Origin of the sequence: Microbacterium sp. NPDC077391 (assembly GCF_040686955.1) — a bacterium.
Taxonomy (GTDB): Bacteria; Actinomycetota; Actinomycetes; order Actinomycetales; family Microbacteriaceae; genus Microbacterium; species Microbacterium commune.
Genome location: NZ_JBFBMI010000004.1, coordinates 220,061 through 306,823 on the forward strand (window position 1 = coordinate 220,061; position 86,763 = coordinate 306,823).

The window sequence follows — 86,763 nt, forward strand, 5'->3', positions numbered from 1 at the left end:
CCGCAAGGCCGTCGGCGACGACTTCACGGTCATGATCGACACCGGGATCATGAACGGCGCGGACATCGTGGCCTCCGTCGCGCTCGGCGCGGATTTCACCCTCATCGGTCGCGCATACCTGTACGGACTGATGGCGGGCGGGCGAGCAGGCGTCGACCGCACCATCGAGATCCTGCGCGGCGAGATCGAGCGCACCATGCGGCTGCTGGGCGTCTCGACCCTGGCCGAACTCGAGGCCAAGCACGTCACCCAGCTGGCGCGGCTCGCGCCGATCCCGCGCTGACGCCTGCGCTCAGCGCGCGGCGGGGGAGGGAAGGGCGGCGATCAGGGCATCCAGCTTGTCGGCGGTGTCCTGCCAGCCGTCGACGGCGATCGAGCGCACGCCGATGGCCTGCACCGGATAGTCGTTGCCGCCCTCGTCGAGCCGGTCGCCGTAGAAGAGCATCTCGTCGAGACGGATGCCGGTGTGCTCGACGAGCTTCTGCATGCCGTACGCCTTGTCGATGCCGGCGCGAGTGATGTCGATCGACGTCGACCCTCCCGACCGCACCTCGAGGCCCGCAAGCCGTGGAGCGACGGCGTCGCGCAACGCGGCTCGACGCTCTCCGGTGGGGTCCCAGGCGTGCTTGGCGTCTCGCGGGGCGCGCTGACCGAGTGCGGAGAAGGTGATCTGCGAGCCGCGGTCCTCGAGGATGTCGCCCCACGGCTCCGCCTCCCACAGGCCCAGCCGCTCGGCCTCTTCCCGCAGCGCCGTGAGCGCGGCCGTCTTCTCGTCCTCGCTCAGGTCGTGCGCGTACACGGCGGCGAACGCGGTGCCGTCGTGGCGGAGGTAGCGGGTGCCGCAGGTGGGCAGCAGGTGCAGCCGAGAGCTCTCGTCGGCAGTCAGGCCGTCGAGGCGGCCGATGACCTGCGTGCGGAACTGCTGCTCGTTGCCGCCGGAGATGATCGCGACCTCCACCCGCCGCAGCAGCTCGCGGAGCAGATCCGCGATGCGGTCGTCGATCTCACCCTTCGACGGGGCGAGCGTGTCATCGAGGTCGAATGCGACCAGGCGGGGGTGCGTCATGATGATCCAGCCTATTGGGGTTGACGGCGGGCGATGCGCGGATTCTGCTGTCCCGCGCATCCACGGACATCGTGGGCAATGCAGAAAGGGACCCGCCTCCGGCGGATCCCTTTCTGCATGCTGTCGGGGTGACAGGATTTGAACCTGCGGCCTCTTCGTCCCGAACGAAGCGCGCTACCAAGCTGCGCCACACCCCGTGATTGCAACCGTTCAAGTCTACATGGCGCGCGGCGCGAGCACGAATCGCGCGCCGCGTCCGGGCGCGTCAGGATCGCGCGGTCAGTGTCAGCAGCGTCGCCTCCGGGCGACAGGCGAACCGGATCGGCGCGTGGATCGAATGACCGCAGCCGGCCGAGACGTTCAGCGGCACCGAGCGGCCACGGTGCGACCAGCTGCTCAGACCCTTCGCCTGCTTCAGTGGGATGTCGCAGTTGGCGACCAGCGCGCCGAAGCCGGGGAGGCACACCTGTCCGCCGTGGGTGTGTCCGGCGAAGAGCGCGTCCGCATCCAGAGCGACGAACGAGTCCAGCACACGCCGGTACGGCGCGTGGGCCACGGCGATGCGAGAACCGCCGGCGGGGGGCGCATCGAGCGATGCGATCGCGGAGGTGAGCGCGTCGAAGTCGTCCCAGCCGCGGTGCGGATCGTCGACGCCGACGAAATCGATGCTGTTGCCGCCGACGTCCATCCGCGCGGCCGTGTTGTTCAGATCGACCCACCCGAGCTCGTCGGTGAAGAACGCGTCCATCGCGGCGGTATCGAGCAGCTCAGGTTCGCCGTGCTCGAGGGAGGGGCCGCGGAAGTAGTTGAGCGGATTGCGTGGCGCGGGCGCGTGCACGTCGTTCGACCCGTGCACGAAGACGCCGGGGATGCCCGCGAACGGGGCGAGTGCCCGACGGATTCCGGCGAGGCCCTCCCGATGCCCGAGGTTGTCGCCCGTGTTCACGATCAGGTCGGGTTCGAGCTCGACGAGCGATGCGAGCCACTGCTGCTTGCGCCGCTGCCACGGCGCCATGTGCGCGTCGGAGATGTGCAGCACGCGCACCGGCGCGCTGCCCGGAACCAGAGCGGCGGCGGTGGTCTCGCGCACCGTGAACAGGTAGCGTTCGATGCCGACTCCCCAGACCGCAGCGCCGACGCCGACGGCCCCCACCGCGCCGAGCGCGATGAGGGCCGGGTGCGCGGCGACCCGACGGGTCACCCGTCGCTCGCACAGGTGAGCGTCACCGCGCTGCCTTCAGCGGCGGTGGCGTCGGCAGCGGGGTCCTGGCCGGTCACGGTCGACCCGTTCTTGCATCCCTCGCCCGAGACGCGGAAACCGGCGTCCTCCAGCGCAGCCTTGGCCTGGTTGTACTTCATCTTGGTGACCTTCGGCACTGTCTCACCCGCGTCGGGTGACGTCCCCGAACTCGGACGGAGCGTGATGGTCGCCCCGCCGGCCACTCGCCCGGCGCCGGGATTCTGCTCCGCCACCGTGCCCTTGGGCAGGGTGCTGTCGACAGCATCGCCGACCTGCACGGAGAACCCGGCCGAATCGAGGATCCGGGTGGCCTCGTCGATCGTCTTGCCGACCACGTCGGGGAGATCCTTCATCACGCGACGCGTGAGGTTGGAATCCGGTTCGGGGAACCGGTCCCCACCGTAGACGGCGTTCGCGGCCCGCTGGATGTCCCTCGCCAGCGGATAGCGAATGTCGTTGAGACGTGTCCCGTTCGCCCAGAAATCTCTCAAGTCCTTGCGACCGTCGACGTTCCCGACCCAGACCGCCGTCGTCACCTTGGTGCTCGACTCCACGAGCATCGTGTGCGACGTCTCAGCCGTGCCTGTCTTGCCGATGACCGGAATGCCGTCGTACGGATTCGCGCCCGTGCCCGTGCCGCCCTCCATGACCCCGCGCAGTGCGTAGGCGGCGGTGGCGGCGACCTCGGGTGTGATCACCTGCGTGCAGCTCGTCTTCGGAACCGGGATCTCATCGCCGTCCTGTCCGATGATCTTGTCGATGACGCGAGGTTCGCAGAAGATGCCCTTGTTGGCGACCGTGGTATAAGCGCCCGCCATCTGGATCGGGGCCACAGACTTCGAGCCGAGCACAGTGCCGAATGGGTCGTTGGGAGCCTCACCGTCCGTGGTGACGTCCCCCATGTTGCCGTAGTGGACACCGAGACGCTTGGCCATCTTGTTGATGTCACACAGATCCAGCTGCTTCGCCATCGCGAGGAAGCCGCTGTTCAGCGAAGCGGCGGTGAACCGACGCACGCTGCTGACCGAACCGCTTCCGTTTCCGAAGTTCTTGGACGAATTGTCACGGGTCAGGGTGTACGTGCCGCCGCACTGCGAGAACTGGCCTACGACGGGGTAGCGGCCGTCGAGCACCTCGTTGACCGAATGTCCCTCTTCCAACCACTGCAGGAGCGTGAACAGCTTCCATGTCGAACCGGTCTCGAACCCGTTCGTCGAGCCGTTGTGCTTCTTGTCCGCGGCGAAAACCTGCGACGACTGCCCGTTCGCCAGGCTCGCGTTCGCCGACTCGCTGAAGTCGGTGTTCTGCGCGATCGAAAGGATCCGGCCCGTGGACGCCTCGATCGAGACACCGGCACCGCCGACGAGGATGCCGGGCATCGAGGGCGGCACACGATCGCGCAGCGACTGCACGGCAGGACCCTGCACCCGCATGTCGAGCGAGGTGTAGATCTTCATGCCGCCGCGGCGCATGTTCTCCAGCCGCTTCTCCGGCGTCGCGCCGAACGCTTCGTCCGTCTCGACCACCGACTTCACGTACTGGCAGAAGTAGGCGTTGGTGCCTGCCGCCCCACAGCCCTGCGTGGTCTGCGTCAGATTCGGCTCGATCGGCGCCTCCACGGCGGCGTCGTGCTGCTCCTTGGTGATCTGCCCGTTCTTCAGCATCTGACCGAGAACGTAGTCACGGCGATCCTTCGTGGTGGCATATCCGTCGGCGGCGGTGTTGTGCGCGACGCCGTCCTTGTCGGTCCACGTGCCTTCCTCCGGCCGGTCGATGCGCAGCAGATTGGGTTCCTGAACCATGCCCGCCAGCGTCGCGGCCTGCACGAGCGTCACCTTGGCGGCGCTGGTGCCGAAGTAGCGGTTGGCTGCGGCCTCGATGCCGTAGGTGGTGCCGCCGAAGTTCGACACGTTGAGGTAGCCGAGCAGGATCTCGTTCTTGGAGTAGTCCTTCTCGATCTGCACCGCGTAGCGCATCTCCTGCAGTTTGCGCTCGATGCCCTCCGCGCCCTTCGACTGCGCTGCACCCTCGAAGCACTGCTGGATCTTGACGTCGTAGTCCTCGTCGTTCGGAGAGACTCCCTGCTCGCACTCCTGGATCAGCGCGTTCTTGACATACTGCTGCGTGATCGTGGACGCGCCACGAGAGGACGAGCCCGTGAAGTTCTCGACCGCGGCCTTCATGGTCTGCAGGAGATTGACGCCGCCGTGCTCGTAGAAGTTCTTGTCCTCACTCGAGAGGATCGCGTCGTACAGCAGCGGCGAGACCTGCTCGAACGTCACCGGCACCCGGTTCTGGTCGAAGAACTTCGCCAGCAGGAACGGCTTGCCGTCTTCGCCGGTTCCGTAGAACTCCGTCGGCTCCATGGGCGGGTTGGGGGTGAGGCTGTTCGGCAGGTTGTCGAAGATCGTCAGCGCCTGCGAACCCGTCACTCCGGCGACGGCGATGGCGGGAGTGACGGCTGCGGTGACCAGAACCCCGGCGACCGCGCTCAGGCCCACCAGGCCGAGCAGACCGCCGAGCACACCAGACAGCGTGCGTTTCGTTTGAGGCATACGCTGATGTTAAGGGAATTCCCTGAATAAGAGCCTCGACGCTTCGGCATCCCGTGCCGTTCGTCGCCGACGCACAGGAGTGCCATGATCACGTGGGAGTATCTGACCACGCCGCTGCTGATCCACAACACGGCGGCGATCCTCAACAACTGGGGCAAGCAGGGCTGGGAGCTCGTGCAGGTCGTCCAGGGGCCGGAGGGTGGCCTCGTCGCCTACCTGAAGCGTCCCATCACGCAGGACTCGACGGCCAACGCCGGGCTCGCGGCCGCCGCTGAGGCGTCGCGTCAGTTCGACGGAGCTCAGCAGTGAGCGTCGCCGCCCGACTCGACGAGCTCGGCATCGAGCTGCCGGCCGTCGCCGCACCCGTCGCCGCGTACGTCCCCGCCGTCGTGCACGGCGGCCTCGTCTACACGTCCGGTCAGCTGCCGTTCGTCGACGGCGCGCTGCCCGCGACCGGCAAGGTGGGCGCCGAGATCGATGCGGCGGATGCCCAGGGCTACGCCCGCACCTGCGCGCTGAACGCCCTCGCCGCGGCCGCGCAGGCCGCCGGCGGCATCGATCAGATCGCCGGCGTGCTGCGGGTGGGCGGCTTCGTGGCATCCGACCCGTCCTTCACCGGGCAGCCGGCCGTCGTCAACGGTGCCAGTGAGGTGCTCGGCGAGATCTTCGGCGACGCGGGAAAGCACGCCCGTGCCGCGGTCGGCGTCGCCAGCCTGCCGCTGGACACGCCCGTCGAGGTCGAGGTGACCTTCATCCTCGCGTGAGCCCGCTGACGGTTCCGGCATGAGCGAAGCGGCCCTCCGATCTCGATCGGAGGGCCGCTTCGCTGGTGTGCCGGCTACTTGACCTGGCTGGTGATGGTGCTCATCACCATGGTGTCGGCGAGCGTCGTCGTGTCGCCGACCTCGCGGCCCTCGGCGACGTCGCGCAGCAGACGCCGCATGATCTTGCCCGATCGGGTCTTCGGCAGCTCGTTCACGACGTACACATCGCGCGGACGGGCGATCGGGCCGATCTGCTCGGCGACCCAGCCCCGCAGCAGAGTCGCCAGGCCCTCCGGCGAATGCGCCTCGAGATAGCTCTGCTTGATGATCACGAAGGCGACCACCGCCTGGCCGGTGGTCTCATCCGACGCCCCCACGACGGCGGCCTCGGCGGTGGCCTCATGAGCGACCAGCGACGACTCGATCTCGGTCGTCGACAGGCGATGACCCGACACGTTCATCACATCGTCGACGCGGCCGAGCAGCCACAGATCGCCGTCCTCGTCCAGACGTGCGCCGTCACCGGCGAAGTAGTACCCCTTGTCCTTGAACTTGTCCCAGTAGGTCTCTTTGAATCGCTCCGGGTCGCCCCAGATGCCGCGCAGCATCGACGGCCATGGCTCGGTGATGACGAGCAGTCCGCCGTTGCCGTTGCCCACCTCGTTGCCGTCGTCGTCGGTGACGTCGATGGAGATGCCGGGGATGGGCACCTGGGCGGAACCGGGCTTGGTCGCGGTGATGCCGGGAAGAGGGGAGACCATGATCGCACCCGTCTCGGTCTGCCACCACGTGTCGACGATGGGGGTCCTGTCCGCGCCGATGACCTCGCGGTACCACATCCATGCCTCGGGGTTGATCGGCTCGCCCACCGAGCCGAGCAGGCGCAGGCTCGACAGGTCGAACTTCTGCGGGATCTGACGACCGAGCTTCATGAACGAGCGGATCGCCGTCGGCGCGGTGTAGAAGATCGTCACGCCGTACTTCTCGATCAGCTCCCACCACCGGCCGGGGTGCGGCGAGTCCGGCGTGCCCTCGAAGAGAACCTGGGTGGCGCCGTTGGCCAGCGGGCCGTACGCCACGTAGCTGTGCCCGGTGACCCAGCCGATGTCAGCCGTGCACCAGAAGACGTCGCTCTCAGGGTGCAGGTCGAAGACGTACTTGTGCGTGTAGGCGGCCTGCACCAGATACCCACCGGACGTGTGCAGGATGCCCTTCGGCTTTCCGGTCGTGCCTGACGTGTACAGGATGAACAGCGGGTTCTCGGCGGGGAAGGCCTGAGCCTCGTGCTCACCGGATGCCTGCGGCACGACATCGTGCCACCAGACGTCGCGCTCGTCGTCCCAGTCGACCTCGTTGCCCCCGCGCCTGACGACGAGCACGTGCTCGACGGTCTGCTGCTCGCCTTCGCCATTGCGGTCGCTGAGCGCCTGGTCGACGGCGGGCTTGAGGGCCGACACCTTTCCCTTGCGGTAGCCGCCGTCGGCGGTGATCACGAGCTTGGCTCCGGCGTCGTCGATCCGCGATCGCAGGCTGTCGGCGCTGAAGCCGCCGAACACGACCGAGTGGATGGCGCCGAGGCGAGCCACGGCGAGCATCGAGATGACCGCTTCGGGGATCATCGGCAGGTAGATGGCGACGCGGTCGCCCTGACCGACGCCGAGGTCCTGCAGCACGTTGGCGGCACGTTTCACCTCATCGGTGAGCTCGGCGTACGTGATGCGGCGCTCGTCGCCGGGCTCGCCCTCCCAGAGGACGGCCACCCGGTCGCCGTGACCTGCTTCCACGTGCCGGTCGAGGCAGTTGTATGCCACGTTGAGCTCGCCGTCGTCGAACCACTTCGCAAACGGCGGGTTCGACCAGTCGAGCACGCGCGTGAACGGCTTGTGCCAGTGGACGCTCTCCCTGGCCTGCTCGCCCCAGAAACCCTCGCGATCAGCGGCGGCCCGCTCGTAGAGGGCGGGGTCGTCGATCGACTGAGCGACGAACTCCTCTGACGGCGGGAATCTGCGGGCCTCGTCGAGGAGGTGGTCGATCTGGCTGCTCATGCACTCGCTCCTTTGCGCGGTCGGGTGATCGTGCCGAGACACGACCGTGACACGGCGAATCTAGTCCCGGCGCAGGGCGCGGCCTACTGTCGAAAGTCGGTAGTGGCGGGGGTTTGCCGCACCTCGCGAGCGGTGCGTACACTGACCTCAGCCGATTCGTATACGGCTTCAGCGCGCCCGGGTGCCCCCCCTCATCTCCGGGCCGCGCGTGGGCGGCACCTCATTCCCCCCGTGAGGTGCCGCCCGTCCGTCTGCGGACGCTCTGCCGCGCAGTCGTCTGCAGGGCCGGTCCGTCTGCACAGGGCAGGCCACGACGCAGTTGTGCACATCACGTGGGAATCCGGCCGCGCCGGGCGCCGACGCCCGCCTAACGTCGTCGCATGCCCGAACCGTTCGTCCTCCGAGCCCGACAGCCCGACGCGCACGCCGAGCACGCCGTCGTCGACGTGGATTCTGCCCTGGGTGCGCTCGCCGAGCATGTGCGCGACGCCGCCGTGACGGACATCTTCGTCAACGGCGCGGACGGTCTCTACGTCGATCGGGGCCGCGGTGCCGAGCGAGTGCCGACGTGGCGCGCGTCGGAGCGCGAGGTGCGCGACCTCGCGGTCGCCCTCGTCGCCGCCGGTGGGCGCCACCTCGACGATCAGTCGCCCTGCGTCGACGTGCGGCTCGCCTCCGGCATCCGCGTGCATGCCGTCCTCGCTCCGGTCTCGGTCACCGGCACGGCGCTGTCGGTGCGCATCCCCCGCGTGCTCGGCGCCGACCTCGCCGCGCTCGCCGCCACCGGAACATTCGGCGACGCGCAGCGCGTCTGGCTGGCGCGGCTGGTGCGCGAGCGGGCCAATGTGCTGATCACCGGCGGAACCGGCACGGGCAAGACCACGCTGCTCGCAGCCCTGCTGTCCGAGGTGGGCGAGGGGGAGCGGATCGTCACCATCGAGGACGTCGCGGAGCTGCGCCCCCGGCATCCGCATCACATCTCGCTCGAAGCGCGCCAGGCGAACCTCGAAGGCGCCGGCCGCATTACGCTCGCGATGCTCGTTCGTGAGTCGCTGCGCATGCGGCCCGACCGGCTCGTCGTCGGGGAGTGTCGTGGCGAGGAGGTGCGCGAGCTGCTGACCGCGCTGAACACCGGCCACGACGGCGGCGCGGGAACGCTGCACGCCTCAGGGCTGGCCGACGTGCCGGCACGCATGGAGGCACTCGGCGCGCTCGCGGGGATGGATGCCACGGCACTGGCTCGACAGGTGGTCAGCGCATTCACGGTCGTGCTGCATCTGGAGCGCGGCACGGACGGGCGGCGGCGCATCGCGCACGCGGGCAGATTCGTGCTGCGCGGCGATCGCCTGGCGATGGAGGAGGTGCAGCCGTGGTGAGGTGGCGGCGTCAGCGCCCGCATCAGAACGACCCGCAGCGGGCCGCTGCCGCGGTGCGCACGCTGGCCGTGCTGCTGCAGGCGGGAACCCGCCCGCACACCGCGTGGCGCCATCTCGCAGACACCGGCGACGCCGTCGCGGGTCGGATCGTCGCGCGGGTGGACGCCGGGGCCGAGCTCGTCGGCGCGATCGACGCGGAGAACGGGGTGTGGTCGGACGTCGCCGCAGCCTGGGAGATCGCGACCACCGTCGGTGCTCCGCTGGCCGACGTGCTGCGGGCGCTGTCGGAGTCGCTGCAGGATGCCGCCTCCGCCGCCGACGACGTGCGGGTCGCGCTTGCCGAGCCGACCGGGACCGCGCGACTGCTGCTCTGGCTGCCGTTCGCCGGACTGCTGCTGGGGTTCGCGCTCGGCTTCGACACGGTCGGCGTGCTGGTGAGCAACCCGTTCGGCATTGCCTGCGTCGTGCTCGGCACCGCTCTGGTTCTCGTTGCGCGCTGGTGGACCGGACGCATGGTCCGGGCCGCGCAGCCCGAGAGCGGCACCCCGGGCATGCACGCCGAACTGGTCGCGGTGGCGCTCGCCGGCGGCGTCGGCATCCCGCGGGCGCTGCGGCTCGTCGAGCACAGCCCGGCCGCGCTGTCGGACGATCGCAGCACCACGGACGCGGTGCTCGAGCTGTCGCGCTCCGCCGGAGTTCCGGCCGGCGAGCTGCTGCGCGCGACCGCCGCGCAGCAGCGCCACGAGTCGCGTGTACGAGGGCGCGTGCGCGCGGCCAGGCTCTCGTCGCAGCTGCTGCTGCCCCTGGGTGCATGCACGCTGCCCGCATTCCTCCTGCTCGGGGTCGCGCCGCTCATGCTCAGCGTGCTCGCCTCCACGCCCCTGCACATCTGACACGTCGAGGGCGAGAGTCGCCCCGCACAAGAGAGAAGGAACACCATGACCGCACCCTGCACCGACCCGCTGCCCCCGCTCACCAGAAGCCGAGCGGCCGAGCTGTTCACCGACGAGACAGGAGCCGCCACCGCCGAATACGCGATCACGACGATGGCCGCCGTGGCCTTCGCCGGTCTGCTCGTGGTGATCATGCGCTCCGACGAGGTGAGGGGCATCCTCACCGACCTCGTCCGACGGGCGCTCACGGTCGCCTGATGCCACGCTCTTCTCGCGAGCTCGGCGGAGACCGAGGGTCGGTCGCCGCCGAGCTCGCGGTCGCGCTGCCGGCGGTGCTCATCGCCATCGCGTTCGGTGTCGGGGCGCTCGCCGCCGCCGCCACGCAGGTCTCGCTGCAGGATGCCGCAGCCGACGCGGCCCGTCTGCTGGGGCGGGGCGAGACGTCTGCTCGAGCAGCCGCGGTGATCCGGGATGCCGTGGACGGCGCGTCATCGGCATCCCGGTCGGCGGGTGACCTCGTCTGCGTGACGGCATCCCTCGACATGCGCATCGGTCGGCTGATCTCGGTGCCGCTGAGCGCATCGAGCTGTGCCCTGGCCGGTGGGCTGTGACCTCCGCGCAGCCCTCCGCCCCGGGGCGGGAACGGTGTGCGGCATGAGCGGGACCGCGCTCGCCGCCGGCGTGGTCACGGTCGCGGCTGCCCTATCGCTCGGACTGGCTGCGGTGGGCGGCGCCGCCGTCACCGCGCAGCGCACGGCCGGAGCGGCCGACGCCGCAGCCCTCGCCGCAGCCGACGTCGTCTCCGGGGCCGTCGTCACCGGGGAGGACGCCTGTGCTCTCGCGGCGCGGGTTGCGGAAGCATCCGGATCGCGACTCGTCTCGTGCGCGGTCGACGCCCTCACGGCGACGGTGGAGGTCAGTTCCGCGTACTCTGGACTGGTCGCCGTCGCCCGCGCCCGAGCGGGGCCGCCGAAAAGCTGAACGTGCGACGCCCCTCGCACCGCCCGCGCGTCAGCCCACTCGTCTGACGAGCTCTCGGCTCACGCCGGGATCGCGGTGTGTATGGTGTGCTTCGAAGAAAGGACGCCCCTTGGCACAAGGCAAGAAGCTCGTCATCGTCGAGTCCCCGACGAAGATGAGGTCGATCCAGGGATATCTCGGTGACGACTACGAAGTGCTCAGCTCTGTGGGCCACATCCGCGACCTCGCCGACAAGAAGGACATCCCCGCCGAGGACAAGAAGGCGTACGGCAAGTACTCGATCGACGTCGAGAACGGCTTCGACCCCTATTACGTGGTGTCCGATCGGAAGACGAAGACGGTCGCCGAGCTGCGTCGCGCGCTGAAGAGCGCCGACGAGGTGCTGCTTGCCACGGATGAGGACCGCGAAGGCGAGGCCATCGCCTGGCATCTGCTCGAGACGCTCAAGCCGAAGGTGCCGGTCAAGCGCATGGTCTTCCACGAGATCACCAAGGACGCCATCCAGGCCGCCGTGGGCAACACGCGCGAGCTCGACCTGGCGCTCGTCGACGCACAGGAGACCCGTCGCATCCTGGACCGCCTGTACGGGTGGGACGTCTCACCGGTGCTCTGGTACAAGGTCAAGTCGGGTCTCTCTGCCGGGCGGGTGCAGTCGGCCGCCACGCGCATGGTCGTCGAGCGCGAGCGCGAGCGGATGGCTTTCGTCTCGGCCGAGTACTGGGACGTCGAGGCGCAGGCGTCGTCGACCGGCGCCGCGTTCGGCGTGCGTCTCGTGCGCGTCGACGGCGGGCAGCTGGCCCGCGGAACCGACTTCGACGACACCGGAAAGCTCAAGAAGGCCGTCGTCGTGCTCTCCGAGGCCGATGCCGAGGCGCTCGCCGCCGCCGTCGACGCCGCGGGCACCGCGACCGTCGCCAAGGTCGAGGCGAAACCCGGCACCCGCAGCCCCTACGCGCCCTTCACCACGTCCACGCTTCAGCAGGAGGCCGGACGAAAGCTCTCGATGAGTGCCAAGCAGGCGATGAGCGTCGCCCAGCGACTCTACGAGAAGGGGTACATCACCTATATGCGCACCGACTCGGTCGCGCTGAGCACGCAGGCGATCCAGGCCGCGCGCAGCCAGGCGGTCGCGCTGTACGGCGACTCGGCGGTGCCGCTGAAGCCTCGCGTGTACAAGTCGAAGAGCAAGAACGCCCAGGAGGCGCACGAGGCGATCCGTCCGTCGGGTGAGAGGTTCCGCACCCCGGCGTCGGTGTCCTCGGGGCTCGACCGCGAAGAGCAGCGCCTGTACGACCTGATCTGGAAGCGCACCGTCGCCAGCCAGATGTCGGATGCCAAGTACGAGACGACCACGATCACCCTCGAGACCGAGGCTGCCGGCAAGCAGGTCGAGTTCACCGCATCCGGAACGGTCTACACGTTCAAGGGCTTCCTCGAGGCGTACGAAGAGGGCCGCGACGAGAAGCGCAACGCGCAGGACTCGTCAGCCGACCAGTCGCTGCCGGCGGTCGCCGTCGGCGACGAACTGGCCATCGGCGAATCCGTCGCGAAGGGCCACCGCACCACGCCGAAGCCGCGCTACACCGAGGCGTCGCTCGTGAAGGCCCTCGAAGAGCACGGCATCGGCCGGCCCTCGACCTTCGCCAGCATCATCGGCACCGTCATCGATCGCGGATATGCGACCAAGCGCGGCCAGGCGCTCGTGCCCACGTGGCTGGCGTTCAGCGTGGTCCGGCTGCTGGAGCAGCACTTCGCCGACCTCATCGACTACGACTTCACCGCGGCCCTCGAAGACGACCTCGACGCCATCGCCCGCGGCGAGCAGAACCGCGTCGAATGGCTGAAGTCCTTCTACTACGGCTCCGAGAATCAGGTGGGCCTGCGACAGGTCGTCGACAACCTCGGCGAGATCGACGCGCGAGCGCTGAACTCGACGCGGATCACCGACGATGCGACCCTGCGGTTCGGCAAGTACGGTCCCTACCTGGAGGTCGTGGACCCGGCGAGCCCCGAGGCCAAGCCGCGCATCGTCAACGTGCCCGAGGACCTGGCGCCTGACGAGCTCACCGCCGACAAGGCGCGCGAGCTGATCGACGCACCCGTAGCCGGCGACCGCGTGCTCGGCGAGAACCCCGAGAACGGCAAGATCATCGTCGTCAAGGACGGCCGCTTCGGTCCGTACGTGCAGGAGAACGATCCGGTCTCCGACGACGATTCCGTCGACGAGGCGACCGGCGAGGTCGTCGACAAGCCGAAGAAGAAGACCAAGAAGGACGCAGCTCCGAAGCCGCGCACCGCGTCGCTGTTCCGGTCGATGTCGGTCGACACGATCGACCTCGACACCGCGCTGCAGCTGCTCAGCCTGCCCCGTGTGGTCGGTGCCGACCCTGCCACCGGTGAGGAGATCACCGCGCAGAACGGTCGATTCGGGCCCTACCTGAAGAAGGGGACGGACTCGCGCTCGCTGGAGAGCGAGTCGCAGATCTTCGACGTCACGCTCGAGCAGGCGCTCGAGCTGTACGCGCAGCCGAAGTACGGCGGGCGCAAGGCATCCAGCGCGCTGAAGGAGTTCGAGGCCGATCCGGTCAGCGGCAAGCCGATCCGCATCCGTGACGGCCGCTTCGGCGCCTACGTCACCGACGGCGAGACCAACGTCACGATCCCGCGGGGTCAGACGCCCGATGACGTGACGTTCGAGATCGCGGTGCAGATGCTCGCCGACAAGCGCGCGAAGGGACCTGCGGCCAAGCGGGGCGCCAAGAAGGCACCTGCCAAGAAGGCACCTGCCAAGAAGCCGGCCGCGAAGAAGCCGGCCGCGAAGAAGCCGGCGGCCGACAAGGCATCCGCGACGTCGGATGCCGAGAAGGCGGCTGCGCGTTCCGAGGCCGCGAAGAAGGCCGCGGCCACGCGCAAGGCGAACGCGATCGCGAAGGCGGATGCGGCGCGCGCAGCGGCCCGGGCAGGCTCGTGACCTCGGAACGGCCGGGACTGTGGATCACGCTGGAGGGCGGCGACGGCTCGGGCAAGACCACCCAGGCGGGCCTGCTCGCTGAGTGGATGCAGCAGCGCGGCCGCACCGTGCTGCGCACGCGCGAGCCCGGTGGCTCCGAGGTCGGCGTCCTGATCCGCGACATCGTGCTGCACCACCGCGGCGACATCGCGCCCCGGGCAGAGGCTCTGCTATACGCCGCCGACCGCGCGCACCATGTCGCGACGGTCGTGCGACCTGCGCTGGCGCGCGGAGAGATCGTCATCCAGGATCGCTATCTCGACTCGTCCGTCGCCTATCAGGGTGCCGGACGTGTGCTCGACGCGACCGAGGTGCGCGACCTCTCGCTGTGGGCGACCGAAGGCGCGCTGCCGGATCTGACGGTGCTTCTCGACCTCGATCCGTCGACGGCGCGGCGCCGGCTGGACGCCGAGGACAAGCCGTTCGACCGCCTCGAGGCGGAGAGGGAGGACTTCCACGCCCGCGTGCGATCGGCCTATCTCGCGCTCGCCGCAGCCGAGCCGCAGCGGTTCCTGGTCGTCGACGCCTCGCTCGACCCCGACGACATCGCCGTGCTGATCCGGGCGCGCATGTCGGTGATCGTCTGAGCACGCAGGGCATCGGCCGATGTCGGCCCCGCGGATAGGCTGGAGAGCATGACCGCCCTCGCCACCGCGCCGTTCCCCTGGACGGACGTATGGGGGCAGGATGCCGCCGTGCAGACCCTCCGCCAGGCCGCAGCCGATCCGGCGTCGCTCTCGCACGCCTGGCTGATCACCGGCCCCCCGGGCTCAGGGCGCTCCACGCTGGCGTACGCGTTCGCCGCCGCGCTGATCGCTGAGGATCCGAGCGATGAGGCCACGATGCGTCAGGTGCTCGCGCGAACCCATCCCGATGTCACGGCTCTGCGCACCGACAAGGTGATCATCACCATCGCCGAGGCCCGCGCACTGGTCGAGCGGTCGTACTTCGCGCCGTCCGCCGGACGCTATCGGGTGATCATCGTCGAAGACGCCGACCGCATGGTCGAGCGCACGTCCAACGTGCTGCTGAAAGCCCTCGAAGAACCGCCGGAGAAGACGGTGTGGGTGCTGTGCGCGCCCAGCGAGGCAGACCTGCTGCCCACCATCCGCTCGCGCGTGCGGGCCCTGCGGCTGCGCGAGCCCGACGTCGACGATGTCGCCCGGCTCGTCGCCGCACGCACCGGGGTCGACCCCGCAGTCGCCGAGCAGGCCGCCAGACACGCGCAGCGCCACATCGGAATGGCGCAGCGGCTGGCGACCGACGATGACGCACGCCGACGACGTGACGAGACGCTGCGCGCCGTGCTCGGCGTTCGCGGAGTCAGCACGGCCGTCGAGGTGGCCGGGCGGATCATCCAGGCCGCGACCGACGACGCGAAGGCGCTCACCGCCGAGCGCGACGCCGCCGAGCGGGCCGCACTGCTGCGCACCGTGGGCATCGCCGAAGGGCAGGCCGTTCCGACCGCGCTGCGCGCGCAGATCAGCGCCCTCGAAGACGATCAGCGCAAGCGCGCGACGCGCAGCCTGCGCGACGGGATCGACCGGGTGCTCACCGACCTCCAGTCGCTGTACCGTGACGTCGTCATGCTGCAGTTCGGGCGCGGTGACGAGCTGATCAACCGCGAACTGCGCGATGAGCTCGACCGCATCGCAGACGCGTGGTCGGTCGAGCGCACCATCATCGTGCTGGATGCGGTGGCCGCCACCCGCGAATCCCTCGAGCGCAACGTCGCACCCCTCCTCGCCGTCGAGAGTCTTCTCGTGACGGTCTCCAGCGGAAGGACCCCGTGAACCGAATCGTCAGGTCTCGATCCCTGCGCCCGCTGCGGCGCGCGGCCGCTGTGCTGGCGGGTCTCGCCGCTGCGTCGCTCGTGCTCTCCGGATGCCTCTACGCGCAGATCCCGGACGCACCGACCTCCATCTCCCGAGACCCCGACGCATCCGGCGTACCGGCCGAGCTGGAGCCGTACTACTCGCAGGCACTCGAGTGGGAGGCATGCGGAGCTCGGTTCGACTGCACCGAGGTCACGGCCCCGCGCGACTGGGAGGATCCGACGGCGGGCGACCTCACGCTCGCGCTGATCCGCCACCAGGCGACCGGAGAGTTCCAGGGGTCGCTTCTGATCAACCCGGGCGGCCCGGGCTCGAGCGCCTACGACTTCGTGGCACAGAGTCTGGAGTACGCCGTCGGACCCGACCTGATCGAGCGCTTCGACGTGATCGGCTTCGACCCGCGCGGCGTCGGCCGCTCGAGCGCGGTCGCCTGTCTCGACGCCGAGCAGATGGACGAGTACAACTACGGGGTGCTCGACGCTCCACGAGACACCCCCGAGTGGGAGGCGGAGATCACCGCGCGCAACCAGCATTACGCCGACGCGTGCGAGGCGAACAGCGACGGGCTGCTGCCCCACATCACGACGGTGAACTCGGCGCGCGACATGGATCTGATCCGAGCGGTGCTCGGCGACAAGACGCTGAACTACCTCGGCTACTCGTACGGCACCTTCCTCGGCGCCACGTACGCGAAGCTGTTCCCCGAACGCGCGCAGCGGCTGGTGCTCGACGGGGCGATCGACCCGTCCGTGCCGGGGCTGGACGTCGGCACGACGCAGGCTGTCGGCTTCGAGTCGGCGCTGCGCGCCTACCTCTCCGACTGCGTCTCGACCGCCGAGTGCCCGTTCAACGGCTCGGTCGATGAGGCCATCGCCGACTTCCAGGCGCTGCTGGCGACGGTGGCTCGGACGCCGATCGAGAACGGCGACGGGCGGATGCTGACCGTCGACACGATGATCACCGGCGTGATCACGGCGATGTACAGCGAGCAGAGCTGGCCGTATCTCACCCAGGGTCTCACCGCCGTGCTGCAGGGTGACCCGTCGGTGCTCTTCGCGCTCGCCGACAGCTACAACGGGCGCGAGCCCGACGGCACCTACGCCGACAACTCCTCCGAGGCGTTCCGGGCCTACAACTGCATGGACTACCCCGTCGAGGACGACCCGGCCGCGGAGGCTGCGGCGATCGCGAAGATCGAGAAGCTCGCGCCGACGTTCGCCCCGTACTGGCAGGGCCCCGATCCGTGCGAGGTGTGGCCGTACCCGCCGGTCGGCGTGCGTGAGCCGATCGCCGCGACAGGCTCGGGGCCGATCGTCGTGGTCGGGACGACCAACGACCCGGCGACGCCCTACGAGTGGTCGGAGTCTCTCGCGCAGCAGCTCGAGAACGGGGTGCTCGTCACCCGAGTGGGGGAGGGGCACACCGGCTACAACAAGGGCAGCAGCTGTGTCGACGACGCGGTGGAGAGCTTCCTCATCGACGGGACGGTTCCCGACGACGGCCTGCGCTGCGAGTGAGCATCGTGCGGCGCCTGCCCGGTTTCGCGCGCGCCCGATCGTCGTAGTAGGATCGTTTCCTGTGCCGCAGTCCGCTGCGCACGCCACCTTAGCTCAGTGGTAGAGCATCCCACTCGTAATGGGAAGGCCGTCAGTTCGATCCTGACAGGTGGCTCAGATCGGGCCCGGGATGCACAGCATCCCGGGCCCGCAGTCGTCTCCGTGGGAGCCAGCGATCAGATGATCGAACGGCCCTCGGATTTGGCCTGCTTCGCCTCCTTGACGAAGGCGCGCACGATCACGGTGAGCGTTCCCGTCACGATCACGGGCCACACCAGGAGGTAGGCGGTCAATGCGATGGGGGACATCTCCATCAGTTCCTCTCGTTCTCGGCCGACAGCCGCTTCTCGGTCTCGGTGAGCTGCAGCAGCTCCGTGTTGAGCTCGTCGGTGTCGACGGAGTCGAAATCGCCGGTGCGCTGCTTGATCAGGTCGAAGTCGAAGTCCGCCTTCCTGCTGGGCAGGGTCAGCCCGACGCACACGATCGTCGACACCGCGTAGGCGATCAGCGAGCCCGACAGCACCGGGTAGGTGTGCAGGAAGCCGATGGTGAACGGAGCGGATGCCAGCGTCGCCACCGTCGCGACGATCAGCGCCACGCGCTTGCCGAAGAAGCCGAAGGCCATCAGGCCCAGCACGACGCCGATGCCGATCGTCGAGAGCACGTCGGAGACGACTGCGACGGGCCCGGCCAGCTCGACCCACTCGAAGCGCACGGGCAGGAAGGCGGCGAGGGCCACCACCACCGAGACGGAGAACGCGAGGTTCGTGACGCGGTTCCAGTAGAAGCTGGCGATCACGGGGAACACCAGGGCACCCCAGAGCGCGCCGACGAACACGAGCAGGTCGAGGATGTTGAGCTGGCTTCCGGCGAAGAACAGGCCGGCTACCATCGCGACGATCATCGTGATGCGGCCGATCAGCACCATGGTCCGCGGGTTCGCCCGCTTCTTGCCTGCGACGTTCTGGCCGTAGATGTCGGCCATCACGATCGACGACAGGGCGGTGAGGTCGGCGTCGGCCGTCGAGGAGAGCGAGCCGATGATCATCACGAAGAAGACGCACAGCAGCAGGGGCGACAGGTAGGTGGCGGCCATCTGCGGGATCAGGTTGTTCACGTCGCCGCCCACCGGCGTGATCCCGGCGTAGAGGGCGATGACGCCCAGCATGCCGATGCCGATGATCGTGGCTCCGTAGCCGAAGGTCGCGGTGACGAACGTCTTCTTGATCAGGTCCTCGCGCACGGCGAACAGACGCTGCGCGATGGTCTGGTTGCCGATCGCGTATGCCAGCACGGCGGCGATGTAGGGCGCACCCTGGTTGAAGAACGCGTCGGACGAGAAGAAGTCCGCCTGCTGAGGGGTGAGGTTCGACGCGCCCGTCTCGAACAGACTCGGTCCGCCGGCCGCGAAGAAGATGACCGGGATGATCACGATCACGGCGCCCAGCATCGCGCACACCTGCGCGAAGTCGGTGAGCACCGACGCGCGGAATCCCGACCACAGCGTGTAGAGCAGCACCCCCGCACCGATGGCCAGGATGCCCTGCCCGAACGTGAACGGCGAGAGCATCGAGATCAGCGCGCCGCCGGCGATGAGGTTCGAGGTGAGGCTGATGATGCTGCCGAGCACGTTGGAGCCGGCGAGCATGAGCTGACTGGAGCGGCCGTGGCGGGCGAACATCACCTCGGCGATGGTGTGCGCCTTGGGCGCCACCCGCCGGATGCGCCTGCCGAACGGGTAGATGAGCAAGATCATCAGAGCGCCCCAGAGCCCGTAGTGGATGGGGCCGGAGATGCCGTAGGTGTAGCCGGAGGTGGCTGAGGCGTACATCGACGCCGCCCAGATCCAGGTGGCGGTCATCGATGCGGCTGAGATGCCGAATCCGATCCTCCCGCCGCCGGTCATGTAGCCGTCGGCGTTCTCGGTGCGCTTGCGGATGCGCAGTGACATGTACAGGCTGCCGCCGAAGAACAGCAGCATGAGCAGGACCACGACGGGTCCGGCGAGGGTTTGCAGGTTTTCCACGTTTCTCTCTCTTGTCGAAGGGCCGGCGGCACTGCCGGGGGGCGGGAGAAGAGAGCGCTAACGGGACGGGAGGGTGGCCTTCAGAGGGCCGGTGAGCAGACGGACGGACGGAACGGGGGCGAAACGGATACTGGCCGGCATACGGTTCCTTCTCTCGGGGAGCACGCGCGCGGATGTCGCCCCCGCCGAGGAGCGACGCGCGCGTGCGCGGAAGGCCGAAGCCTCCCGCGAGCCGGAGAGAACGGGCGCTGCTCACGACGCAGGCGGTTCGTCGTGGCGCGCCCGCGAGCGGACCTCGGGTCCTCGGCGGGCGGGCGCTCGTCACCGGGCGGCAGCGCTGCGAGCGTGTCCGGCCCGCTTCTCCACGGTAGCAATCGCCCGGGGCAAGTCAAATGCGGGTCCCAGCGCATCACGGTACGGACGCCGCAGCGCCTGTCCGACGCGTACGCTCGGTGCATGACCAGGGCTCTTCTCATCGTGGATGTGCAGAACGACTTCACCGAGGGCGGTGCGCTCGCCGTCGCAGGTGGCGACGCGGTGGCCTCGGCGGTGTCGGCGCTGCTGGCCGAGCACGCCGCCGACTACGACGTCATCGTCGCGTCACGCGACTGGCACGATCCCGACAGCGACAACGGCGGGCACATCTCGGCGCAGCCCGACTACGTCGGCACCTGGCCGACGCACTGCATCGCCGGAACGCAGGGTGCCCAATACGACCCCCTGCTCGACACTGCGGCCATCACCCACCATGTGCGCAAGGGCCAGGGCCTCCCGGCCTACTCGGTGTTCGAGGGCGTGACCGACGGCGGGGAGCGCACGGCCGAGATCCTCACCGCGCACGGCGTGACCGACGCCGACGTGGTCGGCATCGCCACAGACCACTGCGTCCGAGCCTCCGCGCTGGACGCGATCGCGCACGGCATCCGGGTGCGGGTGCTCACCGATCTCGTCGCGGGCGTCGCGGAGGAGTCGAGCGCGGCCGCCCTGGCCGAGCTCGCGCACGCCGGCGCCGAACTCGCCCCCACCGGACGATGACCGAGCGCTGCGCACTGCTGCTGCGGGCGGTGAACGTCTCGGGGGCGAACCGGGTGCCGATGGCCGAGCTGAGAGCGCTGCTGTCGGGGCGCGGCGGCCTGCGGAACGTGGCGACCTACATCGCGAGCGGCAACATCATCTGCGATGCGCCCGACGACCTGGCCGTCGCATGCGCGAGTGTGCGGGCGCTCGTCGCCGATGAATTCGGCGTCGACACCCCGGTGATCGCCCGCACGCACGATCAGCTCGTACGGGCCGAGCGCGACGATCCGTTCCCCGACGCCGCGCTCGACAGGATGGTCCACGCGATGTTCCTCGAGGGCGATGCCGCTCCCGGAGCCGTCGCGCAGCTCACCGACCGGCTGCAGCAGGGTGAGCGCGTCGCGCTCGTCGGGCATGAGCTGTGGATCGACTACGGTCAGGGCGGCGTCGCCTCGAGCAAGCTCACGCGGGCCGTGCTCGATCGTGCCCTGGGAACCGCGGGCACGGCCCGCAACCGCAACACGGTGCGCACGCTGGTGCAGCTGACCGCGCCCACCGTCAGCGCATGACAGAGCCGGGGACGGATGCACCGCCCCCGGCTCTGCGAGCTGCCTGATTCAGCTGTCGACGTCGACCCGCACCACGCCGAGTTCGGCGTCGAGCTCGACCTCGACGTCGGTGCGGTCGCCACCGAGCAGCTCGACCTCGTAGACGGCGCCGGAGGAGCTGGTCGACAGCGCGTGGAAGGTCGTCTCGGTCGCGCCCTCATCGCGGGCGGCCGACTGGGCAGCGGCGAGGATGTCGCCGAGCTGAGCGAGGTCGATCAGCGGATCGTCACCGTCGTCGTCCCTCCCGCGCTCGCGCACGGCGCCCTCGGCGGTGACGAACAGGTCGACGCCGGTGCCGTCGGCCAGGCGGGCGTCGATGTCGTACCCGCCGCGCTCGACCTCGATCGAGGTGATGCCCTCGGCGGACGCGTGCTCGACCGCGGTCTCCGCGGCCGTGCGCAGCGCCGCAGCATCCACGGGGACGGACACCGCGCCGGCGTCACCGGGCTGAACGTCATCGTCTCGGCGGTCATCGTCAGAGCCATTCCCGGGCCGGCCCCCGCGCTCGTCCGCGTCGCGGGAGCCGGGTGCATGGATGCCGGGCCGGTCGTCGTCGTCATCGGCCACGGCGGCGCCGATGGCGAAGGCGCCGCCGCCGAAGGCGAGCAGTGCGAGGGCGGCACCGGCACCGATCAGGATCCGGCGATTGCGGCTGCGTGCGGGGCTCTTCACCTCGGACGGGGCGTCGGCGGCCGGCGCGCCTGCGGGCGCGGGCGCGACGGCGTCGTCGAGGCGCTCGGTGGGAGCCTCGGCAGCCGCGCCGGCCGGGTGGCCCGCGTCGCGGCCTGCTGGGTCGTCGGAGGGGGCAGGGGTCTTCTCGTCGTTGTCCATGTCTCCACTGTGCTCTGCGGGCGGTGAACCGCTCCTGAAGCCGCCTGAAGACGCGTTCAGGCTTCGGCGGACCGGGGGAGGGCCAGAGTCATCAGCGCCCCTCCGGAGGCGCCGTCGGATGCGGTGACCTCGCCGCCGTGCGCCAGAGCGATCTCTCGCACGATGGCGAGTCCGAGGCCGCTGCCGCCGGCATCCCTCGCTCGCGCCTCGTCGAGCCGCACGAAGCGGTCGAAGATGTGCTCGCGCTGCTCGACCGGGATCCCCGTCCCGTCATCCTCGACCTGCAGCAGCACTCTCTCGCCCTGCTCGACCACGCGGATGGACACCCGCTCGCGGGCATGCCGGGCCGCGTTGTCGGCGAGGTTGCGCGCCGCACGAGCCAGCAGCGCTGCGTTCCCGACGACGCGGCCGGGCCCGATCCCGCTGGCGTCGACGGCGATTCCCATGCCACGCAGCCGCTGCACCTCGGCCAGGGCGATGTCGTCGACATCGGTCGGCGCCACGGGGGCGTCGCGGCCCTCGTCGAGCCGGGCCAGCAGCAGCAGTCCTTCGACGAGCTCCTGCATCCGCTCACCTTCGTCGAGCACGACGCGACTCAGGGCAGGCAGAGAACTCGCCTCCGGATGCGCTGCCGCCACCTCCGCGTGCTGGCGGATCGTCGCCAGGGGCGAGCGCAGCTCGTGCGACGCGTCGCTGACGAACCGGCGCTGCGTGATTTGCGAGTGCTCCAGACGGTCCAGCATCCGATTCATCGTCCGGGCCAGCGCACCCAGCTCGTCGTCTCGCGCGGCGTCCACCCGTCGGTCGAGGCCTGCCGCGTCGATGGCATCCACCTGCCGGCGCAGCCGCTCGACGGGAGCGAGCGCGCGGGTCGCCACCACCCACATCACCAGCCCGACGAGGCCCAGCACGAGCGGCACGGCGACCGCCAGCAGCACGGCAGACGCCGACACCGCCTCCTCGACGCCGTCGAGCGGTCGCGCCACGGTGAGCGTGCCGCGATCGGTCTGCTCGCTGACGGCGAGGTAGGGTTCCCCGTCGACCTCGATGCGCTGGGCGCGGTCATCTCGCACGACGGGCAGGGCGCGGGCGTCGTCGTCGTTCGTCTGATCCGGGGCCGGCCCTGCGGTGTCGTCCTCGTCGCGCTCGCCGCCGTGGTCATCGCCGACGTCCTGCAGCCGCACGAGGACATCGTCGTCGATGGCATCCACGCGCCCGGGGCCGCGCTCGAGCTGCGCGGAGATCGTGTCGACGTCCTGGCGGACGGACGCTGCGACGCTGTCCGTCAACGTGGCCCGCAGCACCTGCACGGCCGCGAACGAGCCGGCGATCAGCGCGACGGCGACGACCAGCAGCGCGCCGATGGTGAGGCGAGAGCGGATGGAGCGCAGCGGGGAGGTCATGCCCTGGCATCCCGCCCCGTCAGGCGATAGCCCGCGCCACGGACGGTCTGGATGCTCTCCCGACCGAACGGGCGGTCGACCTTCGCGCGCAGATGCCCGATGTAGACCTCGACGATGTTCGCATCCCCGTCGAAATCGGCACCCCACACGTTCGTGATGATCTCGGCCTTCGTCACCACCTCGTCACGGCGGCGCATCAGGAAGTCGAGCACCGCGAGTTCCCGGGCGGTGAGGGTGACCTCGGTCTCGCCGCGGAAGACCCGGCGAGCGGCAGGGTCGAGACGCAGGTCGCTCGCCTCGAGCACGGCGGGACGCTCGCGCACTCCGCGGCGGACCAGCGCCCGCAGCCGGGCGACGAGCACGGGGTACGAGAAGGGCTTGGTGAGCCAGTCGTCGCCGCCGGTGTCGAGCCCCTCGACCTCATCCCACTCGCCGTCCTTCGCCGTGAGGAAGAGCACCGGCGTCCAATCGCCCTCGGCGCGCAGGGCCTGGCACACCCGGTATCCGCTCATCCCCGGCATCATCACATCGAGCACGATCGCGTCGTAGTCGTCGTCACGTGCCCTGGCGAGGCCGTCGACGCCGTTGTGCGCGACGTCGACGACCATGCCCTCGGCCTCCAGCCCACGACGGACGCCGTCGGCGAGGCGCACTTCGTCATCGACGATCAGGATCCGCATGCTCACAGTCTGGCGGCTGGATCCTGAAGCGCGGCTGAAGCGCGCAGCCGGGAATCAGGCGTGCTGCTCGCGGTGCGTGCCCTCGCCGATCTCCTCGACGACCTTCGCGCAGAACGCGGGCAGGTCATCGGGGGTGCGACTGGAGACCAGACCCGCGTCGACCACGACCTCCTCGTCGACCCACGTCGCCCCGGCGTTGCGCAGGTCGGTCGCGAGACTGGGGTAGCTGGTGAGGGTGCGGCCGTCGACGACGTCAGCCTCGATGAGGATCCACGCGCCGTGGCAGATCACGCCGACCGGCTTGTGCTGCTCGAAGAATGCGCGGGCGAGATCGATGGAGGCGCGATCCATGCGCAGGTGGTCGGCGTTCACGACGCCGCCGGGCAGCACCAGGGCGTCGAAGTCGTCGGCCGATGCGGCGCCCGCGGCGAGGTCGACCGGCTGGGCATGACCGTTCTTGCCGGTGATCTCGCCGGACTCGGGCGACACCATGGTCGCCGTGCCGCCGGCGTCGGTCACCGCCCGCCACGGCTCGGTCAGTTCGCTGTCTTCGAAGCCGTCGGTTGCGAGGAAGGCGACCTTCGCGTCGGAGATGCTCGTCATCATGCGTCCTTTCGATCGGGGATGGTGGTGCCACTCTGCGACGGGGCGGCGCATCCTCGGCAGGGGATGGCGAGGCGCGGCGACGCGTGATACGCCCGCAGGTGCCTACGCTGGACGGATGTCCGTGTCGTCGCATCCGCTGCCCGCGACGATCGCCCATGCCGTCGAGCATGAGCTCATGATCCGCAAGTCGCGGTTCCTGACCCTGGTGGCTCCGGTGGACGCGCCCGAGGCGGCTGACGCGGTGATCGCCGATGTGAGAAGGCGGTACTGGGATGCCAGGCACAACTGCAGTGCGCAGGTGACCGGGCTGCACGGCGATCGCGCACGGTCGTCCGATGACGGAGAGCCGTCGGGGACGGCGGGGATCCCGATGCTGGAGGTGCTGCGGCGTCGGGAGCTGACCGATGTCGTCGCCGTGGTGACGCGCTATTTCGGCGGCATCAAGCTGGGGGCAGGCGGTCTCGTGCGCGCCTACTCGTCTGCGGTCTCCGAGACGCTCGATCTCGCGGCCCTGGTCGACCGGCGGGTGCTGGATCAGGTGCGCCTGGCTGCTGCGCACGCGGATGCCGGACGTTTCGACAACCTGCTCCGCGACTGGGCGGCACGCAGTGGTGCCGTGCTCGGGGAGACCACCTATGCGGCGTCGGCGGAGTTCGAGGTGTGGGCGCCGGCATCGGCGGTGCCGGCTCTGCAGGCGGAGGTCGCCGCGCTGTCCGCGGGAGCGGTGGCGGCGGTCGGGACCGGCGTGCAGCGGGTGATCGACGTGCCGCGCTGAGCGACGCGGGCCGAATCAGCCGCGGAGGGCGGTGAGCACGGCATCCGACAGCGGCGGCCAGGCCTCGGACGCCCATGGCCCGAAGTCCCGATCGGCGAGCGCGACGCAGGCCGCCTGCGCCCGCGGGTCCACCCACAGGAACGTGCCGCTCTGCCCGAAGTGGCCGAACGTCTCAGCGGAGTTGGCCGTCGACGTCCAATGCGGCGATTTGCCGTCGCGCAGCTCGAACCCGAGCCCCCAGTCGTTCGGCCGCTGCACCCCGTAGCCGGGCAGCACCCCGTCGAGTCCGGGGAACGCGACGGTCGTCGCGAGTGCCAGCGTCTGCGGGGCGAGCAAGGCGGGACGCTGCAGTTCGGCGGCGAAGCGCGCGAGGTCGGCCGCGGTGGATTCGGCACCCGCGCCGGCTGACCCGGTCAGCCTTGTCGACGTCATGCCGAGCGGCGCGAACACCGCTTCGTGGATGTAGGTGGCGAACGGGATCTCGGCGCGCTCCTCGAGCGTCTGAGCGAGCACGTCGAAGCCGCGGTTGGAGTAGATCCGGCGGGTTCCCGGCTCGGCTCGCACCCGGTCTTCGGAGAAATCGAGGCCGGAGGTGTGGGCGAGCAGGTGGCGCACGGTCGATCCGGGAGGGCCCGCCGGGTCATCGAGGTCGAAGACGCCCTCCTCGACGGCGACCAGCGCGGCGTATGCGGTGAGCGGCTTGGTGACGGATGCCAGACGGTAGACCCGATCGAGGTCGCCGCGCGACCCGACGATGTCGCCGTGGGCGCCGATCACGGCAACCGCCGCGTTGTCGACCGGCCAGCTGTCGACCTGGATCAGCGCGTCGTCGATGGCTGTCATTCGTCGTCCTCTCCGTCCATGCGCGTCCTTCGGGGCAGAGCGCGTTGGCATCCTCCCACACGGTCTCGGGGCGTCGCTGGCGAGTGGGCGCGATCATCGACGCGTGAACCCGCGCACCTCGACCGATCCGCACTCGTCGGACGGGTCATCCGGGCGGTTCGCGTTCGTCGGGCGACGGAGATTCGCTGACCGCATCCGTGCGCCATGTACGAGGCATGCGCTCGTAGGTAGCGATCGCGTGGCAGTTGCGGCAGCGGACGTCGCACTTCGCGATCTCCTCCGCGATGATCGCGATGCTGAATCCGTTGCGCACCATCTGCATGACGCCGTCGCGCTTGGCCGCACCCGGTCGGTGATCGAAATCCAGGACCCGAAGATCCGCCACACCGCAGTCGACGCACGGATGCTCACGCAGGTAGTCGCCGATGAACCTCCGCGAAGCGAAGCGGCGAGCATCCGAGCGCTGTCGGATCACGCGGATGTGATGGTCCCGGTTGTCTCGGTAGTACTTTCTGGACGACGCGCGGTTGCACTCTCGGCAGACTTCCTGCAGGCCATCCGCTCGTGCCGACTTTCGGTTGAAATCGGTGAGTGGTTTAGACTCCTGGCAGGTGCCGCAGCGTTTCTCGGTCGGCATCCGCCCCCGTAGCTCAGAGGCAGAGCAACCGGCTTTTAACCGGTGGGTCGGGATGTCGGAATTCCCCGGGGGCACCTCTCGAGTCGTCATGCAGCAGCCTTCCGTTGCGAGCGACGGTACCCCTGGCCTCCGACATCAGCACGCGTGCGGGAGGGATGCTGCGAACGCCTCGCGCAGGAAGAGGCGCCCGTCGACTCTTGGTCGACGGGCGCCTCTGATCAGCCTGCGGATCCCCACCGGGCTGATCTCACCGCGTCACTCCTGCACGGTGTCCGGTCGGTCACTGAGCCGGCGGCATCAGGACCGAGTCGATCAGGTACACGGTGGCGTTGGCGGTCTGCACGCCGCCGCAGATGACGTTCGCGTCGTTCACCATCCACTCGTCGCCCGAGCCGGTGACCTCGAGGTCGGCGCCCTGAACGGTCGTGTGCATGCCCTCGATGTCGGACGGCGCGATCTGGCCGGGGACGACGTGGTAGGTCAGGATCGACGTGAGCGTGTCGGCGTCGGTCTTCAGGCTCTCGATCGTCGCTGCGTCGATCTTTGCGAAGGCGTCGTCGACCGGCGCGAAGACGGTGAACTCGTCGCCGTTGAGCGTGTCGACGAGGTTGACGTCGGGGTTCAGCTGTCCGCTCACAGCCGAGACGAGGGTCGTGAGCAGCGGGTTGTTCGACGCCGCGACGGCGACCGGGTCCTGCGACATGCCCTCGATCGAGCCGCCGCCGTCCGGAACCTGCTCGGCGTAGGCCTCACAGCCGGGGCCGACGAGGTTCGCCGCGGGGTCCATGGTCTCAGGAGCGTCGGACGTCTCGGACGTCTCGGCCGGCATCGGCTCCGACGATTCCATGTCCGACTCGCCTCCCATCGTGCAGCCCGACAGGACGAGGGCGCCGACGAAACCGAGCGAGAGAGCGGCGGTGATCTTCTTCTTGGTGCTGAGCATTTCAACCTCCGGAGTTCGGTGCCGCGGACCTCCCGCGGCGTCGACGGTTGTTCGGAACCCCTCGGAGATCGGATGGGAATCAATCCGATTCGATTCTCAGACCCGAAGAATCCGTGACGGATGGCGGGTCACACTCACGCGCGAGAGGAGGGATGGGGCATGCTTGTCGAGATGGTTATCGATGGCGTCGAGGTGCTCAAGGACGGATCGTCCGGCGATCTCGCCGCCGACCTCATCATTCGCGTCGCCGACGGTGACCAGCGCGCCTTCGCCGAGCTCTACGATCTGCTCTCCCCGCGGGTGTTCGCTCTCATCCTCAAGGTCGTCGTGAACCGATCGCAGAGCGAGGAAGTGCTGCAGGAGGTCTTCCTCGAGATCTGGCAATCCGCTTCGAAGTTCGCTCCGAACAGAGGTCAGGGCCGTTCCTGGATCTTCACGATCGCACACCGCCGGGCCGTCGACCGGGTGCGATCGTCGCAGTCCAGCACCGATCGCGACATGCGCGTCGGCGTTCGCGACCTCGGCGGTGAACGGGACGTGGTGCAGGAGGCGGTCGAATCGAAGCTGGAGGGCGAGCGCGTGGTCGCAGCTCTCTCGGCGCTGCCCGAGGCCCAGCAGGAGGCGCTGATCCTGGCCTACTACGGCGGCTACAGCCAGAGCGAGATCGCGGCACTCACCGGAGTGGCGCTGGGAACGATCAAGACGAGAATGCGGGACGGACTGACGCGGTTGCGCGGGGAGATGGGGGTGTCAGCAGCATGAATGAGCAGGAATTCGCGGAGCTCGCGGCCGCCCACGCCCTCGGGGCCCTGGCGGAAGCCGACGCGCGGCGGTTCGCCGCGGCGCTCGCCGAGCATCCCGAATGGCAGGCCATCGCCGACGACGACCGCGACACGGTGGCCTTCCTCGCTGACGGACTCTCCCCGGTCGCGCCTCCGCCGGCGCTGCGCTCGAGCCTGCTGCAGCAGATCGCGAGCCTGCCGCAGGATGGCGCAGCAGCACTCGAGGAACTGACCCCCTCGACAGTCGCAGACGACGTCGGGACCGATGCACCGGCGCGCGCGGGAGCACCGTGGCGCCGCAGGTTCTTCGCGCTCGCCGCCGGCCTCGCGCTGATCGTCGGCGCCGGCGTGGCGACGACGACGGTGGTCTCGCAGCTGCAGCGGCCGGCATCCGTCGTCGCGCTCGACGAGATCCGCTCCGCCCCGGATGCCGAGCAGGCGGAGGTGCGGCTCGACTCCGGCGCCACGGCGACGGCGCACTGGTCGGGGGAGGTCGGCAAGGCCGTGCTTGTGGCATCCGGACTCGACGATCTCGGAGCTGACAAGAGCTACGAGCTGTGGTTCGTCCGTGGTGACGAGCCGATCGCCGCAGGTGTCTTCGACGCCGCCGACGGCACGACGACGGCGCTGCTCGACCAGCCCATGCGCGCGGGCGACGTGATCGCAGTGACGATCGAGCAGGCCGGCGGATCGCCGTCCGGCCTGCCGACGACCGATCCGATCATCGTCATCCCGACCGCCTGATCTGACCTGGCGTCCGGGTATCGATGGCCCGGCTGCCGCATGGCGGGCGTAGCCTTGACGGATGCCCGAGCAGTTCCACCGCCCCGTCCGCAGGCCGCCCGCGGCCTTCGACAACATCGTCGGCGAAGCCGACCCGGCCGAGCAGTCGCGCGTCGCCCACGCCACCGCATCCGCTCTGCTCGAACGCGCGCGCAGCGACGAATCGGGTGCCGTCACCTCACGGCTGCTCGCGTTCGCGGCCGAGAACGGCATCGACGAGATCGCCGAGCTCTGGTCGCACGCTCCCGCGCGCTCGCTGCCCGGAGCCCTGTGGCGGCTGTACCTGCTGCAGATCGCTGTCCGCTCCGACGCACCGCTGACCGCGCTGCTCTACGAGCGCGGGCGCGTCGAACTGCACACCGCCGATGCGGCCATCGCCGGTGCTCCGGCTCCCGCCGATCCGGGTGAGCTGGTCGATCTCGTCGACGCGATCCTGCGGGGCGTGTTCCGAGGCGATTTCTCGGTGGCACTCGAGCGCGCAGCCGCGTACTGCCGGGTGCAGGCATCCGGTGCGACCCACGCGGCAGACGACTACGAGCCGACCGAGCCGCAGCGGTCGAGCGATCTCACGCGGCGGGCGCTGCGGTTGACCGCCTACGCCGAGGACCTGGCGGCCTCCGCCGCCGCATGGCGTCGCGGCATGCTGACCTGACGCAGAAGAAAAGCCGGACCGCAAGAACGCCTCTCGGCGGAAGGCCGCTCGCAGCGGCGAATATTGGAGCCCGGGGTTATGCGGCCCGGCCGATCAAGTGTAACGCGTCAGCGGCACGGGTATTCCCGTCGCCGTAGGCTGTGCACATGGCCCAGCGCTTCGCCCTCATGATCGCCCCCGCCGACGCAGCTGACGACCGTGCGGACTTCCGCGACACGTTCACGCCGATGGATGTCACCGCGCCCGCGCTCAGCGTGGGCGAGCTCAGCACGCAGCGCGGCGACGGCGTGTTCGAGTCGATCGGGGTCGTCGACGGGCATGCGAACGAGGTCGAGGCGCACGTGCAGCGCCTCGCGCACTCCGCCCGCCTGTGCGATCTGCCCGCACCGAACCTGGCGCAGTGGCGTCAGGCGATCGAGGTCGTCGCGGCCCAGGCTCCGGCGGGCGAGGCCGTGGTCAAGCTCATCCTCAGCCGGGGCGTCGAGCACGGGCCGGCACCGACGGCGTGGGCGACCGTGGCGGCGGCCCCCGATTTCGATGCTGTGCGGCGCAACGGAATCACGGTCGTCACCCTCGATCGGGGTTATGACCTCGGCGCGGGGGAGCGCGCGCCATGGCTGCTGCTCGGCGCGAAGACGCTGTCGTACGCGGTGAACATGGCTGCGCTGCGCGAAGCCAGGCGGCGCGGCACCGACGACGCGATCTTCGTCACCCGCGACGGGTACGTGCTCGAGGCGCCGACCGCGTCGCTGATCATCCGCGCGGGCGGGGAGTTCCTCACGCCGGCGCCGGCGGGCGGCATCCTGCACGGGACCACCCAGCTCAGCGTGTTCGAGTACCTCGAGTCCCACGGGCGCACCACCCGCTACGAGACCCTGACCGCCTCCGACCTGACGAAGGCCGATGCGGCATGGCTCGTGTCGAGCATCCGCCTCGCTGCGCCGATCACGGCTGTCGACGGCGCGCCCCTGGCATCCGACCCCGACCTGACCGCCGAGCTGAACGCGTTCCTGCTCTCGCCGCGCTGACGCCCGTCGTGAGCGACGGATCCGAAGACGCGACAGCGGCCTCGGTCACCCGAATCGACCTGAGACGTAGTCCTCGGTGGCCTGCGCGGCGGGCGTGGTGAAGATCGTAGCGGTGTCGTCGAACTCGATCAGCTTGCCGGGCTGGCCGGTGCCGGCGATGTTGAAGAACGCCGTCTTGTCCGACACCCGGCTGGCCTGCTGCATGTTGTGGGTCACGATCACGATCGTGTACTCGTTCTTGAGGTCCTGGATGAGCTCTTCGATCGCGAAGGTCGAGATCGGGTCGAGGGCCGAGCACGGCTCGTCCATCAGCAGCACCTCGGGCGAGACGGCGATCGCACGCGCGATGCACAGTCGCTGCTGCTGACCGCCCGACAGGCCCGAACCGGGCTTGTCGAGGCGGTCCTTGACCTCGTTCCAGAGGTTCGCGCCCATCAGCGACTTCTCGACGAGCGCATCCTGGTCGCTCTTCGACATCTTGCCGTTGTTGAGCTTCACGCCCGCGAGCACGTTCTCCTTGATCGACATCGTCGGGAACGGGTTCGGACGCTGGAACACCATGCCCACCTGACGGCGCACGAGCACCGGGTCGACGCCCGCGCCGTAGAGGTCCTTGCCGTCGAGCAGCACCTCGCCCTCGACGCGCGCGCCGGGGATGACTTCGTGCATGCGGTTCAGCGTGCGCAGGAACGTGGACTTGCCGCAGCCGGACGGGCCGATGAACGCCGTCACGCTGCGCGGCTGGATCTCGAGGGAGACGCCCTCCACGGCGAGGAAGTCGCCGTAGTAGACGTTGAGGTCGTTGACTTCGATGCTCTTGGACATATCGGGTTCCTTGGGATTCGGGTGCGACTCAGCGGCCGGCGGTCTTCGGGGCGAACCACTTGGCGATCAGGCGCGCGAGCAGGTTCAGCAGCATGACGATGAGGATGAGGGTGAGCGCGCCCGCCCAGGCGCGGGCCACCGAGGCGTCGGCCGCGGTGCCCTGGTTCATGTACGAGTTGTAGACGAACACCGGCAGCGTCATCATCTGAGAGTTCACGAGGTTCGTGTTGAGGCTGGCGGTGAAGCCTGCGGTCAGCAGCAGCGGGGCGGTCTCGCCGATGACGCGCGAGATGGCGAGCATGACCGAGGTCGTGATGCCGGCGATCGAGGTGGGCAGCACGATCTTCAGGATCGTGAGCCACTTCGGCACGCCGAGCGCGTACGACGCCTCGCGCAGCTCGTTCGGGACGATGCGCAGCAGCTCCTCGCTGCCGCGGACGACCACCGGAACCATGAGCACGGCGAGGGCCAGGGCGCCCATGAGACCCATCGAGATCCCGGGCCGCACGAGCAGGGCGAACACGGAGTAGATGAACAGACCGGCCACGATCGACGGGATGCCCGTCATCACGTCGACGAGGAAGGTGATGCCCTTGGCGATGCGGCCGCGGCCGTACTCCACGAGGTAGATCGAGGTCATCAGACCCACCGGCACGGCGATCACGGTCGCGGTGAGCGTGACGAGCACCGTGCCCCAGATGGCGTGCACGATTCCGCCGCCCTCCCCGACGATGTTGCGCATCGAGTAGCTGAAGAACTCGGCGTCGAAGCGGCTGACGCCGTTGGTGACGACCGTCCACAGCAGGGAGATCAGCGGCAGCAGGGCGACGACGAACGCGGCGCTCACCAGCGCCGTCATCAGCCGGTCGACGGCTTTGCGACGGCTCTCCGCGATCGAGGAGACGACGGTGATGAGCACCATGTAGATCAGCACGCCGACGATGGCCGCGCCGGCGATGTTGAAGTCCGCAGGGTCGCCGCCGATCGCGCCGAGGGCGAACACGGTGAACGAGGTGGCGAGGGATGCCCCGAGCAGAGCCCACGGGGCCCACGGGGCGAGCCGGCCGGCGGTGAGCGAGGAGGAGGGGCGCGCGGTGCCGGGCGTGGTCGTGTCGGTGCGCTGCAGAGACGTGGTCATGTCAGTTCGCTCCAGAGAACTCGGCGCGGCGCGCCACGATCCAACGGGCGAGCGCGTTGACCGCGAAGGTCACGACGAACAGCACGAGGCCGGTGGCGATGAGGGTGTTGACACCCGTGTCGTGCGCTTCGGGGAAGGCGAGGGCGATGTTCGCGGGGATCGGCGTCGGGTTGGTGGCGGTCAGCACGAGGAAGCTGTAGACCGCGGCGGGGGAGAGCACCATGGTCACAGCCATCGTCTCGCCGAGGGCGCGACCCAGCGCGAGCATGACCGCCGAGACCATGCCGCCGCGCGCGAACGGCAGCACGGCCATGCGCACCATCTCCCAGCGCGTGGCGCCGAGTGCGAGGGCCGCCTCTTCGTGCAGCTTCGGCGTCTGCAGGAATACCTCGCGGCAGATGGCGGTCATGATCGGGATGACCATGACCGCGAGCACGACGGCGGCCGTCATGATCGTCTTGCCGGTCGAGGAGACCTGGCCGCCGAAGATCGGGATCCAGCCGGCGTTCGCGTTGAGCCAGGCGTACACGGGCTGCAGCAGGGGGGCGAGCACCAGTCCGCCCCAGAGGCCGAAGACGACCGAGGGCACGGCGGCGAGAAGGTCGATGATGTAGCCCAGCACCCCGGCGAGACGGCGGGGCGCGTAGTGCGAGATGAACAGCGCGATGCCGATCGCGATCGGCGTCGCCATGAGCAAGGCGAGGAACGACGCCCAGACGGTGCCGAAGGCGAGCGGCCCGACGTACTCCCAGAACGAGCGCCCCTCGAGGATGTGGTTGTCGCTCGTATCGGGTGCGAAGGCGGGCAGGCTCTGGATGACGAGGAACGCGGCCACCGCGGCGAGCACGACGAGGATGATGATCCCGGCGCCGAGGGCGCTGCCGGAGAACACCCGGTCGCCGAGGCGCTGCCTGGCTCTGATCGGGGCAGGCGGCGCCTGCCTGGTCGTCGTGCTCATGGTCTCCGTTTCGGGTCGAAGTGCGTATGAGGGCTGACCCTCCGATGCCCCCGCGTCGGATCGGACGCGGGGGCACCGGAATCAGCTGGTGAAGATGGGTCAGCCGACCTTGATCGTGTCGATCGCGGCGAGGACCTTCTCGCGCAGGCCCTCAGAGATGGGGGCGCTGCCGGCGTTGTCCGCAGCGGCCTGCTGTCCGTCCTCGCTGGCGACGTACTCGAAGTACGCCTTCACGAGCTCAGCGGTGTTCTGGTCCTCGTACTGCTCGCAGGCGATCAGGTAGCTGACCAGGGCGATCGGGTACGAGCCGGCAGGCGCGGCGGCGGGGTCGACGTCGAAGACGAGGTCGGCGTCTCCGCGACCCTCCTCGAGCGGCGACGCCTCGACCAGTGCAGCGGCCGCCTCGGCGGAGTACGCGACGTACTCGCCGCCGACGCCCACCTTGACCTGGCCGAGCTCCTTCGTCTGCGAGGCGTCGGCGTAGCCGATCGCTCCGTTGCCCGCCTTGATCGCCTGGACGACGCCCGAGGTGCCCTGAGCGGCTTCGCCGCCCTGGAGCGGCCACACGCCGTCGGCCTCGTTGGTCCACACGTCGGGAGCGGTCGCGTTGAGGTACGCCGTGAAGGTCTCGGTCGTGCCGGAGTCGTCGGAGCGGTGCACGGGTGAGATCGCCAGGTCGGGAAGCGTCACGCCCTCGTTCTGCGAGGCGATCGCCGCGTCGTTCCAGTTGGTGATCGTGCCGGCGAAGATGCCCGCGATCGTCTTCGCGTCGAGGTTGAGCTCGTCGACGCCCTCGAGGTTGAAGGCGACGGCGACGGGCGAGATGTACAGCGGCACCTCGACGATGTTCTCGGACGAGCAGGTCTTGAACCCGTCGCCGAACTCCTCCAGCTTGAAGGCACGGTCGGAGCCGATGAAGTCGCTCGCGCCGGCGATGAAGTTCTCGCGGCCGGTGCCCGATCCGGTGGGCTCGTAGTTGATGGTGACGCCGCTGTTGGCGGTCTGGAATGCCGCGACCCAGGCCTCCTGCGCCGAGCCCTGCGACGAGGCGCCGGTGGCCTTGAGGGTGCCCTCGAGGTTCGACGCGGCAGGCGCGTCGCCGTTGTCGGAGGCGGGAGCTTCGTTCGCGGCGCAGCCGGCGAGTGCGAGGGCGGCGACAGCGCCGACGGCGCTGAGACGAGCGATGCGGGTGATCTTCACTGTGGATCCGTTCGATCGGGGAATGTGTACGGCCCGGTGCAGGGCACACAGTGACGTTAGGAGGGCCGGTTAACGAGACTCTCCCCGTGAGGTGAACGGGAGGTGAACGAGGGGCGGACAGTGCGCGCCGCACCCTCGGGCGTCAGTGTCAGACCTTCGGCTCGTGGGTCTCGATCGAGATGATCCCGGAGCCGGGGTTGGTGGCGGACAGGTGCACGACCGAGAACGCCGCGACGTTCAGGGCGCTGGCGCTGTCGATGTAGGACCCGGGGACGGTTCCGGTGGCGAGGGCGAGCTCCGACAGGATGCCCGGAAGCACCGGGCCGTGGCTGCACAGCACCGTCGCCTTGCGCGAGCGCACGCGTCGTCCGATCACCGAGCGCACATCCGCGGTGTCGGCATCCCACGCATCCTGACTGAGCTTCGGGGTCAGGCGGGCCATCCGCCCCAGCTTGCGCTCGAGGGGCGCGACCGTCTGCGTGCACCGCACGGCGTCGCTCGTGACGATGCGACGCACCCCGAACGCGCGCAGCGGGCCGACGATCGCCTTCGCCTGCCGCAGTCCCCTGTCGGTGAGCGGCCGAGCGGCGTCCGCCTCGTGCCAGTCCGCGCGGGCGACCGCCTTGGCGTGCCGCAGGGCGATGATGGGGAAGGTGCGCAGCACGCCGTCGTCGACGAGCCGGATGAAGTTGTCGAGGATCTCGACATCGACCGGATAGCTCAGGTGCTTGCGCGCCTTCTTCAGGCTCACCCACTCGACGCCGGAGATCTCCCCGTTCGGCACGAACGACGAGGCGCGGATCGCGGCGTCGGTCGCCTCCGCAGCCCAGTAGTGCACGACCTTCTGCCGCTTCGGGCGCATCCAGTACCTGCTGACGCCGACGGGCACCCCCAGCGACACCTGGATCCCGGTCTCCTCGCGCACCTCGCGCACGGCGGTCTCGGCGAGCATCTCGCCCGGGTCGACCTTGCCCTTCGGCAGCGTCACATCGCGGTACTTCGTGCGATGGATCAGCAGCACCTTGAGCTTGTCGTCGACCATCCGCCAGACGATCGCGCCCGCCGCGTAGACCGCCGAGTCGCTCATCGGATCGCGCGCTTGCTGCGTCGCCGGCGGCCCTGCACGCTCGCCATCGTCAGATCCTGCAGGTCGAGCAGGGGCTGTCCGTCGGCCTCGGCGACCCGCTTCCATTCACCGCCCTCGCCCAGATGCCAGGAGTTGGTGCGCGGGTCCATCGCGAGGTCGAACAGGTCGTGCAGCTCCTGCAGGTGCGCGGGGTCGCGCAGGCGCACCAGCGCCTCGACGCGACGGTCGAGGTTGCGGTGCATCATGTCGGCGCTGCCGATGTAGACGATCGGGGCTCCGTCGTTCTCGAACATGAACAGCCGGGAGTGCTCCAGGTAGCGGCCCAGGATGCTGCGCACGGTGATGTTGTCGCTCACGCCAGGCAGGTCGACGCGCAGGCTGCAGATGCCGCGCACCCAGACATCGATCTTCACCCCGGCCATGCTGGCCCGGTACAGGCCGTCGATGATCTCCTCGTCGACCATCGAGTTGACCTTGATGCGGATGCGGGCGGGCTTGCCGGCCTCGGCGTTCGCGCGCTCCGCGTCGATGTGCCGCATCAGGCCCTTCCGCAGATGGCGGGGGGCGACGAGCAGGTGCTTGAACTTCTTCTCGATCGCGTAGCCGCTGAGCTCGTTGAACAGCCTGGTCAGGTCCTTGCCCACCTGCGGGTCGGCGGTGAACAGGCCGAAGTCCTCGTAGATGCGGCTGGTCTTCGGGTTGTAGTTGCCCGTGCCGATGTGCGAGTAGTGGCGCAGCGCGCCCTCTTCCTGGCGGATGATCAGCGCGAGCTTGCAGTGCGTCTTCAGCCCCACCAGGCCGTACACCACGTGCACGCCGGCCTTCTCGAGCTTGCGCGCCCAGACGATGTTGTTCGCCTCGTCGAAGCGCGCCTTGACCTCGACGAGGGCGAGCACCTGCTTGCCGGATTCGGCCGCGTCGATCAGGGCCTGCACGATCGGGCTGTCTCCCGAGGTGCGGTACAGGGTCTGCTTGATGGCGAGCACATGCGGGTCGCGGGCCGCCTGCTCGAGGAACGCCTGCACGCTCGTCGCGAATGACTCGTACGGGTGGTGCACGAGCACGTCGGCCTTGCGGATCGCGCGGAAGATGTCGGAGCGCTCGTTGCTGTCACCCGGCTGGAACGCCACGGCCGTGGTGGGCAGATGCGGCGGGTACCGCAGATCGGGGCGGTCGAGGCGCCCCAGATCGAACAGCCCGCGAAGGTCGAGCGGACCGGGCAGGCGGTAGACCTCCTGGTCGGTGATGTCGAGCTCCCTGATCAGCAGCTCGAGGGTGATGTCATCCATGTCCTCGGTGATCTCGAGGCGGATCGGCGGGCCGAAGCGGCGTCGCAGCAACTCCGCCTCGAGCGCCTGGATGAGGTTCTCGCTCTCGTCCTCCTCGATCTCGACGTCCTCGTTGCGGGTGAGGCGGAAGGCGTGGTGGTCGAGCACCTCCATGCCGGGGAAGAGGTCGCCGAGGTGGTTGGCGATGAGCTCCTCGAGGCGGATGAACCGGGTGATCGGACTCCTCCCCGGCACCTCGACGAAGCGCGGCAGCATGGTGGGCACCTTGAGGCGAGCGAAGTCCTGCCGCCCGGTGCGGGCGTTGCGGATGCGGATCGCAAGGTTCAGCGACAGCCCCGAGATGTACGGGAACGGGTGCGCGGGGTCGACGGCGAGCGGCATGAGCACGGGGAAGACCTGCGCCTGGAAGTATTCGCCGAGGGCGCCGCGTTCGGCGTCGGTGAGGTCGTCCCAGTCGGTGATCTCGATGCCGGCGTCAGCGAGCGCCGGGCGCACGAGGTCGTTCCACACAGCGGCGTGGCGCAGCTGCAGAGCGTACGCGTCCCGCGAGATGTCGCTGAGCACGTCGCTGGGCGACCGGCCGACGTTCGTCGGCACGGCGAGCCCGGTGAGGATGCGGCGCTTGAGCCCGGCCACCCGCACCATGAAGAACTCGTCGAGGTTGCTGGCGAAGATCGCGAGGAAGTTCGCCCGTTCCAGCTCGGGCAGCGACGGATCCTCGGCCAGCTCGAGCACGCGCTGGTTGAAGGCCAGCCAGCTCAGTTCCCGGTCGTGGTAGCGGTGGTCGGGCAGCACCGCGTCCGGAGCCTCGTGCGCATCGAAATCGTCGTCTTCGGCATCCCCGAGGCCGGTGTCGACAAGGGCGGGTTCCATCATGGGGTACATCTTTGCATCCGCCGGTGCCCGAAGAGCGAACTCAGACGGGCGCGGTCGGGGCGTCGTCGTGCAGATTGAAGCGGTACCCCACGTTCCGGACGGTGCCGATGACCTGCTCGGCGTCGCCGAGCTTCGCCCGCAGACGCCGCACGTGCACATCGACTGTGCGCGTGCCGCCGAAGTAGTCGTATCCCCACACGTCGCTCAGCAGCTGCTCGCGGGTGAAGACCCGCGACGGGTGCGTCGCCAGGAAGTGCAGCAGCTGGAACTCCTTGTAGGTGAGATCCAACGGCTTGCCGTGCAGCTTGGCGGAATACGACTGCTCGTCGATCGTGATGCCCGAGGCCTGCACGTGGGCGGGTTCCGATGCGTCGGCGCGCGCGAGCGCCAGCCGCAGTCTGGCGTCGATCTCGGCGGGGCCCGCCGTGCACAGCAGGACGTCGTCGAACCCCCAGTCCGACGCGATCGCGCTCAGGCCGCCCTCGGTGACCACCAGCAGGACGGGGATGTCGGAGCCCGCGGTGCGCAGCAGCCGGCAGGTCGTGCGCGCCGCGACGAGATCGATGCGCGCGTCGACGATCACGACGTCGCTCTCGGGCAGGTCCAGCAGGCGGGTGGTGTCGAGCGGGTGGTGCCGGATGCTGTGCGACAGCAGTTCGAGCGCGGGCAGTGCCGGATCCCCTGGGGGAGCGGAGGTGAGTGCCAGCACGAGGACCACGCGTCAATGCTAGTGGCGGGTGCTTCTCAGATGACGGGCTGCCCGAGGCGGGCATGCCGGATACCCGCAGGTGCGGCCATTACGATGTCACCATGTCTGAACCGGCCCTCGCCCCGCGCAGCGCCTTCCGCGGCATGGTCGCGGTCTGGATCGCGTCCCTCGTGGTCGCGGTCGCCCTCGGCTTCGTGCTCCCCGAGGAGGACAGGGTCGGCTGGCTGCTGATCGCCTTCGGCGCGATCGTGCTCGTCTCGTTCGCCGTTCAGCTCGCTCACGGTCGCGCTCAGGGCTTCATCGTCCGGATGGCCGGCAGCGTGGTCGGCGCGCTGATGATCATGGGCGCGGTCTCCGGGGTGTTCGGTCTCGCCGCGCTCGCGTCCGCGCTCTGACCTGCCCCTCCCCGGCTCCGGAGGGAGGGGTAGAGTAAGGGCATGGACCTCGTCGCGCTCGAATTCTTCTTCCTCGGCCTGCTGGGGCTGGCGAGCCTCGCGATCGCCTTCGTCTCCGGCGTCGTGCTCGTCAACCTGTTCCGCGGCCAGCGCTGATCAGACGCCGTCGTGATCGAGCTGCCCACCGGCCTTCCGGCTGATCTCGCGCCGCTGTCGTGGCTGCTCGGGGTCTGGGAGGGCACCGGCGTCATCGAATACACCGCGGGTGAGCGGCGCTACCAGGGTAAGTTCTCGCATCGCGTGAGCTTCAGCCACGACGGCGGTCCCTTCCTGAACTACGCCGCATCCGCGACGTTCCTCGGCGCCGAGGGCACTGACGAGCCCGTCGCCCTCCTCGCCGAGACGGGGTTCTGGCGCCTCGAGCGTCCGCGCACGGATGCCGACCCCGGACCCGCACTTCTGCCGCCCACCGCCGCGCCGACGCCGCGGACCGTCGACGACGTCGAGGCGCTGCGCACCGACGACGGGTTCCCGCTCCAGGTCTCGGTGACGCACTCCGACGGAACGCTGGAGCTGTATCTCGGTCGCATCGCCGGTCCCCGCATCGACATCGCGACGGACGCCGTCGTGCGTCCGGCCGGCGCGAAGGCGTACTCGGCCGCCACGCGCATGTACGGGCTGGTGGATTCGCACCTCCTCTGGGCGTGGGACATCACGGCCCTCGGTGAGACGCTCAAGTCGCACGCGTCGGCTCGCCTGGCGAAGGTCTGACGTGGCGACGTTCGACGGCATCATCGGCGCCGTGCGCGAGGGCGATCTCATCGCGCACTTCGGCAACCCGCTCATCGAGCAGCGACGTCTGGCGTCCGGTGAGGCGCTCGCGCCGCTCACCGACCGGGTGCTCATCGAGGTCGCCGGCGAGGACCGGCTGACCTGGTTGGACTCGATCACCTCGCAGTCGGTGGCTCGGCTGCGAGCCGGCGACAGCACCGAGCTGCTCGTGCTCGACCCGCAGGGTCGGGTGGAGCACGCGGCGGGCGTGCTCGAGGACGGCTCGTCGGTCTGGCTGATCGTCGACGACGGGGACGCCGAGAAGCTGGCGACATGGCTGCAGCGGATGGTCTTCCGCTCCCGGGTCACGGTCACGCCGCGACCGGATGCCGCGCTCGTCGGCTTCTTCGCCGGCGGCGCCGCCGAGTCGCGCACCACGGCATCCGCCCCGAACGGCGTCCCGCTGATCTGGCGCGATCCGTGGGCTCACGTGCAGCCCGGCGGTCACCAGTACGCGGCCGAGGCCGGTCATCCCGCCGCGGACTACTCCTGGAGCATCGCCGTCGTCGACGACGCGGACTCCCTCGCCGGCCCGTTCGCGGGGGCGCTCGCCGCCGAGGCGCTGCGTATCGCGGCGTGGCGGCCGCGCTGGGCGCGTGAGGTCGACGACCGCAGCATCCCGCACGAGGCCGACTGGATCCGCAGCGCCGTGCATCTGAACAAGGGCTGCTACCGCGGGCAGGAGACGGTCGCGAAGGTGCACAACCTGGGGCACCCGCCGCGCCGTCTGGCGGCGCTGCTGCTCGACGGCAGCGACGTCGTGATGCCGTCGCCGGGCGACGCGGTGCTGGCGGGGGATGCCGAGGTCGGCCACATCACGTCGGTCGCGACGCATCACGAAGACGGCCCGATCGCCCTGGCGATGCTGTCGCGCCGCGCGCCGGTGGGCGAACTGGTCGTGCGCGCGGGGGAGGCGCTGATCGCCGCAGCGCAGCAGGTGATCGTTCCCGCCGACGCGGGCGCCACCGCCGACGTGCCGCGTCTGACGCGTCTGTCCCGCCGCCCCGTCGGCGAGGACCCCCGGCACCCGCGCTGAGTCCGACGTCCGGTCAGTCGCTCGGGGCGACGCTCGCCCACGGCACGGTGAGCTCTCCGAGACGCCAGCGCGACTTCGTGCCCTGGATCGCGATGCCCTGCGCCTTCAGCGCCGACACGGCCGCGAGCCAGCGCTGCACGGGGCCGAAGGTCGACAGGGGAGCCGCGCGCTCCCATTCGCGATCCAGCGCGGTGAGCAGGTCGTGGATGCGCTCGCCGGGCACGTTGCGATGGATGAGCGCCTTCGGCAGCCGCTCGGCGACGACTCCCGGATGCTCGAGCTGCGCCAGCCGGAGTGAGATCGTGAACCTGACCGGCCGGCCCCGGCCGGTCACATCGACCCAGCTGGCGATGCGACCGATCTCGTCGCAGGTGCCCTCGACGAGCATGCCGCCCGGAGCGAGCCGGGACGCGACGCGCTGCCACGCGTCGGCCACCTCGGCCTCGTCGTACTGCCGCAGCACGTTCATGGCCCTGATCACCGCGGGGCGCCGGCCGTCCGGCACCGGCACCTCGAAGCCGCCGCGCGCGAACGACACGGGAAGGTCGGCCGCGAACGGGGTGCGCCCTGCCCGCACCTCGTCGAGCTGTGCGCGGGCCGTGGCGACCCGCTCGGGGTCGATCTCGAGGCCCAGCACCTCGGCATCCGCTCGCGCCTGCCGCAGCCTGGTCGCGAGCTCGAACGCGGTGACCCCGCTGGCGCCGTAGCCCAGGTCGACGACGAGAGGATCGGATGCTCTGCGCAGCGCCTCCGACGCTGCGATCCACCGGTCATTGCGCCGCAGCCGATTCGTGCCCGTCGTCCCTCGTGTCGGCTGCCCGAGAGGTGCGCTCATCCTCCTATCCTCCCCCTACTTCCACCTCGCTCGCACTCCACACGTGCAGTCGAGGGCGGAGTGACGTTCCCGGCGCGAGCATCGGGGAGGGATCCGCGAAGCGGGAGGGGCACCCGTTCTGCGAGCGCGGGGAACGTCACGCAGCCCGCCCCCGCAAGCAGAAAAGATAGTCTGGACCCATGACCCGCACTCTGATTCTTCTGCGTCACGGCCAGAGCGAATGGAACCAGCTCAACCTCTTCACGGGATGGGTGGATGTCCGCCTGACCGAGCAGGGCAAAGCCGAGGCCAGACGCGGCGGCGAGCTGCTCGCCGAATCCGGGCTGCTGCCCGATGTGCTGCACACGTCGCTGCTGAGCCGCGCGATCCAGACCGCGAACATCGCGCTCGACGCGGCCGACCGTCTGTGGATCCCCGTGACGCGCTCGTGGCGCCTCAACGAGCGCCACTACGGTGCGCTGCAGGGCAAGGACAAGGCGCAGACGCTCGAGGAGTTCGGGCCCGAGCAGTTCCAGCTGTGGCGCCGCTCGTTCGACGTGCCGCCGCCCGCGCTGGCGGACGACAGCGAGTTCAGCCAGGTGCACGACGCCCGCTACGCGGGCATCGATGGCGAGGTGCCGCGCACCGAGTCGCTCAAGCTCGTCATCGATCGTCTGCTGCCGTACTGGAACGATGCGATCGTCCCCGACCTCGAGGCCGGCAAGACGGTCCTCGTCACTGCGCACGGCAATTCGCTGCGCGGCCTGGTCAAGCACCTCGAGGGCATCAGCGACGACGACATCGCCGAGCTCAACATCCCCACCGGCATCCCGCTGGTCTACGAGCTCGACGACGACAACGTGCCCACCGGTCCGAGCCGCTACCTCGATCCCGAGGCCGCCGCAGCCGGAGCGGCCGCGGTCGCCGCGCAGGGCAAGAAGTAGCCTGACGCGGGTCCGCACATCGTCGAGGCCCCCTCCGATCCACGTGGATCGGAGGGGGCCTCGACGGTCAGCGGGTGTCGATGACCGCGGCGGATGTCAGGACGCGGACGGTCCTGGAGCGATCTGCGTCGACTGCGCCTCGGCCGCCAGCGCGATGTCCTCCTCCTGAACAGCCCAGTCGCCGGTCGCGAGGTACACGACCTTCTTCGCGACCGCGACGGCGTGGTCGGCGAAGCGCTCGTGGTACCGGCTGGCGAGCGTCGCGTCGACCGTCGCGGTCGCCTCGCCCTTCCAGTTGTCGCTGAGCACCTTCTCGAACACGCTCGCGTGCAGCTCGTCGACGTCGTCATCGGCGTTGCGGATCTCATCGGCGAACCGGAGATCCTGGGTGCGCAGCAGGTCGGCCAGCGTGCCGGCGATCTGCACGTCGAGCTCTCCCATCCGGCGGAAGGTGCCTTTCAGTCCCTTCGGGATCGCGCGCTCGGGGAAGCGCAGGCGCGCGAGCTGGGCGATGTGCTCCGCCATGTCGCCCATCCGCTCGAGCGATGCGCTCACGCGCAGGGCGGTGATCACGATGCGCAGATCGCGGGCGACGGGCTGCTGGCGAGCGAGGATCTCGATCGCCCGCTCGTCGAGCGCGACGGCGAGCTCATCGATCTTCGCGTCGTCGGCGATGACCTCCTCGGCCAGCGCGACGTCGCTCTCGGCGAACGCGGTGGTCGCCTTCTGGATCGCGACCGTGACCATGTCGGCGATCTCGGTGAGCTGCGACTGCAGCTGTTCGAGGGACTGGTGGAACACTTCGCGCATGTCGGCGCAACCTTTCGTCGTGGGGTTCGGCACAGCATGCCGGGGCACGCGCTCGCGCGGCAGGAACGATTGTCCGGGTCGAAGGTTAACGAACGGTGCCGGGAACGTGAATACTAGCCTCTCCTCCGCATGGCCACGCGGTGTACGTCGGGTGGCCGACACCGCGACCTCTACTGTGGAGGCATGGATTCCGCTCAGCTTGCGCTGTTCGCCCTCGCTGTGGGAGCAGTGATCGGGGCGGGCACCGTGCTGCTGGTCGGCTGGGCGTACCGTGTGCGTGCCATCGCTCTGCAGGAGATCTCGTCGGCCGTGCCCGCAGGTATCGGCGACGTGCTCGCCGGCATGGATGACGCGGCCTGTGTGCTCGACGCCTCGGGCCTCGTGGTCGCCACCTCGAATGCGGCGACGCGCTTCGGGATCCGCGATGGAGCGGTGCTCGAGAACGGCGAGCTGCGGCGGCTCGTGCGCGGCGTGCGCGACAGTGGCGCCAGCGCCACCGAGACCCTGCGGCTCACCGGGGGCGCCTCGCTGGATCCGCGTCTGGTGTCAGCGCGAGCCAGCTCGGTCGGCCCGCAGCTCACCCTGCTCATCATCCGCGACGTCACCGAGCGCGAGCGCCTCGATCAGATGCGCACCGATTTCGTCTCGAACACCAGTCACGAGCTGAAGACCCCGGTGGCATCGGTCAGTCTGCTCGCCGAGGCCATCGAATCGGCGGCCGACGACGCCGAGCAGGTGCGCATCTTCGCCGCGCGCATCTCGGCCGAGGCATCGCGTCTCGGTCAGCTCACCGGCCGCATCCTGAGTCTGTCGCGTCTGCAGGCGGCGGAGAGCCTGTCGCAGGTCGAGCCGGTCTCGATCGACGAGGTGGTTGCGGCATCGATCGAGGCGCACTCCGTGCAGGCGGATTCCGCCGGCGTCGAGCTGAGCCGAGGCGGTGAGCGCGGGGTGTGGGTGCGCGGCGACGCGCAGGTGCTGATCGAGGCGGTCGGCAACCTCATCGCCAACGCCATCGTCTACTCGCCGCGCGGGTCGCGCGTCGGCGTCGGCGTGAAGGTCGACGCGGACGTCGTCGAGATCGCGGTGACGGATCAGGGGATCGGGATCTCGGATGCCGATCGCGAGCGCATCTTCGAGCGCTTCTACCGTGCCGACGAGGCGCGCTCGCGGCGCACCGGCGGAACCGGGCTCGGACTGTCGATCGTCAAGCACGCGACCCAGCGGCACGGCGGCGAGGTGCGCGTGTGGTCGCGACCCGGCCGAGGGTCCACCTTCACGATGCGGCTGCCGCTCGCGAGCGCCCCGGAGAGCGTCCTCGACAAGAAGTCGAAGAGGAAGACTAAGAAGAAGCACGCGAGCGGGGATGCCCGCACGCGCGACGCCCGAAACGGAGAGTTCGCATGACCCGCATCCTGCTCGTCGAGGATGAGCCCGATCTGGCCGATCCCCTCGCCTACCTGCTGCGTCGGGAGGGCTACGAGGTGGAGATCTGCGAGGACGGCCCCGGCGCGCTCGCCGCGTTCCGCGAGCGCGGCGCCGACATCATCCTGCTCGACCTCATGCTCCCCGGCATGGCGGGCACCGAGGTGTGCCGTCAGGTGCGGCAGAGCTCGCGCGTGCCGATCATCATGCTGACCGCGAAGGACTCCGAGGTCGACATCGTCGTGGGGCTCGAGCTCGGTGCGGACGACTACATCACCAAGCCGTACTCGTCACGCGAGCTGCTGGCGCGCATGCGCGCCGTGCTGCGTCGCGTCGTGCAGGTCGAGGCGGAGCTCGACGAGCGCGTGCTGGTGGGCGGCAGGGTCACGCTCGACATCGACAGGCACACGGTCGCCGTCGACGGGGCGGAGATCAACATGCCGCTGAAGGAGTTCGAGCTGCTCGAGGTGCTCATGCGCAACGCGGGCCGGGTGCTCACGCGCGGTCAGCTCATCGACCGCGTCTGGGGCAGCGACTACTTCGGCGACACGAAGACCCTGGATGTGCACATCAAGCGCATCCGCTCGCGCATCGAGCAGAACCCGGGCGACCCGGTCATGCTCGTCACCGTGCGCGGCCTCGGCTATCGCTTCGAAGGCTGATCCGCCGAGGAACGCAGAAGAGGTCGGCTCCGAACGGAACCGACCTCTTCTCTGTCGCGGCTGTCGCCGCGGGAGTCAGGATGCGGCGTCGAGGGGCTCCGCGGCCGGCACGAGGTCTGCGTACTGGGGCAGCGAGCCGTCGAGCACGGGCACCTGTGCCGGGGTGGCCTCGCCGTCGCCGGAGACGATGAGCACCTCCACGGTCGCGCCGGGCTTGACGTCGAGGTTCTCGATGCGCAGCGGCATCTTGTCGGCGCCGAGGCTGACGAGGTCCTCGCCGGGCACGCGCAGGGTGAGCTGCTCGCCCGCCACGTCGATGTCGACCGTGCTGGTCTTCGAGCCCTCGTTGATGAACGCCCCGACGAGGTTGCCCACTTCGCCGTCCTCGGTGGTGACCACGAAGACGTTGCGCGCGACGACGTCGCCGCCGGTTTCGTCGAAGGGCACGCCATCGGATGCGGGGTAGGGGTTCGTGGTCGCCTGGTGCGTGATGAAGGTGCATCCGGTCGTGCCGAGCGCGAGCGCCGAGCCCAGGGCGATGACGGCGACGAGACGCGGAGCGATGGACGCAGCAGAGCGCGAGTTCACGGATCCTCCTGAGGTGCGACGGGTGTCCTGCACAAGTGTAGTGGGTCGGGCGTGCGCGGCGACGACCGGACCCGCTCTCGATCCGGCCGGCGCGAACCTTACTGCATAACGGCTGTGGTATGCTGGAGATTGCCGAAAGGACACGTTTTTATGCTTTTTGAGGTTGGCGAAACCGTCGTCTATCCGCACCACGGAGCCGCGACGATCATCGAGGTCAAGGACCGCGTGATCAAGGGGGAGACCAAGAAGTACCTGAAGCTCAACGTCACGCAGGGTGATCTCATCATCGAGGTTCCTGCCGAGAATGTCGACCTGGTCGGCGTTCGCGACGTGATCGGCAAGGAGGGTCTCGAGAACGTCTTCGAGGTGCTGCGCGCCCCGTTCACGGAAGAGCCCACCAACTGGTCGCGCCGCTACAAGGCGAACCTGGAGAAGCTCGCCTCCGGTGACGTGATCAAGGTGAGCGAGGTCGTGCGCGACCTGTGGCGCCGCGATCAGGACCGCGGTCTCTCCGCGGGCGAGAAGCGCATGCTCGCCAAGGCCCGTCAGATCCTCGTGTCGGAGCTCGCTCTGGCCGAGAAGATCGACGAGGACAAGGCCGGCGCCCTGCTCGACGAGGTGCTCGCCTCCTGACCGGTGCGTCGACGACTGGAGTTCGAAGAGGGCGGATGCTGAGGCATCCGCCCTCTTCGCGTCTGCGGTGCGCGATAGCGTGAGAAGGTGACTGCGCTCCCGACCTCCACCACAGCGATCATCGTCGTCGCCGCCGGCTCCGGCACCAGGCTCGGCGCCGGAGCGCCCAAGGCGCTCGTCGACATCGACGGCCGCACCGTGCTGCGGCACGCGCTGGACGGCGTCTTCGCCGCGGCCCCGATGCAGGTCGTCGTCGTGGCCCCGGCCGGTTTCGAGCAGGCAGCTGCCGACGCGCTGCTCGACGCGGATCGGGATCGTGGCCGGCGGGCATCCGTCGTCGTCGGCGGCGAGACACGCCAGGAGTCGGTGGCAGCGGGCCTCGCGGCCCTCCACCCCGAGATCGAGGTGGTGCTCGTGCACGACGCCGCCCGTGCGCTCACCCCCGCCTCCCAGATCGACGCCGTCGCTGGGGCGGTGACTTCGGAGGTCGGGGTCATCCCGGCCCTCCCCGTGGTCGACACGCTCAAGCAGGTGTCGGGCGGCGAGGTCGTCGGCCCCGTCGACCGATCGCTGCTCGCAGCCGCACAGACCCCGCAGGGCTTCCCTCGTCAGCCGCTCCTGGCCGCCTACGAGCGCGCCGCCCGGGCGGGGGACGAGCACACCGACGACGCGGCGCTGTTCGCGGCGGCAGGCGGAACCGTACGCAGCATCCCGGGATCCGAGCGCGCGTTCAAGATCACCACCCCGGCGGATCTGGAGCGCGCGCGGATGCTCGTGGGAGGGCCGACGCCGGTCGCGCCCGTGCTGCCCCGCATCGGCGTCGGCACCGATGTGCACGCGTTCGGCGGCGACGGGAACCTGTGGCTGGCGGGGCTCGAATGGCCCGGCGAGCAGCCGCTGTCCGGTCACTCCGACGGGGATGCCGTGGCGCACGCCATGGTCGACGCGCTGCTCGGTGCGGCCGGACTCGGCGACATCGGCCAGCACTTCGGCACCGCCCGGCCGGAGTACGCCGGTGCGCACGCCGACTTCTTCCTCGCCCGCACCGCGGCGATGCTCGCCGAGGCCGGTTTCGCGATCGGCAACGTGTCGGTGCAGTTCCAGGGCAACAGGCCGCGGTTCAGCACCCGCCGTGCCGAGGCCGAGCGGGTGCTCTCATCAGCTCTGGGCGGTGCCACGGTCACCGTCTCGGCGACCACCACCGACGGGCTCGGGTTCCCCGGGCGCGGCGAGGGCATCTCCGTGACCGCGGTGGCGCTCGTGCACCGGATCTGACGGCGGGCCCACGCCCAGGTGCGCGACGCGTCGCCCCGGTAGTCTTGTGCAGTGACGATCCGCCTGTACGACACTCGCGCGCAGCAGCTGCGCGACTTCGCCCCGCTCGATGCCTCGAACGTGACGATGTACGTCTGCGGTCCCACCGTGCAGTCCGGCCCGCACATCGGGCACGTGCGCGCCGCTCTGAGTTTCGACCTGCTGCGTCGCTGGCTCGAGCACCGATACGGGCGGGTGACGTTCGTGCGCAACGTCACCGACATCGATGACAAGGTGCTCGCCAACGCGACCGAGACCGAGCCGTGGTGGGCGCTCGCGTACCGCATGGAGCAGGAGTTCTCGCAGGCGTATTCCGCTGTCGGCATCCTGCCGCCCACCTACGAGCCGCGCGCGACGGGGTTCATCCCGCAGATGCACGACCTGATCGCCGCCCTCATCGGGCGCGGACACGCCTACGCCGCAGCGGACGACTCGGGCGACGTCTACTTCGACGTGCGCTCGTGGTCCGAATACGGCTCACTCACCCGTCAGTCGGTGGATGCCATGGAGGCGGCGGCGGACGCCGACCCGCGCGGCAAGCGGAGCCCGCAGGACTTCGCGCTGTGGAAGGGCGCGAAGAGCGACGAGCAGGCGGATGCCGTGTGGGATTCACCGTGGGGACGCGGCCGCCCCGGCTGGCACATCGAGTGCTCGGCGATGTCGAAGCGCTACCTCGGCGCGGAGTTCGACATCCATGGCGGTGGGCTCGACCTGCGCTTCCCGCACCACGAGAACGAGCTCGCGCAGTCGACCGCGGCCGGTGACGGCTTCGCGCGGTACTGGGTGCACAACGGACTCGTCACGGTGGGCGGTCAGAAGATGTCGAAGTCGCTGGGCAACTTCACCCTCGCCGCCGATGTGCTCTCCGCTCAGCACCCGCTCGTCGTGCGCTACGCCCTCGCCGCCGCGCACTACCGCTCGAGCCTGGATCTGACCGAGTCGTCGTTCGCGGAAGCCGATTCCGCGCTCGGACGCATCCGGTCGTTCCTCGAGCGCGCCGCGCGACGGCCCGCCGGGCTCGCGACGGCGGAACCGCCGTCGACGGGAGCGGAGCCGAGCTCCGCCCTGCCGGCCGCCTTCGCGGCCGCGATGGACGACGACCTCGGCGTCCCGCAGGCGCTCGCCGTGCTGCACGAGACCGTGCGGGCGGGCAACAGCATGCTCGATGCCGGCCGCGGCGCCGACGCGCAGCTCGCGGCGCTGCAGGTGCGCGAGATGGCGGGCATCATCGGCGTCGACCCGCTCGCACGAGAGTGGGACACCGACACCACGGACCGGGCCGAGGCATCCGCCCTGGACACGCTCGTGAAGACGATGATCACCCAGCGCGCGCAGGCGCGCGCGGAGAAGGACTGGGCCTCGGCCGATCGCATCCGTGATGCGATCGCCGCGGCAGGAATCACTCTGGAGGACACTCCGGACGGAACGCATTGGAGTATCGATGGCTAAGCCTGGCCGCCCCGGAGCGGGCAACAGCAAGAAGAAGGGTGCCACCAAGGGCACCGGCGGTCTCGGCCGCAAGGCGCTCGAGGGTCGTGGTCCCACGCCCAAGGCCGAGGACCGCAGCTGGCACGTCGCCGGCAAGCGCAAGGCCGCCCAGGAGCGCTTCGCCGCCGCCGGCGGCAAGGGCAAGGCGGGCGGGCAGAAGCCGCAGAGCCGTGACATGAACCGTCAGTCGCGCAGCAAGGCGACCGATGACACCGAGACCGTCACCGGTCGCAACTCGGTGCTCGAGGCCCTGCGGACGAAGATCCCCGCGACGACGTTCTACATCGCCCAGCGCGTCGAGATGGACGATCGCGTCAAGGAGATGCTCTCGATCGCGCGGAACCGCGAGATCCCCGTGCTCGAGGTCACCCGCCAGGAGCTCGACCGCATGGCCGGGTTCGACGGAGTGCACCAGGGCGTCGCACTGAAGGTGCCGCCGTACGAGTACGCGCACCCGCAGGATCTGCTCGAGCAGGTCATCGATCGCGGTGAGATGCCGCTGTTCGTGGCCCTCGACGGCATCACCGATCCGCGCAATCTCGGCGCGATCATCCGCTCCACCGCAGCGTTCGGCGGTCACGGCATCATCCTGCCGCAGCGCCGCTCGGCGAGCGTGAACAGCGCGGCGTGGAAGACCAGCGCCGGGGCGGCTGCACGCCTGCCCGTCGCTCTGGCCGCGAACCTCACCACGCTGCTGAAGGAGTTCAAGAAGCAGGGCGTGTTCGTGCTCGGTCTCGACGGCGGGGGAGATGTCGCGCTTCCCGCGCTGGAGCTCGCCGATCGTCCCGTCGTGATCGTGGTCGGCTCGGAGGGCAAGGGACTCTCGCGCCTGGTCACCGAGACCTGCGATCAGATCGTGTCGATCCCGATCTCGTCGGCGACCGAGTCGCTGAACGCCGGCATCGCGGCGTCCGTCGCGCTGTACCAGGTGTCGACCGTCCGAGCCGCCGCGGAATAGGACGCGCACCCGCGCGACTTGTACTCGGTGAACCCGTTCGAGCATCGGAAGGAACACGGATGTCCCGCATCGTCGTCATCGGAGGAACCGGCTACGCCGGATCGCACATCGCCCGCGAGGCGGTGAGCCGAGGGCACGAGATGACGGTGATCTCCCGTCAGGCGCCGGACGCCCCGCTCGACGGCGCGCAGTACGTGCAGGGCTCGGTGCTCGACCTCGACGCCCTCGGGGATGTCTTCGACGGTGCTGACGCCGTCGTCTCTGCGCTCTCACCGCGCGGCGATATGGAGAACGAGGTCATCGGGGCGCTGCGGGGCCTGATCAAGAGGCTCGCCGGCACCCCGAGCCGCCTCGGCGTCGTCGGCGGAGCAGGCGGCAGCCTGGTCGCCCCGGGCGGACCGCGCCTGTTCGACCAGGGCTTCCCCGAGGAGTACAAGCACGAGGCGCAGGTGGGCATCGACTCGCTCGAGCTGCTGCAGCAGACCGATGACCTGGAGTGGTTCTTCATCCATCCCGCCGAGGTGTTCGGTCCCTGGGTAGAAGGCGAGCGCACCGGCCGCTACCGGGACGGCGGCGACGTGCTGGTTCGGGATGCCGACGGGAACTCCACCATCTCGGGCGCGGACTTCGCGATCGCCGTCGTCGACGAGATCGAGCAGCCCAAGCATCGCAACGACCGCTTCGCGGTCGGCTACTAGCGCTAGACGAGGTCGCGCCAGTCGATCGCGGCGGTGTCGTCTGACACCTCGACCGAACCGGTTTCGACCGGAACGCTCAACGATTCGGTGGGCGGTCCCATGATGGTCGCTTCGTCGCGACGGTGCCGCAGCACGTCGTTGATGTAGCTCGTGAGCACCTCGGCGAGCGGCACCGACCGCGACTGCGCCTGCGACAGGTACCAGCGGTGCTCGAGCACCTGGTGATACACCTCGGCGGGCTCGAGCTTGGCGCGCAGGTCGTAGGGGATGGCGCGCACGACCGGCTCGAACACGCGGGTCAGCCATTCGTGCGCGTACATCTCCTCTTCGGTCCATGCCTTGGTCGAGCGCACCCGGAACTCGTCGAGGTCGTTGAGCAGCCGACGGGCCTGGTTCTCCTCCACGTCGAGACCGGTGAGGCGGATCAGCCGTCGCTGATGGTGCCCGGCGTCGACGACCTTCGGCTGGATGCGCACGGTCGTGCCGTCGGCGGTGGTCTCCATCGACATCTCGTCGATGTCGAAGCCGAGTGCATTGAGCTTCTCGACGCGCTCGGTGATGCGCCAGGTCTCCCCGGTCGAGAACGTCTCCTCGTCGGTGAGCGCCGCCCACAGCGACCGATACGACGAGACAATGCCGTCGGCGATCTCGAGAGCATCCACACCGCGCTCCAGACGGCCGCCGGCGGCGAGGTCCATGATCTCTCCGGCGATGTTCGTGCGCGCGAGGTCGAGGTCGTATGCGCGCTGACCGTCGGTCAGTCCCTCCTCGTGCAGTTCACCTGTCTCGGCATCCACCAGATATGCGGCGAACGCGCCGGCGTCGCGCCGGAACAGGGTGTTCGACAGGGAGACGTCTCCCCAGTAGAACCCCACGTTGTGCAGCCGCACGAGCAGCAGGGCGAGCGCGTCGACCAGGCGGGTGGCGGTGTCCGGACGCAGCACCTGGGTGAACAGCGCGCGATAGGGCATCGAGAAGCGCAGATGCGAGGTGACGAGCGCGGCGGGCAGCGCCCTGCCGTCATCATCCGTGCGTCCGGCGATCACCGCGACCCGGCTGACACAGGGCACATCGAGGCGGCCGAGGTTGCCGAGCATGTCGTACTCGCGCTGCGCCATCTCCGCCGTGGTCTCCTTGACCGCGACGACGCGTCCCGACAGATCCGCGAAGCGCACGAGGTGGCGTGAGAGCCCCTTCGGCAGCGACACGATGTGCTCGGACGGCCACTTGCCGAGCGGGGTCGACCACGGCAGGCTCAGCAGCCCCGGATCGATCGAGCTGGCGGTGATGCGCAGCGACTCCTGCATGTTTCCTCCGGAAAACACCGCGGCGCGGGAGACCGACAGGTCTGCCCGCGCCGCGTGTGCTGATTCGTCAGGCCGAGACGACCGGCTTGTCGTTGAGGCGCTCGCCCGACTCGATGTCGAACGCGTGCACGTGGCCGGCGTTGGCCGCCAGCGTGACCGTCTCGCCGGCGTTGGGGTGGCTGCGGCCGTCCACGCGGGCGACGATGTCGGTGCGCTTGCCGTTGATCTCGGTGTGGCCGTACAGGTAGCCGTCGGCGCCGAGCTCCTCGACGAGGTCGACGACGACCGAGAGGCCCTTCCCGTCGGCGGGACCGACGGTGATGTCCTCCGGGCGCACACCCACGGTGACCTGGCTGCCGGTGGCGCGCCCGACGGTGTCGCGGTCGAGCGGCACGATCTCGGTGCCGAAGCGCACGCCGCCCTCGGCGAGGTCAGCCGAGAACAGATTCATCGCCGGCGAGCCGATGAAGCCGGCCACGAAGACGTTGTTCGGCCGCTCGTACAGGTCGCGCGGGGTGCCGACCTGCTGCAGGATGCCGTCCTTGAGCACCGCGATGCGGTCGCCCATCGTCAGGGCCTCGGTCTGGTCGTGCGTGACGTAGACCGTGGTGACGCCGAGCCGGCGCTGCAGCGACGCGATCTGGGTGCGCGTCTGCACGCGCAGCTTGGCGTCGAGGTTCGACAGCGGCTCGTCCATGAGGAACACCTGCGGTTGGCGCACGATCGCGCGGCCCATGGCGACGCGCTGACGCTGACCACCCGAGAGGGCCTTCGGCTTGCGGTTCAGGTACTCCTCGAGGTCGAGGAGCTTGGCGGCCTCGAGCACGCGGCTCGCGCGCTCCTCCTTGCCGATGCCGGCGATCTTCAGCGCGAAGCCCATGTTCTCGGCCACGGTCATGTGCGGGTACAGCGCGTAGTTCTGGAAGACCATCGCGATGTCGCGGTCCTTCGGCGGCACGTCGGTGACGTCGCGGTCGCCGATCAGGATGCGGCCGCCGTTGACCTCTTCGAGGCCGGCGAGCATGCGCAGCGATGTCGACTTTCCGCAGCCGGACGGGCCGACGAGGACGAGGAACTCGCCGTCGGCGATCTCGATGTTCAGCTTGTCGACCGCGGGGCGAGTGCCGCCGGGGTACAGGCGGGTGGCGTCGTCGAACGTAACGGTGGCCATGGTTTCTCCTTCACCGGCAGGTACGTGCCGGACGATCCGTTGTGATGGAAGCGGCGGACGCTGCCCGCCGTGACCCGCCATCGGGTCGGGATCAGTATGGCACGACCGAGCGCGTCTGGGTATTTCTCAGGCTGCCTGGTTAGCATCGAACCCGGCGCCGCAGTCTCCGCGGCCGCGGGATCACCCTTCCCACCCGATCTTCAAGAGGAACGATGTCGAGCGACGAAACGCCGAACGTCCCCGTCGCTCGCCATTCGCGCGAAGCGGTGCGGGAGAAGGCACAGTTGGTGCACGCCCAGCAGTCTCGGGCACGACTGATGCGGCGGCTCATCATCGGTCTCGTCGCGATCCTCGCGGTCGGCTCGATCGGCGCCGCCGTGGCCTACGCCGTCAGCTCGTCGATCTCGAAGCCGCAGCTCAGCCCCAGCGGGATGTCCGACGACGGCGTCACGGTGACCGAGGTCTCTGCGGCGCCGTCCGCACCGGGAGCGACACCGGCGCCGACGGAGAGCGCGGCGGAGACGGGTGAGAGCGCGACCCCGGCACCGGATCCGTCCGCCACCGCGGGAGCCAAGCCCACCGAGATCCACATCTACGTCGACTATCTCTCGGCGGGAGCTGCGGAGTTCGAGCGTGCGAACGCGCGTCAGCTCGCCGGCTGGATCTCGGAGGGGGCCGTCACCGTGACCTACCACCCGGTCGCCCTGCTCACCGCCAGCTCCAACGGGACGAAGTACTCGCTGCGTGCGGCCGCCGCGGCCGCGTGCGTCGCCAGCTACGCGCCGAACAGCTTCTACGACTACAACCACGAGCTGCTCACCGGTCAGCCGGAGCCTGACAGCGACGGTCGCAGCGACGCCGATCTGGCTGACCTGGCTGTCGCGGTCGGTGTGTCGGATGCCAAGAAGGTGCGCTCGTGCATCGAGAAGCAGGATTTCGTGTCGTGGGCGAAGGCCGCCACCGATCGGGCTCTCGAGGGCCCGCTGCCGGGCACCGACGACATGAAGCTGAACAACGAGGCGCTGATCCTCGTCGGCGGCAAGTCCTATGTCGGGGCTCTGAACGACCCCGCCGAGTTCTCGCAGTTCGTGCTCACCATCGCGAGCGACGAGTACTTCGGCGCCACGAAGCCGACCCCGACCCCCACCCCGACCACGACGCCCGCCTCCTGATCTGCTCGACAGCGCGGGCGACCCGCCTGCCGTCGCTATGCTGGATGGCGGCTCGCCGACTTGGCGCAATTGGTAGCGCACCGTACTTGTAATACGGGGGTTACGGGTTCGAGTCCCGTAGTCGGCTCCACACACGAGGCACGTGCACCCGCGAGGGGCGCGTGCCTCGTCCGCATCAGAAGAGGGTCTGCGCGCCCCTGTCGTCGCCGCGCGGCACGGCGGCGACCCGCTCGTCGAGACCGGCGGCCGCGAGCAGCGCCTCGTCGATGAGATCGCGGGTGGGGTCGCCATGCAGCCAGTCGTCGGCGAACGCCGTGGGGATCAGCACCGGCATCCGGTCGTGGATGTCCGCCAGGTGCGGGGGAGCGGGACGCATCACGATCGAGTAGCAGGTCACCCCGTCGCCGTCAGGGGTGCGGCCGCGCTGGGTGACCGCGGCCATCGAGAACAGCACTCCCCGGCCCAGACCGAACTCGTGCCAGATCCGCTCGGGCTTCTGCATCTCGTACCAGCCTGTCGCCGGGACGAGGCCGCGCGTACGCAGCGCACCTGGTCGGTCCTGCAGGCGCTCGGAGCGGGTGTTGATCGACGGGAACCTCGCCGGCTGTCCATCGACGAGGAATCCCCACCAGGCGGCTTCGAGGGCGGCCGCGCCGTCGGTCGCGGTGACCACGGGATTCAGGTTCCGCAGGTTCCTCCCCGTCGGTCGCAGAGTCTCGCCCGCGTTGTGCTGCGCCCACGAGCGCAGTCCGTCGAGCACGGCCTCGTCGGCGTCGGCCAGCCCCTCGGCGTCGGTGAAACGGGGATCCAGTCCGTAGCTCGCGCACATGCCCACAGAGTATCGGCGAGCGGCGACGCGGTGCAGACCCCCGCGCGAGCGACGAGCTGAGCCCGGCCCGGTAGTCTGAAGCGAGTGACGTCCCCTCGCCCGCTGCCCGCCTGGATCGCCCTCGGCGGCGCTGTCGCGATCGGCTCGATGACCGCCATCCAGGCCCGGATCAACGGCGTCCTCGGCGTGCGCATCGACGACGGCATCGTCGCCGGTCTCATCTCCTTCGCGGTGGGGCTCGGTCTCCTCGTCGTGGTGGTACTCGCGCTGCCATCCGGGCGAGCGGGCCTCGGGCGGCTGCTGACGGGCATCCGCTCCCGCACCATCCCGTTCTGGATGCTTCTCGGCGGCACGTGCGGTGCTCTGACCGTCACCACGCAGGGACTCGTCGCCGGTGTGCTGGGAGTGTCGCTGTTCACCGTCGGCGTGGTGGCGGGCCAGACGCTGCACGGCCTGCTGCTGGACCGCATCGGCGTCGGCCCCTCGGGGATCGTCGCCGTCACGCCGGGGCGCGTGATCGGCGGTGCGCTCGCGCTCGCCGCCGTCGGCATCTCGCTGGGCGGAGACGTGCTCGCGACCGCGCCGCTGTGGCTGCTGCTGCTCCCGTTCGCGGCGGGTGCGGGCATCGCGTGGCAGGCTGCGGCGAACGGTCGCCTCGCCCGCCGGGTCGCGTCGCCCCTCGCGGCCACGCTGATGAGCTTCGTCGCCGGCACCGTGGTGCTGCTGGCGGGTGCCGCGGTCAGCGTCTCGACCAGGGGGATGCCCGGCGCGCTCCCGGCCGAGCCGTGGCTGTACCTGGGCGGCCTGCTCGGCTTCGCCTACATCCTGCTCGGCGCCTGGCTGGTGCCGTACACCGGCGTGCTGCTGCTCGGGCTCGGCAGCGTGCTCGGACAGCTGGTGACGTCGGTGGTGATCGATGTCGTCTGGCCGGTCGACCGCGGCCCGGCGACGTGGCAGCTCGCCGCGATGATCGTGGTCGCGGCGGCATCGGTGGTCGCCGCCGTGCCACGGCGGCGCTGAGTCAGCGCGACCCGCGCTTCGACGCCCTGTCCTTCTTCTTCTTCTTCGGAGCGCTGGCCTTCTTCAGGGCATCGCCCTTCGCCGGGGCGTCGTCCTTCGTCGATGCCGCCGGCATGGCCCCGAGCAGGGCGTCGGCGTCCACCGGCTTACGACGACCGGGCTGCTTGCCGTCGGGCTTGCCGCCGACGTAGAGCCAGCCCAGCAGCTCTTCGTTCTTCTTCAGGCCGTGCGCCTCGGCGACGGCCTTCGTGCGGGTCAGACCGCCGGTGCGCCAGATGACGCCCCACCCCGCCTCGTCCAGCAGAAGGCTGAGGGTGTGCGCGACGCCCGAGGCCACCGCCTCCTGCTCCCAGCGCGGCACCTTGTCGCTTTTGCGGTACGAGGCGACGACGGCGAGCAGCAGCGGGGCGCGCATCGGCTTCGTGGAGGGCTTGTCGTCTCCGTCGGCCTTCGCCAGTGCGGCGCCCAGCGTCAGGCGGTCATCGCCGCGCAGCTCGATCAGCCGCCAGGGGCGCAGCGACGAGTGGTCCGCCACGCGCCCTGCCGCTTCGACCAGCGGCAGCAGCTGCTCGCGGGTCGGGGCATCATCGGTCACGCGCGACCACGACGCTCGGCGCCGGACGGCGTCGAGCGCGCTCACGAGGGGTCGGGGGTGAACGACAGCGCCACGGAGTTCATGCAGTAGCGGTCGCCGGTGGGGGTTCCGAACCCGTCGGGGAAGACGTGGCCGAGGTGCGACCCGCACGCCGCGCAGCGCACCTCGGTGCGCACCATGCCGAGCGAGGTGTCCTCGATGAGCTCCACGGCCTCGGGGCGCACCGACTCGTAGAAGCTCGGCCACCCGCAGCCCGAGTCGAACTTCGTGCCGCTGCGGAACAGCTCCGCATCGCACGCGCCGCAGGTGTAGAGCCCGGCGCGCTCCTCATCGAGCAGCTCTCCCGTCCAGGGGCGTTCCGTCGCCGCTGTGCGCAGCACCGCGTACTGATCGTCGCCGAGCTCGGCGCGCCACTCTGCATCCGTCTTGTTCACGCTGTAACCCATGCATCCATTCTCTCGCTTCTGCGACCCGCGCGGGCCGTGGGGTGCTCGACCGGCGCGGGCTGAACGCTGGGACAATGGCGGAATGACGGATGCTGTCGCCGAGCGCTACGACCGGTTCGCCCGCGCGGAGGCGCCAGGACGCAGCGACGTGTACGTCGAGTGGGCAACGGGGGTCGCGACGGATGCCGCCGTGCAGGGCGTGCTCGAGCGGCTGACGCCGCAGCAGCGGCAGCCTCCGCTGGTGTTCGCCGTGTCGCGACTGCTCGGTGCGCCCGTGGGCGGCTACCGGCCATGGCGCGACTTCGTGCTCGCGCACGCCGACGAACTGGTGACGGAATGCGCGCGTCGCGGCGTGCAGATCAACGAGCCGCTCCGGCTGGCCGCGCTGCTGCCGGCGCTGAGCCTGATCGAAGGGCCGATCGCGCTGCTCGAGCTGGGCGCCGCGGCGGGCCTGTGCCTGTATCCCGACCGGTACTCGTTCCGGATCGACGGCGCGGACGGCCGCGCCCGACGTCTCCTCGACCCGTCGGACGGGCCGTCGGCCGTGCGCCTGCGCAGCGCCGTGTCGGGCGGGCTGCCCGAGCTGCGTGTGCCGGAGGTGACCTGGCGTGCGGGCATCGACCTCGACCCGATCGACGTGCGCTCGCCCGCCGATCGCACCTGGCTCGAGTCGCTCATCTGGCCGGGGGAGCACGAGCGCAGCGAGCGGATCGCCGCGGCCATGGCGATCGTCGCGGCCGACCCGCCGATGCTGCGCGCCGGCGACGCGGTCGAGCAGCTCGAGGCGGTGGTCGCCCAAGCTCCTGCGGGAGCGAAGCTGGTCATCACCACACCCGGCGTGCTCGTCTACCTGCCCCGACCGCGCCGTCTGGAGCTGATCGAGCGCATCCGCGCGCTGGACGCGCACTGGGTCACGATCGATCCCCCCGCGCTGCACGACGCCTGGCGGCCGGCGATCGATCCCGCCGCGTTCCGTGGCTTCGCGGTCGCTCTCGACGCACGCGTGGTCGCTGACGCCGACCCGCTCGGGCGCTGGTGGGAGTGGCATCCGCGGATCGGACCGGATGCCGCGTAGCCTGAGCGCATGCTCGGTGGACTATCCGATCGCGATCGCGCGATTCTGACGCTGGAAGCGGCCTGGCCGCGCCACGGCGGCATGAAGCAGGAGATCATCCGCGCGCAGCTGGGCATGAGTCCGGCGCGCTACTACCAGCTCCTCGGTCGGCTGATCGAGACGGAGGCGGCGCTGGAGTTCGACCCGCTGCTCGTGCGCCGACTGCGCCGGCTGCGTGACTCGCGGGCGGTGCAGCGCACCGCGCGCATGCGAGGTTTCGTCGGCTGACGACGCCGTCCTGCAGGCCCCTGCGGCGCGCTCCGCTCCGTGTGGACTCTCGGCGACCGCCCGCTAGCATCGAGGGGTGCAGAAGCTCTCCCGCGATCGATTCGACGACGTTCCGCGCGCCACCGGACGCGTCGGCGCGCACCGCGCCGAGCAGCCGGGGATGAACGGTCTCGTCGTGCTGCTGTGGTCGGCCGCCGTCGCGCTCGTGCTCATCGTCTGCGGGATCTTCGTGTCGCTGGTGATGATGGATCGCATCTCGCTGTTCGGCGGAGACGAGGCGGCCCCGGTGGCGACCCAGCCCGGTGTCGTCGCCCAGGTCGACACGTCGTATCGCGTGCTGATCCTCAACGCCACGTCGGAGAAGGGTCGGGTCGCGGAGGTGCGCGAGAAGCTGCTCGCCGAGGGATGGTCGACCGACGACGTGTTCGGTAGCGACGGCGCGTCGCAGGAGTTCTCGAAGACGACCGTGTTCTACGTCGAGGATGCCGACGAGGGGGCCGCCCTCGGACTCGCCGACGTGCTGGGCGGAGTCGATGTGCAGCAGAGCGATTTCTACGCCGCGATGAACGACTCCGAGCGACCGCAGCTCACGGTCGTGATCGGCGTGGATGAGGCGACGTCCGACCCCGCCGCGGAGACGCCCGCGCCCTGACGCGCGGTCCGTCCGTCCGGACGCGCAGCTTGCACTCTCATGGGTCGAGTGCCAGACTGGTGTTAGCACTCGAACAGTTGGAGTGCTAATACCCCATCGCCTACGTCCGGGAGGGACGAAAGACTCATGGCAAAGATCATCGCTTTCGATGAGGAGGCCCGTCGTGGCCTCGAGCGCGGCCTGAACACCCTGGCCGACGCCGTCAAGGTGACCCTCGGCCCGCGTGGTCGCAACGTCGTGCTCGAGAAGAAGTGGGGCGCTCCCACGATCACGAACGACGGCGTGTCGATCGCCAAGGAGATCGAGCTCGACGACCCGTACGAGAAGATCGGTGCGGAGCTTGTCAAGGAGGTCGCCAAGAAGACCGACGACGTCGCCGGTGACGGAACCACCACCGCGACCGTCCTCGCTCAGGCCCTGGTCCGCGAGGGTCTGCGCAACGTCGCAGCCGGCGCCGACCCCATCTCGCTCAAGCGCGGCATCGAGAAGGCCGTCGCCGCCATCACCGAGGACCTGCTGAAGAGCGCCAAGGAGATCGAGTCCAAGGAGCAGATCGCCGCCACCGCGTCGATCTCGGCCGCTGACCCCGCCATCGGCGAGCTCATCGCCGAGGCCATCGACAAGGTCGGCAAGGAGGGCGTCGTCACCGTCGAGGAGTCGCAGACCTTCGGCACCGAGCTCGAGCTCACCGAGGGCATGCGCTTCGACAAGGGCTACCTGAACCCCTACTTCGTGACGGACCCGGAGCGCCAGGAGGCTGTCTTCGAGGACCCGTACATCCTCATCGCCAACCAGAAGATCGGCAACATCAAGGACCTGCTGCCGGTCGTCGACAAGGTGATCCAGGACGGCAAGGAGCTCGTCATCATCGCCGAGGACGTCGAGGGCGAGGCTCTCGCGACGCTCGTGCTCAACAAGATCCGCGGCATCTTCAAGTCGGTGGCCGTCAAGGCGCCCGGCTTCGGTGACCGTCGCAAGGCCCAGCTGCAGGACATCGCGATCCTGACCGGCGGCCAGGTCATCACCGAAGAGGTCGGCCTCAAGCTCGAGAACACCACGCTCGACCTGCTCGGCCGTGCACGCAAGGTCATCGTCACCAAGGACGAGACCACGATCGTCGAGGGTGCGGGCGAGCAGTCCGCCATCGAGGGCCGCGTCACCCAGATCCGTCGCGAGATCGAGAACACCGACAGCGACTACGACCGTGAGAAGCTGCAGGAGCGCCTCGCGAAGCTGGCCGGTGGCGTCGCCGTCATCAAGGCGGGCGCCGCGACCGAGGTCGAGCTCAAGGAGCGCAAGCACCGCATCGAGGACGCCGTCCGTAACGCGAAGGCAGCCGTCGAGGAGGGCATCGTCGCCGGTGGTGGCGTCGCGCTGCTGCAGTCGGCCAAGGTGCTCGACACCCTCGACCTCGAGGGCGACGAGGCGACCGGTGCGAACATCGTCCGCGTCGCGACCGGCGCTCCGCTGAAGCAGATCGCGATCAACGCCGGCCTCGAGCCGGGCGTCGTGTCGCACAAGGTCTCCGAGCTCCCCGCCGGCCACGGTCTGAACGCGGCCACCGGAGAGTACGGCGACATGTTCGCACAGGGCATCATCGACCCGGCCAAGGTCACCCGCTCGGCGCTGCAGAACGCGGCGTCGATCGCCGGCCTGTTCCTGACCACCGAGGTCGTCGTCGCCGACAAGCCCGAGAAGGCTCCGGCCATGCCGGCTGACCCGTCGGGCGGCATGGACTTCTGATCCCGAGGATCTGAAGCACTGCTTCGAATGCCCCCTGCCTCCGGCAGGGGGCATTCTGCGTGCGTGGACTAGGCCTGCATCAGCGGAACAGGCTCGCCGAGTACTGGTCGGCGTCGGCATACTGCGCCGCAGCCGAGCCGAGCGCTCCGCTGATCGATCCCAGCACCTGCTCGACGTGCATCTGCGCTCCGCGCCACTGCTCGCTGCACTGCTGGAACGCGGCGGCCGCGGTGCCGGTCCACGACGACTGCAGCTGGTTCAGCTGCGCCATGAGCGCGGCTGACTCGCTCTGCAGCCGTTCCATGGTCGCGTATGCGGCGCCGTTGGCGGCCTGGACGGCGTCGGTGTCGACGGTGAAGACGGACATGGGGTCTCCTCTCGATGGGGTTTCGAGACTAGGAGGATGCCCGATGCGCCACGGCGCCGCTGCTCGGCATCCGTGCACAAGTCACCGTGGGGCGCGGATGTGCAGGGCGGTTCATGCTCAGCGGTCCAGGCGCTCGATCGGCTGCGTCTCCTCCAGCAGATGCGCGGGAGTGGACCGGCTCGGGGCGAGCGGCAGCGCGACGATGAACGTCGCTCCGCCGCCCGGAGTCTCCTCGACCGAGACCGAGCCGTGCAGCGATTCGATGATCGACGCGACGATCGCGAGCCCCAGGCCCGACCCGCCGGTCTCCCTCGCACGTGAGGTGTCGGCCCGCCAGAACCGCTCGAAGATCTGCTCGCGGATCTGCGGCGGGATGCCCTCGCCGTGGTCGACGATCGAGATGGTGCCCACGCCCCGGCGTCGATCGGCCCCCACGACGAGCTCGATCGGGCTGTCGCTGGGCGAGAACCGGCGCGCGTTGCCGAGCAGGTTCGTGATCACCTGCCGCACCTTGTTGTCCTCCCCGAGGACGATGGGGGGCGTGCGCACCGGGGCATCGGTCGCCTCGGTGAAGTCGATCTCGGGAACGGGCGCCGCCGTCTTCGGACGTCGCCGCAGGCGGGCCAGCGGGTTCGCCGGACGCGGCGTCCCGACGCTCGTCGGCGGCGCGGTCGGCGCGCTGATCGGCGCCTTCGCATGCAGCCGAGGCGCCGGGAGTTCGTCGGCCGTGGTGTCGATGACGGTGATCGTGCGTCCGGGGGCGGTCACCCGCAGGTCCAGGGCCGCATCCCGGGCGATGGGCCGCAGGTCGAGCGGCTCGATCTGCAGTTCCCTGGAGCGCTCCTCGTCGAGGCGCGCGAGGGCCAGGAGATCCTCGACGAGCACGCCCATGCGGATCGCCTCCTTCTCGATGCGCTCCATCGCCCGCGCGGTGTCCTCCTCGCCGGTGATCGCCCCCATCCGGTACAGCTCGGCATAGCCGCGCACGCTCACCAGCGGGGTGCGCAGCTCGTGACTGGCGTCGCCGATGAATCGCCGCATGTTCTGCACGGTGCGGTCGCGCTGCGCGAGGGAGCGGTCGACGCGATCGAGCATGGTGTTGATGGCCGAGTTGAGCCGGCCCACCTCGGTGGTCGGCTCGAGGTCGGTGAGGCGCTGGCTGAAATCGCCGGCGGCGATCGCCATGGCCGTCGACTCGACGTGTCCCAGCCGGCGGAAGGTCAGGGTCACGAGTCCGCGGGTGAGCAGCGCGGCGAGCAGGATGGTGACCAGGGCGACCGTGGTGTACACCGCGACGTAGGTGGCCACGATGCGGTCGGCCTCGTCGAGCGGCAGGGCGACGATCTGCACGTAGGTGAGGCCCTGAGGCTCCTGCGCCGACTGCGCAGAGGCGACCGCGCTGTACGTCTCGCCGTCGTCGCCGTTCAGGGTGATCACCTGGTCGCCCTGCGCGACGGTGTCCTGCAGGGTGAAGACCTCGGGGAACTCGGGGCGAGGGCCGGATGCCTGACCGCCGGCCTCGGCCACGAACTCGCCGTTCGCCGTGTAGAACGCGACCATGAACTCGGTGGGGCGCGGTGCGACCTCGGTCGGTTCGAACAGCAGCCCGCCGCCGTCGGCCGACACGTCGAAGAAGCGCTCCGCCTGACCCGTGGTGGCGAGCGCCGGCAGCTGCGAGTCGATGTTGTTGACCATCGCGCCGCGCAGGATGGGCACCGTGCCGATGCCGGCGATCATCAGACCGAGGGCGAGCACGGCCACGGTGACGCCGGTGACCTTCGCGCGCAGGCTGATCCGCCGCCACCACCTGGTGACGGAGTCGGGCTCGCCTGCCATGACGGTCTCGGACCGGGGTCCGCTACGCGGACTTGCCGACCTTGAGCATGTAGCCGAAGCCGCGCTTGGTCTGGATCACCGATTCCTCGGTGTGCGGGTCGATCTTGCGGCGCAGGTACGAGATGTAGCTCTCCACGATGCCCGCGTCGCCATTGAAGTCGTACTCCCACACGTGGTCGAGGATCTGCGCCTTCGACAGCACGCGGTTCGGGTTGAGCATGAGGTACTTCAGCAGCTTGAACTCGGTGGGGCTGAGCTCGATCGGCACCTTGCCGACGAAGACGTCGTGGGTGTCCTGGTCCATCGACAGCTCACCGGCGCGGATCAACGACTCCTCGTCGGTCTGCATCGTGCGACGCAGGATCGCCTGCGCACGGGCGACGATCTCGTCGAGCGCGAAGGGCTTGGTGACGTAGTCGTCGCCGCCCGAGTTCAGGCCCTCGATCTTGTCCTGCGTGTCATCCTTGGCGGTGAGGAAGAGGATGGGCGCGGTGAAGCCCGCGCCGCGCAGGCGCTTGGTGACGCTGAAGCCGTTCATGTCGGGCAGCATCACGTCGAGGATGATGAGGTCGGGCTCCTCCTCGAGGACGGCCGAGATGGTGGCCGCCCCGTTGGCCACCGTCCGCACCGTGAACCCGGCGAAGCTGAGACCTCGGGAGAGCAGGTCGCGGATGTTCGGCTCGTCGTCGACGACCAGGATTCGCGCATCAGTCATGCCCCCATTATGGTGACTTCGCCCCTGCATGCGCTGATTGTGTTCGGCGCGGGGGTCAGGAGGCCAGGGCCGCGTCCACCGCGACGGCGCCACGTCGTCGACCGGCGCGGTCGGGCCGACCGTGATGCTCGCGGTGTTCGGTCGTCAGGACGGACCGTTCGCCGAGCAGACGGTCCGCCGCATCTGTCGTGGCTCCGATCGGTACGCCGACCGCTTCGACCTGGCTTTCGTCGACGGCGCCGCGCACTTCATCGTCGACGATGCGCCGGACGCCGTTGCCGACCTCTGCCTCGACTGGTTCGCCCGCAACGCCGGCGCCGCCGCCCAGCGGGGGTAGCCTCGCCTGATGGACGACGTCGACGATGAACAGCGCGGCGACAGCGCCTGCTGGCTGTCGAAGGTGTGCCCCGAATGCGGGGCCCTGCTCGACGACCTTGCCGCGCCGTGCTGGCGCTGCGGCGTGAAGCCCGGCGCGGAGAGCCGCTGAGGTCGGTGCGGTGGCTCAGGCCGCCAGGTCCACGGCATCCATGATCGTGTAGCTGTACCCCTGCTCGGCGAGGAAGCGCTGCCGATTCTGCGCGTAGTCCTGGTCGACCGTGTCGCGAGCGATGAGGGTGTAGAAGCTGGCGGTGTGGTTCGACTGCTTGGGTCGCAGCAGCCGGCCCAGACGCTGCGCCTCCTCCTGCCGCGAGCCGAACGAGCCCGACACCTGGATCGCGACGGATGCCTCGGGAAGGTCGATCGAGAAGTTCGCGACCTTCGACACCACCAGCAGGGAGATCTCGCCCTCACGGAACTGCCGGTAGAGCTCCTCGCGCTCATCGATCGGAGTCGCGCCGGTGATCTGGGGCGCGTTCAGCGCCTGCGACAGGCTCTCGAGCTGATCCAGATACTGCCCGATGACCAGGATGCGCTCGCCGGGGTGCTTCGCTATCAGCTCGCGCACCGCGGTGATCTTCGCCGGGGCCGACGCCGCCAGTCGGTAGCGCTCGTCGTCGGTGGCGGCGGCGTACTCGAGCCGGTCGCTCGGCGGCAGGTCGACGCGGACCTCGTAGCAGGCCGCGGGGGAGATGAACCCCTGCGCCTCGATCTGCTTCCACGGCGCGTCGAACCGCTTCGGGCCGATCAGGCTGAACACATCACCCTCCCGGCCGTCCTCGCGCACGAGCGTCGCCGTCAGGCCGATGCGGCGGCGCGCCTGCAGGTCTGCGGTCAGCTTGAACACCGGGGCAGGCAGCAGATGAACCTCGTCGTACACGATGAGGCCCCAGTCCATCTCGTCGAGCAGCGAGAGGTGCGCGTACTGTCCCTTCCGCTTCGCCGTGAGGATCTGGTACGTCGCGATCGTGACCGGCTTGACCTCCTTGGCCTGACCGGAGTACTCGCCGATCTCCTCGGGAGTGAGCGAGGTGCGCTTGAGCAGCTCGTCGCGCCACTGCCGCGCGGAGACGGTGTTGGTCACCAGGATCAGCGTCGTCGTCCTGGTCGCGGCCATCGCCCCGGCGCCGACGATCGTCTTGCCCGCGCCGCACGGCAGCACGACCACGCCTGAGCCGTCCTTCGAGAACGCGTCGACCGCCTGACGCTGGTACGGCCGCATCGCCCAGCCGTCCTCGTCGAGATCGATCTCGTGCGGGGTGCCGGGGGTGTACCCGGCGAGGTCCTCGGCGGGCCAGCCGATCTTCAGCAGCTCCTGCTTGATCTGGCCCCGCGCCCAGGCGTCGATGACGTAGCTGTCGGGGGAGGGGTGCCCGATGAGCAGCGGCTGGATGCGCTTGTTGTTCGCCACCTGTGCGAGCACAGCGGGATCCGTGGAGCGCAGCACCAGCAGGCCCTCGTCGTCGCGCTCGATCACGAGCCGACCGTAGCGGTTCACCGTCTCGCGCAGGTCGACCGCCACCGACGGCGGCACGGGGAAGCGCGACCAGCGGTCGAGGGTCTCGAGCATGTCTTCGGCGGTGTGCCCGGCTGCGCGGGCGTTCCACAGCCCCAGTCGCGTGATGCGGTAGGTGTGGATGTGCTCGGGCGCTCGCTCCAGCTCGGCGAAGATCGCCAGCTCGTGGCGCGCGGATTCCGCGTCGGCGTGCGCGACCTCGAGCAGCACGGTGCGGTCGCTCTGGACGATCAGGGGGCCATCAGACATAGCAGACCAGTCTACCTGGCACCGACGCCGGGGGTCTGAACCCGGTCAGCTCTACGCCACCCGCACCGATACGATGCTGCGCACAGGGAGAGTGCGCTCGACATCCGCAGCCCGGTCCCTGCCGCGCAGGCGCCCGCCGCCGAGGCCCGACGCCTCGAGAGTGAGCTCGCGTCGCGAGCCGTCCGGCATCGCGACCTCGACGATCACGACCGTCTTCGCCCGCACGGCGGCCTCCAGCTCGCGGTCGAGCCACGCCGCATCCGCATCCGGACCCTGGTGTGAGCGCAGCCGAGCGATCAGGACGTCGTATCCGCTGTCGTCCTGCACGTCGGCGTCGGCGGTTCGAGCGCGCCTCGCGGCGACGCTGCGGCCCTCGCGGTCGACGAGGGTCGCCGGGTAGCGGGCGTCCGTCAGCGCCCAGGCGACCGCCTCGGCGCCGACCCGCGAGATCAGCGCGTCGTCCTCGCGGATCAGACCGAGCGGACGCAGGTTCCGATCGATCTCCATCGCCGCGAGCAGGTGCGCGTCTGCGCTCGTCACGACGGTGCCGCCCTCGGCATCCGGACGCACCCGGACGAGGCCGTGCCGCGCCGCCGTCTGCCGGACGAGGTACTCCAACGGCTGCGGAACGCCGGTCAGCGAGATCTCCTGCAGGAAGGCGAGGATGCCCTCCTCGGTGCCTCCCTCGACGAACGCGCGCGAGACCGACTCCGCGGTGAAGCGGTACGACGAGGCCTGCGCGGGATCGTGCTCTGTCATCGTGCGCAGGCGATTGTCCAGGGAGGGCTGCAGCGGTCCCGGGGCGATCGCGCTGAGATCGTTCTGCAGGAAGATCCGGTCGACCTCGGAGGGAAGCAGCGCCTGCAGCGCCGAACTGTCGAAGGGCTCACCGGTGTGCAGTGCGGCGCCCCACTCCGGCACCGTCCACCCCCCATCGGGCCCCCCGGCCAGCAGTCCGATCCGCCACGCCAGCTCGCGCAGGTGTGCGGCACGTGCCGGCCAGTGCGGATCCCAGGGGTGCAGCAGCGGCCAGTCGGATGCCGCAGCGCCGCGGATGCCCGAAGCCAGCGAGTGCGCGAAGTGAGAGGCCACGTGCGCCCAGCGCTCGGGGAAGGAGGCATCCAGCCAGCGCTGCGCGTCGGCGGTGAGGCGCAGCTCCCGCTCGACGGGCCGCGCGAGATCCGCGAGCTCGGCGAGGTCGCGCAGCTCGTCGAGGTCTCCGTCATCGACCAGTCGGCGCTTCTCCGTGGCGCTCAGCGCCCCCGTCGCCACCAGCGCCAGCGGCGTCGTGCGGGCGGCGAGCAGCAGCTCTGCCAGCCCGCCGATCGTCGCGAACGCGCGCTCCGCGGCGCGCGCCGAGTCGACGTCGGATGCCGGCGCGGAGGGCGCATCCTCGGCATCCGGGATCTCGGGCAGGTCCTGGACGAGCGTGCGCACCGGGGGCAGCATCCGTCCGTCGACATCGAGCAGCCCGAGCGCGGCATCACCGAGGCGGACGCGGTCATCCGGCGCTGCGGCGCGCAGCGCGCGCGCCTCGGCCCTGCTCAGACGCGCCAGGGCGCGCTCGATCAACGCGGGTTCGAGAAGCGCCTCGGCGGCGTCGAAGAAGTCGGTCCACCCGACGTCGGGGCGCACGGCCCGCTCACGCAGCACCCGCTCCAGCTGCGCGTCGCTCGCCGAGGCGAGCTGGTCAGCCAGCGGACGGGCGTGTGTGCTCATGGTCAGGATCCGGAACCCGCGCGTCCCCTGCGAGCCCAGCTGAGCACGAGCAGCGTGATGATCATCAGGAAGGCGATCGGCAGGCCGAACAGGGGCAGCCCGGCGACGAAGGGCCAGATGCCTCGCCCGAACGCGGACTGATCCATGCCGACGGCAGTGCCGATGATGATCGAGAAGAAGCAGATCACGGACACCGCAGCCAGGACGAGCGCGGTGAAGGCGAGGAGTCGCTCGAGCCGCCCGGTCTGCGGCGCGCTGGTGTCGTCATGCTTGGTCATCGCTCTCAGCGTATCCCCTGGCGGCACGAGGGGGCGGGTAGGCTGGAGGGGTCGCGCCGCCGCGCGACGTCTCCGCTCCGTGTTTCAGTGAGGTTCGCCCATGCCCACCGGCAAGGTCAGGTTCTACGACGACGAGAAGGGGTTCGGCTTCATCGCATCCGATGACGGCCAGGACGTCTTCCTGCACGCCTCTGCCCTTCCTGCGGGCGTCTCCGTGAAGAAGAACGCCCGCGTCGAATTCGGCCTTGCCGATGGTCGCCGAGGTCCGCAGGCGCTCTCGGTTCGGGTGCTGGACGCCCCGCCCAGCCTGGCGAAGGCCGCTCGCAAGCCCGCCGACGACATGGCCGTGATCGTCGAGGATCTCGTGCGGATGCTCGACGAGATGGGCGGCGATCTCCGCCGCGGCCGCTACCCCTCCGCCACCCGGAGCCGCACAGTCGCCGCTGTCCTGCGCAAGGTCGCTGATGACCTCGACGCCTGACGCCCTCGCCGAGACCGCGCGCGAGCTCGCGCTCGCGGCGCTGCACGAGATCACCCCGCCGACGACCGTGGGCCCCGCTGCCGGGTACTCGGTGGAGGAGAGCGGGGCGGTCTCGCTGCGCTTCCAGAACCGTCTGCCCGGATATCCGGGCTGGTTCTGGACGGTCACGGTCGCCCAGGTCGACGACTCCGAGCCGACGGTGCTGGAGGTCGAGCTGATGCCGGGCGACGGCGCGCTGCTCGCGCCCGACTGGGTGCCGTGGGCCGAGCGCCTCGCCGAGTACCGCGCGCACCAGGCCGAGCTCGCCGCGCAGACCGCCGACGCCCCCGTCGACGACTCGCACGAGGACGACGACTCCGAGGACGACGACTCCGATGACGAGCATCCCGAGGACGACTCGGACGAGGACGACTCGGACGAGGATGTCTCGCCGCGCCTGCACGCCGGCGATGTCGACGGTGTCGACATCGACGAGCTCGACGACTCCCTCGACGCAGACGCCTCCGAGCAGAGCGACGACGAGTCCGAGGACGACGCGTCCGAAGACGACGACGAGTCCGAAGAAGACGAGTCCGACGACGATGACGAGGACCCCGACGAGTCCGAGTGACCGACGCGGTCGCCGTGCCGAACGGGATCCCCTCGACCACGACGCCCCCTCTGATCCGATCGGATCAGAGGGGGCGTCGTGCACGGGTGTGGTGTGGCGAGCGAGCCGCTTTCAGCCTCGGTGTGCGAGCACGTGCTCGATCGAGCGGATCAGCTGGCGCACGTCATCCGGTTCGATCGACACGAAGGTCGCCACGCGCAGCTGATTGCGACCGAGCTTGCGGTACGGCTCCGTGTCGACGATGCCGTTCGCGCGCAGCGTCTTCGCGAGAGCCGCCGCATCGACGCTGTCGTCGAAGTCGATCGTGGCGACCACCGGCGACCGGTGCGCCGGGTCGTCGACGAACGGGGTCGCCACGTCCGAGGCGGCCGCCCAGTCGTAGAGGAGCCCGGACGACTCCGCGGTGCGTGCAGCCGCCCAGCTGAGCCCGCCGGCCGCGAGGATCCACTCGAGCTGGCTGTCGAGCAGGTGCAGCGTGGTGAGCGCCGGCGTGTTCAGGGTCTGATTCAGCCGCGAGTTGTCGACCGCGTTCTTCAGGCTGAGGAACTCGGGGATGTACCGGCCCGACGCGGCGATGCGCTCGATCCGGTCGATGGCGGCCGGCGACACCGCAGCGAACCACAGTCCGCCGTCCGAGCCGAGGTTCTTCTGCGGTGCGAAGTAGTAGACGTCGGCCTGGGCGACGTCGAAATCGATGCCTCCGGCGGCGCTGGTGGCGTCGATGACGGTGAGCGCCCCGTCGGCGACGACCCGTCGCACGGGTGCTGCGACGCCCGTCGACGTCTCGTTGTGCGGCCAGGCGTACACATCGACGCCGTCCACGACCTCCGCAGCGGTCAGCGAGCCCGCGTCGGCGGTGCGCACGTCCGGCGCGGTGAGCCACGGTGCGGCGGCAGCCTTGGCGAACTTGCCGCCGAACTCCCCGAACACGAGATTCTGGCTGCGGTGCTCGATGAGGCCGAAGGCCGCGGCATCCCAGAACGCCGTCGACCCGCCGTTGCCGAGGATGATCTCGTAACCCTCCGGCAGGCGGAACAGCGCGGCGAGGCGCTCGCGCACGCTGCCGACGAGGTTCTTCACCGGCGCCTGGCGGTGCGACGTGCCGAGCAGGTCGGCACCCGCCGCGGCGAGGGCCTGCACCTGCGCGGCGCGGACTTTCGAGGGGCCGCAGCCGAAGCGTCCGTCGGCGGGCAGGAGTTCGCGGGGGATCTCGATCGACATGGGTCGATTGTAGAGGTGGCGCGCTCGGGAACCGCGCCCTGTGACGGCTCCGGCACCGGCCGGAAGGTAGGCTTGCCTAAGAACTTCGGAGGGCACGAATGACCGACCTGATCGACACGACCGAGATGTACCTGCGGACCATTCTCGAACTCGAGGAGGAGAACATCGTGCCGCTTCGCGCCCGGATCTCCGAGCGTCTCGGGCACTCCGGCCCCACGGTGTCGCAGACCGTCGGGCGGATGGAGCGCGACGGTCTCGTCGTCGTGTCCGAGGACCGTCGTCTCGAGCTCACCGACGACGGCCGTCGCAAGGCGGTCGACGTGATGCGCAAGCACCGGCTCGCCGAGCGGCTGCTCTCCGACGTGATCGGTCTCGACTGGGCGTACGTGCATGAAGAGGCCTGTCGCTGGGAGCACGTCATGAGCGAGCAGGTCGAGCGCCGTCTCGTCGAGCTGCTCGGGCACCCCACCGAGTCGCCGTACGGCAATCCCATTCCCGGACTCGACCAGCTCGGCGACATCGAGACGCCGGCTTTCGAATCCGGAGTGGTGGGCCTGGTCAAGAAGCTGGATGCCGCCGGCGGCCCCATCACGGGCACGGTGCGCCGCCTCGCCGAGCCCGCCCAGGTCAGCCCCGAGCTGCTCGAGCAGCTGCGGGACGCGGGTGTGATGCCCGGCGCGCGCGGCGACTACCGGTACAGCGAGGGCTACGTGCTCATCCAGATGGAGGGCAGCGAGACCGGCCTCGAGCTTCCCGTCGAGCTTGCCTCGCACATCTTCCTCGTCGGGGAGAATGGCTGATCAGGGCCACTTCCTTGACGGATGGAGCCGATTGCCAGGTTCGCGGGGTGACAGAATCGTTATCTTCCGGTAACCTCGGTCGAGTCGTCGGAGAAGAAGCCCGCCGATGACGAATCGCGAAGATCGCCTCCCTGGCTCGTCGTCTTCGCGAAGAGATCGCACAACGTGCCGTGTGACATACGTGCCCGATAAACGACATTGCTGACGAGCCTGCGCTACCCGAAGCGCGGAGGCGCAGGAGGAATCCCTTTTGGCCCAAGAAATCGTCCCGACCGAGCCTGCGGGCACCCCGAAGCCTCAGCGTCGGCGAGCTCCTCGCGGAGCCCGCTCGAGCGTCAAGCCCATGCGCACCGTCGCCATCCTCGGCGCCGTGGGTGCGCTGGTCGCCGGAGTCGCTCTGCCCGCGCTGGCCTCCACGAAGACCGTTCCGAGCGCCGCCGCCACCACGCTGCAGCAGATGGCATTCGATGACGCGCAGTCGCTCGTGGTCGCATCCGAGGCGACGAGTGCCCCGCTCGAGCGCGGCACCTACTCAGCGACGACTCCCGATGAGATCGCGAAGAAGAAGGCCGAAGAGGCCGCCAAGGCGCGCGCCGCCGCGGCAGCCCGCGTCGCCGCCAGCTCCGGCGCCCGCGGTGGCAGCATCAGCAATGCCGATCTTCAGCTCATCTCGGCGGGGTCCGGCGCCGTCCGCTACCCGCTGCCGCAGGGCTCGTACTCCGTCAGCCGCACCCTCAGCGGCGGCCACAACGGCGCCGACATGGTCGCGCCGGCCGGCACCCCGATCTTCGCCGCCACGGGCGGTGTGGTGCGCGTCTCGTCCGAGAGCCACTTCGGCTACGGCGTGGCGGTCGTCATCGACTCCGTCGTCGGAGGCAAGCGGGTCTCCACCCTCTACGCCCACATGATCAACGGCTCACGCGCCGTGCAGGCCGGACAGACCGTCGAGCCCGGGCAGTTCATCGGCAAGGTGGGCAACACGGGACGCTCCTTCGGCGCCCACCTGCACTTCGAGGTCGAGGTCAACGGGTCGCTCGTCGAGCCGATCGGCTGGCTCCGCGCCAACGCCGGCTGATCGGAGCCGTTCAGAACCGCTGCATCCTCTGTTCACGCGGATGGGTTACCCTGAACGCGTCGTCGAACGGACGGGAGGAAGCCGATGAGCTCGATACCGGGCATCCGCACCATGGATGCACTCGGTCGTCTGGTTCTTCGGCAATGCCCGCAGATCCATCTCGGTCCGACCGAGCGCAAGAGGCGCTGTCTGTAGACAGCGCCTCTTGCTGTATCCGCGTCCCCTCCTCATCCGTCGACGTCGTGTGAGTCGAGAGTGCCGGGAAGCCATCCCGGCGGATCGAGAGGATGACGACGATGCGCACACTGGTCCTGAACGCCGGATACGAACCGCTGACGGTGGTCTCGTTCAAGAGAGCCATGGTGCTCGTGATGAACGACAAGGCCAGCGTTATCGAGCGGGTCGAGAATGATCCCGTCATCGCGGGGCGGCGACGGTTCGACCGCCCCGTGGTCATCCTGCTCACCCGGTACGTGCGTGTCCCGGCCGCGCGCCGGCAGCCGGTCACCCGTCGCGGAGTGCTTCGGCGCGACGAGCATCGCTGTGGATACTGCGGGAAGGCGGCGTCGACGATCGACCATGTGATGCCGCGCTCGCGCGGGGGAGGGGACAGCTGGGAGAACCTCGTCGCGTGCTGCCTGCGGTGCAACAACGCCAAGAGCGACCGCACGCCGCAGGAGATGGGCTGGGAGCTGCATCGCACACCTCGAGCCCCGCACGGCGGAACGTGGGTGGTGCGCGGAGTGGAACGAGGCGACCCGGTGTGGGAGCGATACCTCGCGCTGGCGGCCTAGGCTCAGGCCGGCGACTAGACTTGTCTGGCGCCTTCGTAGCTCAGTCGGATAGAGCGGCCCTCTCCTAAAGGGCAGGTCGCAGGTTCGAATCCTGTCGAGGGCACGACGACGCAGGGAGCCACCCGGAGGGTGGCTCCCTGCGTCGTCTATCCGCCCGCCTATATCGTGGGCTCAGTGCGCGGCGTGATACGCCTCGAGCACGTCGGCGGCGATGCGCCCGCGCTCGGAGACCTTCATGCCCTGCTTCTTCGCCCATTCACGGATCTCGACCGTCTCGGATGTTGCCGCCGAGCGGCGTCGCGGTGCGGAAGAGCGCGTCGCGGTGGACCCGGCGGCGCGCCGGCCCGCCTCGATGTACGGGGCGAGTGCGTCGCGCAGCGCCTCCGCGTGGGAATTCGTCAGATCGATCTCATAGGCGACTCCATTCAGTGCGAAATGAACGGTCTCTCCTTCGCCCACCTCGAGAAGCGTTCCATCGATATCGTCGACCAGCTGGTGCACAATTCTTCGAGCCATGAGAATAAGGTATTTCAATTCCTGAGGCGTGCGCAATCGACGCGCGCATTCAAATTTCGAATGCATCGCGCGAAATGTCTTCGCGGGTCAGGGAAGAAGGCCCGCGCGCCTCGCGCGCGCCACCGCCGCATGGCGTGTGGACGCGTCGAGTTTCGACATCGCAGCGCTCAGATACGCTTTCACCGTGCCTTCGCGCAATCCCAGCTGCGCGGCGATCTCGGCATTCGTCGAGCCGAGCGCGGCACGCGCGAGCACATCCGTCTCGCGCGGCGACAGTCGCACGGTCGCGAGCGGCTGCGTCGTCGTGGGCGGCTCGGGCGATGATGCACCCACCAGGCGTCGTTCGATCGCGGCGATCCGCTCTCGGATCCTCTCGTCGCTGACCGATGCGGCGATGCTGCGCAGCTCGGCGAAGCTCTCTCTGAGATCCTCGAGGTGCGAGCCCTGCACGGCCGCATCCCGCCGCATCGATCGCATCCGCCGCTCCACCTCGTCTCGGATGCGCAGCTCGTTCGCGACATCTTGCGCCACGGCCATCGCCGGCGCGGTGGTGACGCCGCCGACGCGCGACTCTTCCCACGCGCCCGCGTAGAGCACGCCCCGCGGGCGTCCCTCGACGACGATCGGCAGTGCGAGCAGGGTGCGCAGACCCTCGCCGAGCACGAACACGTCGTAGTCGTGCGTGATGTGCTGCGATGTGCGGTAGTTGCTCGTCATCCGAGGTCGGAGCTCGATCATCGCGCGTCCGCCGAGCCCGCGCTCCGGCCGCACGGTCAGCCCTTCGAGGCTGTGCGTGCGATTGCCGACGATGCTCGTCACCCGCACGACACCGTCTTCGATGAGCCCGCCGAATGCGACCGGGAAGCGGGTGCGACGGGCGAGTTCTCGCACGCCGGCGGACACGGGGTCGTCGGCGACCCCTCGGTGATTGTCCGATTGCACTGATACCAACTTTCGGGGGTGACGACAGGGCCCGCCCGTTTCGTAGCGTCGACGATACCACCGCGTGAATTCCTTCACGCGGACGACGGACATGTGGCAAGGAGGCCCCATGACTCAACCGACGACGCACGATTCCGCTCCGGGAATCGACTACATCGCTGTCGAGGAATCGGACAGATTCCAGGGATTGAGAAGACTGCAGCGCTCGTTCATCTTCCCGATGGCCGGGTTCTTCCTCATCTGGTATTTCGCTTACGTGCTGTTGGCCGCGTTCGCGACGGATTTCATGAGCCAGCGGGTATGGGGTGACATCACGGTCGGCCTGCTCATGGGGCTCGGCCAATTCGTCACGACTTTCGTCATCACGATGGCCTATGTGTCCTTCGCGAACCGACGTCTCGATCCGGTCGCGACCGAGATCCGTGAAGAGCTCGAGAAGGCGGAGGCGAAGGCATGACGACGACCCATCTGGCCGCCGAGGCGGTGCAGAACGACCCCGTTCTGAACATCGCGATCTTCGGCGCATTCGTCGCGGTCACCCTGTTCATCGTGATCCGCGCCAGCCGCAACAACAAGACGGCAGCCGACTACTACGCCGCGGGCCGTTCGTTCAGCGGCACGCAGAACGGCTTCGCCATCGCGGGCGACTATCTGTCCGCCGCGTCGTTCCTCGGCATCTGCGGAGCGATCGCGCTGAACGGGTACGACGGATTCCTCTACTCGATCGGCTTCCTGGTGGCGTGGCTCGTCGCGCTCCTGCTGGTCGCGGAGATGATGCGCAACACGGGCAAGTTCACGATGGCGGATGTGCTCTCGTTCCGTCTCAAGCAGCGGCCCGTGCGCATGGCGGCGGCTCTCACCACCCTCGCCGTCTGCTTCTTCTACCTGCTCGCGCAGATGTCAGGGGCAGGCGGGCTGGTCTCGCTGCTGCTCGGCATCGACGACCGGATCGGCCAGTCGCTGGTGATCGCCATCGTCGGCGTGCTCATGATCGTGTACGTGCTGATCGGGGGGATGAAGGGCACGACCTGGGTGCAGATCGTGAAGGCGGTGCTGCTCATCGCCGGTGCCCTCGCGATGACGCTGTGGGTTCTCGCCCTGCACGGCTTCAGCCTGAACACGCTGCTGGAGAGCGCAGTCGCCAACTCACCCAGCGGAGAGAAGATCCTCGGCCCTGGTCTGCAGTACGGCGCGAACCCGCTCGACTTCCTCTCGCTCGGCATGGCGCTCGTCCTCGGCACGGCGGGCCTGCCGCACGTGCTGATGCGCTTCTACACCGTGCCCACGGCGAAGGAGGCGCGGCGGTCGGTCGTCTGGGCGATCTGGCTCATCGGCGGGTTCTACCTGCTGACCCTCGTGCTCGGGTACGGGGCCGGCGCGCTCGTCGGACCCGAGCGGATCGCTGCGGCGCCGGGCGGCGTGAACTCCGCGGCGCCGCTGCTCGCCCAGGCCCTGGGCGGTCCGCTGCTGATGGGCTTCATCTCGGCGGTGGCGTTCGCGACGATCCTCGCGGTCGTGGCAGGCCTGACGATCACCGCAGCCGCATCGTTCGCACACGACATCTACTCGAACGTGATCAAGCGCGGCAAGGACGGCACGGGGACGGCCGACCCGAACGGCGAGGTCAAGGTGGCCCGGCGCACGGTCATCGTCATCGGAGTGCTCGCGATCATCGGCGGCATCGGCGCTCAGGGGCAGAACATCGCCTTCCTCGTCGCGCTCGCGTTCGCGATCGCGGCGTCGGCGAACCTGCCCACCATCCTCTATTCGCTGTTCTGGAAGCGCTTCAACACCCGCGGCGCGGTGTGGAGCATGTACGGCGGCCTGCTCGCGGCCATCGGTCTCATCGTGATCTCCCCGGTGTTCTCGGGCAACGACAAGGCGATGATCCCCGGGATCGACATCGCGATCTTCCCGCTGAACAACCCGGGCATCGTCTCGATCCCGCTGGGCTTCCTGCTCGGCTGGATCGGCACGATCACGGCGAAGACGGCCGAATCACGCGCCCTCGCCGCCGAGATGGAGGTGCGCTCGCTGACCGGCTTCGGCGCCGAGAAGGCGGTGGATCACTAGGTCTCTCCCCAGAGATACCCGAACGCCGCGTCCCTCGCGCGGCAGGAGCGGAGCCCGGCGGCCTACACGCCGGGCTCCGCTTCGTTCGGCACCTCGTCCCCAGAAGGCGACCGCCGCCGCGCCCCAGCGCGGCCGGATCACGACCGCGCGGCCGACGCCTCGCGCTCGAGATCGAGCAGATACCGTTTGCGTTCCGGATGCGCGCCGTAGTGGCCGGGTGTGCCGTCGGAGCGGATCACGCGGTGCACGGGGACGATCACCGACAGCGGAGTGACCCGGCATGCGGTGCCGACGGCTCGGGCCGCACCGGGGCTGCCGGCGATCACCGCGACCTCTCCGTAGCTCATGGTCTGGCCCCACGGGATGCCGCAGACGGCCTGCAGCGCGGATCGGGTGAATCCGTCGACCAGACTCCAGTCGAAGGCGAAGCGCTCGTCGAATCGCACGGGCCCCCCGTCGAAGTACTCGTCGAGCGCCAGGGTGAGCTCGTCCGCGGCGCCGGGCGACGACACCGGCATCTCGCCGATGCGTCGGCTGACGCTCTCGAGAAGCCATGGCACCCGCGGATCCGCCGACTCCGACAGGTCGAAGCTGACGATCCCGGCATCCGAGAAGACCGCGAGCGCGTCGCCGAACGGCGTGGGTGCGAAGTCGTAGCGAAAGGTCATGCCCCCATCCTGCTCCCGGCCCCCGCCCCTGGAGTGCGGCGATCGCGGAGCCGGTGCACAACCGCGACCGGCGGATGCGCTGTGCAGGGAGATACGCGGGAGCAGGCGGAATCGTCGCGAAACGGCCGGGAATACCGCCGGTCGCGTCGGTCGCGCCTAGGCTTGCCGTGTGTGGCGACGAGAGGCGAAGGATGCTGAGCGCGCGACCCAGCCGGTCGCAGTGACGCTCGGCGATCTCAGCGACTCGTCGACAGGCGTCGGCATCGCACACGCGGCCGAGGAACGACGCACCACCCTGCGGGCGCAGGCGGCAGATCTGGGCGGGGCATCCCCGCTCATCAGCTTCGTCGACGCGCCCGAATCCGTCGTCGACATCTCCCGCGCCCATCCCGGCAGCCTGCCGCAGTTCATCACCGGCCGCTCCACTCTTCTCTCCAACCTGTTCCGCGACGAGGTGGGGCTGCGCACCGCGCGCATGGCGGCCGAGCGGATCACCGCGCGCAACACCGAGCTGCGCACGGTGCGCGGCATCGACGCCGTGCGCCTCGCGGTGGGGATCGCGCGATGGCGCATCGGCGGCGCGCAGTTCGCCGCGCCCGTGCTGCTGCGTCCCCTGGCCATCCGCCGTCATCACGCCGACTTCGAGCTGAAGCTGCACGGCCGCTTCGAGGTGAACCCCGAGCTGGTGCGCGTCGCGCGCGAGCACTTCGGGCTCGAGCTCGACCCGGTCGGCCTGGCATCCCTCGCGTACGACGGCGGCATCTTCAAACCGCAGCCGGTGATCGACCAGCTGCGGGCGCTGACCCGCTCGATCGACACCTTCGCGGTGAACCCGCGCCTGGTGGTGTCGACCTTCGCCGACGTCGCCGATGCCATGGTGCGCGACATGGTCGACCTCGACCATCCCGTGCTCAACGCGCTCGCCGGGCACGTCGGCGACCGCGAGCAGGTCACCGCTCCCCGCCCGCTGCCCGCCGCGGCCGGGCCGGATGACCGGGCCCCCGCCTCGGAGAGCCTTCTGCTCGACGCCGACTCCGAGCAGGAGGAGGTGCTCGCTCGCATCGCCGCCGGGCACTCCCTGGTCGTCTCGACGCTGCCGGGCACCGGGGGCACGCAGACCGTCATCAACGCGCTGGGCGCTCTCGTGCGCTCCGGTCGTCGCGCTCTGGTCGTCTCGGCTCGCAGGTCGACGCTCGACGGCGTCCGGCACCGTCTCGCCGGCGTCGGTCTCGATGCGCTCGCCGTCTCTCCGAACCGCGCCCGTCGCGACCTCATCACCGCGATCGCGCGCTGCGAGAAGGCCACGCAGCCGAAGGCCGCCGAACTCGACGAGGCGCTCGTTCGTCTGCGCACCGTGCTCCGTGACTACCGCGGGGCGCTGGGCGAGCCGGTGGGGCGCACCGGAGCATCCGTCCTCGACGCCACCAGAGAGCTCGCTCGACTCGCCGCGCTGCCCGTGCCGCCGTCGACCGGGGCGCGCCTGTCGATGGACACGCTCGAGAAGCTCGCCGGAGACCGCAGCGATGCGGCGCAGGCCCTCACCCGTGCCGCCAAGCTGGGGGAGTTCCGTTTCGGCCCCGACGACTCACCCTGGTACGGCGTCAGCTTCGACAGCGCTGAGGCCGCCCAGCACGCACACGAGCTGGCGGGGCGGCTGCACGGCTCGGCCGTGCCCTCGCTTCTCGAGCGCGGGTACGAGCTGATCGCCCAGACGAGCATGCGGCCGTTCGGCACGATCGACGAGCTCGGCGAGTACGTGCGGCTGCTGCAGGGTATCCGGGATTCGCTCGACCGCTTCAGCCCGACGGTCTTCGAACGCCCGCTCGGCGAGCTGATCCAGGCGCACGGCTCGCGCCGAGACGCCCCAGGCATGTCGTCCGCCAACCGGCGCAGGCTCAAGAAGCTCGCTCGCGAGTACGTCCGCCCCGGCGCTCACGTCTCGGAGATGCACGAGGCGCTGCTGCGCATCCAGCAGCAGCGCACGCAGTGGCAGCGCTACGTGGAGGCGGGGGTCGCACCGCAGGTTCCGCTCGGACTCTCCGATGTGCATGTCGCGTGGCAGCGGGTCTCGGCGGAACTGGCTGATCTCGATCGCGCACTGGGTCGCCGCGAGCCGCTCAGCTCCCTCCCCGTCGCGCGTCTCGTGCGCACCCTCTCCGGCCTCGCCGCGCGCTCCGCCGTGTTCGACAACCTCGTCGAGCGCACGCAGATCCGCGACGCGCTCGCCGGTCTCGGTCTGCGCCCACTGCTCTCCGATCTCTCGGTGCGTCACGTGCCGGAGGAGCGGGTCTCCGCCGAGCTCGAATTCGCCTGGTGGCAGTCGCTGCTCGAACGCGCTCTGCAGGACGACCGGTCGCTGCTCGGTGCCAACACGGCGGTCGTCGACCGCCTGGAGCGCGACTTCCGTCTCGTCGACGAGGCGCACACCGCGATGGCCGGCCCGCTGCTCGCCTGGAACCTGGCCAGCCAGTGGCGCATCGCGATCGTCGACGAGCCCGATCAGGCCGCGCACCTGCGTCATGCGCTCAAGTCGGGTGAGGCCACCACCGCCGAGATCGTCTCCGCGGCCCCGGATCTCACGCGCGTGCTCGCACCGGTGTGGATCGCCTCGCCGTACGAGGTGCCGCTGATCCCCGAGTCGGTCGAGTTCGACGCCGTGCTGCTGGTGGATGCCGCCGCCGTGAACCTCGCCGAGACGGCGCCGGCGATCCGCCGCGCACGCCAGATCGTCGCGTTCGGCGACCCGGTGACCCAGCGCCCCACGCCGTTCACCGTCGCCACGGTGCCCGACCCGGAGTGGGAGGCGGAGGTCGACTTCGATGACGTGTCGGTCTTCGAGCGTCTCGCCGAGCTCTTCCCCGTGATGACACTCACCCGCAGCTACCGAGCCGGTGGCGAAGACCTCGCCGAGCTCATCAACGACGCGTTCTACGGCGGCGAGATCGTGTCGCTGCCGTGGGCGGGGTCGTATCTCGGGCGCGGCAGCCTCACCGTCGACTACGTCGAGGGGGGAGTGGGCGCGCCCGACCCGGATTCGGGCGCTGTCGAGAGCCCGGATGCCGAGGTCGCCAGGGTGGTGACCCTCGCCGTCGAGCACGCGATCCATCGTCCGGCCGAATCCCTCATGGTGATCACCGCGAGCCGCAGGCACGCGGAGCGGGTGCGGGCGGCCGTGGCATCCGCCTTCGCCGGACGATCCGACGTCGCCGACTTCGTCAGCCGCGACACCGCCGAGCCGTTCGCCGTCCTCACGCTCGAGGAGTCCGTCGCCGAGAGCCGCGACCGCGTGATCTTCTCGCTGGGCTTCGGCCTCACCAAGCACGGCCGGGTGCTCAGTGACTTCGGCGACCTCTCCCAGCAGGACGGCGAGCGACTGCTCACCGTCGGGATGACCAGGGCGCGCCGCTCGATGGTCATCGTGTCGTGCATCCGCCCGTCTGCGTTCGACGAGGGGCGGCTGGAGCACGGCGCGTCGACCCTGATGTCGATCCTCGGCGGACTCGCCGCCCGCGGCCGCGACGCGCGTCTCGAGGATCTCGCCGACCCGCTGACCCTCGCTCTGGCCCGCGAGCTGCGCCGTCTCGGCGCCTCGGTCGACGTCGACTACCGCGGCCTGCTGCCGCTGGTCGCGCAGCACGACGGACGCGCGGTCGTCATCGAGTCCGATGCCGAGATGCGCGGCGAGTCGCTGCGCGAGAGCGTGCGCCTGCGCCCGCAGGTGCTGCGCCGGCTGGGCTGGCACTATGTGCGCGTGCACGCCTTCGACCTGTACAGCGATCCCGCCACCGTCGCCCGGCGCATAGCGACCGTGCTGGGGATCGATGAGGACGCGGTGCGCGCCGAGAACGACACCCAGCCCTTCGATCTCGATGGATGACGAACGTCAGCGGATCGTGCGCGTCGCGGGCGCGCGCCGCGCGAAGCTGACCCGCGTGGAAGGCACGACCTCCGAGCCGCACGTGAAGAGCGCACCCTCGGCCCCGACCGATGGCGAGCGCGGACCGAACGACGAGCGGATGCTGCGCGAGGTCCCCCCTCACTACTGAGATCCGTCGACCGCCGATCGGACGCCCGACTCGAACCAGTGGATCGGACGCCCGACCCGAACGAGCGGGGCGTCCGATCGACGGGACGCGATCAGCGGATGCCGGCGTCGCGACGCAGCAGGTCGCGGATCTCGATGAGCAGCTCCTGCTCGGTGGGCAGGGTCTCCTCCTCGACGGCCGGGTTCTTGGCGGCCTTGCGCTCCTTGTAGGTGTTCATCGGCACGACGAACACGAAGTACACGACCAGCGCCACGGCGAGGAAGCTGATCACGGCCGAGATCAGCTCGCCGATCGGGAAGGTCACCGGGTCGCCGTAGATGTTGTCGACGGTGAAGCCGAACTTGCCGGCATCGTCGGCTTTGAAGACCATCGCGACCAGCGGGGTGATGATGCTGGACACGACCGCGCTGACGATGGCGGTGAACGCCGTGCCGATCACGACAGCGACGGCGAGGTCGATGACGTTGCCCTTGGTGATGAACTCCTTGAATCCCTGGATCATCCGCTTACCTCTCACAGTGGGACCTCAGCTCGAGGCCGGGGTCGCCGCGGGCGCCGGGGTGGCGGCCGTCGACGTCTCCGCCTTCGATGATGCCGAACCCGAAGCCGGGGCGCCAGCGGCTCCTCGAGAGTCCGTGCGGTAGAAGCCGGAGCCGTTGAAGGTCACACCGACCGATCCGTACTGCTTGCGCAGCGCTCCGCCGCACTCCGGGCAGAGGGTGAGCGAATCCTCCGTGAAGGACTGCACGGCGTCGAAGCGGTGGTCGCACGCGGTGCAGGCGTAGGCGTAGGTGGGCATGGAATGCTCCTGTCAGTTCCGCGCGGGCGACAGGGTGATGGTCTGCGTCGGGGTGACGATGCCATCGACCGGCTGGTCGTGCACTTCGCGCGGCAGCGAATCGAGTACCTCGGAATCATAGATCACCGCGTACACGGGCGGGCGGCGCTCCATCGAGCCGAGGGTCTTGTCGAAGTACCCGCGACCCCAGCCGAGTCGCGTGCCGTCGCGGTCGACGGCGGCGGCCGGGATGAGCATCAGATCGACGTCGTTCACGGCGATGGGGCCGAGCACCTCGCCGGTCGGCTCGGGCAGCCCGAACAGTCCCTCGCCGACCGGGGCGGAGTCGTCGGCGACCGCCCAGTCCAGAAGCCCGTCGGCGCGGCTGATCGGAAGCAGCACCCGGATGCCGCGTCGCACGGCGGCCTGCACGAACGGCATGGTGCCCGGCTCGGTCGTGGTGGAGAGGAAGCACGACACCGACCGCGCTCCGTGCGCGTCGAGCAGGGCGTCGAGCTGGGCGGCGAGTCCCGCGGCCGCCTCGTCGCGCTGCGCCTGGGACAGGATCTGACGGCGTTCGCGCAGTTCGGCGCGCAGCGCGCGCTTCTGCTGTTCTGCTTCGCTCCGCATGCCCCGATCATACGGGGGCGGGTCCGCCATCCCGCCGGTCGGGGAAGGGAGCCGGCCACTAAGCTGAGCGGCATGCGCACCATGAAGGCGGTGATCCCCGCTGCGGGCCTGGGAACCAGGTTCCTGCCGGCGACGAAGGCGATGCCGAAGGAGATGCTCCCTGTCGTCGACAAGCCGGCCATCCAGTACGTGGTGGAGGAGGCCGTCGCCGCCGGGATCCAGGACATCCTGGTCATCATCGGTCGCAACAAGAACGCGATCTCGGATCACTTCGACTCGGTGCCCGAGTTGGAGGTGCGCCTGCAGGAGAAGGGCGACCACGGGCGCCTCGAGCGGGTGATGAAGTCCAGCGATCTCGCGGACATCCACTTCGTGCGGCAGGGGGAGCCGAAGGGGCTCGGTCACGCGGTGCTTCGTGCGCGCACGCATGTCGGCGACAGCTCCTTCACCGTGCTGCTCGGAGACGACCTCATCGATGAGCGGGACCCGCTGCTGACCGAGATGATCGCGACGCACGAGCGCACCGGCGCTGCCGTCATCGCGCTGATGGAGGTCGACCCCGGTCAGATCCATCTCTACGGCGCTGCCGCCGCGGTCCCGACCGAGACCGAGGGTGTCGTGCGGGTGGACGGCCTGGTCGAGAAGCCGTCGCCGCAGGACGCTCCCTCGAACCTCGCGGTGATCGGTCGCTACGTGCTGCCGGCCGCCGTCTTCGACATCCTCGAGCGCACCGAACCAGGCAAGGGCGGCGAGATCCAGCTGACCGATGCCCTGCAGGATCTCGCCGCCGACCCGGCGGGCCCCGGCGTGGTGGGCGTGGTCTTCGGCGGACGGCGCTACGACACGGGCGACCGTGCCGACTACATCAAGGCGATCGTGCAGCTCGCCACCGACCGCGACGATCTCGGCGAGGAGCTGCGCCCGTGGCTCAAGCGGTTCGCAGCCGATCTCTGATCGGGAGGAGACGATGTCGAACGACATCCTGCCCGTGATGCGGTACGGGTCTGTGAGCCTGCGACTGGTGAGACCGCGCGACGCGAGGGTGCTTCAGCGCGAGCTGCTCGAGAACCGCTCCTGGCTCCAGCCCTGGGAGGCGACCATCCCCGGCGGCAGCGGGGGCTTCGACATGAGGGCGGCGATCCGTCGGCTCCTGCAGCAGCATCGTGACGGCGCCGGGTATCCGTTCGTGATGGAGTACGAGGGAGAGGTCGCGGGGCAGCTCAACATGTGGGGTGTCGCGCGGGGGTCGCTCGCCTCGGCGACCATCGGGTACTGGGTCAGCGAGCGCTTCGCGGGCCGAGGCGTCACCCCGACCGCGGTGGCGATGGCGACCGACGCCGCGTTCGACCAGCTCGGTCTGCACCGAGTGGAGATCTGCATCCGTCCCGAGAACCGCGCGAGCCTGAGAGTCGTGCAGAAGCTCGGATTCCGCTACGAAGGGCTGCGGCGGCGCTACATCCACATCGACGGCGACTGGCGCGATCACCACGCGTTCGCTCTCACGCAGGAGGACGTGCCCCGCGGGGTGCTCTCCCGCTGGGTGAACGGGGAGGTTCCGCCTGCTGCTGAGCTGCCTTCGCCCGACGAGGGACAGAGCTGACGGGCGCGACACACGCGCAGGAATGATCGCGTCTGAGCTCAGCCGCGCGCTACCGTGGTCAACATGGATGGGCCGGTGCTGAGTGGGGGCGTGATCGTCCTCGCCGCCGTGCTGCTCTGGCTGCTCTACTTCGTGCCCAGCTGGCGCGGGCGACACCAGTACTACGCGGCCGAGCGCAACGCCGTCCGGCTCAATCAGGCGCTGCGGGTCCTCGCCGAGACGAGTGAGACCCCCGACGAGGTGCGCCTCGAGCTGACCGCGCGCACGGCTCTCGCCCAGCAGCGGCTCGCGAAGCGGCTGCAGGCGGAGAAGGAGAACGCCCAGCTCGAGCGTCTTCGCGAGGAGCTCGCCGCCACACGTCGCGATCCGATCGTGCGGCAGGCGCGGGCCCGACGCCGCACGCGCCTCGCGGCGACAGCATCCGTCTTCGCTGCACTCCTGATGCTCGGTGCCGGCATCTGGCAGATCGTCGCCACCGGCAGCTGGATGTTGGCCGCCGGGGGAGTCGTCCTCGCTGCGCTCGGAACGACGGTGCTGGTGCGCATGGCTCAGGTCGCGAGCCGGAGCGCGGCTCGCCTGGCGCGCCCCGTGACGGCGCCGGTCGCCGAGCGCGTGTCGCCGCCGCTGCACGACCAGGGCCCCGCCGTGTGGACGCCGCGTCCGCTTCCGCAGCCGCTCGTGAACGTCGCCGGCTCGCGTGCTCAGACCGCGCAGGCCGAGATCGACGCTCGAGCGGAGCGCGAGCGGGCAGCCCGTCGCGCCGAGCTCCGCCGTCGTGCCGAGGAGCTCGCTCCGCCGGCGCCCACCTCGCTGCCCGTCGCGCCCGCCGCCGCTGAGGCGTCTCCGTACGCGGGGATGGGTGTCGTGGACGATGCCGAGATCGAAGCCCACGTGCGTCAGCTGCTTGCGCGTCGAGCAGTCGGCTGAGTGCGTGATAACCTGAACTCTGTTCACGGGCCTATGGCGCAGTTGGTAGCGCGCCTCGTTCGCATCGAGGAGGTCAGGGGTTCGAATCCCCTTAGGTCCACATCGTGACAAGAACCCCCGCGCTGAGGCGCGGGGGTTCTTGCGTTTCCGGGGCCGGCCCCGCGCCGGCTGCCGCCGCGCCGGCTGCCGTCGTGTTCGGGGTCCGGAGAGGGTTTTGTGCTGGTGGTGGGTGTTTTTGGTGGGGGCGGGTGGGGGTGCGACACGCCCGGGGGGTGGTGGGGATTTGCGGGGGTGTGGGGTGGGGCGTAAATTATTACTTGTTCGCCCCAAGCGGTTGAGCGGAAGGCCTGAAGGGCCTGGCTCCCCTCCAAGTAGCGGATAACCCACCTTCACTTCGGGTCACTTGTTGGTTCGGAGGGGCTGTTAGGCCCGGGGAGTGTGGTTCCCGGTTCGGGTGTTGTCGATTTGACATGCTCGTCGGATGGGATAGGCTGGAGCGGCTGCCTCGTGAGGGGCGGTGGATGTCTTCACCTTGATCGTTACGGCGTGTCGGATTTGACCGCCTGGTCGGGGAGATATACGATTGTGAAGTTGCCCTGCGCTTCTTGCCCTGATGGGGTGGGTGTGCGGGTGCGTCCGATCCTTGAGAACTCAACA

Annotated in this window: 91 protein-coding genes and 6 tRNA genes (1 of these 97 running past the window's edge); 55 read left to right on the forward strand and 42 right to left on the reverse strand. The window is 69.7% G+C overall.

Annotated features, from left to right (window positions below; translation table 11 throughout):
* Window positions 1-283, forward strand: partial view of an alpha-hydroxy acid oxidase gene (locus tag AB0O65_RS11995; RefSeq protein ID WP_313480131.1) — the final stretch only. 974 nt of this gene lie to the left of the window's left edge; the window shows 283 of its 1,257 coding nt (coding positions 975-1,257); the start codon falls outside the window, past its left edge; it ends in the stop codon at window positions 281-283.
* Between the two features lie 9 nt (window positions 284-292).
* Here AB0O65_RS11995 and AB0O65_RS12000 read toward each other — a convergent pair whose 3' ends face one another.
* From AB0O65_RS12000 to AB0O65_RS12015, 4 genes are all read right to left on the reverse strand, one after another.
* The gene (locus AB0O65_RS12000) at window positions 293-1,066 is read right to left on the reverse strand and encodes an HAD-IIB family hydrolase (protein ID WP_313480132.1); all 774 of its coding nucleotides are present in this window, start codon (window positions 1,064-1,066) and stop codon (window positions 293-295) included.
* A 123-nt stretch (window positions 1,067-1,189) separates the two neighbouring features.
* Window positions 1,190-1,263: transfer RNA gene (locus AB0O65_RS12005), tRNA-Pro, on the reverse strand.
* Between the two features lie 68 nt (window positions 1,264-1,331).
* Window positions 1,332-2,267 (reverse strand): metallophosphoesterase, encoded by a 936-nt coding sequence (locus AB0O65_RS12010; RefSeq protein ID WP_071643750.1) that lies wholly within the window; start codon window positions 2,265-2,267, stop codon window positions 1,332-1,334.
* A complete protein-coding gene (locus AB0O65_RS12015; RefSeq protein WP_363385390.1) occupies window positions 2,264-4,861 on the reverse strand; it encodes a transglycosylase domain-containing protein in 2,598 nt (865 codons plus the stop codon). Before AB0O65_RS12015 ends, AB0O65_RS12010 begins: the two co-directional genes overlap by 4 nt.
* Window positions 4,862-4,945: 84 nt before the next feature.
* Between AB0O65_RS12015 and AB0O65_RS12020 the strand changes: the two genes are divergently transcribed.
* Both AB0O65_RS12020 and AB0O65_RS12025 read left to right on the forward strand, forming a co-directional pair.
* Window positions 4,946-5,170, forward strand: a complete 225-nt coding sequence (locus AB0O65_RS12020) for a hypothetical protein (RefSeq protein WP_071643745.1) — start codon at window positions 4,946-4,948, stop codon at window positions 5,168-5,170.
* Entirely contained in the window at window positions 5,167-5,625 is a 459-nt protein-coding gene (locus tag AB0O65_RS12025; RefSeq protein ID WP_363385393.1) for a RidA family protein, read from the forward strand. Before AB0O65_RS12020 ends, AB0O65_RS12025 begins: the two co-directional genes overlap by 4 nt.
* Before the next feature lie 74 nt (window positions 5,626-5,699).
* On the opposite strand, the gene acs is transcribed toward AB0O65_RS12025, so the two are convergent.
* Window positions 5,700-7,670 carry an acetate--CoA ligase gene (gene acs, locus AB0O65_RS12030; protein WP_363385396.1) on the reverse strand — a complete coding sequence of 657 codons (1,971 nt, stop codon included), beginning with the start codon at window positions 7,668-7,670 and terminating at the stop codon, window positions 5,700-5,702.
* A gap of 380 nt (window positions 7,671-8,050) precedes the next feature.
* On the opposite strand from acs, the gene AB0O65_RS12035 reads away from it, so the two are divergent.
* The 10 genes from AB0O65_RS12035 to AB0O65_RS12080 all read left to right on the forward strand — a co-directional run bounded on the left by AB0O65_RS12035 (window position 8,051) and on the right by AB0O65_RS12080 (window position 17,436).
* Entirely contained in the window at window positions 8,051-9,046 is a 996-nt protein-coding gene (locus tag AB0O65_RS12035; protein ID WP_363385399.1) for a TadA family conjugal transfer-associated ATPase, read from the forward strand.
* A complete protein-coding gene (locus AB0O65_RS12040) occupies window positions 9,040-9,939 on the forward strand; it encodes a type II secretion system F family protein (RefSeq protein WP_363385402.1) in 900 nt (299 codons plus the stop codon). The genes AB0O65_RS12035 and AB0O65_RS12040 overlap by 7 nt, the downstream gene beginning before the upstream one ends.
* Window positions 9,940-9,984: 45 nt before the next feature.
* On the forward strand, window positions 9,985-10,197 hold the full coding sequence (locus AB0O65_RS12045; RefSeq protein WP_071643739.1) for a DUF4244 domain-containing protein: 213 nt from the start codon (window positions 9,985-9,987) through the stop codon (window positions 10,195-10,197).
* A complete protein-coding gene (locus AB0O65_RS12050; protein WP_363385405.1) occupies window positions 10,197-10,550 on the forward strand; it encodes a TadE family type IV pilus minor pilin in 354 nt (117 codons plus the stop codon). The genes AB0O65_RS12045 and AB0O65_RS12050 overlap by 1 nt, the downstream gene beginning before the upstream one ends.
* Before the next feature lie 43 nt (window positions 10,551-10,593).
* Window positions 10,594-10,920: an Rv3654c family TadE-like protein gene (locus tag AB0O65_RS12055; RefSeq protein WP_363385408.1), complete on the forward strand. Its 327-nt coding sequence runs from the start codon at window positions 10,594-10,596 to the stop codon at window positions 10,918-10,920.
* A 109-nt stretch (window positions 10,921-11,029) separates the two neighbouring features.
* Window positions 11,030-13,891: a type I DNA topoisomerase gene (gene topA, locus AB0O65_RS12060; protein WP_363385411.1), complete on the forward strand. Its 2,862-nt coding sequence runs from the start codon at window positions 11,030-11,032 to the stop codon at window positions 13,889-13,891.
* A complete protein-coding gene (tmk, locus tag AB0O65_RS12065) occupies window positions 13,888-14,517 on the forward strand; it encodes a dTMP kinase (RefSeq protein WP_071643732.1) in 630 nt (209 codons plus the stop codon). Before topA ends, tmk begins: the two co-directional genes overlap by 4 nt.
* Window positions 14,518-14,565: 48 nt before the next feature.
* On the forward strand, window positions 14,566-15,723 hold the full coding sequence (locus tag AB0O65_RS12070) for a DNA polymerase III subunit delta' (RefSeq protein WP_071643730.1): 1,158 nt from the start codon (window positions 14,566-14,568) through the stop codon (window positions 15,721-15,723).
* On the forward strand, window positions 15,720-17,282 hold the full coding sequence (locus AB0O65_RS12075; RefSeq protein WP_363385415.1) for an alpha/beta hydrolase: 1,563 nt from the start codon (window positions 15,720-15,722) through the stop codon (window positions 17,280-17,282). Before AB0O65_RS12070 ends, AB0O65_RS12075 begins: the two co-directional genes overlap by 4 nt.
* An 82-nt stretch (window positions 17,283-17,364) precedes the next feature.
* Window positions 17,365-17,436 (forward strand) — tRNA-Thr (locus AB0O65_RS12080).
* Between the two features lie 61 nt (window positions 17,437-17,497).
* Here AB0O65_RS12080 and AB0O65_RS12085 read toward each other — a convergent pair.
* Window positions 17,498-17,635 carry a putative transporter small subunit gene (locus tag AB0O65_RS12085; RefSeq protein ID WP_177243842.1) on the reverse strand — a complete coding sequence of 46 codons (138 nt, stop codon included), beginning with the start codon at window positions 17,633-17,635 and terminating at the stop codon, window positions 17,498-17,500.
* On the reverse strand, window positions 17,635-19,302 hold the full coding sequence (locus AB0O65_RS12090) for a sodium:solute symporter family protein (RefSeq protein WP_071643856.1): 1,668 nt from the start codon (window positions 19,300-19,302) through the stop codon (window positions 17,635-17,637). The genes AB0O65_RS12085 and AB0O65_RS12090 overlap by 1 nt, the downstream gene beginning before the upstream one ends.
* Window positions 19,303-19,803: 501 nt before the next feature.
* Between AB0O65_RS12090 and AB0O65_RS12095 the strand changes: the two genes are divergently transcribed.
* Both AB0O65_RS12095 and AB0O65_RS12100 read left to right on the forward strand, forming a co-directional pair.
* A complete protein-coding gene (locus AB0O65_RS12095; RefSeq protein ID WP_071643728.1) occupies window positions 19,804-20,382 on the forward strand; it encodes an isochorismatase family protein in 579 nt (192 codons plus the stop codon).
* Window positions 20,379-20,933 carry a DUF1697 domain-containing protein gene (locus AB0O65_RS12100; RefSeq protein ID WP_071643726.1) on the forward strand — a complete coding sequence of 185 codons (555 nt, stop codon included), beginning with the start codon at window positions 20,379-20,381 and terminating at the stop codon, window positions 20,931-20,933. Before AB0O65_RS12095 ends, AB0O65_RS12100 begins: the two co-directional genes overlap by 4 nt.
* Window positions 20,934-20,981: 48 nt before the next feature.
* Here AB0O65_RS12100 and AB0O65_RS12105 read toward each other — a convergent pair whose 3' ends face one another.
* The 4 genes from AB0O65_RS12105 to AB0O65_RS12120 are packed head-to-tail and all read right to left on the reverse strand — an operon-like array spanning window position 20,982 to window position 24,489.
* Entirely contained in the window at window positions 20,982-21,803 is an 822-nt protein-coding gene (locus AB0O65_RS12105) for a hypothetical protein (protein WP_363385420.1), read from the reverse strand.
* A gap of 56 nt (window positions 21,804-21,859) precedes the next feature.
* Window positions 21,860-23,206 (reverse strand): HAMP domain-containing sensor histidine kinase, encoded by a 1,347-nt coding sequence (locus AB0O65_RS12110; protein ID WP_071643720.1) that lies wholly within the window; start codon window positions 23,204-23,206, stop codon window positions 21,860-21,862.
* The gene (locus AB0O65_RS12115; protein WP_071643718.1) at window positions 23,203-23,886 is read right to left on the reverse strand and encodes a response regulator transcription factor; all 684 of its coding nucleotides are present in this window, start codon (window positions 23,884-23,886) and stop codon (window positions 23,203-23,205) included. Before AB0O65_RS12115 ends, AB0O65_RS12110 begins: the two co-directional genes overlap by 4 nt.
* Window positions 23,887-23,940: 54 nt before the next feature.
* On the reverse strand, window positions 23,941-24,489 hold the full coding sequence (locus AB0O65_RS12120; RefSeq protein WP_071643854.1) for a type 1 glutamine amidotransferase domain-containing protein: 549 nt from the start codon (window positions 24,487-24,489) through the stop codon (window positions 23,941-23,943).
* A 118-nt stretch (window positions 24,490-24,607) separates the two neighbouring features.
* Here AB0O65_RS12120 and AB0O65_RS12125 point away from each other — a divergent pair, with 118 nt between their 5' ends.
* On the forward strand, window positions 24,608-25,267 hold the full coding sequence (locus AB0O65_RS12125; protein ID WP_191712835.1) for a YigZ family protein: 660 nt from the start codon (window positions 24,608-24,610) through the stop codon (window positions 25,265-25,267).
* A 15-nt stretch (window positions 25,268-25,282) separates the two neighbouring features.
* Here AB0O65_RS12125 and AB0O65_RS12130 read toward each other — a convergent pair whose 3' ends face one another.
* On the reverse strand, window positions 25,283-26,110 hold the full coding sequence (locus tag AB0O65_RS12130; protein WP_363385425.1) for a serine hydrolase domain-containing protein: 828 nt from the start codon (window positions 26,108-26,110) through the stop codon (window positions 25,283-25,285).
* A 145-nt stretch (window positions 26,111-26,255) separates the two neighbouring features.
* The gene (locus AB0O65_RS12135; protein WP_363385428.1) at window positions 26,256-26,747 is read right to left on the reverse strand and encodes a hypothetical protein; all 492 of its coding nucleotides are present in this window, start codon (window positions 26,745-26,747) and stop codon (window positions 26,256-26,258) included.
* Window positions 26,748-26,749: 2 nt separating this feature from the next.
* Here AB0O65_RS12135 and AB0O65_RS12140 point away from each other — a divergent pair.
* A tRNA-Lys gene (locus AB0O65_RS12140) sits at window positions 26,750-26,821 on the forward strand.
* A 206-nt stretch (window positions 26,822-27,027) separates the two neighbouring features.
* Here AB0O65_RS12140 and AB0O65_RS12145 read toward each other — a convergent pair.
* The gene (locus tag AB0O65_RS12145) at window positions 27,028-27,690 is read right to left on the reverse strand and encodes a fasciclin domain-containing protein (RefSeq protein WP_191712837.1); all 663 of its coding nucleotides are present in this window, start codon (window positions 27,688-27,690) and stop codon (window positions 27,028-27,030) included.
* A gap of 171 nt (window positions 27,691-27,861) precedes the next feature.
* Here AB0O65_RS12145 and sigK point away from each other — a divergent pair, with 171 nt between their 5' ends.
* The 4 genes from sigK to AB0O65_RS12165 all read left to right on the forward strand — a co-directional run bounded on the left by sigK (window position 27,862) and on the right by AB0O65_RS12165 (window position 30,935).
* Window positions 27,862-28,452: an ECF RNA polymerase sigma factor SigK gene (sigK, locus tag AB0O65_RS12150; protein WP_363385431.1), complete on the forward strand. Its 591-nt coding sequence runs from the start codon at window positions 27,862-27,864 to the stop codon at window positions 28,450-28,452.
* Window positions 28,449-29,216: an anti-sigma factor gene (locus AB0O65_RS12155; RefSeq protein WP_071642682.1), complete on the forward strand. Its 768-nt coding sequence runs from the start codon at window positions 28,449-28,451 to the stop codon at window positions 29,214-29,216. Before sigK ends, AB0O65_RS12155 begins: the two co-directional genes overlap by 4 nt.
* Window positions 29,217-29,277: 61 nt before the next feature.
* Window positions 29,278-29,907 carry a DNA-directed RNA polymerase subunit beta gene (locus AB0O65_RS12160; protein WP_071642681.1) on the forward strand — a complete coding sequence of 210 codons (630 nt, stop codon included), beginning with the start codon at window positions 29,278-29,280 and terminating at the stop codon, window positions 29,905-29,907.
* A gap of 146 nt (window positions 29,908-30,053) precedes the next feature.
* Window positions 30,054-30,935, forward strand: a complete 882-nt coding sequence (locus AB0O65_RS12165; RefSeq protein WP_071642679.1) for an aminodeoxychorismate lyase — start codon at window positions 30,054-30,056, stop codon at window positions 30,933-30,935.
* Window positions 30,936-30,980: 45 nt separating this feature from the next.
* On the opposite strand, the gene pstB is transcribed toward AB0O65_RS12165, so the two are convergent.
* The 7 genes from pstB to AB0O65_RS12200 all read right to left on the reverse strand — a co-directional run bounded on the left by pstB (window position 30,981) and on the right by AB0O65_RS12200 (window position 39,026).
* Complete coding sequence (pstB, locus tag AB0O65_RS12170) at window positions 30,981-31,760, reverse strand: phosphate ABC transporter ATP-binding protein PstB (RefSeq protein ID WP_071642677.1); 780 nt, start codon at window positions 31,758-31,760, stop codon at window positions 30,981-30,983.
* Window positions 31,761-31,788: 28 nt separating this feature from the next.
* Window positions 31,789-32,898 carry a phosphate ABC transporter permease PstA gene (gene pstA, locus AB0O65_RS12175; protein WP_071642675.1) on the reverse strand — a complete coding sequence of 370 codons (1,110 nt, stop codon included), beginning with the start codon at window positions 32,896-32,898 and terminating at the stop codon, window positions 31,789-31,791.
* Window position 32,899: 1 nt separating this feature from the next.
* On the reverse strand, window positions 32,900-33,856 hold the full coding sequence (gene pstC, locus AB0O65_RS12180) for a phosphate ABC transporter permease subunit PstC (RefSeq protein ID WP_071642673.1): 957 nt from the start codon (window positions 33,854-33,856) through the stop codon (window positions 32,900-32,902).
* A gap of 99 nt (window positions 33,857-33,955) precedes the next feature.
* Window positions 33,956-35,056 (reverse strand): phosphate ABC transporter substrate-binding protein PstS, encoded by a 1,101-nt coding sequence (locus tag AB0O65_RS12185; RefSeq protein ID WP_363385437.1) that lies wholly within the window; start codon window positions 35,054-35,056, stop codon window positions 33,956-33,958.
* Between the two features lie 148 nt (window positions 35,057-35,204).
* Window positions 35,205-36,143: an NUDIX domain-containing protein gene (locus tag AB0O65_RS12190; RefSeq protein ID WP_071642669.1), complete on the reverse strand. Its 939-nt coding sequence runs from the start codon at window positions 36,141-36,143 to the stop codon at window positions 35,205-35,207.
* Entirely contained in the window at window positions 36,140-38,308 is a 2,169-nt protein-coding gene (locus AB0O65_RS12195) for an RNA degradosome polyphosphate kinase (protein WP_363385440.1), read from the reverse strand. The genes AB0O65_RS12190 and AB0O65_RS12195 overlap by 4 nt, the downstream gene beginning before the upstream one ends.
* Window positions 38,309-38,348: 40 nt before the next feature.
* Window positions 38,349-39,026, reverse strand: coding sequence for a response regulator transcription factor (locus AB0O65_RS12200; protein ID WP_143187177.1), 678 nt, complete (start codon window positions 39,024-39,026; stop codon window positions 38,349-38,351).
* A 92-nt stretch (window positions 39,027-39,118) separates the two neighbouring features.
* On the opposite strand from AB0O65_RS12200, the gene AB0O65_RS12205 reads away from it, so the two are divergent.
* From AB0O65_RS12205 to AB0O65_RS12215, 3 genes are all read left to right on the forward strand, one after another.
* Complete coding sequence (locus tag AB0O65_RS12205; RefSeq protein WP_071642668.1) at window positions 39,119-39,412, forward strand: hypothetical protein; 294 nt, start codon at window positions 39,119-39,121, stop codon at window positions 39,410-39,412.
* A gap of 168 nt (window positions 39,413-39,580) precedes the next feature.
* Window positions 39,581-40,183, forward strand: coding sequence for an FABP family protein (locus AB0O65_RS12210; RefSeq protein WP_363385444.1), 603 nt, complete (start codon window positions 39,581-39,583; stop codon window positions 40,181-40,183).
* Window position 40,184: 1 nt separating this feature from the next.
* Window positions 40,185-41,279 carry a folate-binding protein gene (locus tag AB0O65_RS12215; RefSeq protein ID WP_363385447.1) on the forward strand — a complete coding sequence of 365 codons (1,095 nt, stop codon included), beginning with the start codon at window positions 40,185-40,187 and terminating at the stop codon, window positions 41,277-41,279.
* A gap of 13 nt (window positions 41,280-41,292) precedes the next feature.
* Here AB0O65_RS12215 and AB0O65_RS12220 read toward each other — a convergent pair whose 3' ends face one another.
* Window positions 41,293-42,114: a class I SAM-dependent methyltransferase gene (locus tag AB0O65_RS12220; RefSeq protein ID WP_071642590.1), complete on the reverse strand. Its 822-nt coding sequence runs from the start codon at window positions 42,112-42,114 to the stop codon at window positions 41,293-41,295.
* A gap of 179 nt (window positions 42,115-42,293) precedes the next feature.
* Between AB0O65_RS12220 and AB0O65_RS12225 the strand changes: the two genes are divergently transcribed.
* The gene (locus AB0O65_RS12225) at window positions 42,294-43,037 is read left to right on the forward strand and encodes a phosphoglyceromutase (RefSeq protein WP_071642588.1); all 744 of its coding nucleotides are present in this window, start codon (window positions 42,294-42,296) and stop codon (window positions 43,035-43,037) included.
* Between the two features lie 96 nt (window positions 43,038-43,133).
* On the opposite strand, the gene phoU is transcribed toward AB0O65_RS12225, so the two are convergent.
* The gene (gene phoU, locus AB0O65_RS12230) at window positions 43,134-43,847 is read right to left on the reverse strand and encodes a phosphate signaling complex protein PhoU (RefSeq protein ID WP_363385451.1); all 714 of its coding nucleotides are present in this window, start codon (window positions 43,845-43,847) and stop codon (window positions 43,134-43,136) included.
* Between the two features lie 183 nt (window positions 43,848-44,030).
* On the opposite strand from phoU, the gene AB0O65_RS12235 reads away from it, so the two are divergent.
* Both AB0O65_RS12235 and AB0O65_RS12240 read left to right on the forward strand, forming a co-directional pair.
* Complete coding sequence (locus AB0O65_RS12235) at window positions 44,031-45,251, forward strand: ATP-binding protein (protein WP_363385454.1); 1,221 nt, start codon at window positions 44,031-44,033, stop codon at window positions 45,249-45,251.
* Entirely contained in the window at window positions 45,248-45,931 is a 684-nt protein-coding gene (locus tag AB0O65_RS12240; RefSeq protein WP_363385457.1) for a response regulator transcription factor, read from the forward strand. The genes AB0O65_RS12235 and AB0O65_RS12240 overlap by 4 nt, the downstream gene beginning before the upstream one ends.
* A gap of 75 nt (window positions 45,932-46,006) precedes the next feature.
* Here AB0O65_RS12240 and AB0O65_RS12245 read toward each other — a convergent pair whose 3' ends face one another.
* The gene (locus AB0O65_RS12245; RefSeq protein WP_083428563.1) at window positions 46,007-46,519 is read right to left on the reverse strand and encodes a hypothetical protein; all 513 of its coding nucleotides are present in this window, start codon (window positions 46,517-46,519) and stop codon (window positions 46,007-46,009) included.
* A 150-nt stretch (window positions 46,520-46,669) separates the two neighbouring features.
* On the opposite strand from AB0O65_RS12245, the gene AB0O65_RS12250 reads away from it, so the two are divergent.
* From AB0O65_RS12250 to AB0O65_RS12270, 5 genes are all read left to right on the forward strand, one after another.
* Window positions 46,670-47,152, forward strand: a complete 483-nt coding sequence (locus tag AB0O65_RS12250; protein ID WP_071640539.1) for a CarD family transcriptional regulator — start codon at window positions 46,670-46,672, stop codon at window positions 47,150-47,152.
* A gap of 87 nt (window positions 47,153-47,239) precedes the next feature.
* Window positions 47,240-48,427 (forward strand): 2-C-methyl-D-erythritol 4-phosphate cytidylyltransferase, encoded by a 1,188-nt coding sequence (gene ispD, locus AB0O65_RS12255; protein WP_363385462.1) that lies wholly within the window; start codon window positions 47,240-47,242, stop codon window positions 48,425-48,427.
* A 51-nt stretch (window positions 48,428-48,478) separates the two neighbouring features.
* Window positions 48,479-49,915 carry a cysteine--tRNA ligase gene (gene cysS, locus AB0O65_RS12260; RefSeq protein ID WP_363385465.1) on the forward strand — a complete coding sequence of 479 codons (1,437 nt, stop codon included), beginning with the start codon at window positions 48,479-48,481 and terminating at the stop codon, window positions 49,913-49,915.
* Window positions 49,908-50,912, forward strand: a complete 1,005-nt coding sequence (gene rlmB, locus AB0O65_RS12265) for a 23S rRNA (guanosine(2251)-2'-O)-methyltransferase RlmB (protein WP_071640544.1) — start codon at window positions 49,908-49,910, stop codon at window positions 50,910-50,912. The genes cysS and rlmB overlap by 8 nt, the downstream gene beginning before the upstream one ends.
* Before the next feature lie 59 nt (window positions 50,913-50,971).
* The gene (locus AB0O65_RS12270; RefSeq protein ID WP_363385468.1) at window positions 50,972-51,610 is read left to right on the forward strand and encodes an NAD(P)H-binding protein; all 639 of its coding nucleotides are present in this window, start codon (window positions 50,972-50,974) and stop codon (window positions 51,608-51,610) included.
* Window positions 51,611-51,612: 2 nt separating this feature from the next.
* On the opposite strand, the gene AB0O65_RS12275 is transcribed toward AB0O65_RS12270, so the two are convergent.
* Both AB0O65_RS12275 and ugpC read right to left on the reverse strand, forming a co-directional pair.
* On the reverse strand, window positions 51,613-52,917 hold the full coding sequence (locus tag AB0O65_RS12275; RefSeq protein ID WP_071640548.1) for a DUF4032 domain-containing protein: 1,305 nt from the start codon (window positions 52,915-52,917) through the stop codon (window positions 51,613-51,615).
* 67 nt (window positions 52,918-52,984) lie between these two features.
* A complete protein-coding gene (gene ugpC, locus AB0O65_RS12280) occupies window positions 52,985-54,088 on the reverse strand; it encodes a sn-glycerol-3-phosphate ABC transporter ATP-binding protein UgpC (protein WP_071640550.1) in 1,104 nt (367 codons plus the stop codon).
* Between the two features lie 212 nt (window positions 54,089-54,300).
* Between ugpC and AB0O65_RS12285 the strand changes: the two genes are divergently transcribed.
* Together AB0O65_RS12285 and AB0O65_RS12290 are read left to right on the forward strand one after the other, a co-directional pair.
* Complete coding sequence (locus AB0O65_RS12285) at window positions 54,301-55,260, forward strand: thioredoxin domain-containing protein (protein ID WP_071640552.1); 960 nt, start codon at window positions 54,301-54,303, stop codon at window positions 55,258-55,260.
* A gap of 54 nt (window positions 55,261-55,314) precedes the next feature.
* Window positions 55,315-55,390, forward strand: a tRNA-Thr gene (locus tag AB0O65_RS12290).
* Between the two features lie 45 nt (window positions 55,391-55,435).
* On the opposite strand, the gene AB0O65_RS12295 is transcribed toward AB0O65_RS12290, so the two are convergent.
* Window positions 55,436-56,089 (reverse strand): SOS response-associated peptidase family protein, encoded by a 654-nt coding sequence (locus AB0O65_RS12295; RefSeq protein ID WP_191712854.1) that lies wholly within the window; start codon window positions 56,087-56,089, stop codon window positions 55,436-55,438.
* 75 nt (window positions 56,090-56,164) lie between these two features.
* On the opposite strand from AB0O65_RS12295, the gene AB0O65_RS12300 reads away from it, so the two are divergent.
* Window positions 56,165-57,109, forward strand: a complete 945-nt coding sequence (locus AB0O65_RS12300; protein WP_363385509.1) for a DMT family transporter — start codon at window positions 56,165-56,167, stop codon at window positions 57,107-57,109.
* Window position 57,110: 1 nt separating this feature from the next.
* Here the strand turns inward: AB0O65_RS12300 and AB0O65_RS12305 are convergent, their stop codons facing one another.
* Together AB0O65_RS12305 and msrB are read right to left on the reverse strand one after the other, a co-directional pair.
* Window positions 57,111-57,749, reverse strand: a complete 639-nt coding sequence (locus AB0O65_RS12305; protein ID WP_363385473.1) for a nitroreductase family protein — start codon at window positions 57,747-57,749, stop codon at window positions 57,111-57,113.
* Window positions 57,746-58,150 carry a peptide-methionine (R)-S-oxide reductase MsrB gene (gene msrB, locus AB0O65_RS12310; protein WP_071640554.1) on the reverse strand — a complete coding sequence of 135 codons (405 nt, stop codon included), beginning with the start codon at window positions 58,148-58,150 and terminating at the stop codon, window positions 57,746-57,748. Before msrB ends, AB0O65_RS12305 begins: the two co-directional genes overlap by 4 nt.
* A gap of 82 nt (window positions 58,151-58,232) precedes the next feature.
* On the opposite strand from msrB, the gene AB0O65_RS12315 reads away from it, so the two are divergent.
* The 4 genes from AB0O65_RS12315 to groL all read left to right on the forward strand — a co-directional run bounded on the left by AB0O65_RS12315 (window position 58,233) and on the right by groL (window position 61,887).
* Entirely contained in the window at window positions 58,233-59,225 is a 993-nt protein-coding gene (locus tag AB0O65_RS12315; RefSeq protein WP_071640557.1) for a DUF2332 domain-containing protein, read from the forward strand.
* Between the two features lie 9 nt (window positions 59,226-59,234).
* The gene (locus AB0O65_RS12320) at window positions 59,235-59,492 is read left to right on the forward strand and encodes a DUF3263 domain-containing protein (protein WP_363385478.1); all 258 of its coding nucleotides are present in this window, start codon (window positions 59,235-59,237) and stop codon (window positions 59,490-59,492) included.
* Between the two features lie 76 nt (window positions 59,493-59,568).
* Window positions 59,569-60,144 carry a LytR C-terminal domain-containing protein gene (locus AB0O65_RS12325; protein WP_256220984.1) on the forward strand — a complete coding sequence of 192 codons (576 nt, stop codon included), beginning with the start codon at window positions 59,569-59,571 and terminating at the stop codon, window positions 60,142-60,144.
* A gap of 126 nt (window positions 60,145-60,270) precedes the next feature.
* Window positions 60,271-61,887 (forward strand): chaperonin GroEL, encoded by a 1,617-nt coding sequence (gene groL / locus AB0O65_RS12330; RefSeq protein WP_071640560.1) that lies wholly within the window; start codon window positions 60,271-60,273, stop codon window positions 61,885-61,887.
* A 79-nt stretch (window positions 61,888-61,966) separates the two neighbouring features.
* On the opposite strand, the gene AB0O65_RS12335 is transcribed toward groL, so the two are convergent.
* The 3 genes from AB0O65_RS12335 to AB0O65_RS12345 all read right to left on the reverse strand — a co-directional run bounded on the left by AB0O65_RS12335 (window position 61,967) and on the right by AB0O65_RS12345 (window position 64,805).
* Window positions 61,967-62,254 carry a WXG100 family type VII secretion target gene (locus tag AB0O65_RS12335; protein WP_071640562.1) on the reverse strand — a complete coding sequence of 96 codons (288 nt, stop codon included), beginning with the start codon at window positions 62,252-62,254 and terminating at the stop codon, window positions 61,967-61,969.
* A 117-nt stretch (window positions 62,255-62,371) separates the two neighbouring features.
* A complete protein-coding gene (locus AB0O65_RS12340; protein ID WP_071640564.1) occupies window positions 62,372-64,090 on the reverse strand; it encodes a HAMP domain-containing sensor histidine kinase in 1,719 nt (572 codons plus the stop codon).
* Between the two features lie 22 nt (window positions 64,091-64,112).
* On the reverse strand, window positions 64,113-64,805 hold the full coding sequence (locus AB0O65_RS12345) for a response regulator transcription factor (protein ID WP_071640566.1): 693 nt from the start codon (window positions 64,803-64,805) through the stop codon (window positions 64,113-64,115).
* 37 nt (window positions 64,806-64,842) lie between these two features.
* Between AB0O65_RS12345 and AB0O65_RS12350 the strand changes: the two genes are divergently transcribed.
* Window positions 64,843-65,142 (forward strand): hypothetical protein, encoded by a 300-nt coding sequence (locus AB0O65_RS12350; RefSeq protein ID WP_143187111.1) that lies wholly within the window; start codon window positions 64,843-64,845, stop codon window positions 65,140-65,142.
* A 9-nt stretch (window positions 65,143-65,151) separates the two neighbouring features.
* Window positions 65,152-65,292: a hypothetical protein gene (locus AB0O65_RS12355; RefSeq protein WP_177243770.1), complete on the forward strand. Its 141-nt coding sequence runs from the start codon at window positions 65,152-65,154 to the stop codon at window positions 65,290-65,292.
* Between the two features lie 15 nt (window positions 65,293-65,307).
* On the opposite strand, the gene AB0O65_RS12360 is transcribed toward AB0O65_RS12355, so the two are convergent.
* Genes AB0O65_RS12360 through AB0O65_RS12370 form a run of 3 tightly spaced genes read right to left on the reverse strand, consistent with a single transcriptional unit; the run spans window position 65,308 to window position 68,945 of the window.
* Entirely contained in the window at window positions 65,308-66,948 is a 1,641-nt protein-coding gene (locus AB0O65_RS12360; protein WP_071640570.1) for a DNA repair helicase XPB, read from the reverse strand.
* 51 nt (window positions 66,949-66,999) lie between these two features.
* A complete protein-coding gene (locus AB0O65_RS12365; RefSeq protein ID WP_071640573.1) occupies window positions 67,000-68,667 on the reverse strand; it encodes a helicase-associated domain-containing protein in 1,668 nt (555 codons plus the stop codon).
* Window positions 68,668-68,669: 2 nt separating this feature from the next.
* Window positions 68,670-68,945 carry a multidrug ABC transporter ATPase gene (locus AB0O65_RS12370; RefSeq protein WP_071640578.1) on the reverse strand — a complete coding sequence of 92 codons (276 nt, stop codon included), beginning with the start codon at window positions 68,943-68,945 and terminating at the stop codon, window positions 68,670-68,672.
* A gap of 100 nt (window positions 68,946-69,045) precedes the next feature.
* Between AB0O65_RS12370 and AB0O65_RS12375 the strand changes: the two genes are divergently transcribed.
* Together AB0O65_RS12375 and AB0O65_RS12380 are read left to right on the forward strand one after the other, a co-directional pair.
* Window positions 69,046-69,426, forward strand: coding sequence for a cold shock domain-containing protein (locus AB0O65_RS12375; RefSeq protein WP_071640579.1), 381 nt, complete (start codon window positions 69,046-69,048; stop codon window positions 69,424-69,426).
* Complete coding sequence (locus AB0O65_RS12380) at window positions 69,410-70,036, forward strand: DUF3027 domain-containing protein (protein WP_313480161.1); 627 nt, start codon at window positions 69,410-69,412, stop codon at window positions 70,034-70,036. The genes AB0O65_RS12375 and AB0O65_RS12380 overlap by 17 nt, the downstream gene beginning before the upstream one ends.
* A gap of 111 nt (window positions 70,037-70,147) precedes the next feature.
* Here AB0O65_RS12380 and serC read toward each other — a convergent pair whose 3' ends face one another.
* The gene (gene serC, locus AB0O65_RS12385; RefSeq protein WP_313480162.1) at window positions 70,148-71,257 is read right to left on the reverse strand and encodes a phosphoserine transaminase; all 1,110 of its coding nucleotides are present in this window, start codon (window positions 71,255-71,257) and stop codon (window positions 70,148-70,150) included.
* Window positions 71,258-71,355: 98 nt separating this feature from the next.
* Between serC and AB0O65_RS12390 the strand changes: the two genes are divergently transcribed.
* From AB0O65_RS12390 to AB0O65_RS12405, 4 genes are all read left to right on the forward strand, one after another.
* On the forward strand, window positions 71,356-72,057 hold the full coding sequence (locus AB0O65_RS12390) for a metal-dependent transcriptional regulator (protein WP_191712865.1): 702 nt from the start codon (window positions 71,356-71,358) through the stop codon (window positions 72,055-72,057).
* Between the two features lie 343 nt (window positions 72,058-72,400).
* Window positions 72,401-73,132, forward strand: a complete 732-nt coding sequence (locus AB0O65_RS12395; protein ID WP_313480163.1) for a M23 family metallopeptidase — start codon at window positions 72,401-72,403, stop codon at window positions 73,130-73,132.
* Between the two features lie 296 nt (window positions 73,133-73,428).
* Window positions 73,429-73,926, forward strand: a complete 498-nt coding sequence (locus tag AB0O65_RS12400; protein WP_071644796.1) for an HNH endonuclease — start codon at window positions 73,429-73,431, stop codon at window positions 73,924-73,926.
* 29 nt (window positions 73,927-73,955) lie between these two features.
* Window positions 73,956-74,029, forward strand: a tRNA-Arg gene (locus AB0O65_RS12405).
* 68 nt (window positions 74,030-74,097) lie between these two features.
* On the opposite strand, the gene AB0O65_RS12410 is transcribed toward AB0O65_RS12405, so the two are convergent.
* Both AB0O65_RS12410 and AB0O65_RS12415 read right to left on the reverse strand, forming a co-directional pair.
* Window positions 74,098-74,442 (reverse strand): Lsr2 family protein, encoded by a 345-nt coding sequence (locus AB0O65_RS12410; protein ID WP_071644791.1) that lies wholly within the window; start codon window positions 74,440-74,442, stop codon window positions 74,098-74,100.
* Window positions 74,443-74,529: 87 nt separating this feature from the next.
* Window positions 74,530-75,384 carry a LuxR C-terminal-related transcriptional regulator gene (locus tag AB0O65_RS12415; protein WP_071644792.1) on the reverse strand — a complete coding sequence of 285 codons (855 nt, stop codon included), beginning with the start codon at window positions 75,382-75,384 and terminating at the stop codon, window positions 74,530-74,532.
* A 109-nt stretch (window positions 75,385-75,493) separates the two neighbouring features.
* Between AB0O65_RS12415 and AB0O65_RS12420 the strand changes: the two genes are divergently transcribed.
* Window positions 75,494-75,841, forward strand: coding sequence for a DUF485 domain-containing protein (locus AB0O65_RS12420; RefSeq protein ID WP_071644793.1), 348 nt, complete (start codon window positions 75,494-75,496; stop codon window positions 75,839-75,841).
* Window positions 75,838-77,457: a sodium/solute symporter gene (locus AB0O65_RS12425; RefSeq protein ID WP_363385492.1), complete on the forward strand. Its 1,620-nt coding sequence runs from the start codon at window positions 75,838-75,840 to the stop codon at window positions 77,455-77,457. Before AB0O65_RS12420 ends, AB0O65_RS12425 begins: the two co-directional genes overlap by 4 nt.
* A gap of 137 nt (window positions 77,458-77,594) precedes the next feature.
* Here AB0O65_RS12425 and AB0O65_RS12430 read toward each other — a convergent pair whose 3' ends face one another.
* Window positions 77,595-78,125 (reverse strand): methylated-DNA--[protein]-cysteine S-methyltransferase, encoded by a 531-nt coding sequence (locus AB0O65_RS12430; protein ID WP_363385495.1) that lies wholly within the window; start codon window positions 78,123-78,125, stop codon window positions 77,595-77,597.
* A 262-nt stretch (window positions 78,126-78,387) separates the two neighbouring features.
* Here AB0O65_RS12430 and AB0O65_RS12435 point away from each other — a divergent pair, with 262 nt between their 5' ends.
* Together AB0O65_RS12435 and AB0O65_RS12440 are read left to right on the forward strand one after the other, a co-directional pair.
* On the forward strand, window positions 78,388-82,002 hold the full coding sequence (locus AB0O65_RS12435; protein ID WP_363385513.1) for an AAA family ATPase: 3,615 nt from the start codon (window positions 78,388-78,390) through the stop codon (window positions 82,000-82,002).
* Window positions 81,995-82,171, forward strand: a complete 177-nt coding sequence (locus AB0O65_RS12440; RefSeq protein WP_363385498.1) for a hypothetical protein — start codon at window positions 81,995-81,997, stop codon at window positions 82,169-82,171. Before AB0O65_RS12435 ends, AB0O65_RS12440 begins: the two co-directional genes overlap by 8 nt.
* A gap of 91 nt (window positions 82,172-82,262) precedes the next feature.
* On the opposite strand, the gene mscL is transcribed toward AB0O65_RS12440, so the two are convergent.
* Genes mscL through AB0O65_RS12455 form a run of 3 tightly spaced genes read right to left on the reverse strand, consistent with a single transcriptional unit; the run spans window position 82,263 to window position 83,579 of the window.
* Complete coding sequence (gene mscL / locus AB0O65_RS12445) at window positions 82,263-82,673, reverse strand: large conductance mechanosensitive channel protein MscL (protein WP_071644787.1); 411 nt, start codon at window positions 82,671-82,673, stop codon at window positions 82,263-82,265.
* Window positions 82,674-82,697: 24 nt separating this feature from the next.
* Complete coding sequence (locus AB0O65_RS12450; RefSeq protein ID WP_071644786.1) at window positions 82,698-82,970, reverse strand: FmdB family zinc ribbon protein; 273 nt, start codon at window positions 82,968-82,970, stop codon at window positions 82,698-82,700.
* Between the two features lie 12 nt (window positions 82,971-82,982).
* Window positions 82,983-83,579 carry a 5-formyltetrahydrofolate cyclo-ligase gene (locus AB0O65_RS12455; RefSeq protein ID WP_071644790.1) on the reverse strand — a complete coding sequence of 199 codons (597 nt, stop codon included), beginning with the start codon at window positions 83,577-83,579 and terminating at the stop codon, window positions 82,983-82,985.
* 81 nt (window positions 83,580-83,660) lie between these two features.
* Between AB0O65_RS12455 and galU the strand changes: the two genes are divergently transcribed.
* The 4 genes from galU (at window position 83,661) to AB0O65_RS12475 (ending at window position 86,206) form a co-directional block, all read left to right on the forward strand.
* Window positions 83,661-84,533 (forward strand): UTP--glucose-1-phosphate uridylyltransferase GalU, encoded by an 873-nt coding sequence (gene galU, locus AB0O65_RS12460; protein ID WP_363385516.1) that lies wholly within the window; start codon window positions 83,661-83,663, stop codon window positions 84,531-84,533.
* 37 nt (window positions 84,534-84,570) lie between these two features.
* On the forward strand, window positions 84,571-85,179 hold the full coding sequence (locus AB0O65_RS12465) for a GNAT family protein (RefSeq protein WP_363385519.1): 609 nt from the start codon (window positions 84,571-84,573) through the stop codon (window positions 85,177-85,179).
* A 63-nt stretch (window positions 85,180-85,242) separates the two neighbouring features.
* Window positions 85,243-86,106, forward strand: a complete 864-nt coding sequence (locus tag AB0O65_RS12470) for a hypothetical protein (RefSeq protein WP_363385502.1) — start codon at window positions 85,243-85,245, stop codon at window positions 86,104-86,106.
* Between the two features lie 27 nt (window positions 86,107-86,133).
* Window positions 86,134-86,206 (forward strand) — tRNA-Ala (locus AB0O65_RS12475).
* Window positions 86,207-86,763 lie beyond the last annotated feature (557 nt).

What these genes read in the sequence shown, in the direction of transcription:
- AB0O65_RS12000 (WP_313480132.1), bottom strand. Translation starts at nt 1,066, where the DNA reads ATGACGCACCCCCGCCTGGTCGCATTCGACCTCGATGACACGCTCGCC.
- AB0O65_RS12015 (WP_363385390.1), bottom strand. Translation starts at nt 4,861, where the DNA reads ATGCCTCAAACGAAACGCACGCTGTCTGGTGTGCTCGGCGGTCTGCTC.
- AB0O65_RS12020 (WP_071643745.1), top strand. Translation starts at nt 4,946, where the DNA reads ATGATCACGTGGGAGTATCTGACCACGCCGCTGCTGATCCACAACACG.
- acs (WP_363385396.1), bottom strand. Translation starts at nt 7,670, where the DNA reads ATGAGCAGCCAGATCGACCACCTCCTCGACGAGGCCCGCAGATTCCCG.
- AB0O65_RS12035 (WP_363385399.1), top strand. Translation starts at nt 8,051, where the DNA reads ATGCCCGAACCGTTCGTCCTCCGAGCCCGACAGCCCGACGCGCACGCC.
- AB0O65_RS12045 (WP_071643739.1), top strand. Translation starts at nt 9,985, where the DNA reads ATGACCGCACCCTGCACCGACCCGCTGCCCCCGCTCACCAGAAGCCGA.
- AB0O65_RS12050 (WP_363385405.1), top strand. Translation starts at nt 10,197, where the DNA reads ATGCCACGCTCTTCTCGCGAGCTCGGCGGAGACCGAGGGTCGGTCGCC.
- AB0O65_RS12055 (WP_363385408.1), top strand. Translation starts at nt 10,594, where the DNA reads ATGAGCGGGACCGCGCTCGCCGCCGGCGTGGTCACGGTCGCGGCTGCC.
- AB0O65_RS12070 (WP_071643730.1), top strand. Translation starts at nt 14,566, where the DNA reads ATGACCGCCCTCGCCACCGCGCCGTTCCCCTGGACGGACGTATGGGGG.
- AB0O65_RS12085 (WP_177243842.1), bottom strand. Translation starts at nt 17,635, where the DNA reads ATGGAGATGTCCCCCATCGCATTGACCGCCTACCTCCTGGTGTGGCCC.
- AB0O65_RS12090 (WP_071643856.1), bottom strand. Translation starts at nt 19,302, where the DNA reads ATGCTGCTGTTCTTCGGCGGCAGCCTGTACATGTCACTGCGCATCCGC.
- AB0O65_RS12095 (WP_071643728.1), top strand. Translation starts at nt 19,804, where the DNA reads ATGACCAGGGCTCTTCTCATCGTGGATGTGCAGAACGACTTCACCGAG.
- AB0O65_RS12100 (WP_071643726.1), top strand. Translation starts at nt 20,379, where the DNA reads ATGACCGAGCGCTGCGCACTGCTGCTGCGGGCGGTGAACGTCTCGGGG.
- AB0O65_RS12105 (WP_363385420.1), bottom strand. Translation starts at nt 21,803, where the DNA reads ATGGACAACGACGAGAAGACCCCTGCCCCCTCCGACGACCCAGCAGGC.
- AB0O65_RS12110 (WP_071643720.1), bottom strand. Translation starts at nt 23,206, where the DNA reads ATGACCTCCCCGCTGCGCTCCATCCGCTCTCGCCTCACCATCGGCGCG.
- AB0O65_RS12115 (WP_071643718.1), bottom strand. Translation starts at nt 23,886, where the DNA reads ATGCGGATCCTGATCGTCGATGACGAAGTGCGCCTCGCCGACGGCGTC.
- AB0O65_RS12120 (WP_071643854.1), bottom strand. Translation starts at nt 24,489, where the DNA reads ATGACGAGCATCTCCGACGCGAAGGTCGCCTTCCTCGCAACCGACGGC.
- AB0O65_RS12125 (WP_191712835.1), top strand. Translation starts at nt 24,608, where the DNA reads ATGTCCGTGTCGTCGCATCCGCTGCCCGCGACGATCGCCCATGCCGTC.
- AB0O65_RS12130 (WP_363385425.1), bottom strand. Translation starts at nt 26,110, where the DNA reads ATGACAGCCATCGACGACGCGCTGATCCAGGTCGACAGCTGGCCGGTC.
- AB0O65_RS12135 (WP_363385428.1), bottom strand. Translation starts at nt 26,747, where the DNA reads ATGCCGACCGAGAAACGCTGCGGCACCTGCCAGGAGTCTAAACCACTC.
- AB0O65_RS12145 (WP_191712837.1), bottom strand. Translation starts at nt 27,690, where the DNA reads ATGCTCAGCACCAAGAAGAAGATCACCGCCGCTCTCTCGCTCGGTTTC.
- sigK (WP_363385431.1), top strand. Translation starts at nt 27,862, where the DNA reads ATGGTTATCGATGGCGTCGAGGTGCTCAAGGACGGATCGTCCGGCGAT.
- AB0O65_RS12155 (WP_071642682.1), top strand. Translation starts at nt 28,449, where the DNA reads ATGAATGAGCAGGAATTCGCGGAGCTCGCGGCCGCCCACGCCCTCGGG.
- AB0O65_RS12160 (WP_071642681.1), top strand. Translation starts at nt 29,278, where the DNA reads ATGCCCGAGCAGTTCCACCGCCCCGTCCGCAGGCCGCCCGCGGCCTTC.
- AB0O65_RS12165 (WP_071642679.1), top strand. Translation starts at nt 30,054, where the DNA reads ATGGCCCAGCGCTTCGCCCTCATGATCGCCCCCGCCGACGCAGCTGAC.
- pstB (WP_071642677.1), bottom strand. Translation starts at nt 31,760, where the DNA reads ATGTCCAAGAGCATCGAAGTCAACGACCTCAACGTCTACTACGGCGAC.
- pstA (WP_071642675.1), bottom strand. Translation starts at nt 32,898, where the DNA reads ATGACCACGTCTCTGCAGCGCACCGACACGACCACGCCCGGCACCGCG.
- pstC (WP_071642673.1), bottom strand. Translation starts at nt 33,856, where the DNA reads ATGAGCACGACGACCAGGCAGGCGCCGCCTGCCCCGATCAGAGCCAGG.
- AB0O65_RS12190 (WP_071642669.1), bottom strand. Translation starts at nt 36,143, where the DNA reads ATGAGCGACTCGGCGGTCTACGCGGCGGGCGCGATCGTCTGGCGGATG.
- AB0O65_RS12195 (WP_363385440.1), bottom strand. Translation starts at nt 38,308, where the DNA reads ATGATGGAACCCGCCCTTGTCGACACCGGCCTCGGGGATGCCGAAGAC.
- AB0O65_RS12205 (WP_071642668.1), top strand. Translation starts at nt 39,119, where the DNA reads ATGTCTGAACCGGCCCTCGCCCCGCGCAGCGCCTTCCGCGGCATGGTC.
- AB0O65_RS12220 (WP_071642590.1), bottom strand. Translation starts at nt 42,114, where the DNA reads ATGAGCGCACCTCTCGGGCAGCCGACACGAGGGACGACGGGCACGAAT.
- AB0O65_RS12225 (WP_071642588.1), top strand. Translation starts at nt 42,294, where the DNA reads ATGACCCGCACTCTGATTCTTCTGCGTCACGGCCAGAGCGAATGGAAC.
- phoU (WP_363385451.1), bottom strand. Translation starts at nt 43,847, where the DNA reads ATGCGCGAAGTGTTCCACCAGTCCCTCGAACAGCTGCAGTCGCAGCTC.
- AB0O65_RS12235 (WP_363385454.1), top strand. Translation starts at nt 44,031, where the DNA reads ATGGATTCCGCTCAGCTTGCGCTGTTCGCCCTCGCTGTGGGAGCAGTG.
- AB0O65_RS12240 (WP_363385457.1), top strand. Translation starts at nt 45,248, where the DNA reads ATGACCCGCATCCTGCTCGTCGAGGATGAGCCCGATCTGGCCGATCCC.
- AB0O65_RS12250 (WP_071640539.1), top strand. Translation starts at nt 46,670, where the DNA reads ATGCTTTTTGAGGTTGGCGAAACCGTCGTCTATCCGCACCACGGAGCC.
- rlmB (WP_071640544.1), top strand. Translation starts at nt 49,908, where the DNA reads ATGGCTAAGCCTGGCCGCCCCGGAGCGGGCAACAGCAAGAAGAAGGGT.
- AB0O65_RS12270 (WP_363385468.1), top strand. Translation starts at nt 50,972, where the DNA reads ATGTCCCGCATCGTCGTCATCGGAGGAACCGGCTACGCCGGATCGCAC.
- AB0O65_RS12275 (WP_071640548.1), bottom strand. Translation starts at nt 52,917, where the DNA reads ATGCAGGAGTCGCTGCGCATCACCGCCAGCTCGATCGATCCGGGGCTG.
- ugpC (WP_071640550.1), bottom strand. Translation starts at nt 54,088, where the DNA reads ATGGCCACCGTTACGTTCGACGACGCCACCCGCCTGTACCCCGGCGGC.
- AB0O65_RS12285 (WP_071640552.1), top strand. Translation starts at nt 54,301, where the DNA reads ATGTCGAGCGACGAAACGCCGAACGTCCCCGTCGCTCGCCATTCGCGC.
- AB0O65_RS12295 (WP_191712854.1), bottom strand. Translation starts at nt 56,089, where the DNA reads ATGTGCGCGAGCTACGGACTGGATCCCCGTTTCACCGACGCCGAGGGG.
- msrB (WP_071640554.1), bottom strand. Translation starts at nt 58,150, where the DNA reads ATGGGTTACAGCGTGAACAAGACGGATGCAGAGTGGCGCGCCGAGCTC.
- AB0O65_RS12315 (WP_071640557.1), top strand. Translation starts at nt 58,233, where the DNA reads ATGACGGATGCTGTCGCCGAGCGCTACGACCGGTTCGCCCGCGCGGAG.
- AB0O65_RS12320 (WP_363385478.1), top strand. Translation starts at nt 59,235, where the DNA reads ATGCTCGGTGGACTATCCGATCGCGATCGCGCGATTCTGACGCTGGAA.
- groL (WP_071640560.1), top strand. Translation starts at nt 60,271, where the DNA reads ATGGCAAAGATCATCGCTTTCGATGAGGAGGCCCGTCGTGGCCTCGAG.
- AB0O65_RS12335 (WP_071640562.1), bottom strand. Translation starts at nt 62,254, where the DNA reads ATGTCCGTCTTCACCGTCGACACCGACGCCGTCCAGGCCGCCAACGGC.
- AB0O65_RS12340 (WP_071640564.1), bottom strand. Translation starts at nt 64,090, where the DNA reads ATGGCAGGCGAGCCCGACTCCGTCACCAGGTGGTGGCGGCGGATCAGC.
- AB0O65_RS12345 (WP_071640566.1), bottom strand. Translation starts at nt 64,805, where the DNA reads ATGACTGATGCGCGAATCCTGGTCGTCGACGACGAGCCGAACATCCGC.
- AB0O65_RS12355 (WP_177243770.1), top strand. Translation starts at nt 65,152, where the DNA reads ATGGACGACGTCGACGATGAACAGCGCGGCGACAGCGCCTGCTGGCTG.
- AB0O65_RS12360 (WP_071640570.1), bottom strand. Translation starts at nt 66,948, where the DNA reads ATGTCTGATGGCCCCCTGATCGTCCAGAGCGACCGCACCGTGCTGCTC.
- AB0O65_RS12365 (WP_071640573.1), bottom strand. Translation starts at nt 68,667, where the DNA reads ATGAGCACACACGCCCGTCCGCTGGCTGACCAGCTCGCCTCGGCGAGC.
- AB0O65_RS12370 (WP_071640578.1), bottom strand. Translation starts at nt 68,945, where the DNA reads ATGACCAAGCATGACGACACCAGCGCGCCGCAGACCGGGCGGCTCGAG.
- AB0O65_RS12375 (WP_071640579.1), top strand. Translation starts at nt 69,046, where the DNA reads ATGCCCACCGGCAAGGTCAGGTTCTACGACGACGAGAAGGGGTTCGGC.
- AB0O65_RS12380 (WP_313480161.1), top strand. Translation starts at nt 69,410, where the DNA reads ATGACCTCGACGCCTGACGCCCTCGCCGAGACCGCGCGCGAGCTCGCG.
- serC (WP_313480162.1), bottom strand. Translation starts at nt 71,257, where the DNA reads ATGTCGATCGAGATCCCCCGCGAACTCCTGCCCGCCGACGGACGCTTC.
- AB0O65_RS12390 (WP_191712865.1), top strand. Translation starts at nt 71,356, where the DNA reads ATGACCGACCTGATCGACACGACCGAGATGTACCTGCGGACCATTCTC.
- AB0O65_RS12395 (WP_313480163.1), top strand. Translation starts at nt 72,401, where the DNA reads ATGCGCACCGTCGCCATCCTCGGCGCCGTGGGTGCGCTGGTCGCCGGA.
- AB0O65_RS12400 (WP_071644796.1), top strand. Translation starts at nt 73,429, where the DNA reads ATGCGCACACTGGTCCTGAACGCCGGATACGAACCGCTGACGGTGGTC.
- AB0O65_RS12410 (WP_071644791.1), bottom strand. Translation starts at nt 74,442, where the DNA reads ATGGCTCGAAGAATTGTGCACCAGCTGGTCGACGATATCGATGGAACG.
- AB0O65_RS12420 (WP_071644793.1), top strand. Translation starts at nt 75,494, where the DNA reads ATGACTCAACCGACGACGCACGATTCCGCTCCGGGAATCGACTACATC.
- AB0O65_RS12425 (WP_363385492.1), top strand. Translation starts at nt 75,838, where the DNA reads ATGACGACGACCCATCTGGCCGCCGAGGCGGTGCAGAACGACCCCGTT.
- AB0O65_RS12430 (WP_363385495.1), bottom strand. Translation starts at nt 78,125, where the DNA reads ATGACCTTTCGCTACGACTTCGCACCCACGCCGTTCGGCGACGCGCTC.
- AB0O65_RS12440 (WP_363385498.1), top strand. Translation starts at nt 81,995, where the DNA reads ATGGATGACGAACGTCAGCGGATCGTGCGCGTCGCGGGCGCGCGCCGC.
- mscL (WP_071644787.1), bottom strand. Translation starts at nt 82,673, where the DNA reads ATGATCCAGGGATTCAAGGAGTTCATCACCAAGGGCAACGTCATCGAC.
- AB0O65_RS12450 (WP_071644786.1), bottom strand. Translation starts at nt 82,970, where the DNA reads ATGCCCACCTACGCCTACGCCTGCACCGCGTGCGACCACCGCTTCGAC.
- AB0O65_RS12455 (WP_071644790.1), bottom strand. Translation starts at nt 83,579, where the DNA reads ATGCGGAGCGAAGCAGAACAGCAGAAGCGCGCGCTGCGCGCCGAACTG.
- galU (WP_363385516.1), top strand. Translation starts at nt 83,661, where the DNA reads ATGAAGGCGGTGATCCCCGCTGCGGGCCTGGGAACCAGGTTCCTGCCG.
- AB0O65_RS12465 (WP_363385519.1), top strand. Translation starts at nt 84,571, where the DNA reads ATGCGGTACGGGTCTGTGAGCCTGCGACTGGTGAGACCGCGCGACGCG.
- AB0O65_RS12470 (WP_363385502.1), top strand. Translation starts at nt 85,243, where the DNA reads ATGGATGGGCCGGTGCTGAGTGGGGGCGTGATCGTCCTCGCCGCCGTG.